We start from the raw sequence: 111,722 nt of genomic DNA, 5'->3' as shown, positions 1-111,722 counted from the left end.
TGGCGCCATGGCCACTCCCCGCGATCCCCGCGATCCCCGCGACCTCGTCAGCGTCCGCTACCTCGTCAGTTCGCTCAGGCTGCTCCTGAGCGGCTCGACGAGCTCGGGTGTCCACGCGACGTCGGCGGATCCCTCAGGATCGCCCGGACGCAGCCGGATCAACCTGCCGGTGCACCCATCCTGCTGGAGGACCCCTCCGGGAACCTGGTGGAGCTCATGCAGCCTCGCGCACCCTGAAAGCACCTGACATAACGTCGACGAGGGCTCCCCGAGCCCAGGTCACCTCGCGTTGCGGATCCGCTCCGCGAGCTCGGCGGGGTCGACGGTGTCGAGGTCGATCTCGAACAGGTCGCGGTTGCGGCGCAGGCGGTCGTCGTCCCAGTTCCACCAGTCGAAGCCGGTGATCACCTCGATCACCGGCTCCGGGTAGCGCCAGCGGATGAACCGCGCGGGCGCACCGGCCACGAACGCGTACGCAGGCACGTCGCGGGTCACGACACTGCCGGCGCCGATGATGGCGCCGTCGCCGACCTGCACACCCGGCAGGATGATCACCGAGTCGCCGATCCACACCGTGTTGCCGATGTTGACGGGCTCCCGCGGCCCGAGGATCGACTTGGCGCCGATCGTGCGGACCTGCAGGTCCTCCTCGATGTTGAGGTAGTTCATGAGGTGGTTGCCGCTGCGCACGATCAGGCGTCCACCGATCGCGCAGTAGCTGCCGATCGTGCACGGCTCCAGGTACGACGGCTCGCTCATCCGCGTGCCCCGGCCGATCACGACGCCGACGTCCACGTGCGACTTCCGGGCCGCGACGATGTCGTCGCGGTAGAACCGCACGCGGTGCTTGGCGTTGACGAGGCGCCGCTTGTTGACGTTGCGGACCGCACGCAGGAACTGGGCGGTGCTGCGCTTCCAGACCCAGCGTGGCTCGGGGGGAACGGTGGGCTCGATCAGGGGGGACGGGGGCGTCACGGGGCCAGAGGCTACCGGGATCCGCCGTCGGCGTCCGGAGGACCCGCGAGGTCAGCGTTCGCTGACCCGGCCGGCCTCGACGTGCAGCTCGCGGGTGGTCGCGACGGCCGCCAGCATCCGCCGGTCGTGCGTCACCAGGAGCAGCGTGCCGGGGTAGGAGGACAGCGCCTCCTCGAGCTGCTCGATCGCCGGGAGGTCGAGGTGGTTGGTGGGCTCGTCGAGGACGAGCAGGTTCACTCCCCTGGCCTGGAGCAGCGCCAGCGCGGCCCGGGTCCTCTCCCCCGGCGACAGCGTCGACGCCGGTCGTACGACGTGGTCGGTCTTGAGCCCGAACTTCGCCAGCAACGTGCGCACCGGCTCGGGCGCCCAGTCCGGCACCTGTGCCTGGAAGGCATCGACCAGCGGTACGTCGCCCTCGAACAGCCGTCGCGCCTGGTCGACCTCGCCCACGACGACGCCGGGCCCGAGGAAGGCCTCGCCGGAGGTCAGCGGCAGCCGGCCGAGCAGGGCGGCGAGCAGGCTCGACTTGCCGGCGCCGTTGGGACCGGTGATGGCGATCTTCTCGGCCCAACCGAGCTCGAGCGAGACCGGTCCGAACGTGAACGCCCCTCGCTGTACGACGGCCTCCCGGAGCGCCGCGGTGACCGCGCCCGAGCGCGGCGCGGCCGCGATCTCGAGCCGGAGCTCCCACTCCTTGCGCGGCTCTTCGACCTCCTCGAGCCGTTCGAGCGCCCGCTCGGACTGGCGCACCTTGGCGGCCTGCTTCTCACTCGACTCGGCACGGAACCGACGCACCGACTTGTCCGGTTCGTTGTTGATGTTGCGCCGCGCGTTGCGGACACCCTGGGCGGCCCAGGCGCGTTGCGTGGAGGCGCGTGCCTGGAGCTGCGCGACCGTGCCGGCGTACTCGTCGTAGGCCTCGCGAGCGTGGCGGCGGGCGATCTCCCGCTCCTGCAGCCACGACTCGTAGCCGCCGCCGTAGACGTTGATGGCGCGCTGGTGCAGGTCGAGCTCGACGATCCGGTTGACCGTGCGGGCGAGGAACTCGCGGTCGTGGCTGACGATCACGGCAGCGACGGACAGGTCCAGCACGAAGCGCTCGAGCCGGGCGAGGCCGTCGAGGTCGAGGTCGTTGGTCGGCTCGTCGAGCAGGAAGACGTCGTAGCGCGAGAGCAGCAGGCTGGCGAGCCCGGCACGAGCCGCCTGACCGCCGGACAGCGACGTCATCGGCTGCACGAGGTCGACGGCCAGCCCGACGTCGGCACAGACCGCCTCGGCCCGCTCGTCGAGGTCCGGCGCGCCGAGGGCGAGCCAGCGGTCCAGCGCCTCGGCGTACGCGTCGTCGGCGCCGGGCTCCTCCGCCTCGAGCTGCGCGGTGGCGTGGTCGAAGGCGGCCTGCGCCGCCGCCACGCCGGTACGACGGGCGAGGAACTCCCGCACCGTCTCCCCCACGCGCCGCTCGGTCTCCTGCGGCAGGTAGCCGATCGTCGCGGAGGCCGGGGCCAGCGTGACGCTGCCGTCCTCCGGGCTCAGCTCTCCTGCGAGCGTGCGCAGCAGGGTGGACTTGCCGGCCCCGTTGGGGCCGACGAGCCCGATCACGTCGCGGGGTGCGACGACGAGGTCGAGGCCGCTGAACAAGGCAGTGGCGCCGTGGCCGGCGGACAGCCCGTCCACCTTCAGGGTCGCACTCACCGCCGACGCCCAACGCGCTCCGGCCGGGTGAGGATCTCCGCCGCCTTCATCCCTCCATCGTCCCAGAGCCCGCGGCGCGTCCCCCGACCAGGAGGCGAAACGCTCAACGACCCAACGCGCGTTCCTGCGCGGGATCGGGTGCGACCGTGCCCAGGGCTACCTCTTCGGTCGACCGGCGGCGGACCTGGTGGCGTGAACCCTCAGAGTCCGTCGACCCGTGGACGCACCTTCTCGACGAGCTCGGCGGCCCAGGCCTCGGGGTCGTCCGACGCCGGCATGGCGGTGGCCAGCGTGACTCCCAACCGGGCGTACTCCTCCATCTCGCTCGCGAACCGGTCCGCCTCGCCGACCGGGTCACCGAACCAGAGGATCGTCTTGCGGATCGCGTCGTAGTCGCGGTCGAGATCGTCGCAGTGCCGCCGCAGCACCTCGAGCTTGCCCGCCACACCCGACACCCCCTCCCCCGTGAAGAGGTTGCACGCGTCGGCGTACCGGGCGACCATTCGCAGCGTCTTGCGCTCGCCCTGGCCACCGATCATCAGCGGCACCCGGCCCCGCACCGGCCGCGGCAGGCAGATCGTCTCGGCGAGCTGGTAGTGCGTGCCCTCGAACGGCCCGTCGTCGTCGCTCCACATCTGCTCGGAGATCCGGATCGTCTCCTCCAGCCGCTCGAAGCGCTCGGCCAGCGGTGGGAACGGTACGCCGAGGCCCGCATGCTCGCGGTCGTACCAGGCGGCGCCGATCCCCAGCCACGCCCGCCCGCGGGAGAGCACGTCGAGGGTGGAGACGATCTTCGCGAGGAGTCCGGGATGGCGGTAGGTCACCCCGGTCACGAGCAGCCCGAGGTCGACGTTCTCCGTGCGGCCGGCGAGGTAGCCGAGCGTCGTGTATCCCTCGAGCATCGGCTCGAAGGGACCGCCGAAGTCGACCATCTGGAAGTAGTGGTCCATCACGGTGACCAGGGAGATGCCTCCTTGGTCGGCGACCCGCACGGTCGCCTCGAGCCGATCGGCGAGCGTGGAGCGCCAGTCGGGGTGGGTGAAGGTCGCGTAGTGGATGCCGAGGTCCATGCCGCCAACCTATGCCGGTCCCGCACAGGGTGTCTGCGTACGATGCCGCCCATGCGCTCTCGCCTGCTCGCCGGGGTCCCGGCCCTGCTCCTGCTCGCCACCCTGTCCGCCTGCAGCGACGACGGTGACGAGAAGGCGACCGACACCTCGACCGACGCCAGCTCCGACAGCACGGGGACGCCCAGCGACCCCGCCACGACCGAGACCGCCGATGGCGGGGCGCCCGGTTCGGCGTCGTGCACCTACACCCCCGACGGCTCGGGCGGCGACGTCGAGCTGCCGCCGGCCACGGCGGCCTACAGCGGGAAGGTCGGCGCGAAGGTCACGACCTCGATCGGCACGCTGCAGTTCACCCTCGATGCCGACAACGCCCCCTGCACCGTCAACTCGTTCCTGTCCCTGGCCGGCCAGGGCTACTACGACGGCACGTCCTGCCACCGCCTGACCGTGGCAGACGGCTTCAAGGTGCTCCAGTGCGGCGACCCGACCGGCACCGGCGCGGGTGGCCCGGGCTACGCGTACGCCGACGAGCTCAGCGGCTCCGAGACCTACGGCTCGGGCACCCTTGCCATGGCCAACGCAGGTCCCGACACCAACGGCTCGCAGTTCTTCATCGTCTACGGCGACACCGGCCTGCCGCCGAGCTACACCGTCTTCGGCACGGTCGACAAGGCGGGCCTCAAGGCGATCGACGCGGCCGCGGCCGCTGGTGTGACGCCCGCCGGCGCCCAGGACGGCGCGCCCGTCACGCCGGTCAAGATCGAGTCCGTCAAAAAGGACTAGATGAGCAAGTCCAAGGGATCGTGCTCTGAGCGCCGCTCGGCGCCGCGTCGGCAAGGCGTCGGCGCGAAGGCATGCTGGGCGCACGTCGAGCGTCGGCAACGCAGCCGACGTGGATGCTGAGTGGTGCTCAGCGTGCGAGAGCTTGGACTTGCTCATCCAGCCGGCAGGTCGACCCCGGTCAGCTCGACCGAGCGCTCCCACAGTGCGCGGGCGAGCACCTCGTCGTCCGCCTTCGGCGACATCCGCGCGGGCGCCGGCCAGCCCCAGAGCTCGGTGCGCCCGTGCGGACCGATGTAGGTGCCGCCGTCGACGTCGGTCGTCGCGGCGTACACCGTGCAGAGGGCTCCGCGCCACGCCGGCATGCTGACCAGGCGCGAGCCGTGGTGGCCGATCCAGGTGACCACGGGGTGCCCGCTGCCGCTGGTGATGCCGGTCGCGGACGCGCCCGGGTGCGCCGCGACGGCTCGCAGCGGTGAGCCCGAGGCGCGGAGCCGGCGGTCCAGCTCCCGCATGAACAGCAGGTCGGCGAGCTTGGAGTCGCCGTACGCCTGGAAGGGGCGGTAGCCCCGCGTCCTCCAGCCGAGGTCGTCCAGGTCGATCGCGCCGGAGCGGTGCTCGCGCGAGCTGATCACCACCACCCGGTCCGTCAGCAGCGGCACCAGGCCCAGCGTCAGGGCGAAGTGCCCGAGGTAGTTGGTCGCGAAGTGCATCTCGACGCCCTCGGCCGACACGGCGTACGGGACGCCGAGGACACCGGCGTTGTTGATGAGCACGTCGACCGGACGCCCCTCGGCGGCGAGGCCGCTGACGAAGCGGCGCACCGATCCCAGGTCGCTGACGTCGAGCTGGCGGACGACGACCCGGCCCCTGTCGTGCCCCGGGACGGTGCGTGCCGCGGCCTCGGCCTTCTCGACGCTGCGGCAGGCCATCACGACCTCCGCGCCGCGGGAGCCGAGGATCCGGGCGGTCTCGAGGCCGAGCCCCCCGTTGGAGCCGGTGATGACGAATCGCCGCCCCTGCTGGGGAGGCACCTGGGTCCACGGACGCATGGACCGAAGGCTCCCATAGGCTGGCGCGATGAGCAGCGAGAACGTGGTCGTGAGCCTCACCCGCGCCGAGGCCGAGCACCGCGCGGCGGCGCTCACCGTGGCGTCGTACGACGTCGAGCTCGACCTCTCCGTGGCCGACGACGTGTTTGCGTCGCGCACCACGATCAGGTTCGCGAGCACGGCCGCGCACACCTTCGTGGAGGTGAAGCCGCGGGCGCTGCACCGCCTCACCCTCGACGGCGCCGACCTCTCCCCCGACCTGCTCGCGGGAGGCCGGGTGCCGCTCGACCTCTCCGCGGGCGATCACGAGCTCGTCGTCGAGGCGACGATGGGCTTCCGCAACGACGGCGAGGGCCTGCACCGCTCGGTGGACCCGGCCGACGGACGTGCCTACGTCTACGGCATGTCCTTCATGGACGCGGCCCCGTCGGTGTTCGCGTGCTTCGACCAGCCCGACCTCAAGGCCCCGTACACGATGCGGGTGACGGCGCCCGCCGAGTGGCTCGTGCGGGGCAACGCCCCGGCCCGCGAGGTCGGCTCCGAGGGCGCCGTACGACGCTGGGAGCTCGGCCCCACGCCACCTCTGGCGACCTACTTCGTCACCGTGGTCGCCGGTCCCTACCACCTGCTCGACGACGAGCACGACGGCATCGCGCTGGGCCTGAGCTCGCGGCAGAGCCTCGCCCGGACGCTGGACCGCGAGGCCGACGAGCTGTTCACCCTGACCCGGCAGTCCTTCGACGAGCTGCACCGGCTGTTCGGCGTGCGCTACCCGTTCGGCGACTACCACCAGGCGTTCGTGCCCGAGTTCAACGCCGGCGCGATGGAGAACCCGGGCTGCGTGACGATCCGCGACCCGCTGCTGTTCGAGAGCGCCAGCACCCGCGCCGACCGCAGCTTCCGCGCCGCGCTGGTCGCCCACGAGATGGCCCACCAGTGGTTCGGCAACATCGTCACGCCCAAGTGGTGGGACGACCTGTGGCTCAACGAGTCCTTCGCCGAGTACATGGGCTACCGCGTCATCGCCGACGCCACCCAGTACGACGACGCGTGGATCCACCAGTCCTACGCCCGCCGCGTCTGGGGCATCACCGCCGACTCGCGCCCGACGACGCACCCGGTCGCCGGCAACCCGGCCGAGGACGCGCTCTCGGCCCTGCAGAACTTCGACGGCATCTCCTACGCCCGTGGCTCCAACGTGCTGCGGCAGCTCGCCCACCGGCTGGGCGACGAGGCCTTCCTCGGTGGGGTGCGGGAGCACTTCGCACTGCACCGGTTCGGCAACGCGACCATGCACGACCTGTTCGCGAGCTGGGAACGAGCAGCAGGTGGCGCCGCCCTGAGCGGGTTCGTGCAGGACTGGTTGCTGACGCCGGGGCCGGACGTGCTGACGATCGACCGGGCGGCAGGCGTGGTGCGGCGGAGCTCGCCGGCGTCGTACCCGGCTGAGCGGACGCACCTGCTCGACGTCGCCGTCCACCGCGGCGGGGAGTGGGAGGCCGCACCGGCGCGACTCACCTCGGCGGAGACACCGCTCGAGGTCGGCGACTCCCCCGTCCTGCTGGACGCCACCGAGGCGACCTGGGCGGTGTGCCCGCCCGACGCCGTGACGATGGCCGCGCTGCCCGCGCTGCTGCCGGCGATGGCCGACCCGCAGCTGCGCGCGACGACGTGGAACAGCGTCCGGCTGGCGCTCTTCGACGGTGCCGTCACGCCTGCAGAGGTCGCCGACCTGCTCGTCGCGGCGCCGCCCGTGGAGGACACGTCCGACGGCGTCCGCGGCCTGCTCACGTGGACCTTCTCGAACGCGCTGATGGTCGCGCCCGAGGGCACGGCCGAGCGCTACCACGCGGCGGTGCGGGCGAGCCTCGACCGACTCGACGCCGGCTCCGAGCTGCAGCTGTCGGCGTTCCGCGCCGCACTGCTCTCGGCCGGGGACGTGGACCAGCTGGGGCGCTGGGCGGCGGGCGAGGACCTGCCGGACGGCATTGCGCCCGACACGGACCTGCGGTGGAAGGCCCTGCGCCGGCTCGCCGAGATCGGCGGCACCGACCGCGCGGCCCTGGACGCGTTGCTCGCCGCGGACCCGAGTGGCACGGCGACGGTCCACCACGCCCGCGCGGTCGCCTCGCTCCCCACCCCCGAGGCCAAGGCGTTCGCCTGGGCCCGGGCGACCGGCGAGGTGTCGGTCGCCAACTACGAGATCGAGGCGGCGGGCCTCGGCATGTGGCGCCCCGACCAGGTCGGGCTCACCCAGAGGTACGCCGACGACTACTTCGCGCACCTCGACGAGATCGTCGCCGCCCACCAGGGCTGGGTGCAGGGTGTCGTCGTCGCTGCGTTCTTCCCGATCACGCACCTCTCCCCCGCGACGGTGGAGGCCGCCCGGGCCGCCCTCGAGCGCGATCTCCCGGGCGCCGTACGCCGACGCCTGACCGACCACCTCGACGAACTGGAGCGCCGCCTCGCGGTGATCGTTGCTTGATCGCCGGGTGATCGCCGGGTGACCGGCGTGGCCCCGGGCATTGTGTCGGGCCCCGCTGTTTGACTGTCCCCATGGTCGTTCTGCTCGCTCTCCTCGTCGGTCTCCTGCTCGGTGCGGGGGTCGGCTGGCTGGTGCGCCAGGCCACCCTCGTCCCCGCCGAGCCGCCGGCCCCCGCCGAGGACCCGGCGCTGGTGGCCGCGCGCCACGAGCTCGCCCTGGCCGAGCTGCGTCAGCAGGAGGCGGCGGTCCGCTCGGCCATCGAGGCCGACCTCGCCGCCGCGCAGACCAGTGCCGACGAGCTCCGGCAGGCGCTGCAGGCCGCCCGCGAGCAGCACCAGGCGCTCGCCGAGCACCAGCGCCAGGCCCAGCGCGAGCGCGAGCAGGTCCAGCGCGAGCGGGAGAGCGCCGAGGCCGGCCAGACCCAGGTCCTCAAGACGCTGACCCCGGTGGTCGAGCACCTCCGCTCCATGCAGCGCAAGGTCGACGACCTCGAGAAGGCGCGCGTCCAGCAGCACACCGAGCTGGCCACCCAGATCAGGCACACCCAGCGCTCGGTCGAGGACTCCCGCAAGGCCGCCGACACCCTCGCCCAGGTCCTGAAGAACAACGCCGTCCGCGGCGCCTGGGGCGAGACCCAGCTGCGCACGCTGGTCGAGACCGCTGGCCTGCTCAACCGGGTCGACTTCGAGCTGCAGCACACGATGGACGCCGACTCGGGTGCCCGTCGCCCCGACATGGTGATCAACCTGCCGGGCGGCAAGCAGATGGCGATCGACGCCAAGGTGCCCTACAACGCGTTCATGGACGCCCACCGCGAGGGCATCGACCCCGAGGTGCGCCAGCGCCTGCTCGAGGACCACGCCCGCAAGGTGCGCGGCCACGTCGACGTCCTGGCCCGCAAGGGCTACTGGACCGGCCTGACCACGAGCCCGGAGTTCACGGTCGCCTTCATCCCCAACGAGCAGCTCCTCAACGCCGCCCTCGAGGTCGACCCGTCGCTGCAGGAGCACGCCTTCAAGCAGGGCGTCGTGCTGGCCACCCCGACCAACCTCTGGGGCCTGCTCAAGACGGTCGCCTTCACCTGGAAGCAGGAGGCCCTCACCGAGGACGCCCAGGCCCTCTTCGACCTCGGCCAGGTCCTCTACCGCCGCATCCTGAAGATGTCCGAGCACGTCGACAAGCTCGGCCGCTCCCTCCAGCGCAGCGTCAAGGACTACAACGCGTTCACCGGCTCGCTCGAGCGCTCCGTGCTCCCGGCTGCGCGCAAGCTCAACGCCGCCGATCCCCTCGCCTCGATCCCCGCACCCAAGGAGATCGAGGAGTCCCCCAAGGCCCTCACCAGCAGCGAGTTCGCCGCCATCGCCGACCTCGACCGCGACGAGCTCACCTTCGACTTCGACGTCACCGACGCCGACGTCGTCGACGACTCCCAGGCGGGATGAGCAAACCTTTACCATCCGGGGCGGGCGTCGCTCCGAAGCGTGTGTGACAGATCACTCTCGCTCCGGAGGTCACCATGCGCAACGTCTCGCCCAGCTCAGCCCTCGTCGTCGGATTCTCCGCCCTCGCCCTGACCGTGGGCGGTGCCACCTGGGCGACCGCCCAGCAGGGCAACCCCTCGGAGAACGGACGTCCGGGCCAGGAGCGCTGGCTGCTGGTCAACGCCAACGGTGAGATCGAGGCCCAGTCGGGCGGCTTCACCGTCGCCGCGGCCTATCCCACCCTGGCCAACACGTCGACGACCGGCGACAACTCGCTGCGCGCTGCAGGCAACGTCTACATCGACGCGGGCGAGAGCCTCGGTGACAACGGCATCGTCGCCACCATCGCGCTGCAGAACCAGCTCGACCAGAACGGCGACGCGATCACCAACGGCCGAGCCGCAGGTCCGGACGCGAACCCCGAGTTCTCCGGGGAGATCTCCGCCACCGTGTGCGGCCTGGCCGGGGTCGTGGCGTGTGCACCCGGCGGCACCAACAACGACCGTCACTTCGTGGTCAGCCCGCGCAACAGCGACGGCTCGGTGACCCAGGCGGGTGCACGCAAGCGGTTCTACATCGTCGTGACCAGCGACTGACCGCGGCGCCTGCCGTCAGGCACTGCCCTCGACGCCGACCCCGCCGGACAGGTCGACCGTCCGGCGGGAGTTGGCGAGGGAGGTGACGGTGGCGGTGCCGAAGGATCCGTCGCGGTCGAACACCTCAGCTGTTCCGACGGCGATCCCGGCCGACGCCAGGTGGTCCGTGGCCCGCAGCCCGATCGAGATCCCGGTGGCAGCCCGCGTCAGGGCGAGCGAGATGTCGGTGTTGATGTACTCCACCCCACCCGCTCCCCAGTTGGTCACCATGCTCGTCGCGTCCGCGATCGACGCGACGGCCTGGAAGGGTGTGCACGCCTCGCCGAGCACGATCGGTACGGCGATGTGCCACGTCGCGTGGCGTCCGCCGTTCTGGTGCTCGCCGAAGTTGTCCGACCACGGCGCATCGCTGGCGAAGATCGGGACGTGGTGCTCGACGTCGTCCGGCGCGATCTCCCGTGGCGGCGGCGTCGGCCGCGGCTCGGGCGAGGACCACACCGCGCCGGAGGCGTTCTCGGACGGCAGCAGGAAGGTCGCGCTCGCGCGCGCCATGACCTCACCCTCCTGCTCGACGACCGCGTCGACGAGGGTCAGTCGCGGGCCTTCCTTGACGATCGTCGCCCGGGCGCTGGTGGGGGCCATCCGTGCCGGACGGAACAGGTCGACGTGGTACCGCGCGGGCACCAGCTCGGTCCGCCCGGCATCCGCGACGACGGCCTCGAGGGCGCGGGCCAGCAGGCCGCTGACGGCGACACCGTGCATCTGGTCGGCGCGCCACAGGCTCTGTGCCAGGGGCTGGGGCTCGAACAGGTCCCCGTTGCGCCGGAACCAGCAAAACTGGAACGTGTTCTCGTTCATGCACCCATCATGCCGGATGCCCGCCGGGGATGCTCACCCCCGGGGCGTAGGGCGTGCGGGTGTAGACGAACGTGGCGCACTCGAGGCTCGCGACCTCCTGCGCCGGGCCGCGCCGGACGAGCAGTCGTTCGCCGCGGTGGTAGCCCTCCGTGCCGAGCCAGCCGTCGGGGCCGGCGACGAAGCGCTCGTGGAGCTCGGCGGTCCGCAGGTCGCGCGCGACCAGCTCGCCGTCGATCCACTCGAAGCCGAAGCCGGTGTTGCCCCAGAACCACAGCCCGAGCAGGGAGGCGACCTCGCCCGGCACCGGGGACGACGACGGCGTCCACCGCGAAGCGGCCGGCGCCGGCAGCAGTCCGGTCAGCGTCGCGGGCACCAGCTCGGGGCGCAGCCCCGTGGTGGCGTCGGCCAGCGCGACGACGGCGTCGCGGGTGGCACGGTCGACGAACAACGATGCCTGGAATCCGGGCATGGAGCCGGTGTGGCCGATCCAGGTGCGCTCGCCGACCTGCAGCCGGCGCAGCCCCAGCCCGTAGGCGTCGACGTCGTCGTCGGCAGGCGCCGCCATCTCGGCCAGCGTCTCCACCGCGAGCACGTCGGGATGCCCGGCGGCCAGGAAGTCGGCCCAGCGCAGCAGGTCCGCGACCGTGCTCCACAGCTGCCCGGCCGGCGCCATCGCTCCGGTGTCGGCGTGGGGCTCGGCCGTCAGCGTGTGCGCGAAGTGGTCGACGCTGCGGCCGGGGGCGTGGTCCCTCGGAGTCCGGTACGACGTGGCGCTCATGCCCAGCGGGCCGAGCAGCCGCTGCTGCACCACCTCCCACCAGCTCGCACCCCGGAGCCGGGCGACGACCTCGCCGAGGAGCGCGAAGCCGAGGTTGGAGTAGTGGTAGAGCTCCCCCGCCGAGGCCACCCGGCCGGAGCCGTCGTTCGCCGCCATCAGCGCGTCGAACGAGCCGCCCTCGACCCGCTCCCACCACGACCCGGCGGGCTCGCTCTGCAGGCCGCCGGTGTGCGACAGGAGCTGGCGCAGGGTGACCGGGGCGTAGCCGGTCTCCGGCACGAACCGGCCCACGGGATCGGTCAGGTCCAGCCGTCCCTCGTCGCGCAGCTGGAGAACGAGCACCGCGGTGAGGGTCTTGGTGATCGACCCGATCCGGTACGCCGAGCCCACGGACAGCTCGGGCGCGTCCGGCAGCACCGAGACGCACCCGGTCCAGGTGCACGCGCCGCCCAGGGCGACGCCCGCGACGACCGACGGCAGCCGGCCCGCGCCCTGGAGCGCGGCCAGCCGCTCGTCGTACGGGGTGGTCACTCGGCGTAGGCGTCCATCGGCGGGCACGCGCACACCAGGTTGCGGTCGCCGTAGGCCTGGTCGATGCGGGCGACCGGCGGCCAGTACTTGTCGACGGTGATGCCGGCCGGGAAGACCGCCACCTCGCGGGAGTACGCGCGGTCCCACTCGCCGACCAGGGCGCGGGCGGTGTGCGGCGCGTGGTGCAGGGGCGAGGCGTCGACGGCCCACTCCCCCGCCGCCACCTGGTCGATCTCGCCCTTGATCGCGATCATGGCGTCACAGAACCGGTCCAGCTCGGCGAGGTCCTCGGACTCGGTCGGCTCCACCATCAGCGTGCCGGCGACCGGGAACGACATCGTCGGCGCGTGGAAGCCGTAGTCGATGAGTCGCTTCGCGACGTCGTCGACCGAGACGCCCGTCTCCGCGGTGATGCCGCGCAGGTCGAGGATGCACTCGTGGGCGACCAGGCCGGACTCGCCGCGGTAGAGCACCGGGAAGTGCTCGCCGAGGCGGGCCGCGACGTAGTTGGCCGACAGCACCGCGACGGCGGTCGCGCGGGTCAGGCCCTGCGCACCCATCATCCGGATGTAGGCCCACGAGATCGGCAGGATCCCGGCCGAGCCGTACGGCGCCGCGCTGATCGCGCCCGTGCCCGCGCGCCGGTCGGCGTCGGGGTGCAGCGGGTGCGTCGGGAGGTACGGCGCCAGGTGCGCGCGCACCGCGACCGGACCCACGCCGGGACCGCCGCCGCCGTGGGGGATGCAGAAGGTCTTGTGGAGGTTGAGGTGCGAGACGTCGCCGCCGAACTTGCCGGGCTGGGCGTAGCCGAGCAGGGCGTTGAAGTTGGCGCCGTCGACGTAGACCTGGCCGCCGTGCTCGTGGACCAGGTCGCAGAGCTCGGTGATGGTCTCCTCGTAGACGCCGTGCGTCGACGGGTAGGTCACCATGATCGCGGCGAGGGTCTCGGAGTACTGCTCGCACTTCGCGCGCAGGTCGTCGAGGTCGACGGTGCCGTCGTCTCCTGCCTTCACCACGACGACCTTCATGCCGACCATGACCGCCGACGCCGGGTTGGTGCCGTGGGCCGACGACGGGATCAGGCAGACGTCGCGCTGGCCCTGCCCGTTGGCGCGGTGGTAGTTGCGGATCGCGAGCATGCCCGCGAACTCGCCCTGCGCACCGGCGTTCGGCTGGATGGAGACCCGGTCGTAGCCGGTGACCTCGGCGAGCCAGTCCTCGAGCTGCTCGATCATGACGCGGTAGCCGTCGGCATCCGCGGCGGGGACGAACGGGTGGAGGTTGGCGAAGCCGGCGAGCGAGATCGGCTCCATCTCGGTGGTCGCGTTGAGCTTCATCGTGCAGGAGCCGAGCGGGATCATGCCGCGGTCGAGCGCGTAGTCGCGGTTCGACAGCCGCGCCAGGTAGCGCAGCATCGAGGTCTCGTTGTGGTGGGTGTTGAACACCGGGTGGGTCAGGAACTCGGTGGTGCGCTCGAGGTCCTCGGGCAACCCGGCCTCTCCCTCGGCCGACACGGCGCTCACCCCGAAGGCGGCCAGCACGGCGACCAGCGTCGCCTCGCCGGCGGACTCGCCGAACGCGATGCCCACGGTGTCGGAATCGACGAGGCGCAGGTGGACGGACGCCTCCCGGGCCGCGGCGACGACGGCCTCGGCGCGGCCGGGCACCCGGACGTTCAGGGTGTCGAAGAAGCTCTCGTTGACGACCTCGATGCCGGCTGCGGCGAGGGAGGCCGCGGCGCGGCGGGCCAGCCCGTGGATGTCGCCGGCGATCTCCTTGAGGCCCTGCGGGCCGTGGTAGACGGCGTACATGCCGGCGGTCACGGCGAGCAGCACCTGGGCGGTGCAGATGTTGGACGTCGCCTTGTCGCGGCGGATGTGCTGCTCGCGGGTCTGCAGGGCGAGCCGGTAGGCCGGGCGGCCCTCGGCGTCGACCGAGACACCGACCAGGCGACCCGGCAGCTGCCGCTCGAGGCCCTCGCGGACGCTGATGAAGCCGGCGTGCGGACCGCCGTAGAACAGGGGGACGCCGAAGCGCTGCGCCGAGCCGACGACGACGTCGGCACCGAGCGTGCCGGGCGCCTCGAGCAGGGTGAGTGCGAGCAGGTCGGCGGCGACGACGGCCAGGCCGCCGCGCTCGTGGACGGCGTCGATGACGGGTTTGATGTCGGCGATCCGGCCGGAGGCGCCGGGGTACTGGATCAGGACGCCGGACACCTCACCCTCGGGCAGGCCGTCGGTCAGGTCGGCGACGAGGATCTCGACCCCGATGCCCTCGGCGCGGGTGCGGACGACGTCGATGGTCTGCGGGAGCGCATCGGCGTCGATGACGAACGGGCCGGAGGCCTTGCGGTTGGCGCGGAAGGCCAGCGCGACGGCCTCGGCCGCCGCCGTACCCTCGTCGAGGAGGGACGAGCCCGAGGTGGTCAGGCCCGTGAGGTCGGAGACCATCGTCTGGAAGTTGATGAGCGCCTCGAGGCGGCCCTGCGAGATCTCCGGCTGGTAGGGCGTGTAGGCGGTGTACCAGCTCGGGTCCTCGAGCACGTTGCGGCGGATGACCGCGGGCGTCACGGTCGCGTGGTAGCCCAGGCCGATCATCGGCTCGCCCGGCCCGTTCGCGCCGGCAAGGGCGCGCAGCTCTGCAGCGGCGGCCTCCTCGGAGACGGCGTCGGGCAGCGACAGCTCGTCGGCCGAGCGGATGGACTTCGGCACCGCGGCGTCCATCAGGGCGTCGATGGACGCGTAGCCGAGACGGTCGAGCATGGTCTCGACCTGGTCGTTGTCGGGACCGATGTGTCGGTTGACGAAGGGGGCGCTCATCAGCAGGCAGGCTTCCTCGGGGATCGAAAAGGATCGAGCCCTCCCCCTCTGTCGGCGCGTCACTGCGCCTCCAGAGTTGCCTGCTCCGCACGGTCCGGGCGCCTGAGAGGTTCCGGGGAGGAATTGCCCCTTCGGCGCAGGCCCACGTCAGCGACGCGTCCTGACTCTCCCGTGCGGGATGAACAGCGGGTACAGATTACAACGAAAGGCGCGCTCAGCCGGCGTTGCGGGCCGCACGGCGCGCAGCGAGCTCGTCGCCCGAGACGTCCTCGGCCTGCTCGGTCTCGCTGGCGCTCTCACTGGGCAGCTGCGCGAGCGTGCCCTCGATCTCACGCCACACGCCGCCGATGGCGATGCCGAACACGCCCTGACCGCCCTGGAGAAGGTCGATGACCTCGTCATTGCTGGTGCACTCGTAGACCGAGGCGCCGTCGCTCATCAGCGTGACCTGGGTCAGGTCGTCGGTGCCCCGCTCGCGCAGGTGGCTGACGGCGGTGCGGATGTTCTGCAGCGAGATGCCCGCGTCGAGAAGACGCTTGATGATCTTGAGGATCAGGATGTCGCGGAAGCTGTAGAGCCGCTGCGAGCCGGAGCCCTTGGCGCCGCGGACGCTCGGCTCGATCAGGCCGGTGCGAGCCCAGTAGTCGAGCTGGCGGTAGGTGATCCCCGCGGCGTTGCACGCGGTCGGACCGCGGTAGCCGAGGTCACTGGGAAGCGGGGACACGTCGTCGGTGAAGAGCAGACCCTGCTCCTCGGCGACAGCCGTTGCTGCGGCCGTGTCCTGACCGACCTTCTCGGGCTGCTGCTCGTTCACGGGTCCTCCGCAGGATTCAAGGGGCACTGCATTGCACTGCTGTCATTCACGACTTCATCAAGGTACGGCGCCGGTGTCGGGCCGGTCAAAGACGTCACCGGGCGTGTCGTCAAAAACCCTCAGGCTCAACTTGAGGCTGAGGGACTGTCCGTCACTGTCCGGACTCGAAGTCCTCCGGCGACACGTGGTCGAGGAACTCGCGGAAGGCCTCGACCTCGTCCTCCTCCTCGGCCGGCGCGGAGATGCCGGCCTCGGCCAGGACGTCGTCGGAGCAGTAGATCGTCGTACCGGTGCGCAGGGCGAGGGCGATCGAGTCGGACGGCCGCGCGCTCACCTCGACACCGGACGCCAGGACCAGCGTCGCGAAGAACACGCCGTCCTTGACGTCGGTGATCCGGACCTCCGACAGCTCGCTGCCGGTCGCGGCCAGGAGCTCCTTCATCAGGTCATGCGTCAGCGGCCGGGGTGGGACGACACCCTGTTGCGCGAACGCGATCGCCGTGGCCTCCACGGCGCCGATCCAGATCGGCACGTAGCGGTCCCCGGACGTCTCGCGCAGCAGCACGATGGGCTGGTTGGACGGCATCTCCACCCGGACTCCCAGGACATCCACCTCGCGCATGTCCTCAGCCTACTGCGCTGGCGGTCGCCCCCATCGGGGGTGGGCGGCGCGGTCGGCGAAGTTGTTGCGGTTTGGTCCCAAACCGCAACAATTCGGCCTCCGGATCTGCAGTTCCTGCCCAATGGAGGGGCCTCCCAACGCCAGCGGGCGCAGCGGGGTGTGGCCGCAGGATCGACGTCGAAACAGTTGCGGTTTGGTCCCAAACCGCAGAAAACAGGCCGCGGAACCTGCAGTTCCTGCCCAAACGCAGGGATCACGACCGCCCGGCGGTCAGATGCGCCGCAGACCCGCCTTGACCAGCGTCGCGTGCAGACGGACGGAGAGGGCGGCGATCTCGCTGACCTGCTCCTCGGCGCGTGCGGCCGCACCGGCGTCGCGGCCGCGGCGAGGGGTCACGACCTGCTGGATCAGCCCGACCTCGCGGTCGGCGGCGGCACGGAAGCCGCGGAGGTGGCGGGGCTCGATGCCGAAGTCGGCGAGCTCGCTCGCGGTCTGCGCGATCACCAGGGCGTCGGTGTCGTAGTGCCCGGTCGCCGACGGCGTGATGAGGGCGAACTCCTCGAGCTGGGCAAGCAGTGCCTCGTCGATCTCGGCCACCTTGATGAGCTCCTTGCGCGAGAGCCGCAGCTTGTCGGTACGGCGGAAGGACTCCGGTGCGGGCATGCCGTCGGAGCCGATGGCGACCTTGGGCACGGTCGGGACGACCGGCTCGGGTGCGGGCGGCTCGAGGCCGCGCTCCATCGCGTCGAGGTGCTCCCCGATCACCTTCAGCGGGAGGTAGTGGTCGCGCTGCATCCGCAGGATGTAGCGCAGCCGGCCGATGTCGGAGGTGGAGAACTTGCGGTAGCCCGCCGGCGTGCGCTCCGGCTTGATCAGGCCCTCGGACTCGAGGAAGCGGATCTTCGGGATGCTGATGTCCTCGAAGTCCGTGCGCAGCAGGTCGAGGACCTGACCGATGTTGAGCAGCGGCTCCCGCTCGCCGCGGGCGACGGCAGCGACCACGACGTCAGTGGCTCTCGTGACCCGCGAAGAAGACCAGGCGGTACTTGCCGACCTGGACCTCGTCGCTGTCCTTCAGGTGCGCCTTCTCGATGCGGTCGCGGTTGACGTAGGTGCCGTTGAGGCTCCCGGCGTCCTCGACGGTGAAGCTGTCGCCCGCGCGGCGGAAGACGGCGTGGCGGCGCGAGACCGTGACGTCGTCGAGGAAGATGCCGCTCTCGGGGTGGCGCCCCGCGGAGACCTCGTCGGCGTCGAGCAGGAACCTGCTCCCGGCGCCGGGACCCTTCTGCACGACGAGGAGCGCGTGGCCAACGGGCAGCGCGTCGACCGCAGCGGCGTCGACGGCGCTCAGCGCGCGGTCGGACGTCTCGGCCCGGTCGGTCGCACCGGCGCCGAACTGGATGGTCGCGGTCGCGTCGGTGGGTACGGCGGGCACGGTCTGCGTGGCGTCGGGCTCGACGAGCCGGGTGCCGCACTGCGAGCAGAAGCGGGCGTCGTCAGGGTTCTGCCGGCCACAGGCGGTGCAGAACGGCATCTGGAAACTCCTTGGGTCCGGGACGGCTGGTTACGAACGTACCGGATCAGGCGTCGAGCTGGGCCTCGTACGCGGCCGCGTCGAGAAGTCCGTCGACGTCGGCGGGGGTGGCGGGCACGACCTCGAAGAGCCATCCGGCGCCGTAGGGGTCGTTGTTGACCAGCTCGGGGGTGGCGTCGAGCGCTTCGTTGACGGCGACGATCTCGCCGGTGACCGGGGCGTAGACGTCGCTGACGGACTTGGTCGACTCGAGCTCACCGCACGCGTCGCCGGCCGTGACGGCAGCGCCCACCTCGGGCAGCGAGACGTAGACGATGTCGCCGAGGGCGTCCTGGGCGAAGTCCGTGATGCCGACGCGGACCGAGCCCGCGGCCTCGCCGGGCGAGCGCAGCCACTCGTGCTCGACGGTGTACTTGAGATCAGCCGGGTTCGTCATGGCGGCAAGGCTAGGGCATGGCCGCGACATCACGGTGGATGCCCCGACAGCTACTGGCCCTGATCGGGCAGGGCGTAACGCGTCTCGTCGCGATCGGTGACGGCCTCGATGTCGACGGCACGCAGCTGGCGCACGTCGACCTCTCCCCCGTCGTCCTCGATCTGCTTCTTGGGCCCGAGGGTGAAGGAGATCGCGCCGGCGAGGACGTCGGGCTCCCCGATGGCGTCGATGACGTACGGCGCCTCGACCCGCTCGCCGTCGATGAGGAAGCCGCCCTCGGTCTCCTCGATGGAGGTCTGGGCGACGACACGGACCGTGCCGTTGATCGCGATCGCCTCGGCGCCGACGGTGCGCAGGCTCTGGATCGTGTCGAGCATCGTCGACAGGCGGATCCGGCCCTCGTCCTCGGTGATGGTGATCCGCGCGCCCGGGCCGGTGACCGGCACCAGCCCGGCGAGGATCGTCAGGGTGTCGACCTCGGTCTCGGCCTGGTCGAGCGCGGTCTGCCGCTTGGTGGTGTCGTCGCGCAGGTCGGACGCGACGCCCTCGAGCCGGTCGATCTCGGCCTCGGTGCGCTGGCGGGTGCCCGACAGCGCGCTGAACAGGTCGATGAGCTCCTGCTCACGCAGGCCCGAGTAGGTGTCGTCGGTGCCGGCGACGCGGACCTGGGTGACGGCTGCGAAGCCGACCAGCGCCATCAGCAGACCCGCGACGACCTGCCGCCGCGACGGACGCAGCAGTGCTCGCTTGAGCCGGTCGGTCGGTGTCACCTGCGGGCCGGGCGCCGCCGCGGGTGCAGGCGGATCCGGCTCCGGCACCACGTCCGGGTCGGGCTCGGCGGGGTCAGGCATGGAACACGTGCCTCCGGATGGCTGCCACGTTGGTGAAGATCCGGATGCCGAGGACGACGACGACGCCGGTCGAGAGCTGCCCGCCGACGCCGAGGCGGTCGCCGAGGTAGACGATGCCGGCCGCGATCACAACGTTGCTGAGGAAGGAGACGACGAAGACCTTGTCGTCGAAGATCCCGTCGAGGTAGGCGCGCAGTGCGCCGAACACCGCGTCGAGGGCCGCCACGACCGCGATCGGGAGGTACTGCTCGAGGGAGAGGGGCACGTCGGGCTGGAACACCAGGCCCAGTCCGATGCCGACCAGTAGTCCGAGCACCGCGATCACGGGGCGCCACCTCCATCGACCTTGGGGTTGGGTTGGTAGGTCGCCGACCGCAGCACCCGCAGCGAGGCGGGCGCGGCCGGCAGCCGCAGGTCGTCCTCATTCTCCACGTCGTAGGAGAAGCCGAACGTGTTGACCCGCGAGATGAACTGCAGCCCGCTCTGCGTGTCGACGAACCGCGACGACAGCGCGCCCCGGTCACCGACCGCCAGGACCGTGTACGGCGGCGCGATCCCGATCAGGTTGACCTCGATCGCGTCGCCCGAGGTCCGGATGCCGCTCGCCGCCGTCAGGCGCTGGCCGTTGACGGCGATGGCCTCCGCGCCGGCCTCCCAGAGGCCGTTGGCCAGCAGGGCGATGTCGCTGTCGCGGACCTGGTGGTCCTCGTCGGCGTACTGCTCGTTGTCGAGGGTGACCCGGATGCCGTCGCCGCGGACCACCTCGAAGCCCGTCAGCGCGCCGAGGCTGGCGCGGCGGGCCTGCACGTCGCCGTACCGGGAGCCGAGGCTGCGCAGGCGGTCCTCGGCCGCCGTGTTGTCCTTGCGCAGCGCCGCGATCTGGTCCTGGAGGTCGGCGACCGCGCTGCGGCGGGCCTCGATGCGGCCGATCAGCGTGGCCCGGCTGGCGTCGTCGACGTCGGCGTTCGCATTGGTCTGCACCGCCGCGACCGTCACCAGCATCGCGAAGACGGCGACGACGCCCACCACGGCGACCCGCAGCCCGGCGCTCTCTCGCTCGTCCGGGCCGCGCCGTGAGGCGGCGGTCTGGTAGTCCCGGTCCAGCGCCTCCTGGGTGATCAGGGCGAGGAGCGGGGTGCGGGCGCGGTCGACGGGCTCGGTGGACATTGCCTACCGTCCGCCCGAGCGGTTGCGGGGCTCGGTCGTCGCGAGCAGCTTGCGGACCTGCCAGGCGTAGAGCACGCCGGCCCACCAGTAGAGCCCGATCCCCCAGCCGGCGAGCGACCAGCCGAAGACCTTGGCCAGCGTCGCGACGGTGCCGTCGCCGTCGCCGAGGAGGAGCAGCGGGAAGGCGTAGAGCAGGTTGAACGTGGCGGCCTTGCCGAGGAAGTGGACCGGCAGGGCGCTGTAGCCGCGGGTGCGCAGCAGCGGCACGAGGCCCCACAGCAGCAGGTCGCGCAGCGGCAGCGACAGCGCCACCCACCACGGGATGACGTCGCGCAGGGCCAGCCCGACCACGACGGCGAGGATGTAGAGCCGGTCGGCGACGGGGTCGAGCAGGCGGCCGAGCTCGGAGGTCTGGTCGAGCTTGCGGGCCAGCCAGCCGTCGAGGAAGTCGGTGACGCCGGAGACCATCAGCACGACGAGCGCCCAGACGTCGGCCTCGGGGCCGAGGACCAGCCAGAGGAACAGGGGTACGCCGAGCAGGCGCGAGGCGCTGATCGCGTTCGGAACGGTCAGCACCCGATCGGTCGAACGCCCGTTGCGCGTCACCGCCTCACCCACGGACGACACCCTATGACGTCGCCGTGTCATCGGAGTGCGCCGCGTCGCGGATCTCTCCGACGAGCTCCTCGATCACGTCCTCGAGGGCGGCGACCCCGAGCGTCGTGCCGTCCGCCGCGACCACCCTCGCCATGTGCGCGCCGCGGCGCTGGAGCACCTCGAGCGCGTCGTGGAGCAGGGTGTCGGAGCTGACCGTCGCGAAGGGCCGGATCCAGCGGTCGGCGACCGGGCGCTCGCGACGCTCCTCGTCGGGCTCCAGCACGTCCTTGATGTGGAGGTAGCCGACCAGCTCGCCCTCGGCGGTGACCGGGAAGCGGCTGAAGCCGGTCGCGGCACAGAGGGCCTCGACGTCGGCCCCGGTCGAACCGCGGACGACGGTCGACAGCGAGTCGGGGGTCATGGTCACCTCCGCGACCGTCTTCTCGGTGAACCCGAGCGCGCCGGAGAGGCGGTCGTACTCGTCCTCCGCGAGCAGGCCCTCGCCGTGCGACTCCTCGACCAGCGCCGCGACCTCCTCGCGGGTGTAGGTGCTGCCGAGCTCGTCCTTCGGCTCGATCCGCACCAGGCGCAGGATGGCGTTGGCGACCGCGTTGATCGAGACGATCAGTGGGCGCAGCACCAGCACGACGCCGTACATCGGAGGCCCGAGGAGCAGCGCGGCCCGGTCGGGGCCGGCGATGGCGATGTTCTTGGGCACCATCTCGCCGAGCACGACGTGGAGGAAGACCACGATCGTCATCGCGATCACGAAGGCGACCGGGTGCAACCACTCGTCGGGCACGTGCAGCTCGTGGAAGACCGGCTCGATCAGGTGCGCGAGCGCGGGCTCGCCGACGGCACCGAGGCCGAGCGAGCAGACCGTGATGCCGAGCTGGGCGCCCGCCATCATCTGCGAGACCTGCTCCATCGCGGTCAGCGTGATCTTCGCCATCCGCGACCCGGCCTGGGCGCGCGGCTCGATCTGGCTGCGGCGAGCGGAGATCAGCGCGAACTCGGCGCCGACGAAGAAGGCGTTGGCCGCGAGCAGCGCGACGGCGAGCAGGACGCCACCGAAGTCACCCATCGGTCGGGTCCTCCTCGTGCGGCACGTCCTCGACGCGCAGGGTCAGTCGGTCGATGCGCAGGCCGTCCATGTGGTCGACGGTCAGCACCGCCCGGCGGGGCGGCACGTCCTCGTCGTCCCCTACCACCGGCAGCGGTACGACGGCGTGGTCGCCCGTCGACGGGATCCGGCCCAGCACCTTGAGCACCAGTCCGGCCACCGTGTCGTAGTCCTCGTTCTCGGGCAGCTGGACGCCGGTGAGGTCCTCGACCTCGTCGGGACGGAGCAGTCCGGACAGCGACCAGGTGCCGTCGCGGCGCAGGCGCCCGCGGCTCCCCAGCCGGTCGTGCTCGTCGGCGATGTCGCCGACGATCTCCTCGATGACGTCCTCGAGGGTGACGATGCCCGCGTGGTCGCCGTACTCGTCGAGCACGATCGCCATCTGGAAGCCGTCGGCACGCAGCAGCGCGAGCAGCGGGTCGAGGCGCAGCGAGTCCGGCACCACGATCGGCTTGGCCATCAGGTGCTTGACCTTGGTGGTCGCCCGCTCGTGGAGCGGCAGCGCCACGGCGTTCTTGACGTGCACCGTGCCGACGACCGCGTCGGTGTCGTCGAGGACCGGGAAGCGGGAGTTGCCGGTCTCGCGCGCGAGGGCGATGACGGCGCTGGCGCGGTCGTTGATCTCGAGCGAGCGGGTCCGGACCCGTGGGGTCATGATCTCGCCGGCCGTGCGGGTGCCGAACTCCACCGAGCGCTCCATCAGCTCGGCAGTGTCGGCGTCGAGGGTTCCCTCGTCGGCGGAGCGCTGGATCAGCGAGGCCAGCTCGGTGACGCTGCGCGCCGAGCGCAGCTCCTCCTGCGGCTCGATGCCGAAGCGGCGCACGATCGCGTTGGCGCTGCCGTTGAGCACCTTGATCGGGCCGCGGGCCACCGCGGTGAACCCGCGCATCGGGCCCTGGGTCAGGCGTGCGGTGGCGTAGGGCAGCGAGATCGCGACGTTCTTCGGGACCAGCTCGCCGATCAGCATCGTCAAAAGCGTGCTCAGCACCAGGCCCGTCGTCACGGCGATCGGTCCGACGGCGCCCTCGGAGACGCCGGCGTCCTCGAGCGGCCCGCGGAGCAGCTCCGCGATCGCGGGCTCGGCCAGGAAGCCGATGGCCAGGTTGGTGATCGTGATGCCGACCTGCGCCCCTGACAGCTGCGTCGACAGCGCGCGGAGCGCCTTCTGCACGCCGATCGCGGTGGCGTCGCCGGCGGCGGCGTCGCGGTCGACCTGGTTGCGGTCGACGGTGACGAGCGCGAACTCGGCGGCGACGAAGAGCCCGCAGGCCAGGACGAGCAGGATGGCGAGCCCCAGCAAGAGCCAGGCGGTCATCGAGGTCCTTCGTGAGTGGAGCGGGGAGCCACCACCCTAGATGACGTGCTCAACCGTCGCCGCAGCGGCTGAGGGCAGGACGCCGGCCTGCGTCCGCACGTCCCCGGCCGCCGAGACCCAGCCCACCCCGGGCTCGAGCCGCCGGATGGTACGGGCGGGGACACCGCCCACGACCGCGTGGTCCTCGACGGTCCCGCGCACCACCGAGCCCGCTGCGACGACCACGTTCCGGCCGATCGTGGTGCCCGGCAGGATGATCGCGCCGTGCCCGATCCAGGAGCCGGAGCCGATCGACACCGGCTGGTGGGCACCGAACTGCAGGCCGACCGGCACGTCGGGGTCCTGGTAGCCGTGGCTCGCGTCGGAGACGAAGACGTCCTGGCCGAACCACACGTCGTCGCCGATCGTGATGGACTCGTGGGCGGTGATGCAGGCGCGCGAGCCGATGACGCAGCGGTCGCCGATCACCAGGCCGCGCTCGGGCAGCACCTCCTGGGTCGGGCCGTAGCCGACCGAGAGCGTCGAGTACTTCCCGATCAGGGTGTCGGTGCCGACGTGGATCGCCTCCGGGTTGACCACCGTGGCGACCGGGAACGCCAGGCAGCTGCCCCGCCCGAAGTCACCGAACCGATCACCGAGATCGGTCCCGGGCGCGACGTCGCCCACCCGCTCGACCCACTGCCAGGCGGCATGGACGGAACGGTTCAGCAGACGGCGGACGGCAGGCACCGGGCGAGGTTACCGAAACGCAACATCGGGCGGGGGTTCCCAGTTCGTTGGTGTGACACCGCGACCCGTAACATCCGGGAGTGCAGACGTCCCGTGAGCCCCAGGTGATCGCCTACTTCGCTGACGACCCCACGCGGGTCTACCAGCTGTTGCAGTGGCTCCCTGTGCTCGAGCGGCTCGACGCGTCGTACCCGGTCGGGATCCTGACCCGCGACGCCGGCACTCGCGACATCGTCTCCGAGCGGACCACGCTCCCCGTGCTCTTCGCGCCCGGTTTCAACGACCTCGCCGAGCTGTACGACGAGCTGGACGCCAAGGTCGTCCTCTACTGCAACAACTCGATGACCAACTTCAACTCGCTGCTCGACGGCCGGATGATGCACGTCCACATCAACCACGGCGAGAGCGACAAGCACTCGATGGTCAGCAACAACGCGAAGGCCTACGACCGGGTGTTCGTCGCCGGTGAGGCCGCCGTGCAGCGGCACCGGGCAGCGCTGATGGAGCTCGACGAGTGGCGCCTGGTCCGCATCGGCCGGCCGCAGCTCGACCTGCGGCCCGCTCCCCTGCTGCCGCCGACCGAGCGACGCACCGTGCTCTACGCGCCGACCTGGGAGGGCGACGCGGAGTACAACTGCTACACCTCGGTCGACGTCTTCGGCGCCGACATCGTGCGCGCCGTGCTGGCCCTGCCCGACGTGCGCCTGGTCTACAAGCCGCACCCGAAGGTCACCACGAGCCAGATCGCAGCCATCCGCGAGGGCCACCAGGCGATCCTCGACCTGATCGAGCGTGCCGCCGAGCAGGACCCGGCCGCCGGCCATGCCGCCGTGTGGCAGGGCGACATCCTCGCCGTCTTCCCCGGCTGCGACGCGATGATCACCGACGTCTCCTCGGTCGGCCTGGACTGGCTCTACCTGCAGACCGACAAGCCGATCCTGATGACCGACCGCCACGCCGACGCCGAGCGGCTGCGCCAGGAGGTCCCGGTCAGCCGCTGCGCCGACGTCGTCGACGCGGCCAACCTGGCCGGCCTCGGCGAGCTCGTCGCCGACCGGCTCGAGCACGACGAGCACCGCATCGCCCGGGCGGCGATGCGCCACCACTACTTCGACGACAACGGCGTCGGCGACAGCACGGTGCGCTTCGTGGAGGCCATCGGCGAGCTCGTGGAATTGCGGGACCGGCTGCAGGGCGCGAGCCCCGCAGCCGGCTTCGAGGAGTCGGCCTGACCGTCCGGTCAGGCGTCGGGTTCAGCCCGCCAGGGTGCTGACCGGGCTGGTCAGGCTGCCGCCGTACCCGTTGCTCGGCGGGAGGTAGGCGCGGAAGTAGGTCCGCTTGCTGTAGGCCGGCAGCCGCACCGACCACCGGCTGTCGCTGGTGGTCAGGATCGTCTTGTAGGTGCTCCAGGAGCAGGTGCTGCAGGCCGCCTTCTGGATGGTGATCGCCCGGCCGGCGTACGCCGGGGTGACCTTGCCGCCCAGCACGCGCGTGCTGGCGTTCCAGCTAGTGCCCAGGTTGCGACGCACGAGGACGGTCAGCACCGGTGAGACGGACGGCTTGGTGTAGGCGGTCCCCACGTAGTACATCCGGTAGGAAGCGCTCGCGGCCGGCACGAACTTCCAGACCGGCGTGCGGTTGGGGTCGGTGAGCGTCCGGGTGGAGAAGAGGGTCCACCCGCCCGAGCCGATCCGGCGCTGGAGCTTGACGTTGGCGCCGTAGCCGGGCGTCGAGCTGCCGCAGCAGGTGACCCAGCCCTTGAGGGTGACGTACTGGCCGTAGGTCCGCACGGTGGCGTCCTGCGTCAGGTGCGAGATGGTCGCGTCCGCCGCGGCGTGGGCCGGCGCGGCCGGACCGATGACGGCCAGCGAGCCGGCGAGGCAGGCGAGGAGCGTCAGGACGACGCGCGCGAGGTTCTTGTGCTGCATGAGGTGGTGCTCCCGGGATAGGTGGTGCGAGCGTGGCGCTCGAGGCCCTTTCCCCGGTACGGCGCCCACTAACCACCCGAGACGAAAAATGGATCGGCCGCCGGGTGGACCCGGCGGCCGATCGTCAGTCGTCTGCGTGGCTCAGGAGCGCCAGGTCGAGACGTAGTAGTTCGAGAAGCTCTTCACGTAGCCGTTGCTGGCCGCGATGACCGCACGGAAGTGCGTCTTCGTGCGGTAGACCGGCAGGCGCAGCGAGAAGTTGCTCGTCGAGTTGGTGCGGATCGTCTTGTAGGCGCCCCAGCGGCACGACGCGAGCCGCGGACGGGCGCAGGTCGACTTCTGGATCACGATGGCGCGACCGGCGTACTTCGGCGAGACCTTGCCGTAGAAGGTGCGGGTGCTCGAGCGGTAGTTGTCGTGCAGGTTGCGCGCGACGTTCACGCGGTAGCTGCCGCCGGTCGCGGCCCCGAAGCTGTTGGACGCGTCGGAGTAGCCGCTGTAGACGACGCGGTAGCTCGCCGAGTAGGTCGGCGCGAAGGTCCAGCTCGGGTGGAAGTTGGCCGCCAGGTCAGCGGTGTAGATCGTGCTCCAGGCGGTCTGGCCGACGATCTGGCGCTGGACCTGGACCGTCCCGCGGTTGGCGTCGTAGCCGGGCGCCTCGACGAGCCCCACGCCCGCCGTGAGGGTGACCTTGCCGTAGGACGCGCTGCCGTGCTGGACCAGCGTGGTGCTCCGCTGCAGGTACGGCTTGGTGGTGTAGGCCGCGGCGTGCGCTGCGGTCGTGGTGCCGGTGACGAGCGACAGCGTGCTCGCCACCAGGGCGACGGCCAGGATGATGGCCCGTCGGAAGGACTTCACGTGCATGTGGATGGTGCCCCCGGGATGATTTTGGTGAAGGTTCTGCGGCGGTTGCCGCAGACGGAGCGTAACCCTTTCCACAGTGGGTTCTCAGCGAAACCTGCAGTCCTGACGGGCCCTGTGTCGGGGCCTCCTGCAAGGCTGTTCCCATGGCCGACGACACTGCCTCCGTCTACGCCGCCGAGGACCTGCTCGCCGGCTGGCTCGACGAGGCGAGCCGCCATCCGGGACGGCCGTTGCGGATCACCGTCGGCGCTCAGGTGGTCGAGCACGAGCCCGAGACCGAGCCGCGGTTCAGCGACCCGGCGGGCGTCCAGGACTACGTCGACAAGGTCCTCTCCCACCTCGTCGCCACCGGCAGCCGGTACGACGACCGTGACGGCCTCGACCTGGCGGGCGTGCCGGTCGTGGTCCGCTCCCGGCGTGGTCCGCGGCAGGCCCACTACGAGCGGGGCGAGCTGCCGCTGCGCGGAGTCGTCGCGATCCCCCCGCGCGAGGTCGGCGGCGCGTGGTCGCTGCGGGCCGCGGTGGTGCTGCACGAGGTCGCCCACCACCTGGCGGGCGAGGACGGCCACGGCACCGGCTTCCGCACGACCTTCCTGCGGCTGCTCGAGGACATCGGGATGCCGGTGCTGGCCGAGCTGCTCCACACCGCCTACCGGATCTCCGGGCTCGACACCGGCATCGACGGCGAGGACCGCACCCTGCTGCGGATCGGGCGCCTGCTCCGTCAGGCCGAGCGCACGTCCAACACCGCCGAGCGCGACGCCTTCTTCGCCAAGGCGCAGACGCTGGCCACCCGCCACCAGATCGCGCTCGCCGTCGCCCGCGCCTCGGCCCGCAACGAGGAGCAGCGCCAGGACCCGGCGTGGGAGACGGTGCTGATCGGCGAGTCCGGCAAGCGCTCGCTGGCCCGCTACGTCCGGCTGGTGCTCGAGATCGCGCGGGCCAACGACGTCCGGGTGGCGATCTACACCAGCAACACCCGCGTCACCCTCTACGGCTTCCCGTCCGACATCGCGATCGTCAAGGCGCTCTACGCCTCCCTGGTGACGCAGATGGTCGCCGACGGCGACGCCCACCTGCGCTCCGGCGCTCACAAGGCCGACACCCGCCAGGTCTGGAACGCGCGCCGGCGCACGTGGGAGGAGCGGCCGGTGCACGGGTCGACGGCACGCGCGGCGTTCTACGAGGCGTGGGCCGACCACGTCGGCGAGCGGCTCACCCGCGCTCGTGAGGAGGCCCGGGCTGCAGCGATCGCGGCCGAGCCGGGCGTGCCCGACCGTCCGACCTCGACCGAGCTGGCGCTACGGGCCAAGGAGGTCGAGGTCGTCGACTACTTCCGGCACATGCAGCGCGAGCACGGCATCCGCGGCACGTGGAAGGGCGCGGCGGCTGCGGCGCACGCTGCGCCGGGCTCGCACGAGGCGGGTGTCCGTGCGGCCGCGCGGGCCCGGCTGGGCAGCGAGAAGGCGATCAGCCGGGGCTGACGAACGACAGGCGCCACGGCTGGGTACGGAAGACGAGGCGGCTCGTCGTGCCGTCGAGGTTGGCCTTGATGAAGCGGCCGCTGCCGAGCTTGGTCACGAAGGCGCGGACCTGCGGGTCCGCGCTGGAGCGCAGCGCCGGCGGGACCTCGAGCGTGCCGTTGAACATCCGCGGCTGGGTGTCGAGGCCGCGGGCACGGCGGAACTCGCGGATGTTGTCGACCGTGTGCAGGCGCAGGGTGAACGACTCCCCCGTGGTGAGCCGGACACGCACCGTCGAGGGCGTGCAGTAGGTGTTGAAGTCCGCGATGGTGACCGTGCCGCCGGGCACGGTGCCGACGTAGCGGCCGTCCTCGCCCCCGCCGAGGCCGGCCGCAGACGTGTCGCTGGCCGGGTTGTCGAGCACCCGTCCGACCAGCGCCCCACCGGTCGGCGTGAACGACCAGGCGCGAGCACGGATGTCCTTGTGCCAGTAGCCGACCTGTCCTGACCGGCGGCCCTCGACGCGCAGCTGGCGGTGGATCGCGCCCCGCCCGACCTTGTGGATCGAGATCCGGCTGGTGATGGTGCCGGGCACCTTCGGCTGCTCGATCCACGCCGGTGACGGCAGCTGGATGCGCGGCTTCGCGAGCCCGCGCTGGTCGGCGTAGGCGTAGTCGAAGAAGAGCGGGTCGGCGCCGGCGATGTCGAAGTCGTAGAGCCGGGTGAAGAGGTCGCCGTGCGGACCGACGACGAAGATCGTGGAACCGCTGGCCGACATGTTCACGGCCCGGAACCGGCCGCGGTGCGGGCCGCACATCTCGTAGCTCTCGTCCTTGGCCAGCCACGGGTCGAGGTAGGTCAGGCGCTGGCCGCCGTGGCTCAGCGTCCAGATGTGCGAGACCTTGCCGGCACCGACGGCGTGCGCGTTGCCGGCGTCGTCGGGCCAGGTCAGGTCCTCGACCTGCGAGACGACCGACCACGACCAGGTGCTGATCCCGGTCGGGAGCATGCGGCCGGGCCCGGTCCAGAACAGCGGTCCCCAGCGCAGCGACCAGTTGAACTGCTGCGGCGTCCTCAGCGCGCCGTCCATGCCGTAGACCCAGCGGTCGCTGTCGACGGCGATCAGCTCGTCGTCGTCGGCCGAGATGCCGACGAGCCGGCCGGCGAAGCAGGCGGAGGTGACCAGCGGAGCCCACGGCTCGCGGATGCCGGTGACCTCGGTGTTGGAGCGGTACCAGATGTTCCCGGCGGCCAGCACGAACTGGTAGCGCCGGTTGAAGGTCTGGGTGGTGCTGCGGAAGACCACCTGGTCCGGCAGCCCGGCCGGTGCGGCTGAGGGGTCGCCCGCGCGCAGCGGGTTGCCCTCGTCGACACCTTGGCGACCGGTCTCGTCGGCGCGCTCCGGCAGGCCGATGGTGCCGCCGATCAGCTCCGGGCAGCGCAGCATGTCGGTGCGGTCGACCAGCAGCGCCTGCAGGATCCCGGGCACCTGGGCCAGCAGGTCCTGCGGGTCGATGTCCATGTCGCCCTCGGCCCGTGCGGGGCCGGACAGCTGGGGAACCAGCAGGCATATCGCCAGGGTCAGGATCGCGGTCGTACGTCGCAGCATCGGGCCTCCTCGGTCCGACTCATTCAACGGCGCGTCGTCACCCCTCGGAGGTGGAGGTTCCCACAAGTTGGCCCCCAGCATTCTGGAGCGCCGCCCACAGCTCGGCCCGGCCCTGCGGCGTCCGCCAGTCGTCGCCGAGGAGGCGTCCCACCCGGGCGAGCCGGTTGCGCACCGTGTTGGCGTGCACGCCCAGGTCGCGGGCCACCGCGTCGACCTGGCCGTCGCGGGCGAGCCAGGCGCGCAGGGTCGGCTCGAGCTCGTGGCGCGGCTCGGTCGCCAGGGGTGCGAGCCAGCGGGCGTGCAGACGCGCGGCCAGGGCGGGGTCCTCGTGCAGGGGCACCAGCAGGCCGAGTCCTGCCAACGTCGCACTCCCCCGCTGGTCGAACTGGAGTGCGACCCGCGCGGCGCGGGTCGCCTCACGCAGCGCGCCTGGCAGGTCGTCGAGCAGCGCCGGTCCGCCCACGCCGGCGACGAGCTCGCCGGGGACGACGGGCGGGCGCGGCAGCAGCCCGCTCGTCGTACCCCAGACCGCTCCGTGGTTGGCCAGGCGGAGCGCCGGCGTCGCCTCCGGAAGCGGTACGACGGCCCACCAGCGCGCTGCCGGGTCGAGCCCGAGCCGGATCGCCGTGGCGCGGGCCGCGTCGACGTCGCCGGCCGCGAGCTCGGTGAGCAGCCGGTCGTGACGGACGTGCTCCTCGACGTCGTCGACGGCCGCGCCGAGCAGTCCCTCGGCGGCCCACACGGCCACCTGCTCGGCCCACACCCGGGCACGGCGGGAGGCGTCGAGCAACGCATCGGCGCCGGTCCCTGCCCGAGCGGCCCGGTCGAGCACGTCGTCCTCGACCTCGCGAGCGCCGAGCAGCACGGCGGTGACGAGGTCGCCGACCTCGATGCCCGCACCGGCTCCCTGGGCGCCGGTGCCGAGCGCCGCCAGCCGGTCCTCCTCGGTCGGCGCTCCGAACGGGTTGCCGTGGGCGGCCCGTTCCAGGATGCGTGTCATCCCGATCCACACCTCGCTCGAGGGGGTGGTCGCGTAGCTCGGGACGCCGGTCGTCACCGCGCGGCTGACCCGGCGCACGATCTCGTCCCGGTCCGCCCACATCGCGTCGAGGTAGGGACGCATCCGCTGCTCGATGGAGATACCCACAAGCCGCAGGCTCCCACAGTGTCCGGACCACCACCTCGGGAACGTCCGGACGGACCTAGGTTCGGACGTCGTGACGCCCCTGCTCAGTGTGCTCGCCCCGACCGAACCTGCCCGCGAGGCCCTGGCGATGCTGCGCGACCCGTCGAACCTGCACTGGTACGTCGTGACCTTCTTCGGCATCGTGATGTACGTCTACGCCGCCGAGGTCGAGCGTCGGCGCTACGACGTGGTCGCCGCGGGACTGGCCTTCTTCCTGATGGACGTCTTCAACGAGCTCGTGAACTCGGCCTGGTTCCATGCCAGCGACCGGGCTCCGCTGTGGATCGTCACGGGCGACACGGCGTACCTCGTGCTCATCGGCTGGTCGGTCGAGATCATCTTCCTGTTCCTGATCAGTGGCATCGAGTTCGTGAAGTTCCTGCCTGCGGACAGGGGGATGCGGATCCTCGGCGTGCCGAACCGTTGGGTGTTCATCACCTGGTGGTCGTGCGTGTGCGTGTTCGTGGAGGTGCTCCTGCACCGGGCCGGGATCTTCCACTGGTCGTGGTGGTACTGGGACGAGCCCTTCCTGCTGCCGGTCGTGGTGCTCGGCTACGGCACCTTCTTCTGGATCGCAGCGACGGTGTTCGACATGGACAGCCACCGGAAGCGGTTCGCCGTGGTCGGCGCGATGTTCGCCGTGGACGTCGTGCTCGCCGTCGGTCTGGGCTTCGCCGGCTGGCTCTGAGCCCGGCGGAAGCGAGGTGTCCGGTTCTCTGGACGCGCCGCACTTCGGGTCCGACGCTGATCCCATGTTCGACGTGTTCGACCCCGCGCTGGTCGCCGATCCGTACCCGGCGCTCGACCGGTTGCGGACCGCCGCGCCCGTGCACCGCGTCCCCGGGACCGACGTGCACCTGGTGTCCTCGTGGGCGCTGGTGCAGGAGGTGCTGGCCGCGCCCGAGACCTACTCCTCGCACCTGCGCTCGGTCCTGGTCCGCAGGCCGGACGGCACGGCGACGACGCTGCCGATGGACGGCGGCGGCTCGGTCGAGCAGGTGCTCGCGACGGCCGACGACCCGACGCACAAGCTGCACCGCTCGGCCGTGCTCGGCACGATCGGCCGCCGGATCCGGGCGCTCGAGTCGTCCGTGACCGGGCAGGTCGACCGGCTCTGGGACACCCATTTCTCGGGCGACAGCGCCGACTGGGCGGCCGACATGGCCGACCGGCTTCCGCTCGCGCTGGTCGCGGAGCTGATCGGGCTCGCGCCCGAGGACGTGCCGGACCTCTTGCGGTGGGCCTACGACAGCACCGAGATGCTCGGCGGCTGGGTCGACGAGCAGCGGCTCGAGACCACGATCAACGCCTCCTTCGCCCTCCACGACCACCTGGCGCGACGCTTCGACGCCGCGCTCGACCGGCCGGGTGACGACCTGATGGGCGAGCTGGTGCTGGCCTGCCAGCTCGACGAGCTCGAGGTCGGTACGGCGGTGCTGGTGCTGCTGCAGCTGATCGGTGCCGGCGGGGAGTCCACCGCGGGCCTGCTCGGCACGGCGGCGTACCGGTTGGCGACGGACGGGTGCCTGCAGAACCGGCTCCGCAACCAGCCGGACCTGATCGACCCGTTCCTCGACGAGTGCCTGCGCCTGGAGTCGCCCTTCCGCGGGCACTACCGCCACGTCACCGCTCCCACGCGCCTCGGCGACGTGGACCTGCCGGCCGGCAGCACCCTGCTCCTGCTGTGGGGCGCGGCCAACCGCGACCCGGCGCGCTTCGAGGAGCCGGACCTGCTCGACCTCGGCCGCACCGGCGTCCGGCAGCACCTCGCGTTCGGCCGCGGCATCCACTTCTGCGTGGGTTCGGCGCTCGCCCGGCTCGAGGCGACCGTCGCGATCCACGCGCTGCTGACCCGGACCTCGTCGTTCCGGCTCGACGGACCCGCGGACGAGGCGGCGGTGTGGGTGCCGAGCATCTTCGTGCGCCGGCACGCACACCTGCGTCTCGCGTTGAGCCCGGCGTAGGTGTACCTAGCGTGCGCGGCGGTTGGCGCGCCCGGTCGCCCGGGCGACCAGCTCGTCGCCGTGGGTCACCCGCACCACGAACAGGTCCTCCTTCGCCAGCCGCTCCGCGACCTCGGCGGTCGCGAGCAGGGCGTCCCCCGGACGGGCCGGGCGCACGTAGTCGATGTGCACGGCGCTGACCACGCCGGAGTGCTCGTCGTCGTTGGCGGCTGCCGCGAGGGCGATGCCGGCGAGGGAGAACAGGAAGGACCCGTGGGCGGTGCCGTGCGGGTTGAGGTGGTCGTCGGTGACCTGCACCTGCGCCTCGGCCCGGCCGCCGCCGTGCCCGGTGACGTCGATGCCGAGCAGGGCGGCGTAGGCGTCGGTGCGGGGAGCGCTCATCGGGGGCCGTCCACGAAGATGTCGTACTCCAGCTCGCCCGTCCCGCCGTACGACGACAGGTCGGTCACGCCCGCGTCACGGAGCACGTCCACGTCGAGCAGCGTCTGGCCGGTCAGCTCGCGGGAGGGGCGCACGAGCACCTCGATCGCGGCGTCCGCCACGATCTCCGGCGTGCGGGCCTTCGCCATCGCGTCGTCGCCGCCGAGCAGGTTCTGCACCGCGGCAGTGGCGATGAGGGTCTCGGGCCAGAGGCAGTTGGCGGCGACGCCGTCGTCGGCGTACTCCGCGGCCCAGCCCAGGGTCAGCAGGGACATGCCGTACTTCGCCAGCGTGTACGCCGGGTGCTTGCCCAGCCACTCGGGCGACAGGTTGAGCGGCGGGCTGAGCGAGAGGATGTGCGGGTTGGTGCCCTGGCGCAGGTGGGGCAGGCAGGCGCGGGTGAGCAGGTAGGTGCCGCGCAGCTGGATCTGGGTCATCAGGTCGAAGCGCTTGACCGGCAGCTCGGCCGTGCCGTCCAGCGCGATGGCCGAGGCGTTGTTGATGCAGATGTCGATGCCGCCGAAGCGGTCGACCGCGCGGGCCACGGCGTTCTCGACCGAGGCCTCGTCGCGGACGTCGCCTACGACGGCGAGCGCCTGTCCCCCGGCGGCCTCGATCTCGGCGGCGGCGGTGTGGACGGTGCCGGGCAGCCGGGGGTCCGGCAGGTCGGTCTTGGCGAGCAGCACGACGTTCGCGCCCTCGCGGGCGGCGGCCAGGCCGATCGCCAGGCCGATCCCGCGACTGCCGCCGGACATCATCAGGGTGCGTCCGGCGAGGCGTCCGCCGGTGGAGTTCTGCGTCATGACGAAACCGTTACACACGTCGAACAGTCGTGCCAAGAGTGTTAGACATAGGTCACAACACATTCTCGACAGGTGTCGGCACACCGTAAGGTGAGCCCCACCATGCCTCCCGCGACCACCGTCCTCAAGCCCGTCACGACGCGCTCCGCGCTGCTCACCTTGATGCTTGCCGCCGAGGAGTCGACGCTCGCCACCCGCGAGCTGGTCGCCGCGGCCGCGCTGGTCGGCTTCGCCGAGCCGACCGTCCGGGTCGCGCTCTCGCGGATGACGGCCGCCGGCGACGTGGTCCGCGACGACGAGGGCGGCTACGGGCTCTCCGAACGTCTCCTCGAGCGCCAGGGCCGCCAGGAGCGCGCGACCCACCCGCGACGGCGGGACTGGGACGGCACGTGGGAGCTGGTCGTCGTCACCACCGCCGGTCGTACGGCGGCCGACCGCGCCGAGCTGCGCGCCGAGCTCGCCGGGCTCCGGCTCGCCGAGCTCCGCGAAGGGGTGTGGACCCGGCCGGCGAACCTCGAGCTCGACTGGCCCGAGCGGGTCAGCGCCGTGTGCGAGCGGTTCACGGCCGCCCCCGTCGCCGATCCCGCCGAGCTCGCCGCGCGGCTGTGGGACCTCGACGCCTGGGCGAGGTCCGCCCGGCAGCTGCTGGACGCGACGACCACCGAGGACCCGGTGCTCCGCTTCACCGCCTGCGCCACCTCGGGGCGCCACCTGCTCACCGACCCGGTCCTCCCCGCCGAGCTGCTGCCCGACGGGTGGCCCGGCGAGCGGCTGCGCGCCGACCACGTGGCCTACAAGGCATGGATCAACGAGATGCGCCGCTCGCTCGCGGAGGCCGGCGCCCGGTAGCGTCCGTCGGGTGCTGACCGTCGTCGTCGCGTTCACCGCGAACCTGCTGATCGCGGTGGCCAAGAGCGTCGCGGCGGTCGTCACCGGCTCGGCGTCGATGATCGCCGAGGCGGCGCACTCCTGGGCCGACGCCGGCAACGAGGTGTTCCTGCTGATCGGCGAGCGCCGCGCTGCCCGGCCGCCGGACGCCACCCACACGCTGGGCTACGGCCGGGTCGGCTACATCTGGTCGATGTTCGCGGCCTTCGGCCTGTTCACCGTGGGCGCGGCCGTGTCGGTCTGGCACGGCGTGCAGTCGCTGGGCGCCGAGGAGGAGGCGCCGTCGTACACGTGGGCGTACGTCGTGCTCGCCCTGGCCTTCGTCCTCGAGGGCACCTCCTTCCTCCAGGCGCTGCGCGAGGCGCGCACTGCTGCGTCCCGGCGCCGGGTCTCGCCGCTGCGCTACCTCAAGGTCACCTCGAACCCGATGCTGCGCGCCGTCTTCGCCGAGGACCTCGCCGCACTGATCGGGCTGGCGGTCGCCTTCGTCGGCATCCTGCTGCACCAGCTGACGGGCGACCCGGTGTGGGACGCGATCGGCTCGATCGTCGTCGGCGTCCTGCTCGGCGTCGTCGCGCTCATCCTGATCCGGCGCAACATGGACTTCCTGACCGGCGAGACGGTCACGCCGCTGACGCGCGACGTCGCCCTGCGCGCACTGCTCGACCACCCGGAGATCGCGCGGATCAGCTACCTCTACATGGAGTGGGTCGGCGCCGACCGGATCTTCCTCGTCGCGGCGGTCGACCTCGTGGGTGACGCGCCGGAGTCCGACGTGGCCGAGCGACTGGGATCGATCGCCAACGCCCTGCACGACCGGCCGGAGATCGTCCGCGCGGTGCTCACGCTGACGCGGCCCGGCGACGCCACCGACCTGCAGCCCGGCGTACTGCCGGAGTGGTACCGCCCGGCTCCCTGATCCCGAGCAGGTTCAGGCTGCCCGGGCCGGCTCGCTGCGGAACCGGTTGGGGCGGCCCGCGATGCCGAGCCGGCGCCAGATCCGGCGCGAGACCGGGTTCATCAGGCCCAGCTCCTCGGCGAGCATCCGGACGTCGCCGAACATGTCACGCAGGAACTCCCGCGACTCGGGGCTCTCCCACCAGACCTCGCGGACCACCTCGGGCGGGATGCCCATGTCACGGACCGCCTTCTTGCCCGGGACCACGATCGCGTCGCACAGCACCCGCATCAGGACGGGCGTGAGCACGGAGGCGAAGGCCCGGTGGAAGCGGCCCAGGCGCGGGGCGCGGTGCTCGAGGTACTGGTGGGCGAAGCCGATGTGGCGCGCCTCCTCGGCGACGTGGATCTGGCTGATCCGCTCCAGGAGCGGGTGCATGTCCTCGCCGGAGCGGAGCATCACCTTCTGGACGTAGTCGATCGGCTCCTCGCCGCCGAGCACGCCGATGAAGAAGATGAAGGGCAGGTGCTTGGCTGCCAGGGGCAGGAACGGGCCGAGCGCACGGAACAGGGAGTGCGAGCCGGCGACGTCGAGAGCGGTCCGGTTCACGAACTCCTGGAACATCTGCGTGTGGTGGCACTCCTCGGTCGCCTCGTGCGTGGAGTAGCGGAACTCCGGACGGCCGTTGGGGAGGTCGAGGCAGTACATCATCAGGCCGGCGATGAGGACCTGCTCGAACTGCAGGCCGACCTTGACGACGTTGGTCTGGCGGTAGAAGCCGACCTCGATCTGGCGCTCGCGCGGCAGCGAGCGGTACCACTCGGTGCGTCCGAGCGCGTCGACCTTCGGCAGGATCCAGCGCGGATCCAGCGGATCGATCCGGTTCTCCGGCGCGTCCCAGGCGATATCGACGAAGGCGTCGAAGTGGTGGTCGACCGACGCCTCGGAGAGGGTGCGGAGCAGGTCCTGGTAGTCCTGCTGGCTGGTCCCGATGCTGCCCATGCCCGCCAAGTTAGTGCAAACGCCTGTTGCACACAATGGTTGTCTGCAACCGGCGGTAATAGACAAGTCGACCTCTCGTCGACCTGTCCGGAAACGACAGTGGCGAGGGTTCTCAGGCCGTAGCGTGAGCCCGGTGACCCTCGCTGACGCCCTGCCCTCCCCCGAACCCGCTCCCCGCCGCCCGCGCCGCCGCGCCGCCGCGACCGCCGGAGTGGTCGTCGTCGCCGCCGTGGTCGGTGGTGGCGCCTGGGCCTGGCAGGCGTGGAGCTCCCAGGGACCGCAGCCCGCCGAGGCGCTCCCCGCCAACACCCTCGCCTACCTCGCCGTCGACCTCGACCCGCCCGGCGGGCAGAAGGTCGCGGCCTACGACGCGCTCCGCTCGGTTCCCTCGCTCAAGAAGGAGCTCGGGCTCGGGTCCACCGACGACCTGCGCGAGTCGATCGTCGACGCCATCGACTCCGACGGCGGCTGCGACCTGTCGTGGAAGGACGTCAAGAGCTGGGCCGGCGACCGCGGCGCCGTGGCCGTCGTACCGCAGGACGGGCTGCAGGTCGTCGTCGTCCTCCAGGTCTCCGACGCCGACAAGGCGCGCTCCGGGCTCGGCAGGACCGCCGACGACTGCGGGGGCTTCGGCTTCACCGTCGGCGAGAAGTGGGCCGTGCTCGCCGAGGACGACCAGGTCGCGAAGCAGGTCGTCTCCGACACCAAGGGCGCCAACCTCGCCGAGGACGGCACCTTCCAGGAGCTGACCGGCGCGGCCGGCGACCCCGGGGTACTGACCATGTACGCCGCACCGGCGCTCGGCAAGGCGCTGCTGGACGACGAGGACGCCTCCGACGTGCTCGGCTTCTTCTCGTGGTCGCCCGTGACCTCGCTGGACCCGGTGGCCGGGCTGGTGTCGAGCGTGACCTTCCTGAGCGCGTTCGCCACCGACTTCGAGGGCGACGCCGACGGTGACTTCGACGAGGAATTCACGCCCGAGCAGCAGCGCGTGATGGACCTCATGGACGAGTACGAGGACCTCACGCCCACCCAGCAGAAGCAGCTGGACGCGGATATGGCGAAGGCGTTCCACTACGACGAGGTGGGTCCGGAAGGAGATGCCGAGCCCATCGACGAGGATCAGATCGACGACGAGCTCGAGGACCTCTTCCAGGTCCCCGAGAAGGTCCGCAAGCAGGTCGAGAACTTCTCCGGCCTCGGCGGCGTGGCCCGCTTCGACGACGGTGGCCTGGAGCTCGAGATCGTCGCCGATCCCTTCCTGACCGGCTACGAGTCGACGTACGACGCCACGGTCGCGCGCGACGCGGTCGCCGCCCTGCCCGCCGACACGGTGCTCGCGTTCGGCGCCGGCTTCAAGGACGGCTGGGCGAAGCCGATGGTGACCCGTGGCGGGTTCTTCACCTCGGGCTCCACCGACGCCGAGCTGGTCGACGGCTTCCGGGAGGCCACGGGCCTCTCCCCCGAGGACCTCGAGGCTCTCGGCGGCGACTCCGTCGCATTCGCGGCGAAGAAGGGATTCGCCAAGGCGCTCGAGGACGAGGACCTCGCGAAGGTCACGATCGCCGCGCGGGTCACCGGCGACCCGGCGAAGATCGAGGCCGCGCTGGCGAAGCTGGCCGCCCAGGACGACCTGGGTGTGGTGGCCAAGTCGGTGCGCACCGACGACGGAGTCGTGATCGGCCCCAACCCGTCGTACCTCGCGGAGCTGGTGGACCCCGACAGGACGCTCGGCGACCTCGAGCGCTTCCAGGACGCCACCGCCGACGCGGACGACGCCATGGTGATCACCTACGCCGACTTCGACGACAGCTGGCTGCCGATGGTCTCCGAGGGCGACCTGTCGCCGGAGGACGCCGCCGCGTTCGGCACAACGGGCATCTCGGTCACCGAGGACGGTGGGCGGCACCGGCTGGTGGCGCGCGTGACGCTCGACTGACGTCGCGCGGTCTCGGATCCCAGACGCCGGGCCGCTGGGCGGCCTTCACGTCCGCCCTCACATCCGGTGGACTGGACCGCGATGACCACCACGATCACCCGCGCCGCGGACCTGCCGCGCGTTCCCTGGCGCAACGGCCGGGGCCTGACCACCGAGCTCGCCCTCGGCGACCCACCCGACGACTTCGCGTGGCGGGTGAGCCTCGCCGAGGTCGGGCAGAGCGGGGACTTCTCACTGTTCCCGGGCATCGACCGGACGATCGTGCTGGTCGAGGGCGACGGCATGGTGCTGCACCTGCCCGACGGGCCGCAGCCGCTCGCGCGGGACGTGCCCTTCGCCTTCGACGGCGGGCTGCCGGTGACGTGCACCGTCGAGCGGCCGACCCGCGACCTCAACCTGATGACCCGACGCGGTACGACGACCGGCGACATCGAGGTGCGCCAGGTCGCCGGGCCCGTGGAGCTCGCGGCGGACGCCGCGGTGACGGTGATGGTCGTGCTCGACGGGGCGCTCGTCCTCGACGGGTCCGACCTCGGCACCGGTGACGTCGCGGTGCTGACCGGCGCCGGGACCGCGCGCCTCGACGGATCGGCCCGCGTCGCGCTGGTCCGGGTCGTTCAGGCCGGCTGAGCGACCTGCCGCGCCGCGAGGTGGATGCCCGCGATCATGCAGCGGACGGACCCGCCGGCGAGCTCGATCGTCGGCACGTCGATCGGCAGCAGGCGGGTGTGCGCGGAGAGCACCTGCAGCTGACCCGGCGTGAGGCTCGCGTGGGCGCGCGCCGACAGCACGAGGCACGGGCCGTCGGCGCCGGTCAGCTCGATCGTGTTGCCGGCGAACTCGTCGAGCTGGTCGCTGGTGAGCTCGACGACGGTGTGACCGGTCGTGGCGAGGCTGGTGGCGACGGCGTGCCGCTCCCCCGCGTCGGGGATCGAGTCGAGCGCGACCAGGGCGAGCCGCGGGCCGACCGCCATCATCACGTTGGTGTGGTAGATCGGGGCGCCCCGGCCGTCGACGGTCGAGAACACCACCGGCCGGTAGCCGAGGTCCTGGCAGACCATCGCGACGGCTCGGTCGTGGGACCGGAACGAGCGGGCGACGTAGGCCACCCGGTGGTCGTGGTCGAGGACCATCGACCCGGTGCCCTCGAGGTAGAGCGCGTCGTCCTCGAGCACGGAGTAGTCGTGCACGGCGGTGATCCGGAAGGTGCCACGGAGCGCATCGATGATGTCCCGGCGGCGCTCGGTGCGCCGGTTGGGCGAGTACATCGGGTACAGCGCGACCCGGCCGTCGGGGTGCGTCGTGAACCAGTTGTTGGGGAAGACGCTGTCGGGTCGACCGGCCTCCTCGTCCTCGAAGAGGTGCACCCGGATGCCGGCCTCCGTGAGGGTGGCGACCATCGCGGTCACCTCCCAGTAGGCGGCCTCGGCCAGCGCGGACGTCGGCACGACCGGCGTCCGCGGCTGGAAGAGGTTGTCGGCGATCGTCTCCGGGTTGGGGGCGAAGCGGTGCGGACGCACCATCACCACGTCGCGCGGCGCCTGCGCGCTGCCGATCGTGCTCATACGCCCACGACGGCAGCAGCGGTCGCGTACGCGAACAGGTCCTTCGGGTCGGCGGGCTCGGCGACGAGGTCGACGGTGGCGACGTCGGGGTCGGCGCGGACGGCGTCGTAGACGAAGCGCAGGGCACTGAAGTCCTCGACGGCGAAGCCGACGGAGTCGAAGAGCGTCACGTCGGCGGCGCTCTCCCGCCCGGTACGGCGGCCCTGGACGACCTCCCAGAGCTCGGTCACCGGGAAGTCCGGCGCCTGGCGCTGGATCTCGCCCTCGATGCGCGTCTGCGGCGTGTACTCGACGAACACGCGGGACGCGGCGACCGTGCGGGGGTCGAGCTCGGTCTTGCCGGGGCAGTCGCCGCCGATGCAGTTGAGGTGCATGCCCGGCTCCACGGCGTCGTGGGGCAGGACGATCGCGTTGGCCTTGTCGGCCGTGCAGGTGGTGACGATGTCGGCGCCCCGGCAGGCCTCGCGGGCGTCGGACGCGCGGTGGACGTCGAACCCGGCACGGACCGCATTGCGCTCCAGCTTGTCCATGGCAGCGGGGTCGGTGTCCCAGATCCGCAGGCTGTTGATGCCGAGGACCGCGCGGAACGCGAGGGCCTGGAACTCGGCCTGGGCACCGCAGCCGATCATCGCCATGCTCGTGGAGTCCGGGCGGGCGAGGTGGCGTGCGGCCATGGCCGAGGTGGCCGCCGTACGGAGGGCGGTGAGGATGGTCATCTCGGTGAGGAACAGCGGGTAGCCGTTGCCCACGTCGGCGAGCATGCCGAAGGCGGTGACCGTCTGGAAGCCACGCTCGGGGTTCTTGGGGTGGCCGTTGACGTACTTGAAGCCGTAGGTCACGCCGTCGCTGGTCGGCATCAGCTCGAGCACGCCCTCGGGCGAGTGGCTGGCCACGCGCGGGGTCTTGTCGAAGTCCTGCCAACGGGCGAAGTCGGCGTCGATGGCGGTGGTCAGGTCGCGGACGATGTTCTCGACCCCGCGGGCGGTGACCCAGCGGACCATGCCGGGCACGTCGAGGAAGGTGACGTTCATGCGCGCAGTTCCAGGGTGCAGCACTTCGCGCTCCCGCCGGCCTTGATCAGCTCGCTCATGTCGACGCCGATCGGCTGGTAGCCGCGCTCGCGCAGCACCTCCTGCAGGTGGGTGGCGCGGTCGGACATGACCACGTGGACGCCGTCGCTCATCGCGTTGAGGCCGAAGCCGCAGGCGTCCTCCTCGGTCGCGTGGATCGCCCCCGGGAAGAGCTGCTCGATGACCGCACGGCTGGCCTCCGAGAAGGCGCCCGGGTAGTAGGCGACGGTGCGCTCGTCGAGCACCATCAGCGCGGTGTCGAGGTGGTAGAAGCGGGGGTCCACGAGCTCGAGCGCGATGACGGGCACGCCGAAGAACTCGGCCATCTCGGCGTGGGCCTCGCGGGTGGTGCGGGTGCCGGCCGCGGCGAGCAGCACACCGCCGACGGTCAGCACGTCGCCCTCGCCCTCGTTGCGGACGCTGGCCGTGCGGACCTCGCGGTAGCCGGCGGCCTCGAACCAGGCGGCGTAGGCCGCGGTCTCGCCCTGCCGCTCGGCGTGCGTGAAGCGCGAGACCAGCACGCGACCATCGTGCACGACCCCGGCGTTGGCGGCGAACACCATGTCGGGCAGGCCCGGCACCGGCTCCGCGACACGGACGTCGTGGCCCAGGCGCAGGTACGTCGCCCGCAGCTCCTCCCACTGCGCCACGGCCCGCGCGACGTCGACCGGAACGGTCGTGTCCATCCACGGGTTGATGGCGTACTCCACGGCGAAGTGGGTCGGCGGGCACATCAGGATCTCGAGGTGCCGCGGGGGCGCAGCAGTCACAGCAGACGGCATGGGGGTCCTTTCGCAGGTGCCGACAACGCTAGAGTCGTCGTCTGACGCAAGCAATCGCCATGCGTTGCGCACCGGACCTTGGTCTGTTGCGTCGATCGTCACCTGACGCAAGAAACGGAAGCAGGCCGCCATGGATCCGCTCGACCGCCAGATCGTCGACGTCCTGCTCCGCGACGGGCGGGCCACCTTCCAGGAGATCGGCGACGCCGTCGGCCTCTCCGCACCGGCCGCCAAGCGGCGGGTCGACCGGATGCGCGAGCGGGGCGAGATCGCCGGTTTCACCGCGCTGATCGACCCGGCGGCACTGGGCTGGGACACCTCGGCGTACGTCGAGCTGTCCTACCAGGGCAATGTCTCCGCCGACCGGCTCAAGCGGGACCTCGAGGCCTTCCCCGAGGTGATCGGTGCCTGGACCATCACGGGAGACGCGGACGCGCTCGTGCACGTCGTGGCGGCCTCGATGGCCGACCTCGAACGGGTCATCGAGGGCATCCGCGCCGTCGACCAGGTCGACCGGTCGCGCACGGTGGTCGTGATGTCGCGGCTGTTCGAGCGGCCGCTCAACGGGTGATGAAGGCCCGCTCCAGAGCGGCGAAGGCGTGGCACAGTGCCGGGTCCACGGCCTGGGCACCCGACTCGACGTCGAACCACCGGTCCACGTGGGCCCAGTGGTGCGGGTGGACCATGTAGTCGACGACCAGGCCGTCGAGGTCGGCGTACTCCTGCTCCCAGACGAAGGTCCACGGCTCCCCCGCCGTGGCGTCCCAGTCGAGCGGGACCGCCCTGCTGAGCCGCCAGTTGCGGATCGCACCGATGTGCGCGGGCATGGCGAGGGTGTCGCGGGCGAAGGCCTCCGCGGCCGCCGCGTCGACACCGGGCAGGAGGCGGAAGAGCGCGGTGCGCTTCACTCCCCCGGCGAGGTCCGGCTCGCGGGCTCCGGCGCCGACCGTGTCCAGGCCGAGGGCGCTGCGCGACGCGCAGTGGCGCTCGAGCGCCGGGAGCAGGTCGTCGGTCCACAGCGTCGACTTGCGGGCCACCGCGGCCGTCGCGCGGTCGGGGTAGACCAGGTCCCAGGTCACGTGGCCGGCGCCGTAGGCGGGGACGAAGTTGGGGCTGGCGACCGACTGCTCGACCCCCGGCAGGTCGGCAGCCCTCGCGAGGTCGGCGAGGAGGGCGGCGACCTCGGGTTCCCCGGCACCCGGGGGGAGGTACAGCTGGGCGGTCTCCCGCCAGACGGCCGGCGTGGCGGCGTGCGCACCGAGGTCCTCCGGGCTCGGCGGCACCGTCTCCGGTGCCATGCCGTACGTGCGTTCGCGCGCGGTGACGATCGCGTCGACCGCGGCCCAGAACGCCCCGACGGCGGGGTCGTGGGACTGGGCGCGTGCGGTCCAGAAGGCGCCCACGTCGGCGAGCGTCCAGCGCACGTCGAGGGTGACCGGCTGGTCGGCCAGGGCGAGCGGCGGGGCGGCGACCTGCTCGGTGAGGACCAGGCCGCGGGCGGCCGCGCCGTCGGCGTACCCGGCGACGAGGGTGCGCAGCTCCGCGAGGCGGTCCGCGGCCACGACGTAGTGGTCGCGGACGGTGATCGAGGCGTTCACCTCAGAGCTCCGCGACCTTGAGGACGATCTTGCCGCGGGTGTGGCCGGTCTGGATCGCCTCGTGGGCGGTCGCCGCGTCCTGCAGGGCGAACTCCCGGATCTCCGGGAGCCGTACGTCGCCCGCGACCACCAGGTCCGCGATCGTCGCGAGCGCGGGCGCGCAGTCGACGTCGGTCATCATCGAGTAGACCCGCTCGACACCGCGGCCCGCCGCGGCGGCGACCTCGGCAGGGATGTCGCCGTCGTCGACCAGCGTCGGGATGCTCACGAGGGCACCGCCACTGCGGACCAGGTCGAGCCCGTGCGTCAGCGAGCTGGCGCCGGCGGTGTTCACGACCAGGTCCAGACCCTCGGGGGCCCACTCCTTGAGGGTGGCGGTGACGTCGTCGCCCAAGTAGTCGATGACGAGATCGGCTCCGAGCCCGGCGAGGTAGGCCACGTTGGCCGTGCTGCAGGTGGCGGCGACCTGCGCGCCCGCCGCCTTCGCGAACTGGACGGCGAAGCCGCCGAGCCCGCCCGAGCCACCGTGCACGAGGACCTGCTGGCCCGCCTGGACACCGCCGTTGTGCTGGAGTGCCTGCCACGCCGTGAGCGCGGCGACCGGCAGCGCCGCGGCCGACCTGAAGTCCATCGCGTCCGGGATCGGCGCGACGCGGTCGACGTTCGCGACGACGTGCTCCGCGTAGCTGCCCTGCGCGCCCTGGCCGTGGTTGGTGGGCGTGAAGACCCGGTCGCCGACGGCGAACCCGGTGACGCCCTCACCCAGCGCGTCGACCACGCCCGCTGCGTCGAAGCCCAGCACGTACGGGAAGACGTAGGGGCGGAAGGCGGCGAGCATGCCCTGCCGGTTCTTCCAGTCGGCGGGGTTCACGCCGGCGTACGCGACCCGGACGCGGACCTCCCCCGGCGCGGGCTCCGGCGTCGCGATCTCGCCGTACGTGAGGACCTCGGGCCCGCCTGTCTCGTTCATGATCACTGCGTGCATGGCGAGACTGTGGTCGCGGTCACACCCCGATCGGGTGTTGCTCTCGCTGAGCGGGACGAGGAGGTCCGGGCTCAGACGAGCGCATCGTCCACGGGCAGTCCGAACGCCAGCCGGCCGTACCCCGACAGGGCGCGGTCGATGTCGTTGGCGACGTGCACGGAGCCCGCGTGGGCGTCGCGCCAGGCCCGCTCGATCGGGTTCCCGCGGTGCAGCGAGTTGCCGCCGGCGGTCTTGAAGAGCAGGTCGACGGCGTGCAGGGCGCGCTCGGTGCCGAGCACCTGGTCGCGGCGGGTGCGGGCGCGCAGCTCGAGCGGGATCTCCTCCTGCGCGACGGCGTGCGCGACCAGCGCGTCGAGGTTCCGGTCCATCTGCAGGCAGGCGGCGTCGACCTCGGAGGCGGCACGGGCGATGGCCACCTGGGCGAACGGGTCGTCGGCGAAGCGTCCCCCGCTGGTGCTGCCGCGGACCCGCTCGCGCATGTGCAGCAGCCAGGACTCCAGGCAGCCCGTGACGGCCCCGAGGACGGGGGCGGTCACGGCCGTGGCGAAGACCGCCGCGAACGGGATCCGGTAGAGGGCACCGGTGTTCACGTCCTGGCCGGGGGCCAGCAGGGCGGACTGGGCGGCGTGCGGGAGCACGCGGTGGGCCGGGACGAAGGCGTCGGCGACGTGGACGTCGTTGCTGCCGGTGCCGCGCAGGCCGACCACGTCCCAGACGTCGTCGGTGCGGAAGTCGGCGCGGGGCACGAGCACGGTCACGTGCTGGGGCGTGCCGTCGTCACCGGGGAGCACCGCGCCGAGCAGTACCCACGAGGCGTGGTCCACGCCCGAGGAGAAGCTCCAGTGGCCGGTCAGCCGGTAGCCACCGGTCACGGCCTCGAGCCGGCCGACAGGGGCGTACGCCGAGCAGATGATCGTGTCCGGGTCGGGCCCGAACACGTCGTCCTGCGCCTGCTCGGGGAAGAGGGCGACGTGCCAGGGGTGGACCCCCAGCACCGAGGCGACCCATCCGGTCGAGCCGCAGGCCCCGGCGAGGGTGCGCACCACCTCGAAGAACGCGCGCGGGTGGGCCTCGGCCAGCTGGACCGGGTCGAGGACATCTTCTACCTGACCCTCGACCAGGCCTTCTGCTCGCGCGAGGACCTGCGGGCCACGGTCGCCCGTCGTCGTGCCGAGCGCGAGCGGCTGAAGGCGATCACCATGCCCGACATCGTCGTGGGCCACTGGGAGCCCGCGGCCGACGAGCAGGCGCTCGCGGTGGGCGGCTCGGTGTCCGGCCTGGGCGTCTACCCCGGGATCGTCGAGGGCCGGGTCAAGGTGCTCCGCGGTCCCGACGACGACATCGAGCCGGACGACGTTCTCGTCGCCTCGGTCACCGACGTCGGCCACACGGCGATGTTCGCCTACGCCGCCGCCGTCGTCACCGACATCGGTGGCGCGGCCTCGCACGCCGCCATCGTCGCGCGCGAGTTCTGCGTGCCCTGCGTGGTCGACACCAAGCACGCCACGAGCAGCTTCGTCGACGGCCAGCTGGTGCGCGTCGACGGTGCCGCCGGCACCATCACGCTGCTGGAGGACGCCCCGGTCGAGGCGGCCTCGCTCGCCTGAGCGGGGCCGGGTCGCTCAGCCGCCGATGGCCGACATCGGCCGGTCCGGCTGCAGGAAGGTCGGGTCGTCGATGCCGTGCCCGGCCGCCTTGCCGCGCATCGCGGTGAGCCAGCGCTCGGCGAGCTCGTCGTCGGACGCCCCGGCGCGCAGGGCGACCCGCAGGTCGGACTCCGTGCGCGCGAACAGGCAGTTGCGCACCTGGCCGTCGGCGGTGAGCCGCACCCGGTCGCAGTCGCCGCAGAACGGCCGCGTCACCGAGGCGATGACGCCCACGGTGGCGGGACCCCCGTCGACGGTGAACAGCTCGGCCGGCGCGCTGCCCCGCGGCTCGGAGGCCGGGGTGAGGGCGAACGCAGTGGACAGCGAGGCGAGGATCTCGTCGGCCGTCACCATCTCGTCGCGGCTCCAGCCGTGCTGGGCGTCGAGGGGCATCTGCTCGATGAAGCGCAGCTGGTAGCCGCGCTCGATGCACCAGGCCAGGAGCTCCGGGGCGTGGTCGTCGTTGACGCCGCGCAGCAGCACGGCGTTGACCTTCACCGGGCCCAGTCCCGCGGCCTCCGCGGCCGCCAGCCCCTCGACCACGTCGTCGAGCCGGTCGCGCCGGGTCACCTCGTGGAAGGTCTCGCGGCGCACCGTGTCGAGGCTGACGTTGACCCGGTTCAGTCCCGCCTCCGCCAGCGACGCGGCGGTCTTCGCCAGGCCGAGCGCGTTGGTCGTGATCGACATCTCCACGTCGGCGTCCAGATCACGGACCCGGCGCACGATGTCGACCAGTCCGCGGCGGACGAGCGGCTCGCCACCGGTGAAGCGGATCTCCTGCACGCCGAGCCGGCCGACGGCGACGCCGATCAGCCGGACCACCTCGTCGTCGGAGAGCTGCTGGTCGGTCGGCAGCCAGTCGAGGCCCTCGGCGGGCATGCAGTAGGTGCAGCGCAGGTTGCAGCGGTCGGTCAGCGAGACCCTGAGGTCGGTCGCGACGCGTCCGTACTGGTCCATGAGCGGCTGCATGGTCCAAGGATAGGCCGGTGGGTGGTTGGTCCGGGGCTGGTCCTACCGTTGTGGGGTGCGTTCCTGGCTGGCCTCGTGGCGATTCCTGCTGAGCCGCCGGTGGGTGCTCTTCTTCCTGGCGATCATCCTGGTCGGCTACGGCACCTGGTGGCTCGGTGAGTGGCAGTTCGGCCGGCTCCAGGATCGCAAGGAGCGCAACGCCTACGTCGCTGCCAACGAGTTGCGCGACCCGGTCCCGCTGACCGACGTCCTCGCCCCCGGCAAGGACGTCGCCGAGGCGGACGAGTGGAAGCTGGTCAGCGTCACCGGCACCTACGACGTCGAGGACACCGTCGTCGTCCGCTACCGCACCCGCAAGGGCATGCCCGGGGTCGAGGTCGTCGTCCCGCTCGTCACCTCCGACGGCACCGCCGCGATCGTCGACCGCGGCTGGTTCGCCACCGACGACCCCGAGATCGGTCCCGACGACCTCCCCGCTCCGCCGGCCGGCGAGGTGACCGTCACCGGCTGGGTGCGCGCCGACGGGACCGGCGGCAGCACGACGATCACCGGCCGCTCCACGCGCGCCATCAACAGCGGCAGGATCGGCGAGGCCATCGACAGGCCGGTCTTCACCGGCTTCGTCGCGCTGAAGGCCGAGGATCCCGCCGCCGAGACCGCGCTCGAGCCGGTCGAGCTGCCCGAGCTCGGCGAGGGGCCGCACTTCTTCTACGGGCTCCAGTGGTGGTTCTTCGGCGTGCTCGGCGTCGGCGGCTTCGGCTACCTCGCCTGGGACGAGCGCACCCACGGCCGCCGTACCGAACGCCGGCGACCGCGGAAGGGCGGGCCGTTCAGCCGTCAGAGCCCGCGCGACATCCCGCCGTCGACCGGCACCATCACGCCGGACAGGAAGGACGCGGCGGGCGACAGCACGAACGCCGCCACCTGACCGAACTCCTCCGGCCGGCCGTAGCGCCCCAACGGGATCTGGGCGGTCGCCGCCGCCTTCGACGCCGCGGCGTCGCCGGTCGACGCGTCGAGCTCCGCGACCCGCTCGGTGGCGATCCGGCCCGGGAGCAGGCCGTTGACGCGGATGCCCTCCGGACCGAGCTCGTCCGCCAGGGTCTTGGCCACCATCGCGAGGCCGGGACGCAGCCCGTTCGAGATCGCCAGGCCGGGGATCGGCTGGCGCACGCTGGTGGAGAGCACGAAGGCGATCGAGCCGCCGTCCGACAGCTCCGCTGCCACCGTGCGGGCCAACCGGACCGCGCCCAGGAACACCGAGTCGAAGGCCGCGAGCCACTGCTCGTCGGTCATCGCGCTGACCGTGCCGCCCGGCGGCCCGCCGACGCTGATCAGCACCCCGTCGAGCCGGCCCCACCTGTCCAACGCCTCCGCGACGAGCTCGCCGGGGGCCGATGCCGAGGCGTTGTCGGCGACCACGCCGACGGCGCAGCCCGCGCCGCCCACCGCCTCCAGCGACGCCACGGCGGCCTCCACCGACGCGGCCGTCCGGCCCGAGACGACGACGCGCGCGCCGTCGGCGACCAGCACCGTGGCCGTCGCGTGGCCCAGTCCGCGCGTCGCGCCGGTCAGCACGTAGACGTGGTCGCGTACTCCGAGGTCCATCAGGCCGTGTCTCCCCATCCCGGGTGGATGCCCGAGTCGTCCAGTGCGTGCAATGGCAAGGCGCCGGTGCGTGGGCAGACTGGGCGTCTTCCGAGCATAGGCAACGCTGCCATTGTGCGTGCTGGGCGGCTCGGGCGCCGGCAGGGGTGGGGAGACACGGCCTACGGGCTCTCCAGGGTCTCGAGCTCCTCCGCGATCCGGGAGACCGGTACGACGTCCGGGGCTCCCTTCCGCGCGGCGTCCGCCGTGTGGTCGTCGGGCTGGCGCTGGCTCTCGCGCTCGGCCTCCACCCGCTTCAGGTAGTGCTCCAGCTCGCGCTTGGTCTGGTCGACGTCCCACTGCAGGTAGCCGCGCACCAGCTCCGCCACGTGCGGCGCGGCCTGGACGCCCCGGTCGAAGGTCTCGAACGAGATCCGCATCCGGCGGGTCAGGATGTCGTCGAGGTGGCGGGCGCCCTCGTGCGTGACGGCGTACACCGCCTCGGCCTGGAGGTAGTCCTCCGCGCCCGGGAGCGGTTGCCCGAGGTCGGGCTCCGCGGCGATCAGCTGCAGCACCTCCAGCACCAGCGATCCGTAGCGCTCGAGGAGGTGCTCGACGCGGTTGATCGCCAAGCCGGACTGGGCCGCCAGCGTGCGCCGCTGGTTCCACAGCGCGTGGTAGCCGTCGGCCCCGACCAGCGGGATGTTCTCGGTGACGCAGTCGCCGACCTTGCGGCCGAGCACCGTCTCCAGGCCGTGCACCGCCTCGTCGACGGCGTCCGCCGCCATCACCCGGTAGGTCGTGTACTTGCCGCCGGCGACCACGACCAGCCCCGGCACGCTGTGCGCGACCGCGTGCTCGCGCGAGAGCTTGGACGTCGCCTCGGACTCACCGGCCAGCAGCGGGCGGAGACCGGCGAACACGCCCTCGACGTCGTCGCGCGTCAGCGGCACCTCGAGCACGCCGTTGACGTGCTCGAGCAGGTAGTCGATGTCGCTCGAGCTCGCCGCCGGGTGGTCCTTGGACAGCTCCCAGTCGGTGTCGGTCGTGCCGATGATCCAGTGCCTCTTCCACGGGATCACGAAGAGCACCGACTTCTCGGTGCGCAGGATCAGGCCGGTCTCGCCCCGGATCCGGTCCCGCGGTACGACGAGGTGGATGCCCTTGCTGGCGCGCACCTTGAACTGCCCGCGCTCGCGCGCCATCCCCTGGGTCTCGTCGGTCCAGACGCCGGTCGCGTTGATGACCTGCGAGGCCCGGACGTCGAAGCGCTGACCGGTCTCCAGGTCGATGACGCTCGCGCCGACGACCCGCTCACTCTCCTTGATCAGCCCCACGACGCGGGTGCGCGAGGCGACCGCGGCGCCGTAGGTCGCCGCCGTGCGGGCGAGGAACATCGTGTGCCGCGCGTCGTCGACCTGCGCGTCGTAGTAGCGGATCGCGCCGACCAGGGCGTCCTTGCGCAGCGACGGGAACGCCTTGCGGGCGCCGTGGCGGGTGAGGTGGCGGTGCAACGGCATGCCGTCGCCGTAACCGCTGGCCTTGGACATCGCGTCGTAGAGCGCGACCCCCGAGCCGGCGTACCAGCGCTCCCAGCCACGGCCGTTGAGCGGGTAGAGGAAGGGCACGGGGCGCACCAGGTGCGGCGCGAGCCGCTGCATCAGCAGGCCGCGCTCCTTCAGCGCCTCGGCGACCAGCCGGAAGTCCATCATCTCGAGGTAGCGCAGGCCGCCGTGGATCAGCTTCGAGCTGCGGCTCGACGTGCCGGAGGCGAAGTCGCGCGCCTCGACGAGGCCGACGTTCAGGCCACGGGTGGCGGCGTCGAGGGCCGCTCCCGCACCCACGACTCCCCCGCCGATCACGAGGACGTCGAGGTGCTGGCCGGCGAGCTTCTTGAGCGCGCCGGTGCGCGCCCGAGGTGAGAGCGGTGCGGGGTTCATCAGTCGACCTCCACCCAGTCGAGGGTCCGTTGGACTGCCTTCTTCCACTGCGCGTACCCCGCTGTACGCCGTTCGTCGTCCCACTGCGGCTCCCAGCGGGTGTCCTCCTGCCAGTTCTCGCGGAGCTCGTCCGTCGAGGACCAGTAGCCGACCGAGAGCCCGGCGGCGTACGCGGCGCCGAGGGCGGTGGTCTCGGGGACCACCGGCCGGCTCACCGGTACGCCGAGCACGTCGGCCTGGATCTGCATGCAGAGGCCGTTCATGGTCACGCCGCCGTCGACCTTGAGGACCTCCAGCTCGACGCCCGAGTCCGCGCACATCGCCTCGACGACGTCGCGGGACTGGTAGCAGATCGCCTCGAGCGTCGCGCGCGCCACGTGGGCGTTGGTGTTGAAGCGGGAGAGCCCGACGATCGCGCCGCGGGCGTCGGAGCGCCAGTAGGGCGCGAACAGGCCCGAGAACGCCGGGACGAAGTAGACCCCGCCGTTGTCGTCGACCTGGCGGGCGAGGGACTCCGACTCCTCCGCGCCGCTGATGATGCCGAGCTGGTCGCGCAGCCACTGGACCGCGGAGCCGGTGACGGCGATCGAACCCTCGAGCGCGTAGACACAGGGCTGGTCGCCGAGCTGGTACGCCGGCGTCGTCAGCAGCCCGGCCTTCGAGCGCACGATCTCGGTGCCGGTGTTCAGCAGCATGAAGTTGCCGGTGCCGTAGGTGTTCTTGGCCTCGCCCGGCGCGAAGCAGACCTGGCCGACCGTCGCCGCCTGCTGGTCGCCGAGGATGCCGGTGATCGGCACCTCGCCGCCGAACGGGCCGCTGCGCAGGGTCGTGCCGAAGGGCGTGGTGGCCGACGACTCCCGGATCTCCGGCAGCATGGCTCGCGGGATGCCGAAGAAGCCGAGCAGCTCGTCGTCCCACTGCAGGGTCTCGAGGTCCATCAGCATGGTGCGGCTCGCGTTGGTGACGTCGGTGACGTGCACGCCGCCGTCGGGACCGCCGGTGAGGTTCCACAGGACCCACGTGTCCGGCGTGCCGAACAGGGCCTCGCCCTTCTCCGCCGCCTCCCGCGCGCCGGGGACGTTGTCGAGGATCCACTGCAGCTTGCCGCCCGAGAAGTACGTCGCCGGCGGCAGCCCGGCGCGGTGGCGGATCACGTCGCCGCGCCCGTCGCGGTCCAGCGCGGCGGCGATCCCGTCGGTGCGGGTGTCCTGCCAGACGATCGCGTTGTGCAACGGCCGCCCGGTGCGGCGGTCCCACACGATGGTGGTCTCGCGCTGGTTGGTGATACCGATCGCGGCCAGGTCCGAGGCCTCGAGGCGGGCCTTGCCCAGCGCGGTCTTCACGACCGCGGACGTGCGCTCCCAGATCTCCACCGGGTTGTGCTCGACCCAGCCGGCCCGCGGCAGGACCTGCACGTGCTCCAGCTGGTGGCGGACGACCTCCCTGCCCTGGTGGTCGAACACCATGAACCGGGTGCTGGTCGTGCCCTGGTCGATGGCCCCCACGAACCGCGCCTGTGCCGCCATGGGGTGAAGCCTACGGAGTCTCGGGGGCTTCTCGGGGTCAATCCCGATGCGGGGCGTCGCCACCGGCTGGCAGGGTGGAGCCATGAGCGAAGCCCCCCTCGCCCCGCCCGCCGCCCGGATCGCCGCCCGCGCCGTCGACCTCCGCAAGACCTACGGGTCCGGCGACTCCGAGGTCCGCGCGCTCGACGGTGTCTCCGTCGACCTCGCCGCGGGCGAGTTCACCGCGATCATGGGTCCGTCGGGGTCGGGCAAGTCGACGCTGATGCACTGCCTCGCCGCGCTCGACACCCCTACCTCCGGCCAGGTCGTCGTCGGCGACACCGACCTGTCGCGGCTGCGCGACAAGGCGCTCACCGCGCTGCGCCGCGACCAGGTGGGCTTCGTCTTCCAGGCCTTCAACCTGATCCCGACCCTGTCCGCCCGCGAGAACATCCTGCTCCCGCTGAGCCTCGCCGGCCGCAGGCCCGACCAGGCATGGTTCGACACCGTGGTCGACACGGTCGGCCTGCGCGACCGGCTGGGGCACCGGCCGGCCGAGATGTCGGGCGGCCAGCAGCAGCGCGTCGCCTGCGCCCGGGCGCTGGTCAGCAAGCCCGGCATCGTCTTCGCCGACGAGCCGACCGGCAACCTCGACAGCACGTCGGGCGCGGAGGTGCTCTCCTTCCTGCGCCGCAGCGTCGACGAGTTCGGCCAGACGATCGTGATGGTGACGCACGACTCGGTCGCGGCGTCGTACTGCGACCGGGTGATCTTCCTGGCCGACGGCAGGCTGGTCGACGAGATCCGCAGGCCCGAGGGCGAGCAGGCGTCGCAGGTCGACCTGATCCTGCAGCGCATGGCTGCCATCGGCTCCGTCGACACGCAGGCCTGACCGATGCTGCGACTCACCCTGCGCAACCTCCTCGCGCGCAAGGTCCGGCTCGTCATGAGCGGCCTCGCGATCGTGATCGGCGTGGCCTTCCTGTCCGGCGTGATGGTCTTCTCGAACGGGCTGTCCGCGACCTTCGACGGGATCATCTACGGATCCACCCCCGACGGCGTGGTGCGCCCGGAGGCGACCGACGAGTTCAGCGACGGCACCGGCGGCCAGTCCGCGCAGGCGATGACCACGGAGACGGTCGACGCACTCGCGGCGCTGCCCGAGGTCGAGCGGGCCGACGGCGACATCAACGGCGTCGGCATGAGCCTGCTCGCCAAGGACGGCACCCTCGTCGGCGGCACCGGCGCCCCGACCCTCGCGTTCAACTACCACGACGGCCCGAACATGGCCGGCGACGACATCCTGCTGCTGCAGGACGGCGCCTGGCCGACCGGCACGGACCAGGTCGTCCTCGACGAGGCCGCCGCCGAGGCCGGCGACTACGAGATCGGCGACCAGGTCAAGCTGCTCGCGCCCTTCGGCGTCCTCGAGCGGAAGGCCACCCTGGTCGGCACCGCCGAGTTCAACGGCGGCGGTACGGCGGGCGCGACGCTGCTGATCTTCTCCACGAAGGGCGCCCAGGAGCTGTTCTTCCAGGGCAAGGACGTCTTCAACCGGATCAGCCTCACCGCCGCGCCCGGCGTCACCCAGCGCGAGCTCGCCGACGCCGCTGACAAGGTGCTGCCCACCGGCTTCGAGGCGGTCACCGGCGACAAGGTCGCCGAGGAGTCGCAGGACGCCGTCGGCAGCTTCCTCGACGTCATCAAGGTCTTCCTCACGGTGTTCGCGATCATCGCCGTCATCGTCGGCGGGTTCATCATCGTCAACACCTTCTCGATCCTGATCGCCCAGCGCACCCGCGAGCTGGCCCTGCTGCGCGCCCTCGGCGCCTCGCGCGGCCAGGTCACCCGCTCGGTCCTGGTCGAGGCGTTCGTCCTCTCGGTCATCTCCTCGACCCTCGCCATCGGCCTGGGCCTGCTGCTCGCCCGCGGGCTCGCGGCGATCTTCCGCACGATCGGCCTCGACATCTCCAGCGAGGCGCTCGACCTCACCAGCCGGGCCACGATCACGAGCTACGTCGTCGGCATCGGCGTCACGATGCTCGCGGCCTTCCTGCCGGCACGCCGTGCCGGCAAGGTCGCCCCGGTGGCGGCCATGCGGTCCGATGTCGCTCCCGAACGGGCGTCCCTGCGGCGTCGTACCGTGATCGGGGCGGTGGTCCTGGTGATCGGAGCCGGGTTCGCGGCCGCCGGCGTCGCCCGGTCCGACGCCCTCCTGGTCGGCATCGGCGCGGTGATCTGGATCCTCACCGTCGCCGCGATCAGCTCGGTCATCGGCAAGCCCGTGCTCGCGGTCTGCCGCAGCCTGTTCGCCGCCCTCTTCGGTACGACGGGCCGGCTCGCCGGCGAGAACGCACTGCGCGACCCGCGCCGCACCGGCGCCACCGCGTCGGCGCTGATGATCGGCCTCGCCCTGGTCTCCACGATCGGCGTCCTCGCCGCCTCGCTCAACAAGTCGATCGACGACGTGGTCGACGAGCAGTTCACCGCCGACCTGCTGGTCCAGAGCACGACCTTCCTGCCCTTCTCGACCGAGGTCGGCGACCGCGTCGAGAAGATCGACGGCGTCGGCACGATGAGCCGCCAGCAGCTCACCACCGCGCGCTACGACGGCAAGGGCGCCTACGTCACCGGGATCGACGAGCACTTCACGTCGATCTACCACCTGAAGGTCACCGACGGCACCGACGACGTCAGCGGCGCCCAGGCCTTCGTGAGCACCGGCTTCGCCGACAAGCACCACCTCGAGGTCGGCGACACCCTCGACCTGACCTTCCTCGGCAACCAGGAGCTGGCACCGAAGGTCGTCGGCATCGTCGACGACACCGAGGTCTCCTCCGAGATCACCCTGCCCCTCGACCAGCTCGCAAAGGCCGGCGTGCTCCGTCAGGACTCGACGATCAGCGTGCTGCTGGCCCCGGGGGCCGACAGCGACGTGGTCCGCGACGCGATCGACGAGGCCGCGGCCGACGTACCGATCATCGGGGTCTACGACAAGGCCGGCTTCGCCGACGTGATCCGCGAGCAGGTCAACCAGCTGCTGTACATGATCTACGGCCTGCTCGCCCTGGCCATCGTGATCGCCGTCATCGGCATCGTGAACACCCTCGGCCTCAGTGTCATCGAGCGCACCCGCGAGGTCGGCCTGCTCCGCGCCGTCGGCATGAGCCGCGCCAAGCTGCGCCGGATGATCATGCTCGAGTCCGTCACGATCGCCCTGCTCGGCGCGGTGCTCGGCATGGCGCTGGGCCTGGTGATCGGCGTCCTGCTGCAGAACGTGCTCTCCGACGAGCTCTCCAGCCTCGGGCTGCCCCTCGGGCAGCTGGTCGCCTTCCTCGTGATCGCGGTCGTGGTCGGCGTCCTGGCCGCGGTCGTCCCGGCGATCCGGGCATCGCGGCTCGACGTGCTCGACGCGATCGCGACGGAGTAGGTCAGGCCAGCGCGACCAGGTCGGCGTAGTCGGGGCTCCAGAGGTCCTCGACGCCGTCGGGCAGGATCAGCACCCGGTCCGGCTCGAGCGCGTGGACGGCGCCCTCGTCGTGGGTCACCAGCACGATCGCGCCCTCGTAGCGGCGGATCGCGTTGAGGACCTCCTCACGGGAGGCCGGGTCGAGGTTGTTGGTCGGCTCGTCGAGCAGCAGCACGTTGGCCGCGGAGACGACGAGGGACGCCAGCGCGAGACGGGTCTTCTCACCGCCCGACAGGACGCCGGCCGGCTTGTGCACGTCGTCGCCGGAGAAGAGGAACGACCCCAGCACCGAGCGCGCCTCGGTGTCGGTGAGCTGGGGCGCGGCCGACTGCATGTTGTCGAGCACCGTGCGGTGCACGTCGAGGGTCTCGTGCTCCTGCGCGTAGTACCCGACCTTGAGGCCGTGGCCCGCGACGACCTCGCCGGTGTCCGGCTTGTCGACGCCCGCGAGGATCCGCAGCATCGTGGTCTTGCCGGCGCCGTTGAGGCCGAGGATGACCACGCGGGAGCCCTTGTCGATCGCGAGGTCGACGGCCGTGAAGATCTCCAGGGCGCCGTACGACTTGGAGAGGTCGTGCGCCGACAGGGGCGTCTTGCCACAGGAGGCCGGCGTCGGGAACTTGATCGCCGCGACCTTGTCGGACTGGCGCTCGCCCTCGACCCCGTCGAGCAGCTTCTCGGCCCGCTTGAGCATCTGCTGCGCGGCGCTGGCCTTGGTGGCCTTGGCGCGCATCTTGTTGGCCTGGTCGGTGAGCGTCTTGGCCTTGTTCTGCGCGTTCATCATCTCGCGCTTGCGGCGGGCCTCGTCGGTCTCACGCTGGGTCAGGTAGTTCTTCCAGCCCATGTTGTAGACGTCGATGACGGCCCGGTTGGCGTCGAGGTGGTAGACCTTGTTGACGGTCTCCTCGAGCAGGTTGTTGTCGTGGGAGATCACGATGAAGCCGCCCTTGTAGGACTTCATCCAGTCGCGCAGCCACAGGATCGAGTCGGCGTCGAGGTGGTTGGTCGGCTCGTCGAGGATGAGCACCTCGGCGCTCGAGAACAGGATCCGGGCCAGCTCGACACGGCGGCGCTGGCCACCCGAGAGGGTGCCGAGCGGCTGCTCCATCAGGCGGTCCGGGATGCCGAGGCTCTGCGCGATCTGCAGCGCCTCGGTCTCGGCGGCGTAGCCACCGCCCGCGTCCAGCTCGTCCTGCGCCCGCTGGAACTTCCGGAACGCCTTGTCGCGCTCCTTCGGGTCCTCGGAGGCCATCGCCACCTCGGCGGCCCGCATCCGTCGTACGGCGTCGTCGAGGCCACGCGCGGACAGGATCCGGTCGCGGACGAGGATCTCGGGGTCGCCCACGCGCGGGTCCTGCGGCAGGTAGCCGAGCTCGCCGGCGTTGGTGACCGAGCCGCCGGCGGGCAGCACGTCACCGGCGAGCACCTTGGTGAGGGTGGTCTTGCCGGCGCCGTTGCGGCCGACGAGGCCGACCTTGTCGCCGGGGCCGACGCGGAAGCTGACGTTCTCCATGAGGAGACGCGCACCGACGCGAACCTCGAGCTGGTGCACTGTGATCATGACGGCCCGATTCTCCCACGGGCGCTTTCGCTCCCCCTAAACCGCGACGCGGTGTCATAGGCTGCCGCCGTGGTGCGATTCAATCCGAAGGCCCGCCTCGACCAGTCCCGCGTTCGCGACGTCGGCAGCGGCGGTGGTGGAGGCGGCGGCCTCGGCGGGGGCGGCGGCATGCGCCTCCCGATCCCGACCGGCAAGGGCGGCATCGGCACCCTCGTCGTGCTGGTGCTGCTCTACGTCGCCGCGAAGGCGCTCGGCATCGACGCCGGCCTGCCGGGTCTCGGCGGCGCGACGGCGTACTCCCCCGCGCGTCTCAGCGACGCCCAGCAGGGCTCCGACCGCTACGCCGACTGCAAGACCGGCGAGGACGCCAACAACAACGCCGACTGCGCCCGGGTCGCGGTCGAGAACTCGCTGACGGACTACTGGGACTCCGAGCTGGGCGGCAAGTTCCACCCGGAGGAGGCCGTGATCACGTTCACCGGCTCGGTCGACACCGGTTGCGGCGCGGCCGGCAGCGACGTCGGCCCGTTCTACTGCCCCACCGACGAGACCATCTACCTCGACACGACCTTCTTCGACGACGTCTACGAGGACCAGCTCGGCGGCCAGGACGCGCCCTTCGTCGAGGCCTACGTGCTCGCGCATGAGTACGGCCACCACATCTCCAACCTGCTCGGCTTCATGACCGAGGCCAGCCGCCGCGGCCAGAGCGGACCGCAGAGCGGCAGCGTCCGCCTCGAGCTGCAGGCCGACTGCTACGCCGGCCTCTGGGCCAACCACGCCACGTCGACCGAGGACGAGTCCGGCCAGAAGCTGCTGCTGGACCTGAACCAGCAGGACATCGACGAGGCCCTCGACGCCGCGAAGACGGTCGGCGACGACTACATCCAGAAGCGCTCCGGTGGCCGGGTCAACCAGGAGGCGTGGACCCACGGCTCCTCCGAGCAGCGCCAGAAGTGGTTCATGGTCGGCTACGAGCAGGGCAGCCTCGACGCCTGCGACACCTTCGCCGTCGACCGGGTCTGACCCTCACAGCTCGAGCAGGGCCTCCATGTGCCCGAAGGTCCGCTGCAGCGCCCGCAGGTGCGGCGCCACGGCGGGGTGGCGGTACTTCGCCACCAGGGCCCCCTCACCGGTCGCCACCCGGGCCAGCGCCCACTCGGCGCGGCTCAGCGCGGTGTAGACCGCCACCACCTGGGCGCCGAGGACGACCGCGTCGCGGTCGGCGACGCCGGCGGGCAGGCCGAGCAGGTAGGCGTCGAGCAGCGGCTCGAACTCCTCGCGCGTGGAGAGGGAGAGGTAGCCGAGGTCGCCGCCGACCGGACCGTGCCCGAGGGTTCCCCAGTCGATCGCGAGCGCCTCGTCACCGTCCCGGCCGGGCACGTTGAGCGCGGTGGGGTCGCCGTGCTGCGGGACCTGCGGCAGGCCGTCGAGCAGCCCGAGCATCACCTCGCGGCGCGTCCACAGGTGCTCCGCGACGTCCGCGACCGTCGTCCGCGCGAGCGTGGGCCAGCCGCCGCGCCGGGCGACCCGGCCGAGCCGGTCCCGCATCAGGTCGGTCGCCAGGAACGTCGGGTGGCCGATCCCGGCGCCGGCGAAGCGGCCGACCGACAGGGCCAGGAAGAGCCCGCTCGACGCCGCGTCCTCCACCCAGTCCCGGGTGATCGTGATGCCGTCGTCGTCCTCCTCGACCGAGGCGCCCGCGGCGCGCAGGCCGGGGGTGCCCGCCGTGAGGCCGGTCTCGAGGACGTCGGCCTCGCGGCGCCAGTACGCGACATGGCTGCNCGGGGTCCCCCGGCTCGGGCGCGCCGAGCCGCTTGACGACGACAGGACGCCCGCCGAGGGCGGTGCGCCACACGCCGACCGTGGACGTCCCCGTTCCTCCCGGGAGCGCCACCCAGTCCGGCTCGGGCTGCCACATGCGCCTGAAACTAGTGGATGCGAGGCGTCAACTAGTGGATGTCACGCTCGCGGAAGCGCCACCACGCCACCAGGAGCAGCGCCACCGCGAGCGCGGTGAGGGTGCCGCTGCTCCCCCAGCTCCACTGCTCGGAGGGCAGCGACGGCACGTGGGCGTACGGCGACAGGCCGCTCACCCACGCCGGGAGCTCCAGCAGGTCGCCCAGCATCCCGAGCACGAGGAAGGCCGCCGGCCACACCCAGGCGAGCACCGACCAGCGGGTGCCCCAGGCGAGCGAGAGCACCGCGAGGGCGCCCACCACCCACGCTGCCGGGACCCAGGCGAGGGCCGCGACCAGCAGGTTGCCGATCCCGGGGCCGTCGGCGGCGACGTACCCGATCCAGAGGCCGATGCCGGTCACCACCAGCAGCAGGGCGGTGCCGACGAGCGCGACGACGAGCGTGGCGCCGAACCACGCACCACGACTGGTGCCGGTCGCCAGGACCAGCTCGGCCCGGCCGTCGGTCTCGTCCCGCGCAGTGTGCGCGACCACGGTCGCGGCGAAGTAGGTGAGCACCACTGCCACCACCGACAAGATCGCGGCGACGAGCTCGCCGCCCAGCTCGTCGATGAGCGACTGCGCGGTCTCGGAGTCGAGCAGGTCGCCGATGCCGGGCGCGATCATCCCGAAGACGACGCCGAGCACACCCGCCGCGAGCGTCCACAGCAGCAGCGTCGTGCCGGTCGTCCGGAGTGCGAGGGTGAGCGCGTCGGTCAGGCGTGGCGATCCCTCGGCCGGCCCGGGACGGGCCGCGAGCAGCCCCGAGCCGAGGTCGCGTCGCCCTCGCAGCGCGACGGCGACGGCCGCGAGGGCCACCGTGAGCACCGGGTACGCCGCCAGCAGCCACCACCGTGTGTCGCCGTACGCCGCCACCCGGGTGTTCCAGCCCAGCGGCGACAGCCAGCCGAGCCACTCCGGACCGGTGTCGCCGGCGGCGCGCAGCACGAACAGGACCCCGATCGTGGCGGCCGCGAAGCCTGCGCACGTCCGCGCACTGGCCGAGACCTGCGCGGTGACGGCGCCGATGCCCGCAGCGACCAGGCCCGTGCCGGCCCAGAGCGCGCCGAACGCGATCGAGCCGCTGGGAGCGAGACCGCTGACTGCGTTGCCGACCGCGGTGAGGACGCCGAGCGCCGCCGCGAGCAGCAGCGTCTCCACGGCGACCGCCAGCAAGGGGGCGTTGCGGCCGACGGAGGTGCCGCCGACCAGCTCGGTCCGGCCGGTCTCCTCCTCGACGCGGGTGTGCCGGCGGACCACCACGACGAAGAGGACGGCGACGAACACGGCGTAGAGCACCGTCATCTTGGTCATCGCCAGCTCGCCCTCGCTGGTGACGTCGAGGACGGGTCCGTACAGCGCGACGATCGCGGGGCTCGCGTTGAGGGCCTCGGCGGCATGCACGCGGTCCGCCTGGTCGGCGTACAGGCTCGGGGTCGCGGCCGCCGAGGCGACACTCATCAGCACCAGGACCGCGATCCACACGGCCGCGAGCACGCGATCGCGGCGGAGCGCGAGGCCGAGCAGCAGCCGCCAGCCGGTCGTGGTGCTCATCGGCCGGCGCCCGCCCGGTCGCGGTAGGCGTCGAGGAAGAGCTCCTCGAGGCTGGGTGGGCTGCTGGTCAGACTGGTCACGCCGGCGGCGGTCAGCGCGGCGAGCACGCCCGGGAGCGCGTCGGCGTCGACCGTGCACGTCACCTTCGCGCCCTCGACCGCGACGTCGTGGACGCCGTCGAGCCCGCCCAGGTCGGGCACCTCCCCGCTGAGACCCGCGACGAGGCGGGTCCGCTGCAGGTGCCGCAAGGAGTCCAGGGTGCCGGTCTCCACGACGCGGCCCTCGCGGATGAGCGTCACCCGGTCGGCGAGACGCTCGACCTCGCTGAGGATGTGGCTGGAGAGCAGCACGGTCGCGCCGCGCGCGGTGTGCTCGGCGACGCAGTCGTTGAAGACCTGCTCCATCAACGGGTCGAGGCCGGACGTCGGCTCGTCGAGGATCAGCAGCTCCGGGTCGGTCGCGAAGGCCGCCACCAGCGCGACCTTCTGCCGGTTGCCCTTGGAGTAGGCCCGCCCGCGCTTGGTGGGGTCCAGCGCGAAGCGCTCGACCATCTCGTCTCGTCGCGACTGCCGCGGATCGGCGCCGCGCATCCGGATCAGCAGGTCGAGCGTCTCGCCGCCGCTGAGGTTGGGCCACAGGCTGACGTCGCCGGGCACGTACGCCAGCCGGCGGTGCAGGTCGGCCGCGTCGCGCCACGGGTCGCCGCCGAGGAGCCGGACCGTCCCCGCGTCCGACCGGAGCAGCCCGAGCAGCACCCGGATCGTCGTGGACTTCCCCGCGCCGTTGGGCCCGAGGAACCCGTGCACCTCCCCCGGTACGACGGACAGGTCCAGCCCGTCGAGGGCCCGGAACGAGCCGAACGCCTTGACCAGGTCGTGGATCTCGATGACGGGCTCATGGCTGTCGTGCACGTCTCGAGGCTAGACCTCGTGAGTCGACGGACGGCGCCCGAGCACAGGGTCGGTGACCAAGGACCCGGCGCACAGGGGTCCGCGGTCCCCCGGCACCATGGCCCGGTGGAGATCCAGCCCGACGACCCCCGCCGCCCCGACGTGCTCGCCCTGCTCGAGGAGCACCTCGCCGACATGTACGCCACCTCGCCGGCGGAGAGCGTGCACGCCCTCGACCCCGATGCGCTCGCCGCCCCCGGCATCTCGTTCTGGACCGCCCGTGACGGCGACCTGCTGCTCGGCTGCGCCGCCCTCAAGCAGCTCTCGGGCACCCACGCCGAGCTCAAGTCGATGCGCACCGCCACCGCCGCCCGCCGTCGCGGCGTGGCCGGCCGGCTGCTCGACCACGTCCTCGCCGCATCCCGGGAACGCGGTCACACGCGGGTCAGCCTGGAGACCGGCACCGAGGACTACTTCGCGGCCGCCCGGGCGCTCTACCTGACGCGTGGCTTCACCGAGTGCCCGCCGTTCGAGGGCTACACGCTCGACCCGAACAGCACCTTCCTCACCCTGGAGCTGTAGCGGCGTTCTCGACGTCGACCACCAGGGCCTGGGCGTCGCGCACGACCTGGTCGAGCACCGCCCGCCGTGGATCCGGTACGGCGAACCACGGGCCCACCACGTCGATCCCGCCCAGCCGCCGGTCGGCCAACACCTCGGCCACGGCGGTCCGGTCGCCGCCCGCGACGGCGACGCCCACGTCGCCGAGCACCCGGGCCGCGTGGTCGGCCGCCGCCTCGTAGGCGTCCCGCGCCTGGTTCGCCCGCCGCCGCGCGAACCGCTGCTGCGACTGGCCACCGGCCTTGGTCCGGCCCTGGACGTGACGCTGGCCGGTCTTCGACGCCACGACGACGCCCTGCTCGACCCGCGCGACCGCGAAGCCGCCCTTGCGGACCAGCAGCACACCCCAGGCCGGGGGTGCGACCGCGGCGGCGGCGAGCTCGTCGGCGGTCGCGGCGCCGTCGTACCCGAGGGAGAAGGGGAGCCGCGCCGCGAAGCGCGACCCGTCGCCGGCCGTCCCGAGCAAGGCGCCGTCCGCGACCTCCAGGGAGAACTCGCCGTGGGAGGCCGAGAAGTTGGCAAGCCAGCGTGCCCAGCGGGCGGTGGGGACGAGGACCTCGGGCACGGACCCGACCCTACTGACGAGAACGTGTTCTAGTCTGCTGCCCATGGCCACGATGCACCCGTGCGAGCATGTCGGGATCGACTTCGTCGACCGCGCGCCGTACCGCTACTCCAACTCCGTCGACCTCGCGATCACGCCCGGGGAGCTGTTCGAGGTGCTGGGCGACGCTGCCGCGTGGCCGCGCTGGGCGAAGGTGATCACCGACGTGGAGTGGACCACGCCCGAGCCGCGCGGCGTCGGCACCCGGCGCATGGTCACGATGCGGGGAGGTCTCGTCGGCGACGAGGAGTTCCTGGCCTGGGAGCCGCCGACGATGATGTCCTTCCGCTTCAACGAGTCGTCCACGAGGACCGTGAAGGCCTTCGCCGAGCGGCACGACGTCGTGCCCACCCCGGAGGGGTGCCGGCTGACCTGGACCCTGTCGCTCGACGTCCGCGGTCCGTCCCGGCTCGGGATGCCGCTCGGCAGGCCGGTCATGAACGCGGTCTTCCGGCGCTTGCTGCGGAACCTGCGGACCTACACGGACCAGCGGTTCCGCTGAATCGCCCTGCCGTCCCCGCGGCCGGTCCTACCATCGGGACATGGTCTCCCGCCGCGCCGTCCTGCCTGCCCTGGTCCTGCCCCTGCTGGCGTTCCCGGCGGTCCACGGCCCTGCCACCGCGACCGGTGCACCGGCGTCGCGGACCGACGTGCCGTCGTACACGTGGAACGCGGAGCCCTCGCCCGTGACCCTGCTGCTCCCCCGGCGCCAGGTCACGCTGCGACCCACCACCTACTGCTGGACGGCGCCCTCCGAGACGACCGACGACGGTGGCGAGATCGGCTCCGCCGTCTGCTCCGACGGGCTGGAGCCGACACGGGCGCAGCTGGCCAAGGTGGACCGCACGGCGAACCTCCGGTTCTGGTTCGGCCGACCCGGCTGGCGCTGGTCCGCCCAGGTGCGCAGCTTCGCCCACCCCCGGCGCGCCGGGTGCACCGTGGGCCGTACGCCGACCGCCGTCTCGCCGCGCCTCTTCGAGCTCGCCGCGCCGCGCTACCGCGGCACCTACCGGGTGCGCCTGTTCGGACGCGGTCCCGAGGGCGACGTGCTCGTCAGCTTCTCGTGGCGCTACGGCCACCGCGCGGGCCGCTGCACCTAGGAGCAGGCTCAGACGTTGAAGCCGAGCGCCCGCAGCTGCTCGCGGCCGTCCGGGGTGATCTTGTCGGGGCCCCACGGCGGCATCCAGACCCAGTTGATCGCGACGTCGTTGACCAGGCCCTCGAGGGCACTGTTGGTCTGGTCGGTGATCACGTCGGTCAGCGGGCAGGCCGCGGAGGTCAACGTCATGTCGAGGACGAGGTTCGTGCTCTCGTCGACGTGCATGCCGTAGACGAGGCCGAGGTCGACCACGTTGATGCCGAGCTCGGGGTCGACGACGTCCTTCATCGCCTCCTCGATGTCCGCGAGGGCGACGTTCGACGACGCGTTCGTGCTCGCCTCCGCGAGGCCGGCGGCCTCGGGCACGTGGGGCAGGTCGCCGTGGTCGTGGTGACCGTGGCCGTGGCCGCTGTGGTCGTGCCCGTCGTGACTGTGGTCGTGGGTGTGCTCGCTCATGCCTTGTCTCCGTCTCCGGCGACGACCTGCGCCGTCGCGTCCTTCCACGCCATCCACGAGAGCAGCGCGCACTTCACGCGTGCCGGGAACTTCGCCACGCCGGCGAAGGCGATGCCGTCCTCGAGGACGTCCTCGTCGGGCTCCACCGTGCCCTTGCCCTGCATGAGGGTCAGGAACTCCTGGTGGATCGCCATCGCCTCGTCGACGCTCTTGCCGACCACGAGGTCGTGCAGCACCGACGCGGACGCCTGCGAGATCGAGCAGCCCACGGAGTCGTAGGACACGTCCTCGACGACGCCGTCGGCGAGGTGGACGCGCAGCGTCACCTCGTCGCCACAGGTGGGGTTGACGTGGTGCACCTCGGCACTGTGGTCGGGGTCCGCTTCGCGCAGACCCTTGCCGTGCGGGTGCTTGTAGTGGTCGAGGATGATCTCCTGGTAGAGGGCATCCAGATCCTGTGCGGTCATCTCGTCAGTCCAACTTGAAGTACGAGCGGGTGTATTCCAGCGCCTCGACGAGCGCGTCGATCTCCCGCGGCTCGGTGTAGAGGTACGACGACATGCGTGTCGAGCTCTGCACGCCGAATCGCGCGTGGGCCGGCTTCGCGCAGTGGTGGCCGGCGCGCACGGCGACGCCACGGCTGTCGAGCACCTGGGCGATGTCGTGCGGGTGCACGCCGTCGAGCTCGAACGAGATCGCACCGCCCCGCGAGGCGGCGTCCAGCGGACCGAGGACCGTGAGGCCCTTGACCGACTGCAGGCCCTCGAGCGCGTAGGCCGTAATGGCCTGCTCGTGGCGGTGGATGGCGTCCATGCCGACATGGCCGAGGTAGTCGACCGCGGCGCCGAGGCCGATGGCCTCGACGATCGGCGGGGTGCCGGCCTCGAACTTGTGCGGGATGCCGGCGTACGTCGACCCCTCCATCCGCACGGTCTCGATCATCTCGCCGCCACCCAGGAAGGGCGGCAGCTCGTCGAGCACCGCACGCGAGCCCCAGAGGACGCCGATGCCGGTCGGGCCGACGACCTTGTGCCCGGTGAACGCGACCAGGTCGGGGCGCTCGTCGGCCGGCATCGCGGCGAGGTCGATCGGCAGCTGCGGCGCGGCCTGCGACGCGTCGACGACGACGATGGCGCCGACGGCGTGGGCCTTGCGGGTGATCTCGGCGATCGGGTTGATCGTGCCGAGCATGTTGGACACCCACGTCAGCGAGACGACCTTGGTGCGCTCGTTGATCAGCTGGTCGATGTTCGAGAGGTCGAGGCGGCCCTCGTCGGTCAGGCCGAACCACCGCAGCGTCGCGCCGGTGCGCTGCGTGAGCAGCTGCCACGGCACGATGTTGGAGTGGTGCTCCATCTCGGTGATGACCACCTCGTCGCCCTCACCGACCCGGCGCGGTCCGGCCCAGGCCAGGGTGTTGGCCACCAGGTTGAGCGCCTCGGAGGCGTTCTTGGTGAAGATCACCTCGTCGCGCTCGGGCGCGCCGATGAACGCGGCGACCTTGTCGCGCGCGGCCTCGAAGGCCTCCGTGGACTCGGCGCCGAGCTGGTGCATCGCCCGCGCGATGTTCGCGTTGTGCCGCTCGAGGTGGTCGACCATCGTGTCGATCACCACCTGCGGCTTCTGCGAGGTGTTCGCGCTGTCGAGGTAGACCAGGGGCATCCCGCCCGCGAGCGTGCGCTCGAGGATCGGGAAGTCCTTGCGGATGACCGCCAGCTCGGGGAGCAGGCCTTCGAGGGACATGCTCAGACCGCCGCCTCGAGGAAGCGCTCGTAGCCGTTGGCCTCCAGCTCGTCGGCGAGCTCGGGGCCGCCGGACTCGGCGATCCGGCCGTCGACGAACACGTGGACGACGTCGGGCTTCACGTAGCGCAGGATCCGCGTGTAGTGCGTGATCAGCAGCAGGCCCTTGCCGTCGCGCGCGGCGTAGTCGTTGATACCGTCGGAGACGACCTTGAGCGCGTCGATGTCGAGACCGGAGTCGATCTCGTCGAGGATCGCGAACTTCGGGTCGAGCAGGTCGAGCTGGGCGATCTCGGCGCGCTTCTTCTCGCCGCCGGAGAAGCCCTCGTTGACCGAGCGGCTGGAGAACGCGGGGTCGAGCTTCATCCGGTCGAGGGCGCCGTTGACGTCCTTGACCCAGGTGCGCAGCTTGGGCGACTCACCGTCGATGGCGGTCTTGGCGGTGCGCAGGAAGTTCGCCATCGAGACGCCGGGCACCTCGACGGGGTACTGCATCGCCAGGAACAGGCCGGCGCGGGCCCGCTCGTCGGGGCTCATCTCGAGCAGGTTCTCGCCGTCGAGGAGCACCTCGCCGCCGGTGATCGTGTACTTGGGGTGGCCCGCGATGGAGTACGCCGTGGTCGACTTGCCCGAGCCGTTGGGGCCCATGATCGCGTGGGTCTCGCCGTCCTTGATGGTCAGCGTGACGCCCTTGAGGATCTCCTTGGCGCCATCCTCGGTGTCGACCGACACCTGCAGGTTCTTGATCTCGAGGGTGCTCATGCGGGGGTGACTCCATTCAGGGTCGTGGTCACGTCGACGTAGATGTCGCCGTCACGCACTTCGACGGGGAAGGTGGCGACGGGCTCGGTCGCCGGGAAGGTGGTGGGCTTGCCGGTGCGCAGGTCGAAGGTCGACCCGTGGAGCCAGCACTCGATCGTGCAATCGGCGACCTCGCCCTCGCTCAGCGAGACCGAGGCGTGCGAGCAGAGGTCCTGCAGGGCGAAGACCTCGTCGCCGTCACGCGCGATCGCGACGTCGTAGCGATCGACGGTGACCGCCAGTGCCTCATAGGTGGGAACGTCGCTCAGCGAGGCGACCCGCTCGAAGCTCACAGCACACCTGCGTGGACGTTCTTGGCGAGCTCCGCCTCCACGGTCGCGGCCAGGCTCTCCTCGAGCTCGGGGACGCCGATCTGGCGGATGAGGTCGTTGAAGAAGCCGTGCACCACCAGGCGCTGCGCCTCCTTCTCGGAGATGCCGCGCGAGCGGAGGTAGAACAGCTGCTCGTCGTCGAACCGGGCGGTCGCGGACGCGTGGCCCGCGCCCTCGATCTCGCCGGTCTCGATCTCCAGGTTGGGGACCGAGTCGGCCTGGCAGCCGTCGGTGAGCACGAGGTTGCGGTTCTCCTCGTAGGTCTCGATGCCCTCGGCGACCTTGCGGATCAGCACGTTGCCGATCCACACGGTGTGCGCCTTCTCGCCCTGCAGCGCTCCCTTGTAGACCACGTGGGACTTGGTCTTCGGGGCGGTGTGGTCGACGAAGAGCCGGTGCTCGATGTGCTGGCCGGCGTCGGCGAAGTAGAGGCCGAGCATCTCGACCGAGCCCCCCGGGCCGGCGTAGTCGGCGGTCGTGTCGTGGCGGACCACGTCACCGCCGAAGGTGATGTCGACGTGCTTGAAGTGCGCGTCGCGACCCACCCGGACGTGCCGGTGTCCGACGTGGACGGCGTCGTCGGCCCAGTCGTCGATCGACACGACGGCCAGCTGGGCGCCGTCCTCGACCACGATCTCGACGTTGTCGGCGAGGGTCATCGAGCCCTCGAAGCGCAGCACGACCGTCGCCTTGCTGAACTTCTCGGCGCGGATCACCAGGTGCGCCGCGGTCGCCTCGTCGGTGCCGGTGCCCTTGATGGTCACGAAGACCGGGCGCTCCAGCACCGCCTCGGCGGGGATCGTCACCGCGAGGCTGGTCCTGGACTCCGCCAGCGCGCGGGCGGAGATGCGGTCCCACGGCACGAGGCCCGACACGCCCTTGAGCGAGTCGTCCGCGAGCCGGTCGGCCCGCACGTTGCCCGGGGCGTCGAAGGACGCCTCGAACGACGTGCCGGCGAGCGGCGCGTCGGCGTGGATGCCCCGCAACCGCTTGAGCGGCGTGAAGCGCCAGATCTCCTCGCGACCGGTCGGCACCTCGTGGGCGTCGACGTCGAAGGATCCTTCGGGGTGGAGGTGGCTCTCGATCTTCTCGAGGGCACCTTCCAGAACTTCGGCGGTCATCAGCCGACGGCACCTTCCATCTGCAGCTCGATCAGTCGGTTCAGCTCGAGGGCGTACTCCATCGGGAGCTCCTTGGCGATCGGCTCCACGAAGCCGCGCACGATCATCGCCATCGCCTCGTCCTGCTCCATGCCACGCGACATGAGGTAGAACAGCTGGTCGTCGGAGACCTTCGAGACCGACGCCTCGTGGCCCATCGACACGTCGTCCTCGCGGATGTCGACGTAGGGGTAGGTGTCGGAGCGGCTGATCTGGTCGACCAGCAGCGCGTCGCAGAGCACGTTCGACTTGGAGCCGTGGGCGCCCTCGTTGACCTGGATCAGGCCGCGGTACGACGTACGACCGCCGCCGCGCGCCACCGACTTGCTCAGGATGCTGGACGAGGTGTTCGGCGCGGCGTGCACCATCTTGGCACCGGCGTCCTGGTGCTGGCCCTCGCCCGCGAACGCGATCGACAGCGTCTCACCCTTGGCGTGCTCGCCCATGAGGTAGACGGCGGGGTACTTCATCGTGACCTTGGAGCCGATGTTGCCGTCGACCCACTCCATCGTCGCGCCGGCCTCGCAGACCGCGCGCTTGGTGACGAGGTTGTAGACGTTGTTCGACCAGTTCTGGATGGTCGTGTAGCGGCAGCGACCACCCTTCTTGACGATGATCTCGACGACCGCGGAGTGCAGCGAGTCGGAGGAGTAGATCGGCGCGGTGCAGCCCTCGACGTAGTGCACGTAGGCGCCCTCGTCGACGATGATCAGCGTCCGCTCGAACTGGCCCATGTTCTCGGTGTTGATCCGGAAGTAGGCCTGGAGCGGGATGTCGACGTGGACACCCTTCGGGACGTAGATGAACGAGCCGCCCGACCACACCGCGGTGTTCAGCGCGGCGAACTTGTTGTCGCCGACCGGGATGACCGTGCCGAAGTACTCCTTGAAGAGCTCCGGCTGCTCACGCAGCGCGGTGTCGGTGTCCAGGAAGAGGACGCCCTGCGCCTCGAGGTCCTCGCGGATCGAGTGGTAGACGACCTCGGACTCGTACTGCGCGGCGACACCGGAGACCAGGCGCTGCTTCTCCGCCTCGGGGATGCCGAGCTTGTCGTAGGTGTTCTTGATGTCCTCGGGGAGGTCGTCCCACGTGGCCGCCTGCTTCTCGCTGGAGCGCACGAAGTACTTGATGTTGTCGAAGTCGATCGCGCTGAGGTCGGAGCCCCAGGTCGGCATCGGCTTGCGGTCGAACAGCTTGAGGCCCTTGAGGCGCAGGTCCAGCATCCAGCCCGGCTCGCTCTTCTTCGAGGAGATGTCGCGCACGACGTCCTCGTTGAGGCCGCGCTTGGCGTTGGCGCCGACGTCGTTCTTGTCGGACCAGCCGAACTCGTAGCGACCGATCCCCTTCAGCTCCGGGTTGAGCTCTTCGATCGAGGTCATGACGTGACCTGCTCCTTCTTCTCGGTGGTCGAGCCTGTCGAGACCGGGATGCACGTGGTGCAGACCCCGTCACCGTGGGCGATGGTGGCCAGGCGCTGGACGTGGGTGCCGAGGACCCGGCTGATCGCCTCGGTCTCGGCCTCGCACAGCTGCGGGAACTCGTGGGCGACGTGCGACACGGGGCAGTGCTGCTGGCACAGCTGCTCCCCCACGACCGGCAGCTCGCGGACGGCGGCGGCATAGCCCTCGTCGGAGAAGACCATCGCCAGCACCTCGGCCGGCGAGGCCTCCGGGTGCGCGTCGCGCACCTCGGGGAAGCGGCGCTCGATGAAGGAGGCGCGTCGCTCCGCGAACGCCTTGACCGCCTCCGTGCCGCCGGTCTCGGCGAGGAAGCGCATCGCCTCGGTCGCGAGGTCGTCGTACTGCTGGTCGAAGGAGTCGCGACCACGCTCGGTCAGCGCGAACACCTTCGCCGGGCGACCACGCCCGCGCGAGCCCACCGGACGGGGGTCACGGGCATCGACGGCCCCCTCGGCCAGCAGCTGGTCGAGGTGACGTCGTACGGCGGCCGGGGTCAGTTCGAGACGTTCGGCGAGCGCCGCGGCGGTGGACGGTCCGTTGACCAGGATCGACCGCGCGACGCGCTGGCGCGTCGACTGGTCGGACCCGGTCATGATTTCCACAACACAAGTGTGCCTATATTGCTGCGGCCGCTTCAAGCAAGGCGAGCCTAAGTGGCTACGGCGACGTGGCGCGGGTCACACGGCGCCGCTGGGGGGGCGGGTGTGGCGCAGCCACGCCAGGCCCGCGAACGGCAGCACCAGCGGCAGGAAGCCGTAGCCCTGGCCGAAGTGCGACCAGACCGTCTTGTCGTGGAAGAGCCCGGTGTCGAGGTAGCTCCAGACGCCCACCCCGAGCACGCCCACCAGCTCGATCGAGACAGCCGCGCGCGCGACGGTCCAGCCGACCCGGCCGCCGACGAGCAGGCAGGTGGTGGCCAGCAGGTAGAGCACCGCCGCCACGAGCGAGAGCCAGTACGGCAGCTTGCCGGCGTCCTCGCCGAGCTGCACGGTGGAGCGCCCGGTCGCGGCGACGGCGAACACGCCGTAGACGAAGACCAGCGCGCGGCCCCAGCCGGTCGAGAGCTCCTCAGCCACGGGTGCCTCCCCAGATGTCCCACAGGCGCAGCTCGAGGCCGGCGACCGTCGCGACGGCGAGGAGCAGGATCGTCGTACCGACCCGGGAGCGCTCGGCGAGCGAGAAGAACGCGCCGACAACGGGCAGCAGCGCGACCGTGACCAGGTAGCTCACGAAGACCGCGCCCTCGACGTCGCGGTCGGTGCGTGCCAGCGCGACCGATCCCCCGACGAGCTGGGCGAGCACGCCGACCTGCAGGACGGCGAGGCCGATGTAGTGCGAGTCCTGGGCCGATCGGTCGCGGACCAGGTCCACGACCAGGAGGACGGCGACCACGCCTGCCATGGCGAGGATCACGCCGTAGGACCAACCAGTCACGGCCGCCAGCGTAGAGCGCCGGGCCGGGTCCTACACTCGCCGGGTGCCCGATGGTCCTGCTGTGCTCGTCGACGGCCTGGTGATGCGGTACGACGAACGGACCGCGGTCGACGGCCTCTCCTTCGAGGTCGAGTCGCACACCATCACGGCGGTGCTGGGTCCCAACGGCGCCGGCAAGACCACCACGCTCGAGACCTGCGAGGGCTACCGCCGTGCGCAGGCCGGCACGGTCCGGGTGCTCGGGCTCGACCCGGTCCGCGAGCGCTCCGCGCTGCTGCCGCGCATCGGCGTCATGCTGCAGTCCGGCGGTGCGTGGAGCGGTGCGCGCGCCGACGAGATGCTGCGCCACTTCGCCCGTCTCCACGCCCACCCGCTGCCGGTCGACCTGCTGATGGAGCGCCTCGCGCTGCACGAGTGCGGCCGGACGCCGTACCGGCGCCTGTCGGGGGGCCAGCAGCAGCGCCTCGGACTCGCGCTCGCCCTCGTCGGGCGCCCGGAGCTCGTCTTCGTCGACGAGCCGACCGCCGGTCTCGACCCGCAGATCCGCCGCGGCGTCTGGGAGCTGCTGGAGGAGCTGCGCGCCGACGGCGTGACCGTCGTGCTGACCACGCACTACCTGGAGGAGGCCGAGCGCCTCGCCGACAAGGTGCACATCATGGACAAGGGCCGGCTGGTGGCCAGCGGCACGCCGCTCGAGCTCACCCGCGGCGGCACGGTCGCCACGATCCGGCTCGTCGTCACCCAGCCGTTCCCGCCCGGCTCCCCGGAGGCGCTGGCGGCAGCGCTCGGCGAGAACACCGAGCTGACCGTCCTGGACCCGCTGAGCCTGCAGGTCTCCGGCCCGGCCGACGGGTCCACGCTCGCCAAGGTGGCCGCCTGGTGCGCCGACCACGACGTGCTGCCCGAGTCGCTCTCCCTGGGCCAGCGCAACCTCGAGGACGTCTTCCTCGAGCTCACCGGCCGGGAGGACTTCTCGTGAGCGGCACCTTCGCCCCCGCCCCGGGCGGCGCGCCCGTCCTGCGCCAGCTGGTCACCCAGGCCGGCATGGAGGCCCGGCTGCTGCTCCGCAACGGCGAGCAGCTCCTCATCGCCGTCGTGATCCCGGTGATCGTGCTCATCGGCGCCGTGCGCGGCGCGGACCGGGTCGGCCTCGACCTCGACGGCCGGCCGATCGACGTCCTGACGCCCGGCGTACTGGCCCTCGCCGTCATGTCGACGGCCTTCACCTCCCTGGCGATCGCCACCGGCTTCGAGCGCCGGTACGGCGTCCTCAAGCGTCTCGGGACCGCTCCCCTGTCCCGCACCACGCTGCTCGGCGGCAAGGTCGCCGCGCTGCTGCTGGTCGAGGTCATCCAGTTCGCCGTGATCGGCGGCGTCGGCCTCGCGCTCGGCTGGGACGGCCCCTCGGGCGTCGCCGGCGTGCTGTGCGCCGTCGTGGCAGCACTCCTCGGCACCGCGGCCTTCGCCGCGCTCGGCATGCTGCTGGCCGGCACGCTCCGCGCCGAGGCGACCCTCGCCGCAGCGAACCTCGTCTACCTGCTCCTCCTCGCCGGCGGCGCCGTGATCCTGCCCGCCAGCGCCTACGGCGGCCTCGGCGACGTCGTGCGCTGGCTGCCCTCCGGCGCACTCGGCGAGGCGATGCGGGCCGCCTGCGACGGTGCCATCGCGGGCCGCGACCTCGTCGTCCTGCTCGCCTGGGCCGCTCTCGGCTCCGTCCTGACCGCCCGGACCTTCAAGTGGGAGTGACCCCGTGACCACCTCGACCCCCACGCGCCTCGAGAGCCTCCAGCACGCGCTCGGTGCCCGCCTCGTCCCGCTCGCCTGGGCGAACCTCGTGGCGAACATCCTGATCGTCGTCACCGGCGGCGCCGTACGGCTCACCGGCTCCGGCCTGGGCTGCCCGACCTGGCCCAAGTGCACCGACGCGAAGTGGACCTACCACTCCGAGCTCGGCCTGCACGGGGTCATCGAGTTCGGCAACCGCCTGCTGACCTACGTCCTGGTGGCGATCGCCATCGCCTGCTGGGTCGCGGCCCGCGACCGCGCGGCGCAGCACCCGCTCGCCGTACGCCTCTCGACGATCATCGCCCTGGGCATCCCCGCCCAGGCCGTGATCGGCGGCGTCACCGTGCTCACCGACCTCAACCCGTGGATCGTCGCCCTCCACCTGCTCGTCTCGATGGCGATCGTCGGCGTCTGCGTCGGCCTGGTCGACCACCTCAACGGCCCGACCCGCGCCTCCGCACCGCTGGGCGTCCGGCGCCTCGTCGCTGTCCTCTTCGCAGCCGGCTGGGTCGTCCTCTACCTCGGCACCGTGGTCACCGGCTCCGGCCCCCATGCCGGTGACGACGAGGCGCCCCGCAACGACCTCGACCCGCAGGTCATGTCGCACGTGCACGCGGCGTCGGTCTACCTGCTCGTCGCCCTCACCCTGCTGGTCGTCTGGCGCGCCCGCCGGCTGGGCCTGCTGGCCCTCCACCGCGCCGCCTGCCTGCTCCTGGTCGTCGAGCTGGCCCAGGGCACGATCGGCTTCTGGCAGTACCTGACGGACCTGCCCGAGATCCTGGTCGGCATCCACATGCTCGGCGCCGGCCTGACCGCCGCCGGCATGACGCGGGTCCTGCTCACCACGCGCGCGCGTCGCTGACTCCCGCTGACCCACCGGTCAGCGTCCGATCAGTGCAGCAGCGGGTCGATCGCGACGGCGACGAACAGCAGCGACAGGTACAGGTTCGACGAGTGGAACAGCCGCATCGGCTGGAGCACGCTCAGCTCGTCGGACGTCTTCGCCCGGCGGTGCAGGCCGTGCGCCTGCACCAGGAACACCGCACCGAGCACGACAGCCACGATGGGGTAGACGAGGCCCGTGTCCGCCACCGGCCACAGCACCAGCGAGGTCGCGACCATCACCCAGCTGTAGACGACGATCTGGAACGCGACCTGGCGCGCGGACCTCACGACCGGCAGCATCGGGACGTCGACCTGCGCGTAGTCCTCGCGGTAACGCAGCGCCAGCGCCCAGGTGTGCGGGGGCGTCCAGAAGAAGACCACCATGAACAGCACGATCGGCACCCAGGACAGCTCGCCGGTCACGGCGGTCCAGCCGATCAGGGCCGGGAAGCAGCCGGCAATGCCGCCCCAGACGATGTTCTGGGTCGTCCGGCGCTTGAGCAGCATCGTGTAGACGAACACGTAGAAGGCGTTGGCGCTGACCGAGAGCACCGCCGAGAGCGGGTTGACCCACACGGCGAGGACCACCGTCGACAGCACGCCCAGGACGGTGCCGAACACGAGGGCCGCGGCCGGGGTCACGATGTGGCGCGGCAGCGCCCGGCGCCGGGTACGACGCATCTGCTCGTCGATGTCGCGGTCGTAGACGCAGTTGAAGACCGAAGCGGACCCGGCCGAGAACGTGCCGCCGATGACGGTGGCGACGACCAGGCCGAGCGCGGGGACGCCCCGGGCGGCGAAGAACATGACCGGCACCGTCGTCAGCAGCAGGAGCTCGATCACCCGGGGCTTGGTCAGCCCGACGTACGCCATGACGACGTCCCGGAAGGTCTTCGGGGTCCCGGCGTCCTCGGCCATCAGCTCGGGGCTGGTGGGGTCGACGTAGGTCACGGAAGTCCTCATGGGCAGGGTTCGAGAGCGGTCCGAGTGTAGCCCGACCCACCCGTGTCCGCCGCACCCAGCCGGTGTCGGCTGCGCCACCGCGCTCGGTAGGCTCGGAGCATGATCCCGGAGCTGGACTGGACCGACCTCGACCGCAAGGCCGTCGACACCGCACGGGTGCTGGCCATGGATGCCGTGCAGAAGGTCGGGAACGGCCACCCCGGCACGGCGATGAGCCTCGCACCCGCCGCGTACCTGCTGTTCCAGAAGGTGATGCGCCACGACCCCGCCGACCCGGCGTGGACCGCCCGCGACCGCTTCGTGCTGAGCTGCGGCCACAGCTCGATCACGCTCTACACGCAGCTCTACCTGGGCGGTTTCGGCCTCGAGCTCAGCGACCTCGAGAGCCTGCGCACCTGGGACTCCAAGACCCCCGGCCACCCGGAGTACGGCCACACCGCCGGCGTCGAGGTCACCACCGGCCCGCTCGGCCAGGGCGTCGCCAACGCGGTCGGCATGGCGATGGCCGCCCGCCGCGAGCGCGGCCTGATCGACCCGGCTGCCGACGGCGGCCCGTCGATCTTCGACCACCACGTCTACGTCATCGCCTCCGACGGCGACCTCGAGGAGGGCGTGAGCGGCGAGGCGTCCTCCATCGCCGGCACGCAGGAGCTCGGCAACCTCACGGTGATCTACGACGCCAACCGCATCTCGATCGAGGGCGACACCCACATCGCGTTCAACGAGGACGTCGCGAAGCGCTACGAGGCCTACGGCTGGCACGTCCAGACCGTCGACTGGACCGGCAACGACCACTCCGACCTCGCGAACTACGAGGAGGACGTCCCGGCCCTCCACGCGGCGATCAAGGCCGCCGACGAGATCGCCGACAAGCCGTCGCTGATCGTCCTGAAGACCGTCATCGCCTGGCCCGCCCCGAGCGCGCAGAACACCGAGGCCGCCCACGGCTCCGCCCTGGGTGCCGACGAGGTGGCCGCGACCAAGCGCGTGCTCGGGTTCGACCCGGACAAGTCCTTCGAGGTCCCCGAGGACGTCATCGCGCACACCCGCGGTCTCGTCGAGCGTGGCAAGGCCTGGGCCGCCGAGTGGAACGAGCAGTTCCAGGCCTGGTCCGCCGCCCACCCCGAGGGCGCCGCGATCCTGCACCGGCTCAAGGACCGTCGCCTGCCCGACGGCGTCGAGGCCGCGCTGCCGGTCTTCGAGGCCGACGCCAAGGGCGTCGCGACCCGCGCCGCGTCCGGCAAGGTCATCAACGCCCTCGCCCCGGTCATGCCGGAGCTGTGGGGCGGCTCGGCCGACCTCGCGGGCTCCAACAACACGACCATCAAGGACGCCAAGTCCTTCCTGCCGTTCGACCGCTCCGTCGAGGAGTGGCAGGGCGACCCCTACCAGGGCCGCGTCCTCCACTTCGGCATCCGCGAGCACGGCATGGGCGCGATCATGAACGGCATCGCCGTCCACGGCGGCACCCGCGTCTTCGGCGGCACCTTCCTCACCTTCTCCGACTACATGCGCGGCGCGGTCCGCGTCGCGGCCCTGATGAAGGTTCCGGTCACCTACGTCTGGACCCACGACTCGGTCGGCCTCGGCGAGGACGGCCCGACCCACCAGCCGATCGAGCACCTCTGGGCGCTGCGCGGCATCCCGGGCCTCGACATCATCCGGCCCGCCGACGCCAACGAGACGGCGGCCGCGTGGCTGCAGGTGCTGCGTAACAACGACCGTCCCGCCGGCCTGATCCTCAGCCGCCAGAACGTCCCGACGTTCCCCCGCGGCACGGAGGGCTTCGCCACGACCGACGACGTGGCCAAGGGCGGCTACGTCCTCATCGACGCCGAGGGCGGCGAGCCCGACGTCGTGCTGATGGGCACCGGCTCCGAGGTGCAGCTGGCCGTCGCCGCCCGCGAGCAGCTCGCGACCGAGGGCATCCGGGCGCGCGTCGTGTCCCTGCCCTGCCTCGAGTGGTTCGAGGCCCAGACCCAGGCCTACCGCGACTCGGTGATCCCGCCGATCGTCAAGGCCCGCGTCTCGGTCGAGGCCGGGACGAAGACCGGCTGGCGCGAGTACGTCGGAGACGCCGGCCGGATCGTCAGCATCGACCACTACGGAGCGAGCGCCGACGCCGGCACCCTGTTCCGCGAGTTCGGATTCACCCCGGAGGCCGTGGCGGCGGCCGCCAAGGACAGCATCGCCGCTGCGGGCGCCTGACCGGCTCCCCCGCGGCACCACGCATCTCTCACAAGGAGGACTCATGACCGACCGACTCAAGGCCCTGGCTGACGCAGGGGTCTCCATCTGGCTCGACGACCTGTCCCGCGAGCGCATCGAGACCGGCAACCTCGCCGAGCTCGTGACGAGCTCGTCCGTCGTCGGCGTGACGACCAACCCGACGATCTTCGCCGGCGCCATCTCCAACGGCGAGCGCTACGACGAGCAGGTCCGCGCCCTCGTGGCCGACGGGGCCGACGCCGACGGCGTCATCTTCGCGCTCACGACCGAGGACGTGCGCAACGCCTGCGACATCCTCGCGCCGGTCGCCGCGTCGACCAAGGACGACGGCCGGGTCTCGATCGAGGTCGAGCCCACCCTCGCCAACGACACGGCCGCGACGGTCGCCTCGGCCAAGGCGCTCTGGGCCGCGGTCGACCGCCCCAACGCGCTGATCAAGATCCCCGCGACCCTCGAGGGCCTCCCGGCCATCACCGAGGTCATCGCCGCCGGCATCAGCGTCAACGTCACGCTGATCTTCTCCGTCGAGCGCTACCGCGCGGTGATGGACGCCTACCTCACCGGCCTCGAGCAGGCACGGGCCGCCGGCATCGACCTGTCGACGATCCGCTCGGTGGCCTCGTTCTTCGTGTCCCGCGTGGACAGCGAGATCGACGCGCGCCTGGACAAGATCGGAACCGACGAGGCGCTCGCGCTGCGCGGCAAGGCCGCCGTGGCCAACGCCCGCCTCGCCTACGCCGCCTTCGAGGAGGTCGTCGCCTCCGACCGCTGGCAGGCCCTCGCCGCCGCCGGCGCGAACGCGCAGCGCGCGCTGTGGGCGTCGACGGGCGTCAAGAACCCGGCGTACCCCGACACGCTCTACGTCTCCGACCTGGTCGTCGCCGACACCGTCAACACGATGCCCGAGAAGACGATGCAGGCGTTCGCCGACCACGGCGAGGTCACCGGTGACCAGGTCACCGGCAAGGCCGCCGAGGCGCAGGCCGTCTTCGACCAGCTCGCCGCGGCCGGCATCGACCTCGACGACGTGTTCGTCGTCCTCGAGACCGAGGGCGTCGACAAGTTCAAGGTCTCGTGGACTGAGCTCATCGAGACCGTCCAGACGCAGATGGCCAAGGCCAAGGGCTGACGACCAGTGGGCGCGGCTCCTGTCGATCCCCGCTCCACGGCTGCCTGGTCCACGCTGGCCAAGCTGTCCGACGGCTTCGCCCCCGACCTGCGGCGCTGGTTCGCCGACGACCCCACCCGGGTCGAGCGGTTCAGCCACACCGCCGGTGACCTCCACGTCGACCTGTCGAAGAACCTGCTCGACGACGACATCCTGGGGGCGCTCCTCGAGCTGGCCCGCGAGGTCGGGCTCGAGGACCGACGCGACGCCATGTTCCGGGGCGACCACATCAACGTCACCGAGGACCGCGCCGTGCTGCACACCGCGCTGCGCCGGCCCGCCGGTGTCGACATCGAGGTCGACGGCCACGACGTCGTCGACGACGTGCGCGACGTGCTCCGCCGGGTCTACGCCTTCGCCGACGACGTCCGCTCGGGCGCCTGGACCGGCGTCACCGGCGAACGGATCCGCACGGTCGTCAACATCGGCATCGGGGGCTCCGACCTCGGGCCGGTGATGGCCTACGAGGCCCTGGCGCCGTACGTCCAGGACGGCCTGTCGTGCCGGTTCATCAGCAACATCGACCCGACCGACGCGGCGCGCACCCTGGCCGACCTCGACCCGGCGTCGACGCTGTTCGTCGTCTCGAGCAAGACCTTCGGCACCCTCGAGACGCTGACCAACGCCCGACTGTGCCGGAGCTGGCTGCTGGACGCACTGCGCGCGAGCGGTGCCGTCGGCGCGTCCGACGAGGCCGGGGCGGAGGCCGTGGCCCAGCACTTCGTCGCCGTCTCCACCGCGCTCGACAAGGTCGCGGCCTTCGGCATCGACCCGGCCAACGCCTTCGGCTTCTGGGACTGGGTCGGCGGGCGCTACTCCATCGACTCCGCGATCGGCACCTCGCTGGTCGTGGCGATCGGCCCGGAGCGCTTCGAGGAGTTCCTCGGCGGCTTCCACGCCATCGACGAGCACTTCCAGCACACGCCGCTGGCGAGCAACGTGCCGGCGCTGATGGGCCTGCTGAACGTCTGGTACGTCAACTTCCTCGACGCCCGGACCCACGCGGTGCTCCCCTACGCCCAGCTGCTGCACCGGTTCCCGGCGTACCTCCAGCAGCTCACGATGGAGTCCAACGGCAAGAGCGTGCGTTGGGACGGCACACCGGTCACCACCGACACCGGCGAGGTGTTCTGGGGCGAGCCCGGCACCAACGGCCAGCACGCGTTCTACCAGCTCATCCACCAGGGAACGCAGCTCATCCCCGCGGACTTCCTGGCGTTCGCGACGCCGGCGTACCCGCTCGAGGACGGCACCACCGACGTCCACGAGCTGCTGCTCGCGAACTTCTTCGCCCAGACCAAGGCGCTCGCGTTCGGCAAGACCGCCGACGAGGTCCGCGCCGAGGGCACGGCGGAGTCGATCGTCCCCGCGCGGGTGTTCGCCGGCAACCGGCCGACCACCTCGATCATGGCGCCGGCGCTCACGCCGGCGGTCCTGGGCCAGCTGATCGCGCTCTACGAGCACATCACCTTCACCCAGGGCGTCGTGTGGGGCATCGACAGCTTCGACCAGTGGGGCGTCGAGCTCGGCAAGCAGCTCGCCCTGCAGATCGCACCCGCGATCGACGGTGACGAGGAGGTCCTGGCCGGCCAGGACGCCTCCACCCGTTCCCTGATCGGCTACTACCGGGAGCACCGCGCACGATGACCTCCGACCGCCCTGCTCCCCTCGTCGAGGTCCACGCCGACGCCGCCACCCTCGCCACGGCCGTCGCCGGCGAGCTGCTCAACCGGATCGCGGACGCGCAGGCCGCCGGACTGGTCCCCGACGTGGGGCTGACCGGAGGCTCGATCGCGGAGGCGATCCACCGCGAGATCGCCCGGCTCGCCGACGCGTCCGGCGTCGACTGGGGGGCGGTGCGGTTCTACTTCGGCGACGAGCGCTTCGTGCCGGCGTCCTCCCCGGACCGCAACGTCGGCCAGGCGCGGGCGGCCTTCCTCGACGAGGTCGGCGCGCACCGCGTGCACGCCGTCCCCGCCTCCGACGAGGTGGCGAGCGCCGAGGATGCGGCCGAGGCGTACGCCGCGACGATCCGCGCGACCGGCACGGGCGACTTCGACGTGCTGATGCTCGGGGTGGGCCCCGACGGGCACATCGCCTCGCTGTTCCCCGGCCATGCAGGCCTGGACGCGGTCGACGCGATCGCGGTCGCCGTCCACGACTCCCCCAAGCCGCCGCCGGACCGGGTCAGCCTGACCTTCGAGGCCCTGAACCGGGCGCAGTCGGTGTGGTTCCTGGTGAGCGGGGCCGCCAAGGCCGACGCCGTTCGACGCGGGCTCGCCGAGCTCGCCGACGACGCCGAGGCAGCAGCTCTCCGGGAGACGCCGGCGCGAGGTGTCCGCGGCACCACCGAGACCATCTGGTTCCTCGACAGCGAGGCGGCCTCCGCGCTCTGACGCGTCCCGGCAGCCCCGCTGGCTGCCGGTGCGTCCCGTTGTCCTCCACAGGCAGGGCAGCAACGGGGTGCCGTCCACAACCGGTGGGCTGACGCCTGCCCTGGTGTCGGGCGGATCCGGAGGATCAGGCGGCATGAGATCCCTCGTCCGCGTCCTGTCCTGTGGCCTCCTGGCCGCGCTGCTCCTGACCACGCTCGTCCTGCCCGCTCGTGCGGAGCGCCTCGGGCCCGGCCACCCGTCGCCACCCGGGTTCTCCGGCTACACCACCCGTTCAGGCCACGAGCTCGGCGTCGCCCGCGTGCCCGACGGCCCGTTCGGCATCTGCCTCGACACCGGCACCCGTCGGTGGCCGCGCCGTGCCGGCACGCCCACCACGGTGCGTCACCCGGTGGTCGGCTACCTGCTCTCCGTCCACCTCGACGCCGCCCGACGTGACGGCGTCCTCGCGACCGCGCTGTGGTGGGTCGTCGGGCGCCTCGAGCGGCTGAACGCCGAGCCCGACCGGATGACCGCGAGGATGGCGGAGCTGCGTCGCGAGTCGCCCCGGCTCTTCACCGCCGTCGTCCGGCGCGCGACCCGGCTGGTCGACGAAGCCGCCCGTTACGCCCCGCCCACGACGGGCTACCGCGCCGCGCCACCGGTCCTCACGACCGACGGCCTGACGGGCACCCTCGCCGCTCTCGGGATCCGGTCCGCCGCGGGTCGTTGGGTGCCCGGCATCAGGGTGCGGGTCACCCTCACCGGGGCCACCTTCGACGGTGGCCGCAGCACCCTCACCCTGCGCACCGGCACCGATCCGCTGTTCCTCGGCTGGCAGCGCACCGGCGCCAGCGCCGTGGCCGTGCGCGTCCGCTACAGCGGGATCCCCGAGCACCGCTTCCGGCGCTACCGCTCCGGCGCGCGCTTCCAGCGGGTGGCTGCCTCGGCAGGGACACGGAGCCTCGTCACGGCGCTCACCACGCCGGAGCTCAGCACGCCCCGCATCAGCACCCGGGTCAACCGGCAGCGCGCCACCGTCGGTGCCCTCCTCGTCGACCGTGTCCGTGTCACGGGCAGCCGCGGCGTCGCGCACGAGGGCGAGTGGGAGCTGCTGGGCCCGGTCCGCCCCGACGCCGACCTTCGGTGCCGCGCCGCACGCTGGGCTGGTGCGCCGCTCGCCGGACGCGGCACCTTCCGGACCCGGGGCGACGCCACGGTCGAGGTCGGTCGCACGCGCCTCCGGTCCGGCGGCTGCTACACCTACCGCGAGCGCCTCCTCCCGTCGTCGGTCAGTCTCGGCGCGCCGTGGACGCGCGCGGGGCTGGTCGAGGAGACCAGCCTGGTCACGCCCCGGCAGCCGCACGTGCCGCGACACCCTCAGGTCGACACCGGCGGCAAGCGCCGTGCCGGTCGAGCGCCGGACGCGGGTGACGCCGGGGCGGGCCGCGTCGTCGTGCCAGGGGCGGTGCGGGCCCGCCTGGTCGGCACGTCCTTCCACGGGCGGACCCTGGGTGCGCCCCGGCCACGCGGCAGTGCCGGCGTATGGCGGGGCAGCGTGCCGCTGGCCTCGCTGGTGGGCACCACCCTGCTGGCCGGCCACGTCGCGGACGACCGCGGCAGGCCGGGTGCCTTCCACGGCCTGCGGCGCGCGCGCCCCGGGGACCGGGTGACCACGCGCGACGGCTCAGGAACCGTCCGGCACTGGCAGGTGCGGACCGTGCGTACCTTCGACCGGCGCCGGCTACCGCGCAGCCTGTTCCAGCAGGGAGTCGATCGCCGGCTGCTGCTGATCACCTGCGTCGGGCGGGTGACCCTGCCCGGCGGCGGCTTCCACTACCGGCGCAACCTCGTGGTGGAGGCGGTGCCGATCAGCTGAGCTCGATCAGAAGATGATCTCGCCGGACTTGCGGCGCGAGCGGAGCAGCTGGATGGCCTCGTCGAGGATGACCTCGGCCTCCTTGTCGGAGCGACGCTCCTTCACGTAGGCCAGGTGCGTCTTGTACGGCTCGATCTTCGGCGCGGGCGGGGCGTTCTCCGAGTCGAGGCCGGCGGGAAGGCCGCACTTGGGGCAGTCCCAGGAGTCGGGCGCGGTGGCCTCGATCGAGAACGTGATCACCGAGCGGTGGCTGTTCGCGCAGAAGTAGGTCACCGCCTGACGGGGCGCAGCCTCGCCACGCTCGGCCTCGCCCATCGGGCCTGCACCGACGCGACTACCGCGGATCGCGTTCCCACCACCAGCCAACGAATCTCTCCTAGCTCATCGATCGGCCCGGTGTCTCACGGGCCGGTGTTGCAGTCGGTCAGTTCTGGTAGGCGAGCAGCAGGCCGAGCGCGATGACGCACGCGAACCAGATGACGCCGATGCCGACCGTGAACCGGTCGAGGTTGCGTTCGGCGACCGACGAGCCACCGAGGGAGCTCGAGACGCCGCCACCGAACATGTCGGAGAGACCGCCGCCGCGGCCCTTGTGCAGCAGCACGAGGAGGATCAGCAGCAGGCTCGCGATCACGAGCACGACAGTGAGGAGGGTCGACAACACGCGGGAATCCTACGTCAGGGCCGGCGCTACCCCAGCACCGGCATGTCGTAGAACCGGCAGATGCCGCCGAACTCGTCGGCCTCGAGGCTCGCGCCGCCCACCAGGGCGCCGTCGACGTCGGCCTTCGTCATGATGCCGGCGACGTTCGCAGCCTTCACCGAGCCGCCGTAGAGGATCCGGACGGAGTCGGCCGCCTCGTCGCCGTAGGACTCACGGACCTGGCCCCGGATGGCCGCGCAGACCTCCTGCGCGTCGTCCGGGGTGGCGACCTCGCCCGTGCCGATGGCCCAGACGGGCTCGTAGGCGATGACGAGGCCGGCGACCTGCTTCTTGCTCAGGCCGGCGAGGGAGCCCTCGACCTGCGCCATCGTGTAGGGCACGTGCTCGCCGGCCTGCCGGACATCGAGGCCCTCGCCGACGCACACGATGGGGGTGATCTTCTCCCCCAGTGCCGCCTTCGCCTTGGCGTTGACGACCGCGTCGGTCTCGCCGTGGTACTGGCGGCGCTCCGAGTGGCCGACCACGACGTACGAGCAGCCGAGCTTGGCCAGCATGGCCGCGGAGATCTCGCCCGTGTAGGCGCCACCGGCGTGCTGGGAGACGTCCTGCGCGCCGTACCGGATCGAGAGGCGGTCACCGTCGACCAGCGTCTGCACCGAGCGGATGTCGGTGAACGGCGGGACCACGACGACCTCGACCTTGCCGTAGTCGTGGCGCTTGTCCGAGAGCGTCCACGCGAGCTTCTGGACCAGCACCACCGCCTCGGCGTGGTTGAGGTTCATCTTCCAGTTCCCCGCCATGAGCGGGGTGCGGGTCGAAACCATCAGTCCTCCAGAACCGTGATGCCGGGGAGCTCCTTGCCCTCGAGGTACTCGAGGCTGGCACCCCCACCGGTCGAGATGTGGCCGAACGCGGCCTCGTCGAACCCGAGGGTACGCACAGCGGCGGCCGAGTCGCCGCCACCGACGACCGACAGGCCGTCGACCTCCGTGAGCGCGGCGGCCACGGCACGGGTGCCCTCGGCGAACGCAGCCTGCTCGAACACGCCCATCGGCCCGTTCCAGAAGACGGTGCGCGCGTCGGCGAGAGCGGCGGCGAAGGCCTTGCCGGACTCCGGGCCGATGTCCAGGCCGAGGGTGTCGGCCGGGATCTCGGTGGCCGCCACGACGCGGGCGGAGGCCTCGTCACCGAAGCTGTCGGCCACGACGATGTCGGTCGGCAGCACGATCTCGACGCCGAGCTCCCTGGCGCGGGCCTGGTAGGACCGCACCGTGTCGAGCTGGTCCTCCTCGAGCAGGCTCTTGCCGACCTCGAGGCCGTCGGCCTTGAGGAAGGTGAACACCATGCCGCCGCCGATGAGCAGCTTGTCGGCCTTGTCGAGCAGGTTGTCGATCACGCCGAGCTTGTCGGAGACCTTCGAGCCGCCCAGCACGACGACGTAGGGCCGCTCGGGCTCGACGGTGAGGCGACGGAGCACGTCGATCTCGGTGGCGACCAGCCCACCCATGGCGTGCGGGAGGCGCTGGGCGACGTCGTAGACGCTGGCCTGCTTGCGGTGGACCACACCGAAGCCGTCGGAGACGAACGCGTCGGCGAGGGCCGCGAGCTCGTCGGCGAAGGCCCCCCGCTCGGCGTCGTCCTTGCTGGTCTCGCCTGCGTTGAAGCGGACGTTCTCGAGCAGGGCGACCTGTCCGTCCTGCAGCGCCGCCACCGTCTCCTGCGCCGAGGCCCCGACGGTGTCGGTCGCGAAGGCGACCGGCGCGCCGAGGAGCTCGGCCAGACGGGCGGCGACCGGCGCCAGCGAGTACGCCGGGTCCGGCGCCCCCTTCGGGCGACCGAGGTGGGCCGTCACGACCACCCGCGCACCGGCCTCGGCCAGCGCCTTGATCGTCGGGACGCTCGCACGGATGCGTCCGTCGTCGGTGATCGTCGTTCCGTCGAGCGGGACGTTGAGGTCCGAGCGGACGAGGACGCGCTTGCCGCTGACGCTGTCCAGGAAATCTCGGCCAAGCCCGTTGTAGTCGGTCACAAGCGTCAGAGCGTAGCGGTTCAGAGAGTCGCGCCGACGTGGGTGATCAGGTCGGCGAGACGGTTGGAGTAGCCCCATTCGTTGTCGTACCAGCCGGCGACCTTGACCTGGTTGCCGATGACCTTGGTCAGCGGCGCGTCGAAGATGCACGACGCCGGGTTGGTCACGATGTCGGAGGAGACGATCGGGTCGGTCGAGTAGACGAGGTAGCGGCCGTCGGCGGCCGCCCGCACGATCTCGTTGACCTCCTCGACCGAGGTCTCCCGGCCGGCCTCGAAGGACAGGTCGGTGAGCGAGCCGGTCGGGGTGGGCACGCGCAGGGCGTAGCCGTCGAGCTTGCCCTTCAGCTCCGGTAGCACCAGGCCGATCGCCTTGGCGGCGCCGGTCGAGGTCGGCACGATGTTGATCGCGGCAGCGCGGGCACGGCGCAGGTCCTTGTGGATGTTGTCCTGCAGGTTCTGGTCGGCGGTGTAGGCGTGCACCGTCGTCATCAGGCCCTTGACGATGCCGAGACCGTCGTTGAGCGCCTTCGCCATGGGAGCCAGGCAGTTGGTGGTGCACGAGGCGTTCGAGATCACGGTGTGCGTGTCGGGCGAGTAGAGCTCGTGGTTGACGCCCATCACGATCGTGATGTCCTCGTTGGAGGCGGGCGCGGAGATGATGACCTTCTTGGCGCCACCGCCGTCGACGTGGGCACGGGCCTTGGTGGCGTCGGTGAAGAAGCCGGTCGACTCGACGACGACGTCGACACCCAGGTCGCCCCAGCCCAGGGCGGCGGGGTCGCGCTCGGCGAATGCCTTGATCTCGGTGCCGCCGACGATGATCGAGTCGTCGGTGGAGGTGACCTCGGTGCCCAGCGGGCCGAGGATGGAGTCGTACTTCAGCAGGTGAGCGAGCGTCGCGTTGTCGGTCAGGTCGTTGACCCCGACGATCTCGATGTCCGCCCCGCTGGCCTGCACTGCGCGGAAGAAGTTGCGGCCGATCCGACCGAATCCGTTGATGCCTACGCGGACAGTCACCGTGGTTGCTCCTCTGTTGTCAGCTGTGGGTGCGTCTGATGTGACGCAGATCATGCGTCAGTGACGACCCTAGCCGTGGTACCCCGACGGGCGCCGCCCGCCGTCCGCCATACGGGCAGGTAACAACACAAAGCCACACGAACCAACATTTCGGACATGCCTGTCCGGGCGGACCGGGACCGGCCCCGCTCGTGACGCTCAGGCGTCGCCGGCGAGCATCTCCGGCGTCAGCGAGGCCTCGGTGTCCGGGATGCCGAGCTCCTCGGCTCGCTTGTCCGCCATGGCCAGGAGCCGGCGGATCCGGCCCGCGATCGCGTCCTTGGTGAGCACCGGGTCGTGCAGCTGGCCCAGCTCCTCGAGCGAGGCCTGCTTGTGCTGCAGACGGAGCTCGCCGGCCATCCGGAGGTGGTCGGGAACCTCCTCGCCGAGGATCTCCATCGCGCGGTCGACGCGGGCACCCGCCGTCACGGCGGCGCGGGCGGACCGGCGCAGGTTGGCGTCGTCGAAGTTCGCGAGCCGGTTGGCGGTGGCGCGGACCTCACGGCGCATCCGCCGCTCCTCCCAGGCCATCAGGGTCTCGTGGGCACCGAGCCGGGTCAGCAGCTGGCCGATGGCGTCGCCGTCGCGGATCACGACCCGGTCGACGCCGCGGACCTCACGGGCCTTCGCCTGGATGCCGAGCCGGCGGGCGACACCGACGAGGGCGAGGGCGGCCTCCGAACCGGGACAGGTGACCTCGAGGGACGACGAGCGGCCCGGCTCGGTCAGCGAACCGTGCGCGAGGAAGGCACCGCGCCAGGCGGCGACCGCGTCGCACGCGCCTCCGGACACGACGGCCGGCGGCAGCCCCCGCACGGGGCGCCCGCGCTGGTCGAGCAACCCGGTCTGGCGGGCCAGCGCCTCGCCGTCCTTGGCGACCCGCACGATGTAGCGGCTGCCCTTGCGCAGCCCGTTGCCCTGGACCATCACGACATCGGAGGACTGGCCGTAGATCTCGGAGATGTCCTTGCGCAGCCGGCGCGCGGCGGCGCCGGTGTCGAGCTCGGCCTCGACGACGATCCGGCCGGCAACGATGTGCAGGCCGCCCGCGAAACGCAGCGTGGAGGCGACCTCGGCCTTGCGACAACACGCCTTGGTGACCGGGGTACTGGCCAGTTCCGCCTTCACCTGTGCCGTCATCGCCATGCGCACGATCCTGCCACGTGGGTCAACAACCCTCGGAGACGGCGAGGACGTGATCCACGAGACGCTCGCCGTCGTGGGCAGGGTCCTCAGCGGGTGCTGAAGATCCGCGCGTACGCCGCCGCGAGCTTGACGGGGTCGTGGTGCGGCTCGCCGTCGTCGGCGGCCACGTCGTCGACGACCAGGCGCGCCCCCAGGGCGTGGACCATCTCCTCGAGCTCGGCCAGCCCTCCCCCGACGGAACCGCGGTCGGCGAGCACTGTGTGGATGTGCAGGTCGGGCGCGTGCTCGGCGAGGACGGCGAGGTGGTCGGCCGGGCCGAAACCCGGGGTCTCGCCCTCCTGCTCCTCGAGGTTCAGCACGACGACGAGCCGGGCGTCGGTGCGGACCAGCGCCTCGCGCAGCGCCGGCACCAGCAGGTGCGGCAGCACGGACGTGAACCACGAGCCCGGCCCGAGGACGGCCCAGTCGGCGTCCGCGATCGCGTCCAGGACCGCGGGACTGACCTCGGGCGACTCCGGCTGGAGCGCGATCGACGCGATCACGCCGTCGGTGGTGGCGACCTCGACCTGGCCGCGCACGCAGGTCAGCGCGTCGGGGTCGTCCGGCACCAGCCCCCGCACCTCGGCGGTGATGTCCATCGGCACCTGCGCCATCGGCAGGACCCGTCCGCGTGCGCCGAGCAGCCGGCCGACCCAGTCGAGGGCGTCGACGTGGTCGCCGAGCAGCTCCCACAGCCCGACGATCAGCAGGTTGCCGACGACGTGGCCGCGCATCTCGCCGTCACCCTCGAAGCGGTGCTGGAGGACGCGCGTCCAGGTGTCGCCCCACTCGTCGTCGCCGCACAGCGCGGCGAGCGCCATCCGGAGGTCGCCGGGCGGCAGCACACCGAACTCGCCACGCAGGCGTCCGGACGAGCCGCCGTTGTCGGCCACCGTGACGACCGCGGTGAGCTCGTCGAGCGTCAGGTCGTCGAGGAGGTGGCGCAGGGCGCTGAGCGAGGCGTGCAGGCCGTGGCCGCCACCGAGCGCCACCACCGCCTGGGCGCGCTGGTCACTCACGGCCGAGGTCGCGGTGGATCGCGCGGGCGAGGTAGCCCCGGTCGACGAGGCGGCGGGTGATCTCCTCGCTCATCGCCACGCTGCGGTGCTTGCCGCCGGTGCAGCCGATGGCGACGCGCATGAAACGCTTGCCCTCGCGCAGGTAGCCCTCGGCGACGCCGGTCAGCAGAGGCACGTAGGCGTCGAGGAACTCCTCCGCGCCGGGCCTCGCCAGGACGTACGACGACACCTCGGCGTCCTGCCCGGTGCGCGGGCGGAGCTCGGGGACCCAGTGCGGGTTCGGCAGGAAGCGCATGTCGGCGACGTAGTCGGCGTCGACGGGGATGCCGTACTTGAACCCGAAGCTGATCACCGACACCCGCAGCCGGGTGGTCTCCGCGTTGCCGAAGGCCTCCGCGACCCGGTCGGTGAGCTGGTGGACGTTGAGGTTGCTGGTGTCGATGACCAGGTCGGCCTCGGAGCGCAGGTCGGCGAGGGCGACGCGCTCGCGCTGCAGGCCGTCGAGCAGGCGTCCGCCCTGCTGGAGCGGGTGCGGGCGCCGGGCGGCCTCCTGCCGGCGGACCAGCACCTCGTCGGTCGCGTCCAGGAACACCAGCGTCGTGTCGCGGCCGGTGACCCCGAGCGCGAGCGCGCTCTGCAGGCCCTGGAAGAAGGAGCCGGACCGCACGTCGACCACGACGGCCACCGGCTGCGCGGGGCCGTGACTCTCGTCGACGAGGCGGACCACGTCGGCGAGCAGGTTCGGCGGCAGGTTGTCGACGACGAAGAAGCCGAGGTCCTCCAGCTCCTTGGCGGCGGTGCTGCGGCCGGCGCCGGTCATCCCGGTGACCACGACGAGCTGCCCGGGGGTGCTCTCACTCATGGACGTCATTGTGGTGCAGCCTTCTTCCTCGCCGCCGTACCGGTGTCCTCCCGGTCCAGCGCCTCCTTGATCGCGGCCGCGGTCCGCGGCCCGACGCCGGGGACGGCGGCGATCTCCTCGACGGTGGCGGCGCGCAGCTTGCGGAGCGAGCCGAAGTGGCGCAGCAGGGTCTTGCGGCGTACCTCCCCGAGGCCGGGGACACCGTCGAGCACGCTCTCCACCATCGACTTCGAGCGCCGGTTGCGGTGGTGGGTGATCGCGAAGCGGTGCGCCTCGTCGCGCACCCGCTGGAGCAGGTAGAGGCCCTCGGAGGTGCGCGGCAGGATCACCGGGTCCTCCTCCCCCGGCAGCCAGACCTCCTCGAGCCGCTTCGCGAGTCCGCACACGGGGATGTCGTCGATGCCGAGCTCGTCGAGCGCCCGCTTGGCGGCGGCGACCTGCGGGGCACCGCCGTCGACGACGACCAGTCCCGGGGCGTAGGCGAACTTCCGCGGCCGTCCGGTGTCGGGATCGACCAGCATCGGGCCGGTGCCGGCGGCGGGATCTCCCGGTCGCAGCTCCGAGCGCGCCTGCTCGTCGAGGAGCCGCTTGAACCGCCGGGTGATCACCTCGTGCATGGCCGCGACGTCGTCGGAGCCCTCCTGGTCGCGGATCACGAAGCGGCGGTACTCCCCCTTGCGGGCCAGGCCGTCCTCGAACACCACCATCGACGCCACGATCTCGGTGCCCTGGATGTGGGAGACGTCGTAGCACTCGATGCGCAGCGGCGCCTCGTCCAGCTCGAGCGCCTCCGCGATCTCACCGAGGGCGATGTTGCGGGTCGTCAGGTCGCTGGCCCGCTTGGTCTTGTGGAGCGCCAGCGACTCGGTGGCGTTGCGCGCCACGGTCTCCTGCAGGGTGCGCTTGTCGCCGCGCTGCGGCACCCGGATCTCCACCTTCGACCCGCGTACGTCGGACAGCAGGTGCTCCCACGTCGCGACCTCGGGCGGCAACTGGGGCACCAGGATCTCCCGCGGGATGGCGTCGCGGGCGTCCTCGGCCGCCACGCCGGCGTACAGCTGGAGGAGGAAGTGCTCGACCAGCGACGCGGTGTCGCCGTCGTCGGTGCGGTCGGCGACCCAGCCCCGCTGGCCGCGGATCCGGCCACCGCGCACGTAGAACACCTGCACCGCGACCTCGAGGGGGTCCTCCGCCACGGCGATCACGTCGGCGTCGGAGCCGTCGCCGAACACGACCGCCTGCTTCTCCAGCGCCTTCTCCATGGCGCCGAGGTCGTCGCGCAGGCGCGCCGCCTTCTCGAAGTCGAGGGCGTCGGAGGCGGCGTACATCTCCTGCTCGATCCGCTTCATGAACGGTCGCGTGCGCCCGGCCATGAACTCGCAGAAGTCGTCGACGATCGCGCGGTGGTCCTCCGGCGAGACATTGCCGACGCACGGCGCCGAGCACTTGTCGATGTAGCCCAGCAGGCACGGCCGGCCGATCTGGCCCGAGCGCTTGAAGACGCCGTTGCTGCACGAGCGCATCGGGAAGACCCGCAGCAGGATGTCGACGGTCTCGCGGATCGCCCACGCGTGGCTGTAGGGCCCGAAGTAGCGGGTGCCGCGCCGCTTGGCGCCGCGCCCGACCATCACCCGCGGGAACTCGTCGGACACGGTGACCGCCAGCCACGGGTACGACTTGTCGTCGCGGTACTTCACGTTGAAGCGCGGGTCGAACTCCTTGATCCAGGAGTACTCCAGCTGGAGCGCCTCGACCTCGGTCTTCACGACGGTCCACTCGACCGACGTCGCGGTGGTCACCATCGTGGCGGTGCGCGGGTGCAGGTTGGTGATGTCCTGGAAGTACGACGAGAGCCGGGCCCGCAGGCTCTTCGCCTTGCCGACGTAGATTACGCGGCCCTTGGCGTCGCGGAACCGGTAGACGCCCGGCTGGGTGGGGATCGACCCCGGTGCGGGTCGGTAGTTCACTGCGGGCGCCACGGCACCAACCCTACGGATCGGCTCCGACAGTCCTTTAATCTGCAATGTCACGTGCTTTACTGCACTTATGGGTTGTTGTCGTGACTCCTACGGTTACCCGCTCACCACCAGCCGGCCCGCCGCCGAGGCGTACGTCGACGGCGTCCGCGACCTGCTGTGCCTACGGACCGGCGCGGCACACCGGATCGCGACGGCGATCACGCTCGACCCGACCTTCGCCCTCGGTCATGCGACCCTCGCCCTCCTCGGTCACGAGATGTGCGTCCAGGTCGACGTGCGCGCCCGCCTGGCCGATGCCCGGCTGCACGCCCGGCGGGCCACCGGCCGCGAGCGCAGCCACGTCCACGCGGTGGAGCGGCACCTGGCGGGCGACTCCGCACCGTTGGTGGCCCACGTGGCGGCGTACCCGCGGGACGCCGTGCTGCTGTCGGTGGCGATGCCCACCATCGCCTTCGCGGGCGTGACCGACGTACCGGAGCAGGCATGGCGGATCGTCGAGGACGCCGCACCGGCGTACGGCGACGACCCGTGGATCAACGGGCTGCTGGCGTTCGTGCGCCAGGAGCAGCGCCGGTTCGACGAGGCCATGGACCTGTCCTGCCGCTCGCTCGCTGCCGAGCCGGGAGGCGGGCACGCGGCGCACGCGCGGGCACACGCCCACTACGAGACCGGCGACCACGCCGCCGGCCTGCGCTGGATGGATGCCTGGGTCCTCGGCGACGGCGCGGCCACCGACAGCCTCACCCACTTCTCCTGGCACGCGGCGCTGCACGAGCTCTCGCTCGGCGACGTGGCCGCGGTCCGGAGGAGGTACGACGAACAGCTCCAGCCCCGGCACGCCGTCGGGTGCCGGGCGCTGGTCGACACGGGATCGCTGCTGTTCCGGTGGGCACTCACGCCGGGCGGCGCGGACGTGCCGACGCTCGACGAGGTGGTCCGGCTGACCGGGCCCGAGACGCTCGAGCGGCCGGCCACCGCGTTCCTCGGCATGCACGCGGCGGTCGCGCTCCTCGCGGTCGACGACAGCTCGGGGCTCGACCGGCTGGCCCGGTGGTGCGAGACCCGTGCCGGCGCGACCCATCGCGAGGTGGTCGCTCCCCTCGCGCGCGCCTTCGCGCTCCTCGCCGCCGGGCGCTGGAACGAGGGAGCCGACCACCTCGGCCGGCTCGGGCCGCAGGTGTGGCGGGTCGGCGGGTCGGACGCCCAGCGCGAGATCGTCGAGGAGGCGCGGATCGCGGCCCTGCTCCGCGCCCAGAGGTACGACGAGGCGCGGCTGCTGCTCGACGTACGCCTCGACCGCCGGCCCGCGGCGCGCGACGAGAGGTGGCGGGCCGAGGCGGTCGCAGCGGCCGATCAGGCAGCGAGGATCTTGTCGTCCTGAACGTCGATCTCGACGCGAGCCAGTCCTGACGGGGCGGGTCCGCCCTCGACGTCCCCGCTCTCGGCGGAGTACGACGACCCGTGGTTGGCGCAGAGGATCCTGCCGTCCTCGACCGACGTCACGAGCAGCATCTGGTGGGTGCACACAGCGGTGAAGGCGTGGAACGTGCCCGCGACCGGCTGGGTGATCACGATCTTCTCGTCGGTGAGCACGATGCCGCCACCGACGGGCACGTCACCGGTGGCGGCCAGCTCGGCGCCCGGCTCGACCTTCGCGTCCGAACCGCCGTCGCTGTCGCCGCTGCCGGCACATCCGGCGAGCGCGGCCGCGACGCCGAGCGCGCCCAGACCGGAGAAGACGATGCGGCGGCTGACGACGGGTGCGCTCACGCCTTGACCACCGCGTCGCCGCTGAGCTTCACGGCGGTCTCGGCGAGCGGCGACGGCGCGGGTCCGCCCGTCACGGAGCCGTCCTCGGCCGAGAAGCTGCTGCCGTGGCACGGGCAGTGGATCGTGTTGTCGGTCACCGAGGTGACGATGCAGCTCTGGTGGGTGCAGATCGCGCTGAAGGCCTTGTACTCCCCCGCCGTCGGCTGGGTGACGACGAGCTCCTCGTCGGTGAGGATCACGCCGCCGCCCACCGGTACGTCGGCCGCGGCCACGAGCCCGCCGGTCGCCGGGGCACTGCTGCCGCCCGCCGTCGTCTCGGTCGTCGCCGCGGAGGTCGGCACGCTGGTCGTGGGGGCGCTGCTCGTCACCGGGTCGTCGGCGGTCGTGCTGCCGCCGTCACCGCACGCGGCGAGGAGGGGGACGCCGACGCCGAGGGTCGCTGCTCCGGTCAGTGCACGTCGCCTGGTCAAGGGGGCCGTCATGGCGGTCAGGCTACGGGCGCCACCTGAGCGGAACCTATGACTTCCGCGCCGTGGTCGCCTTCTTGGCCGGGGCCTTCCTCGTGGTGGCCTTCTTGGCCGGAGCCTTCCTGGCCACGGCCTTCTTCGCGGGCACCGCTTCCTTCGGCGCCCGCTTCGGCGCTCCCGGCTGCTTCACGGACCGGCCCTCGAGCAGCGGCTTGAGGAACTGGCCGGTGTAGCTCTCGGACACGGCGACGACGTCCTCGGGCGTGCCCTCGGCGACGACCGTGCCGCCGCGGGAGCCACCCTCGGGCCCCATGTCGATCAGCCAGTCGGCGGTCTTGATGACGTCGAGGTTGTGCTCGATGACCAGCACCGTGTTGCCCTTGTCGACCAGGCTGGACAGCACCCCGAGGAGCTTGCGGATGTCCTCGAAGTGCAGGCCGGTGGTCGGCTCGTCGAGGACGTAGACCGTGCGGCCCGTCGAGCGCTTCTGCAGCTCGGCCGCCAGCTTGACGCGCTGCGCCTCACCGCCCGACAGCGTGGTCGCGGGCTGCCCGAGCCGGACGTAGCCCAGGCCGACCTCGACGAGGGTCTTCATGTGCCGGGCGATGGCCGGCACGGCGGCGAAGAACTCCAGCGCCTCCTCGATCGGCATGTCGAGGATCTCGGCGATCGTCTTGCCCTTGTAGTGGACCTCGAGCGTCTCGCGGTTGTAGCGGGCGCCGTGGCACACCTCGCACGGGACGTAGACGTCGGGCAGGAAGTTCATCTCGATCTTGATCGTGCCGTCGCCGGCGCACGCCTCGCAGCGACCGCCCTTGACGTTGAACGAGAACCGTCCCTGCTGGTAGCCACGCATCTTCGCCTCGGGCGTCTGCGCGAACAGCTTGCGGACGTGGTCGAACACGCCGGTGTAGGTCGCCGGGTTGGACCGCGGCGTGCGGCCGATCGGCGACTGGTCGACGTGGATCACCTTGTCGACGTGCTCGAGGCCGGTGATCTTCTGGTGGCGCCCGGGGATGGTCCGCGCGTTGTAGATCTGCTTGGCCAGCGACGTGTAGAGGATGTCGTTGACCAGCGTCGACTTGCCGGACCCGGAGACGCCGGTGACCGCGCAGAAGACGCCCAGCGGGAAGCTGACGTCGACGTTGCGGAGGTTGTGTTCCTTGGCGCCGATCACCTTCAGCTCGCGCCCGACGGTGCGCGGGCGTCGTACGGCGGGGACGGGGATCTCGCGGCGCTGCGAGAGGTACTGGCCGGTCATCGAGTCCCGGTGGGTGAGCAGGTCTTCGACCGTGCCGGAGTGGACGACCTGGCCACCGTGCTCGCCGGCGCCCGGACCGATGTCGACGACCCAGTCGGCGACGCGGATCGTGTCCTCGTCGTGCTCGACGACGATCAGCGTGTTGCCGAGGTCCTTGAGCCGGACCAGGGTCTCGATGAGCTTCTGGTTGTCGCGCTGGTGGAGGCCGATCGAGGGCTCGTCGAGGACGTAGAGGACGCCGACCAGGCCGGCGCCGATCTGGGTCGCGAGCCGGATCCGCTGGGCCTCACCACCGGACAGCGATCCGGACGGCCGGTCGAGCGAGAGGTAGTCGAGGCCGACGTCGAGCAGGAAGTTGAGGCGCTCCTGGATCTCCTTGAGCACCCGCTCGCCGATCTGCCGCTCGCGGGCGGACAGGTCGAGGTCGGCGAGGTAGGCGGCCGCCTCGTTGATCGGCAGGGCACAGACCTCGGCGATGTTCTTGCCGCCGTGCTCCCGGGCGCCGAGCGTGACCGACATCGAGACCGGCTTGAGCCGGCTGCCGGCGCACACCGGACAGGGCACCTCGCGCATGAAGCCCTCGAAGCGCTCGCGGCTGGTGTCGCTCTCGGCCTCGCGGTGACGACGCTCGACGTACTTGCGCACGCCCTCGAAGTCGGCGTAGTAGGAGCGCTCACGGCCGTAGCGGTTGCGGGTGACGACGTGGACCTTCGTCGAGTGGCCCTCGAGAATCGACTTCTGGGCGCGGGCCGGCAGCTGCTCCCACGGGGTGTCGACATCGAAGCCGAGCTCCTCGCCGAGCGCGATCAGCAGCCGGCCGAAGTAGTCCGCGACGTGCGCGTGGCTCCACGGCTGCAGCGCACCCTCGGCGAGGGTCGCCGTCGGGTCGGGCACGACCAGCTCGGGGTCGACCTCCATGCGCGTGCCGAGGCCGGTGCACGACGGGCAGGCACCGAAGGGGGAGTTGAACGAGAACGAGCGCGGCTCGAGGTCGTCGGTCTCGATGGCGTGCTCGTTGGGGCAGGCCATCTTCTCGGAGAACTTGAGCTCCTCCCCGGTGGCGACCATGTCGAACACGACCAGGCCGCCGGCGAGGCCGAGTGCCGTCTCGACCGAGTCGGTCAGCCGGCGCTTGGCCGTCTCCTTGACCGCGAGCCGGTCGACGACGACGTCGATGGAGTGCTTGTACTTCTTGTCGAGCGTCGGCGGGCTGTCGAGGTTGTGCGTCTCGCCGTCGACCCGCGCGCGGGAGAAGCCCTGCGACTGGAGCTGGCGGAAGAGCTCGACGAACTCGCCCTTGCGTCCCCGCACGACCGGGGCGAGCACCTGGAAGCGGGTGCCCTCCTCGAGGGCCATCATCCGGTCGACGATCTGCTGCGGGGTCTGCCGCTCGATCGGCGCACCGCAGGTCGGGCAGTGCGGGCGGCCCGCGCGGGCGTAGAGCAGGCGGAGGTAGTCGTAGACCTCGGTGATCGTGCCGACCGTGGAGCGCGGGTTCTTGCTGGTCGACTTCTGGTCGATGCTGACCGCGGGCGAGAGGCCCTCGATGAAGTCGACATCGGGCTTGTCCATCTGGCCCAGGAACTGGCGCGCGTAGGCGGACAGCGACTCGACGTAGCGGCGCTGGCCCTCGGCGAAGATCGTGTCGAACGCGAGGCTCGACTTGCCGGAGCCGGACAGGCCCGTGAAGACGATCAGGGAGTCGCGGGGAAGGTCGATCGACACGTCCTTGAGGTTGTGCTCGCGCGCCCCACGGATGATCAGCTGATCCTGCACTACCGGTCCCTTGCTGTGCTCTCGAAAGTTCGAACAGGTGTTCGCCATGGTACGGCGCGCAGGCAAGCCGCGCGCCGGGTTCCACCCTCTCACCCGGCGCCGACAGTCGTGTTGCGCGGGCATGATGGGCACGTGACCCTCCCCCTCCACGCCGCGACGGAGCGGCTGCTCAGCACGGTCGACCACCTCCCCGACAGCGCGTGGTCGGGACCCAGCCACTGCACGGGCTGGACGCGCAGCCACGTGATCGCCCACCTCGCCCTGAACGCGGAGGCGCTCGCGGGCGTGCTCCGCGGCTTCCGTGACGGCGCCCCGGTGACGATGTACGTCGCCGACGACGCGCGGGACCGCGACATCGACGTGCTCGCCGCAGCGGCGCCGGCGGAGGTCCGCGCCCGGCTCCAGGCGGCGTGCGCCTCCTTCGCCGAGGTGGCTGCCGTCGCCGACGACCTGGCCCCGGGCACCACGTTCGAGCGGACGCCGGGCGGGCGCGTGATGCCGGCCGGCGCCGTACCGTTCCTCCGGCTGCGGGAGGTCGAGATCCACCACGCCGACCTCGACGCCGGCTACATAGTGAGCGACTGGCCGTCGGAGACGGCGCAGTCCTTCCTCCGCAACGACGCCAAGCAGTACCGCGGCCCCGGCTTCCACGCGGTGGCGAGCGACGGGTCGGGGAGCTGGGACTTCGGTGAGGTCGACGCCTCCTCCCCCACCGTGAGCGGCCCACTCGGCGCGCTCGCGTGGTGGGCGACGGGTCGCGACGCCGGGCCAGTACTGTCCAGCACGAACGCGACGCTGCCGACGATGGAGGGACGATGACGTACACCGGAGAGGTCACGGCGGGCGGTGCGCCCGACGTGCGCGAGCTCGCGGAGCTCACGATCACCAAGCTCGCCGTCGACGAGAAGATGTCGAACAACTGCTACCTGCTGACCTGCCGGTCGACCGGGGAGAACCTCCTCGTCGACGCGGCCGACCAGCCGGAGAGCCTGTTCCAGCTCGCCGACGGCTCACTGGCCACGATCGTCACCACCCACCAGCACTGGGACCACCACCGCGGGTTGGCCTCGCTGGTCTCGCTCACCGGAGCCACCACGGTCGCGGGTGGGCCCGACGCGGACGCCATCACCGAGCAGACCGGGGTGGAGGTCACGCGGCGCGTCTCGGACGGCGACACCGTCACGGTCGGGTCGTGCTCGCTCGAGGTCATCCGGATCACCGGCCACACCCCCGGCTCGATCTGCCTGCTCTACCGCGACCCCGCCGGCCACGGCCACCTGTTCACCGGGGACTCGCTGTTCCCGGGCGGCGTGGGCAACACGTTCGGGGATTCGGCCGCGTTCGCGACGCTGATCGACGACGTGGAGACGAAGATCTTCGGCGCGCTCCCGGACGACACCTGGTTCTACCCGGGGCACGGGAACGACTCGACCCTCGGAGCCGAGCGGCCGCACGTGGCGGAGTGGCGCGAGCGGGGCTGGTGAGCTCTCCCGGCGACGAGCTCGTCCCCCTGTACGACGCCGCCGGCCAGCCCTCCGGCGAGGTCGTCACACGTCGCGAGATGCGCGAGCGCAATCTCCGCCACGCGGCCACGGCCGTGATCGTGCGCAACAGCGCGGGCCAGGTCTACGTGCACCGTCGTACCGACACCAAGGACGTGTTCCCCGGCCGCTACGACTTCGCCGCGGGCGGGGTGCTGCAGGTCGGCGAGGAGCCGCACGACGCCGCGGTCCGGGAGGCTGCGGAAGAGCTCGGCGTGAAAGGAGTCGAGCTGACGAGCCTCGGCGAGGGCGACTACGCCGACGACCACACGGACTACCACGCGTTCTGCTTCACCTGCGTGTACGACGGCCCGATCACGTGGCAGCCGGAAGAGGTCGCCTGGGGTGCGTGGGTGACGGTCGAGGAGCTGCGGGCGATGGTGCGGACGGAGTCGTTCGTGCCGGACTCGATCGCGCTGCTGGGCGAACACCTCCTGGGCGGGACCGGCTGACCGTCACGCCGGCGGCGTGAACGCCGCCCGCGCCGCCGCGACCTCCGCGCGTGTCACGCACCCAACGACGTGGTCGTTGACCAGCCCCATCGCCTGCATGAACGCGAAGGCGGTGGTCGGGCCGACGAACTTCCAGCCCCGCTTCTTCAGGTCCTTCGACATCGCGATCGCGGCCGGCGAGGTCGTCAGCGTCTGCGGCTCCCCCAGCTCGGCCAGCGGGGGCTCGAACGACCAGAAGTAGGCGGCGAGCGAGCCCTTCTCCTCAACGAGGTCGAGGGCGCGGCCGGCGTTGTTGATGACGGCCTCGATCTTGCCGCGGTGGCGGACGATGCCGGCGTCGGCGAGGAGGCGGGCGACGTCGGTGTCGTCGTAGCCGGCGACCACCGCGGGGTCGAAGGCGGCGAAGGCGGCGCGGAAGTCGGGGCGCTTGACCAGGATCGTGCGCCAGCTCAGGCCCGACTGGAAGCCTTCGAGGCTGACCTTCTCGAACAGCCGCTGGTCGTCGACGACGGGGAAGCCCCACTCGGCGTCGTGGTAGGCGGGGAACTCGGGGGCCGACACGGCCCAGGGACAGCGGAAAAGGCCGTCGGGGCCGGGCAGCACGTTCGTCACGAGACGAACTGTGCCACCCGGCCCCGACAAGACCGAGCTGATCCGGGAAGGATCAGATCGCGCGGACGTTCTCCGCCTGCAGGCCCTTCTGGCCCTGCGTGACGTCGAACTCCACACGCTGCTCCTCGGCAAGCGACTTGAAGCCGTTGCCGGCGATGCCGGTGTGGTGGACGAACACGTCAGCGCCGCCGCCGTCCTGCGCGATGAAGCCGAAGCCCTTGGTGTCGTTGAACCACTTCACGGTGCCCTGAGCCATTTTGTACTCCTTGTGTGTCATCCCGGAAGCCGCGCGAACCGGATTGGACGCGCGGGCTGAAGCCAACTGAACGCGCCTCGTGGAATGACCAGGTGGAGCTACAACAGTGAACCAGCCGCCGGCAGGATGGCCCGGCGCCTGGACAGGGCCGACGAATCGGTCCCCTTCAACACGACAAGGCTACCAGCGATGTCCTCGCCTCGCGCCATTGCGACACCCTAATGTCGGTCCATGGTGTTCACCCCGCGACAGGTACGGGCCATGGGCCTCATCGCCGACACGTTCGCGACCGGCGGCGACGGCGTGCCGTCACCGACCCAGGTCGGCTCGCACGAGCTCGCCCTGCGCATCGCCGAGGCCAACCCACGGGCGGGCGAGCTGCGCCAGCTCAAGGCCCTCCTCGACCTCTGGGACACCCGCGCCCTCGGCCTCGCGCTGACAGGGCGGCCGCGGCGGTTCTCGCAGCTGGACCAGGCCGGGCGCGAGCAGGTGCTGCTGTCGCTGTCGGACGCCAAGGTGGGTGCCAAGCGCGCGCTTTTCCAGGGCCTCAAGACCGCCTCGCTGTTCCCGTACTACATGACGGGCGGCGACGCGCTGTGGGACGGCATCGGCTACCCGGGCCCGCTCGGCACCGCCGACACGCCGCCGCCCGCCGTCCTCACCCCCGAGCAGGTCACCCGCGACAGCGACCTGTCCTGCGACGTGGTGGTCGTGGGCTCCGGGGCCGGCGGCGGTACGGCGGCGGGTGTGCTCGCCGCGTCCGGGCTCGACGTCGTCGTCCTCGAGGCCGGCGGCTTCCACGACGAGCGCGACTTCGACGGCGGCGAGGAGACCGGCTTCCTCCAGCTCTACGCGCTCGCTCCGCAGTCGACGGCCGAGGGCCAGGTGCAGCTCGTCGCCGGTCGCGGCCTTGGCGGCGGCACGGTCGTCAACTACACGACGTCCTTCCGCACCCCCGACCACGTGCGCGAGGAGTGGGCATCGCACGGCGCCACGCAGTTCTCCGGTGAGGAGTACGCCGCCTCGATGGACGCCGTGTGCGCCCGGCTCGGCGTGAACACCGACCACGACAAGGCCGCGCCACGCGATGCGATCCTCGAGCGCGGTGCCCGGGCGCTCGGCTGGGACGTGGACGCCATGCCGCGCAACGTGCAGGGCTGCGACCAGGACGTGGAGTGCGGGCGCTGCGGCATGGGCTGCCGGATCGGGGCCAAGCAGTCGACCGCCAAGACCTGGCTGGCCGATGCCGCGGCTGCAGGAGCCCGCATCCTGACCGGCGTCGACGTCCGGACCGTGAGCACCAGCTTCGGCCGCGCGACCGGCGTGGTCGCCACGACGGCCGAGGGGCACCGGGTCCGCGTGCGGGCCCGGGCCGTGGTCGTGGCCGCGGGCGCCGTACAGACGCCGGCGCTGCTGCAGCGCAGCGGCCTGAGCAACCCCAACATCGGCCGCTACCTCCGCCTCCACCCCGCGACCGCGGTCTGGGGCCGGATGGACGAGCCGGTCGACGGCTGGGTCGGGTCGATGCAGAGCCGGTACGTCGACGCGCACACCGACCTCGACGGCACCGGCTACGGCGTGCTCTACGAGACCGCTCCCCTGACGCCCGGCTTCGGCACCGGCTTCGTCAACTGGCGCGGGTCCGACGACTTCCGCCGCCGCATGGTCGAGCTCAAGCACACCCTCGGCGTCGCCGTCATCGTGCGCGACCGTGACCCGGGCGGAACGGTACGCATCGGCCGCGACGGCGAGCCCGTCGTCCGCTACCAGCTCTCCCCGCGCGACACCGACCACCTGGTCCAGGGTCTCGTGGGCGGCGCCCGGATCGCCGAGGCCGCCGGTGCGAACTGGATCGCGACCACGCACCACCGGACGGTCAGCTACGAGCCGGGACGCCGGGGGTCGATCGACACCTTCGAGTCCGACATCCGTACGGCGGGCGCCGCGCCCGCCACGATGGCCCTCGCCGCGCTCCACATCATGGGCACCGCCCGGATGGGCGGCTCCGCGCTGAGCTCCGCGGTCGACCCCGACGGGCAGACCTGGGACGTGCCGGGCCTGTACGTCGCCGACGCGTCGTGCTTCCCGACCGCCTCGGGCGTGAACCCGATGATCTCGATCGAGTCGATCGCGCACATGACCGCGACCCGCCTGGCAGCACGCCTGGCCTGAACGCGGCCCGCTAGAGCGCGAGCAGGTGCTTCTCGAGGCTGTGGGCGACCTTGCTGCCGAGCACCTCGATCCCGCCGGCGATCACCGGCGTGGCCAACTTCGTGACTCCGTGCGGCGAGAATTCCGACCGGTAGGTGACCGTGGTCGTGTCCTGTCCCGACTGGAAGGTGATCGTGTCGCGCAGGCTCATGCCGTTGGCGGCGCCCGTCAGCTCGAAGACCTCGTAGGGCTCGAAGCGGACGACCTCGTAGTCGACCTCGACCTCACGCCCCAGCATCCTGCTCACGTTGTGGTAGGTCGTCCCGACGCCGCCGTCCCCCGAGGTGCGCTCGGTGGAGACGGTGGGCGGGTCCCACTGCTCGGTGGTGGTGAAGTCGGTCAGGTAGGTCCAGACCGCTTCCACGGGCTTCTCGACGGTGATGGTTCGTTCGACGCTCGGCATCCCGCGGAGGTACCCCGGACGGCTCGGCGCAGCCGTCAGCTGTAGGTGACCTTGACGTGGTCGGTCAGCGGCACCGACTGGCAACCGAGCCGGATCCCGTCGGCGAGGTCGTCCTTGTCGAGGACGTCGTTGTGGACCATCCGCACGTCGCCCTCGAGCAGCCGGATCGCGCAGGCCGAGCACTCGCCCTCGCGGCAGGAGTAGGGCGCCTTGACGCCCTTGCCCTCGAGGAAGTCGAGCATCTTCGTGCGCGGGTCCCAGTCGTCGAAGGTGAACTCCTCGCCGTCGAGCTCGACCTCGAGCTTGACCGGTCCGGCAGGGGCGTCGGAGAAGGCGGCGTCGGCGCCGCCCTCGTCGTCGGCGGAGCTGATCTCGGCCTGCGCCTGCTGGACCTCGGCGATGTCGCCGAACGGGTTGCCGCCGAGGGAGACGAACTTCTCCTGGTGGCGCAGGCTGCGCGGGACCTCGAGCTCCTTGAGCACGGTGGTGACCATCTTCATGAACGGCGCGGGGCCGCAGACGAAGGAGTCGAAGCCGGCGTACTGCGCACAGAAGGCCTTCATCTGGGCCTCGGTCGGCAGGCCCTGCACCGACTCCAGCCAGTGGATGACCTGGAGGCGGTCGGGGTTCTCCGCCGCGAGCCGGGCGAACTCCGAGGCGAAGATGACCGACTTCTCGTCGCGGTTGGCGTAGAAGACGACGATCCTGCCGCTGCCGTGGGCCAGCGCGGTGCGGGTGATCGACATGATCGGCGTGACGCCGGAGCCGCCGCCGAAGAGCAGCAGGTCGGCCTCGAGGGACGCCGGGGTGAAGATCCCGGACGGCGGCAGCACGCGCAGCGTGTCACCGACCGCGAGGTTGTCGCAGATCCAGTTCGAGGCGTAGCCCTCGGCGGTGCGCTTGACCGTCACGGTGAGCGGGCCGCCGTCGTGCGGGCTGCTCGAGAGCGAGTAGCAACGCGCGGCGATCCCCGTCTGCGTGCTCGGCACGGCGACGGTGAGGAACTGGCCCGGCTTGTAGTCGAACTTCTCCTCCGCCCCAGCGGGTACGGCGAAGCTGATCGACTTGGCGTCGGCGGTCTCCTCGACCACGTCGACGACATCCAGGACGAAGGACTCGATGTCCACGAAACTCCCTACGGAACGGTGAAATGCATGGCGGGTGCGAGCGGGGCTCAGTACCCGTCGTACGCACCGATCGGGACATCTCCGGCCCGAACGGCGTCATCGATGCTAGCCATCAAGCGGGGGCACGGCTTGTGCACGTCCCGCCTTGCGGGAGAATCTCCTCGTCGCTGGAACTCTTGACAATCTGCCTGCGACTGTCCAGTCCACTGGACCGAGGTCTGGTGCTCGCTGTTCTTCTTGACCCGCACCCGGGCCAGGCAGTCCAGGCAGGCGACCTCGACCAGCCGCTCCTCCGTGTAGTGGCGGAAGTCGGCGAGGGTCTCCTCGCTGGTCGGGACGAAGGAGGCCATCTCAGGCGTCCGCGGGCGCGGAGGCCTCTTCCGCCGCGCGCTTGGCGAGGTTCTCGGCCACCTCGGCGTGCCAGTACTCGTTGGCCTTCGTCGTGTCGACCTCGAACTCGAAGCGGTCGACCATCTCGGGCTTGATGTCGGCGACGTCGACGTAGAACTGCTCGTACCAGCGGCGCAACTGGTAGACCGGGCCGTCCTCCTCGCACAGCAGCGGGTTCTGGACGGCGACCTTGTTCTCCCAGATCGCGACGTCCTGGAGGAAGCCGTCGCCGAAGGACTCGGTGTAGCGCTCCGCGATGTAGGCGCAGGTCTTCTCGTCGAGCCCCTCGGGCTTGCGCACGCTGATGCCGTACTGGAGCGTGAACGAGTCCGGCCCCGTCGGGATGTGGCAGTTGATCAGGATGACCTCGGTGACGAAGCCCTTGTAGTCGACCTCGAGCCAGTTGATCATGTACGACGGCCCGTAGTAGGTCGCCTCCGACTTGAGCGTGGAGTTCTCGTCGCCGTAGCCGCCGCCCATCGTGTCGGGGCGGCCCTTCGACTCCATGAACTGCGTCGCGGTGTGGCCGTCGAAGATATTGCGGAAGCTCGTCGGGAATGCGAAGTGCACGTAGTAGAAGTGCGCCATGTCCGCGACGTTGTCGATCAGCTCGCGGCAGTGCGAGCCGTTGATCTCGCGGGTGTGCCACGACCACGGCGTGTACTTGTCGGTCATCACGTCCGGCAGCTCCGGCGGCAGGATGGCGTGGTCGGCCGCCGAGCCCTCCGGGTCGTTCCAGATCAGCAGCTGGCCGTTGCGCACGGCGGTCTCGTAGCGCTGGGTCCGCGCCCGCAGCGGCACGCGCCGCGCGTACGGGATCTCCTTGCACTTGCCGTCGCCGCCCCAGCGCCAGTCGTGGAAGGGGCACGCGACGTTGTCGCCCTTGACCTCGCCCTGGGTGAGGTCGCCGCCCATGTGGCGGCAGTAGCCGTCCAGGACGTTGAGCTTGCCCTTCGAGTCCTGCCACACGACCAGCTTCGTGCCGAAGCCGTGGACGGCGTGCGGCTTGCCGTCGGCGAAGTCGGACGCCAGGCCCAGGCAGTGCCAACCGCGGGCGAAGCGGATCGGCTCGGTGCCCTGGTCCACGCGGCGCACATTTTGGGCGAGGGTGTCACTCATGTAGAACACGTTACAGTTTTGCCGTTAGGCTGACAACAACCCAGCCCTTCGAGGAGACCCGATGCACATCGACCTGGAGCCGCAGCAGGTGGCTCTCCGCGACGAGCTCCGCGCGTACTTCGCCGAGCTCGTCACCCCCGAGATCCGCGCCGGACTCGCGTCCGCGACCGGCGAGTTCGGGGAGGCCGGCGTCTACAAGGACGTCATCCGCCAGATCGGCCGGGACGGCTGGCTCGGGATCGGCTGGCCCAAGGAGTACGGCGGCCAGGCCCGCTCGATGGTGGAGCAGCTGATCTTCACCGACGTGGCGGCCATCGCCGGCGTACCGATCCCCTACCTGACGCTCAACACGGTCGGCCCGACGATCATGCGCTACGGCAGCGAGGAGCAGAAGGAGTTCTTCCTCCCCAAGATCCTCGCCGGTGAGCTGCACTTCTCGATCGGCTACTCCGAGCCCGGCTCGGGCACCGACCTCGCCTCGCTCCAGACCAGGGCGACGCTCGAGGGCGACGAGTGGGTCATCAACGGCCAGAAGATGTGGACCTCGCTCATCCAGTACGCCGACTGGCTCTGGATGGCCTGCCGCACCGAGCCGGACGCGCCCCGCCACAAGGGCCTGTCGATGATCCTCGTCCCGGCCGACGCGCCGGGCGTCTCCTACACCCCGGTCCACACCGTCGCCGGGGTCGGCACCTCGGCGACGTACTACTCCGACGTCCGCGTCCCCGCCTCGAACCTGATCAGCGAGCGCGGCGGCGGTTGGGCCCTGATGACCAACCAGCTCAACCACGAGCGGGTCGCCCTGACGTCCGCCGCTCCCCTGGTCCACTCGCTGCAGCTGGTCAAGGACTGGGCCGCCGAGACCCGCAACCCCGACGGCAGCCGCGTCATCGACACCGAGTGGGTGCAGATCGCGCTCGGCCGGGCGCACGCCCGCGTCGAGGCCCTCTCGCTGATCAACTGGAAGCTGGCCGCGGACGCCGACCACGGCGTGGCCCTCTCGCCGGCCGAGGCGTCGGCCACCAAGATCTACGGCTCCGAGCTCGCCACCGAGGTCTACCGCGCGCTGATGGAGATCGTCGGCCCGCACGCGGGCGTCACCGGCGACTCCCCCGGCGCAGTGCTCGCCGGGCGCCTGGAGCGCTTCCACCGGTCGTCACTGGTGATGACCTTCGGCGGCGGCACGAACGAGATCCAGCGCGACATCATCGGGTACGTCGGCCTCGGCCTGCCCGCCGCCAAGCGAGCCTGAGGAGCTGACATGGACTTTCTCTTCACCCCCGAGCAGGACGAGGCCGCCGAGCTGGCCGCGCAGATCCTCGCCGACAAGACCACGAACGCGCGTCTCAAGCAGGTCGAGGCTGGTGGCGACCGCTTCGACCGCGAGCTGTGGGCGACCCTGGGCGACGCCTTCGACTGGACCGAGCTCGACCTGATCATGGTCGCCCGGGTGCTGGTCGAGTGCGGCAAGCGCGTCGCGCCGGTCCCGCTGGCCACCCACGCCGCCTGCCTCACCCTGCTCGGTGACGCGGCCGACACGACGAAGCTCCACGCCGCCGCGGTCGCCGAGGAGCGGGCGCACCTGCCGGCCGCGCCGACCGTCACGGCCACCGCCGACGGTGCGCTCACCGGCACCAAGACCCTGGTTCGGGCCGGCATGGCCGCCGACGCGCTGCTGGTCACCGCGACCGGACCCGACGGTGTCGGCGTCTACCTCGTCGACGCGACGGCCGACGGCGTCGAGCGGGTCGCCCAGAGGACCAGCGACGGCGACGTCACCGCGCTGGTGACCCTCACCGGCGCCGCCGCGACCCGGGTCGGTGACGCGTCCGCGCCCGCTCGCCTCGGCAACCTGCTGATCGCCCTCGCGGCGGCGGAGCAGCTCGGCGTGACCGAGGGTGCGCTGCGCCTGACGGCGGAGTACGCCAAGACCCGCGAGCAGTTCGGCCGCCCGATCGGCACCTTCCAGGCGGTGTCGCAGCGCCTGGCCGACGGCTTCATCGACGTCCTCGGCCAGCGACTGACCCTGTGGCAGGCCATCTGGCGCCTGCAGGAGGGCCTGGCCGCCGACACCGAGGTCGCCACCGCCAAGCTGTGGGCCGCCGACGCCGGGCACCGGATCGCGCACACGACGGTCCACGTCCACGGCGGCGTCGGCATCGACCTCGACGGCGAGGCGCACCGCTACTTCACCAGCGGCAAGCGCTTCGAGTTCCTCTTCGGGGGCGCGACCGAGCAGGCGCTGGCGATCGGCCGCTCCTTCGCATGACCGTCCGGGACCTGCTTCTCGCCCGCGCCGAGGACGACCGTCCGGCGCTGCGCTGGCGGGAAGCAGGTTCTGTCACCTCCCTCTCCTGGCGGGAGTACGTCGCCGCGGCCGCCCGGCTCGCGGGGGAGCTCGAGGCACGCCTCGACCCCGCCCAGCCTCCCCACGTCGGCGTGCTCCTGCCCAACGGCCCAGCCTTCGCGCTGCACCTGGCCGCTGCCGGCCTGGGTGGGCACGTGGTCGTCGGACTCAACTCCACCCGCCGCGGCGACGCGCTCGACGCGGACGCGGCGAAGGCGGACTGCCAGCTCGTCGTGGACTCCCCCGACCTGGCACTGTCCACCCTGTCCGGCACGGACGTCCCTGACCTGCCGGCGACCGACCCCACGCCGGACAGCCTCTTCATGCTGATCTTCACCTCCGGGACGAGCGGGTCCCCTAAGGCCGTCCGCGTCACCCACGAGAAGATCACCGGCCCCGGCACCCACCTCGTCGGCCGGCTCGGCCTCACGCCGGACGACGTGCACTACCTGTCGATGCCGCTCTTCCACTCCAACGCGGTGATGGCGGGCTGGGCGCCGGCTCTCACGACCGGCGCCGCCTTCGCGGTGGCGCCCTTCTCTGCCAGCGGCTTCCTGCGCGACGTCCGTGACTTCGGGGCGACGTACGCCAACTACGTCGGCAAGCCGCTCACCTACGTCCTGGCGACGCCCGAGCGGGCCGACGACGCCGACAACCCGCTGCGCCTGGTCTTCGGCAACGAGGCCAACGAGGGCGACATCGCCGCCTTCGCGACGCGCTTCGGGTGCGAGGTCGTCGACTCGTACTCCTCCACCGAGAACGCGGTGATCGTGCAGCGCCGCCCCGGCATGCCCGCCGGCAGCCTCGGGATGCCGCTCGACGGGATCCGGGTGCTGCACGACTCCGGCGAGGAGACCGCCGACGCGGTCTTCGACGGCTCCGGCCGACTGCTGAACCCCGGCGAGGCCATCGGCCAGCTGGTCAACACCACGGGCCGCGGGGCCTTCGCCGGCTACTACAACGACGACGAGGCCGAGGCGGACCGGATGCGCGGCGGGATGTACTGGTCTGGCGACCTCGCCTACCGCGACGAGGACGGCTGGGTGTACTTCGCCGGCCGCACGGGTGACTGGCTCCGCGTCGACGGCGAGAACCTCGCCGCGGCCCCCATCGAACGGATCCTGCTGCGCCACCCGTCGATCGGCGAGGCCGCGGTGTACGCCGTGCCCGACGAGAAGGTCGGCGACCAGGTCGCCTGCGCGCTGATCCTGCGCGGTCCGCTGACCCCCGACGCGCTCGAGGCCTTCCTGACCGAGCAGGCGGACCTCTCCCCCAAGGCCTGGCCGCGCTACGTCAGCGTCGTGACCGAGCTGCCGCGGACGGCCACGAACAAGGTCCTCAAGCGGACGCTGTCGTCGGCCGGCGTACCGGCGCCGGGGTCGGCGTGGGTACGCGCGGCACGCGGCACGTCGTACTCCTGATCAGGGGATCAGCGCTGCCGCCGGCCCGCGGAGACCGACGACGAAGAGGCCCTCGTCGGTGTCGGTGTACCAGACCTGCTTGCGCTTGAGGTCCCACGCCGGCTGCGACATCGCCGAGGCGCCGTCGGGGCCCGGCACGTTGAAGTAGCCGACCTCACGGGGCCGGGCGACGTCGGAGATGTCGAACAGCCGCAGGCCCGAGCCGATCATCGAGCAGGCCGCGATCCTCGGGTTGGTGCGGGTCGGCAGCGAGCAGTAGTGGCCGGTGTAGCTGCGGACGATCGTCGTCGCGCCCGGGTCGCCCTTGAGGCTGGCGCGGATCGCCGGGTCGTGCACCTCGAGGCGCACGTTGGAGACGACCTTCGGCGCACGGGGGTTGGTGACGTCGATGATCCGCGCGGCGCCGACCGGGCTGTTCGGGCTGTTGAACTTGGTGATGTCGCCGAACAGGTCGCTGAACTCGTCGACCTCGAAGACGTACTTCCGCGACCCACGGGTGAACGGCTCGGCCACCTGCGGGATGGACGACTCCTGCCAGGTCAGCCGCGACAGGGTGCGGATCTGCGGGCTCGGCCGGCGGTCCTGCACGTCGGACACGTCGAGGACGTCGAGGCCGGCGCCGTCGATCAGCGCGGCGTCCTTGCCGCTGGGGCTGCCGATGTTGGCGACGTACATGGTGCGCCCGTCGTCCGAGAGCCGCAGGCCGTGGTAGACGACGCCCACCTTGGTCTTGAGGATCCGCGGGCGGCGCGGCTCGGTCAGGTCGACCGCGGTGAGCGTGAACCCGGCCGCGCCCGCGGTCCAGAAGGTCCGGCCGTCGGGCGCGAAGCCGCTCTCGTGGCCCATCACGCCGGACAGCGTCGTGGACATCAGTCTCGGGTGGCGGCAGTCCTTGCTGACGTCGTAGACGTCGAGGATGCCGGGGGCGGTGGCCAGGGTGCCCATCACCGCCGCGAGCAGGCCTCGCTTCTGGTTGACCAGCAACGACTCGTGCGGCTGAAGCATCGCCGGCGTGATCAGGTTGGCCGTCCTCACCGGCTTCGCAGGGTCGGTCATGTCGAGCACGACCACCCCGAGACCGGCGCCCCCGGTGAGCACGCCGGGGACGTTGAGGCCGACCATCAGGGCGGAGTCGTAGTAGGCACAGGTACGACCGGTGACGTCGGTGTAGCGCTGCACCTTGAAGCCACCCGAGCCGAGCGCCGAACGCTTGCCGTGGTGGCCCACCTGCACCGTGTTGCAGCGGTAGCCCTTGAGTGCGCGCCCCGACTCGTAGTCGGCCTTCGGCACCCGCCCCTGGATCGAGGTCTCCTTCAGGTCACCCGTCGCGCACGTCGCCCGCGGCACGCCGCCCAGGTCGAGCTCGGCCTGCGACGAGCCCGCCGTCAGCACCGCTCCGGTCACCACCACCGCCGCGGCGACGCCCGCCACCAGCAGCCTGCGGACGGCGTGCTGCGCACGTCCACCCCGCGCCTGGTCCTGCACCATGTCGACCCCCATGTCGGCACTGGTGTGGCGACCGCCACACACGACGGCCACCCTCGCACGAGTCGGGCCGCAGGTCGAGGAGGCCTTGCCGGATCAGGTCAACCGACGTACGCGATCTCGGTCTGCCAGCTCGCCTCGTCCTGGTCGACCGCGGCGCGCAGGGCCTTGGCCACGTTGTCGGGCGCGAACGGGCCCTCCTTCGCCAGCATCCCGCGGACCGTCACGGACGCCGCACGGATGCCGTCGCCCTTGACGGTGGCGTCGATGCTGCGGACCAGGTTCTGCAGGCCGGCCTTCTGGACACCGAGCGACGCGGCGCCGAACCACGGGCTGTCGGCTGCCATGCTACCGGTCGCGCTCACCCGGCCGCCGGGGCCCATGAAGGGGCGCGCGGCCTGGAGCAGGGGCAGCAGCCCGCCGACGCCGAGGCGCACGTCGGCGAGCAGCTCGTCGACCGAGAGCGACAGCGGGTCCTTCTCCCGGTACGCCGACGGGTTGAAGTGCAGGACGTCGACGTGGCCGAGCTTCTCGGCGAGCCGGGTCACCACGGAACGGGTCGCGGCCTCGTCGGTCAGGTCGACGACGGCGGTCTCGGCAACGCCCCCGGCGACCGCCACCTCGGCGGCGAGGGTGGCGAGGACCTCCTCGTCAGCACCGAGGAGGGCGAGCGTGGCGCCCTCTGCGGCGTACAGGCGGGCGAGCGATCCGCTCACCCCGGGTCCGGCTCCGGCGATCAGCACGTTGCGGGTCATGGCGCCAGCCTAGGACCCGCTCAGGCGGCGAGGGCGAGGTCCACGTGGAGCCAGCGCGCGAACGAGTACTCGGCAGGCGTGAGCGTCGTCGTGCCGGTGCTGGTGACGAGGCGGTGCAGTCCGTGGGGTGTGCGCCAGATCCAGCGGTCGGGTCCGAGTTGGTGGACCTCGTAGCCCGCATGGGTTTTCGCTCGG

The 111,722-nt window shown here is 71.7% G+C and carries 109 protein-coding genes and 1 riboswitch; of the genes, 37 read left to right on the top strand and 72 right to left on the bottom strand.

All coding sequences use genetic code 11. The features are described 5' to 3' along the window. Window positions 1–279 precede the first annotated feature (279 nt). The 3 genes from ASE20_RS06215 to ASE20_RS06205 all read right to left on the bottom strand — a co-directional run bounded on the left by ASE20_RS06215 (window position 280) and on the right by ASE20_RS06205 (window position 3,737). A complete protein-coding gene (locus ASE20_RS06215; protein WP_056893631.1) occupies window positions 280–975 on the bottom strand; it encodes a CatB-related O-acetyltransferase in 696 nt (231 codons plus the stop codon). A gap of 51 nt (window positions 976–1,026) precedes the next feature. Further along, a complete protein-coding gene (locus ASE20_RS06210; protein WP_056893630.1) occupies window positions 1,027–2,667 on the bottom strand; it encodes an ABC-F family ATP-binding cassette domain-containing protein in 1,641 nt (546 codons plus the stop codon). A 200-nt stretch (window positions 2,668–2,867) separates the two neighbouring features. Further along, on the bottom strand, window positions 2,868–3,737 hold the full coding sequence (locus ASE20_RS06205) for an LLM class F420-dependent oxidoreductase (RefSeq protein WP_056893629.1): 870 nt from the start codon (window positions 3,735–3,737) through the stop codon (window positions 2,868–2,870). A gap of 51 nt (window positions 3,738–3,788) precedes the next feature. Here ASE20_RS06205 and ASE20_RS06200 point away from each other — a divergent pair, with 51 nt between their 5' ends. Next, complete coding sequence (locus ASE20_RS06200; RefSeq protein ID WP_056893628.1) at window positions 3,789–4,520, top strand: peptidylprolyl isomerase; 732 nt, start codon at window positions 3,789–3,791, stop codon at window positions 4,518–4,520. A 152-nt stretch (window positions 4,521–4,672) separates the two neighbouring features. On the opposite strand, the gene ASE20_RS06195 is transcribed toward ASE20_RS06200, so the two are convergent. Next, a complete protein-coding gene (locus ASE20_RS06195) occupies window positions 4,673–5,569 on the bottom strand; it encodes an oxidoreductase (RefSeq protein WP_056893884.1) in 897 nt (298 codons plus the stop codon). Between the two features lie 28 nt (window positions 5,570–5,597). Between ASE20_RS06195 and pepN the strand changes: the two genes are divergently transcribed. The 3 genes from pepN to ASE20_RS06180 all read left to right on the top strand — a co-directional run bounded on the left by pepN (window position 5,598) and on the right by ASE20_RS06180 (window position 10,131). Further along, window positions 5,598–8,054 (top strand): aminopeptidase N, encoded by a 2,457-nt coding sequence (gene pepN, locus ASE20_RS06190; RefSeq protein WP_056893627.1) that lies wholly within the window; start codon window positions 5,598–5,600, stop codon window positions 8,052–8,054. A 71-nt stretch (window positions 8,055–8,125) separates the two neighbouring features. After that, entirely contained in the window at window positions 8,126–9,496 is a 1,371-nt protein-coding gene (gene rmuC / locus ASE20_RS06185) for a DNA recombination protein RmuC (RefSeq protein ID WP_157538613.1), read from the top strand. 74 nt (window positions 9,497–9,570) lie between these two features. Continuing rightward, complete coding sequence (locus tag ASE20_RS06180) at window positions 9,571–10,131, top strand: hypothetical protein (protein ID WP_056893626.1); 561 nt, start codon at window positions 9,571–9,573, stop codon at window positions 10,129–10,131. Window positions 10,132–10,146: 15 nt separating this feature from the next. Here the strand turns inward: ASE20_RS06180 and ASE20_RS06175 are convergent, their stop codons facing one another. From ASE20_RS06175 to ASE20_RS25920, 15 genes are all read right to left on the bottom strand, one after another. Then, on the bottom strand, window positions 10,147–10,989 hold the full coding sequence (locus ASE20_RS06175; protein WP_056893625.1) for an acyl-CoA thioesterase domain-containing protein: 843 nt from the start codon (window positions 10,987–10,989) through the stop codon (window positions 10,147–10,149). Window positions 10,990–10,996: 7 nt separating this feature from the next. Continuing rightward, window positions 10,997–12,298, bottom strand: a complete 1,302-nt coding sequence (locus ASE20_RS06170; protein ID WP_056893624.1) for a serine hydrolase domain-containing protein — start codon at window positions 12,296–12,298, stop codon at window positions 10,997–10,999. Continuing rightward, window positions 12,295–15,117, bottom strand: a complete 2,823-nt coding sequence (gene gcvP / locus ASE20_RS06165) for an aminomethyl-transferring glycine dehydrogenase (protein ID WP_056893623.1) — start codon at window positions 15,115–15,117, stop codon at window positions 12,295–12,297. Before gcvP ends, ASE20_RS06170 begins: the two co-directional genes overlap by 4 nt. Before the next feature lie 80 nt (window positions 15,118–15,197). Continuing rightward, window positions 15,198–15,299, bottom strand: a riboswitch (glycine riboswitch). Between the two features lie 32 nt (window positions 15,300–15,331). Continuing rightward, the gene (locus ASE20_RS06160; RefSeq protein WP_056893622.1) at window positions 15,332–15,931 is read right to left on the bottom strand and encodes a MerR family transcriptional regulator; all 600 of its coding nucleotides are present in this window, start codon (window positions 15,929–15,931) and stop codon (window positions 15,332–15,334) included. Between the two features lie 151 nt (window positions 15,932–16,082). Next, window positions 16,083–16,553, bottom strand: a complete 471-nt coding sequence (locus ASE20_RS06155; RefSeq protein ID WP_056893621.1) for a bifunctional nuclease family protein — start codon at window positions 16,551–16,553, stop codon at window positions 16,083–16,085. Between the two features lie 270 nt (window positions 16,554–16,823). Beyond that, complete coding sequence (locus ASE20_RS06150) at window positions 16,824–17,555, bottom strand: MerR family transcriptional regulator (protein WP_056893620.1); 732 nt, start codon at window positions 17,553–17,555, stop codon at window positions 16,824–16,826. A gap of 4 nt (window positions 17,556–17,559) precedes the next feature. Further along, window positions 17,560–18,087 carry an FHA domain-containing protein gene (locus ASE20_RS06145; protein WP_056893619.1) on the bottom strand — a complete coding sequence of 176 codons (528 nt, stop codon included), beginning with the start codon at window positions 18,085–18,087 and terminating at the stop codon, window positions 17,560–17,562. Between the two features lie 46 nt (window positions 18,088–18,133). After that, window positions 18,134–18,523: a glycine cleavage system protein GcvH gene (gene gcvH / locus ASE20_RS06140; protein WP_056893618.1), complete on the bottom strand. Its 390-nt coding sequence runs from the start codon at window positions 18,521–18,523 to the stop codon at window positions 18,134–18,136. Window positions 18,524–18,573: 50 nt separating this feature from the next. After that, window positions 18,574–19,374: a DUF881 domain-containing protein gene (locus ASE20_RS06135; RefSeq protein WP_082612186.1), complete on the bottom strand. Its 801-nt coding sequence runs from the start codon at window positions 19,372–19,374 to the stop codon at window positions 18,574–18,576. Continuing rightward, entirely contained in the window at window positions 19,367–19,699 is a 333-nt protein-coding gene (locus tag ASE20_RS06130) for a small basic family protein (RefSeq protein ID WP_056893617.1), read from the bottom strand. The genes ASE20_RS06135 and ASE20_RS06130 overlap by 8 nt, the downstream gene beginning before the upstream one ends. Next, entirely contained in the window at window positions 19,696–20,541 is an 846-nt protein-coding gene (locus ASE20_RS06125) for a DUF881 domain-containing protein (RefSeq protein WP_056893616.1), read from the bottom strand. Before ASE20_RS06125 ends, ASE20_RS06130 begins: the two co-directional genes overlap by 4 nt. A 3-nt stretch (window positions 20,542–20,544) precedes the next feature. Next, window positions 20,545–21,189, bottom strand: a complete 645-nt coding sequence (locus tag ASE20_RS06120) for a CDP-alcohol phosphatidyltransferase family protein (RefSeq protein ID WP_082612185.1) — start codon at window positions 21,187–21,189, stop codon at window positions 20,545–20,547. Continuing rightward, window positions 21,170–22,222 carry a hemolysin family protein gene (locus tag ASE20_RS06115; RefSeq protein WP_056893615.1) on the bottom strand — a complete coding sequence of 351 codons (1,053 nt, stop codon included), beginning with the start codon at window positions 22,220–22,222 and terminating at the stop codon, window positions 21,170–21,172. The genes ASE20_RS06120 and ASE20_RS06115 overlap by 20 nt, the downstream gene beginning before the upstream one ends. Next, window positions 22,215–23,576, bottom strand: a complete 1,362-nt coding sequence (locus tag ASE20_RS06110; RefSeq protein ID WP_056893614.1) for a hemolysin family protein — start codon at window positions 23,574–23,576, stop codon at window positions 22,215–22,217. Before ASE20_RS06110 ends, ASE20_RS06115 begins: the two co-directional genes overlap by 8 nt. 36 nt (window positions 23,577–23,612) lie before the next feature. Beyond that, window positions 23,613–24,305, bottom strand: a complete 693-nt coding sequence (locus ASE20_RS25920; RefSeq protein ID WP_318655579.1) for an acyltransferase — start codon at window positions 24,303–24,305, stop codon at window positions 23,613–23,615. An 80-nt stretch (window positions 24,306–24,385) separates the two neighbouring features. Here ASE20_RS25920 and ASE20_RS06100 point away from each other — a divergent pair, with 80 nt between their 5' ends. Continuing rightward, window positions 24,386–25,537, top strand: coding sequence for a CDP-glycerol glycerophosphotransferase family protein (locus ASE20_RS06100; protein WP_056893613.1), 1,152 nt, complete (start codon window positions 24,386–24,388; stop codon window positions 25,535–25,537). A gap of 21 nt (window positions 25,538–25,558) precedes the next feature. On the opposite strand, the gene ASE20_RS06095 is transcribed toward ASE20_RS06100, so the two are convergent. Next, complete coding sequence (locus ASE20_RS06095) at window positions 25,559–26,233, bottom strand: hypothetical protein (protein ID WP_056893612.1); 675 nt, start codon at window positions 26,231–26,233, stop codon at window positions 25,559–25,561. Window positions 26,234–26,374: 141 nt separating this feature from the next. Next, window positions 26,375–27,091, bottom strand: a complete 717-nt coding sequence (locus ASE20_RS06090; protein ID WP_157538612.1) for a hypothetical protein — start codon at window positions 27,089–27,091, stop codon at window positions 26,375–26,377. Window positions 27,092–27,240: 149 nt separating this feature from the next. On the opposite strand from ASE20_RS06090, the gene ASE20_RS24215 reads away from it, so the two are divergent. Beyond that, the gene (locus tag ASE20_RS24215) at window positions 27,241–28,581 is read left to right on the top strand and encodes a TIGR04338 family metallohydrolase (RefSeq protein WP_082612184.1); all 1,341 of its coding nucleotides are present in this window, start codon (window positions 27,241–27,243) and stop codon (window positions 28,579–28,581) included. Here the strand turns inward: ASE20_RS24215 and ASE20_RS06080 are convergent. Further along, a complete protein-coding gene (locus ASE20_RS06080; RefSeq protein WP_056893610.1) occupies window positions 28,568–30,169 on the bottom strand; it encodes a hypothetical protein in 1,602 nt (533 codons plus the stop codon). The two genes, ASE20_RS24215 and ASE20_RS06080, sit on opposite strands and share 14 nt — an antisense overlap. A gap of 37 nt (window positions 30,170–30,206) precedes the next feature. After that, window positions 30,207–31,316, bottom strand: coding sequence for a PucR family transcriptional regulator (locus ASE20_RS06075; protein WP_056893609.1), 1,110 nt, complete (start codon window positions 31,314–31,316; stop codon window positions 30,207–30,209). A gap of 70 nt (window positions 31,317–31,386) precedes the next feature. Here ASE20_RS06075 and ASE20_RS06070 point away from each other — a divergent pair, with 70 nt between their 5' ends. Both ASE20_RS06070 and ASE20_RS06065 read left to right on the top strand, forming a co-directional pair. Further along, window positions 31,387–32,043 carry a hypothetical protein gene (locus ASE20_RS06070; RefSeq protein ID WP_056893608.1) on the top strand — a complete coding sequence of 219 codons (657 nt, stop codon included), beginning with the start codon at window positions 31,387–31,389 and terminating at the stop codon, window positions 32,041–32,043. Between the two features lie 64 nt (window positions 32,044–32,107). After that, the gene (locus ASE20_RS06065; protein WP_056893607.1) at window positions 32,108–33,319 is read left to right on the top strand and encodes a cytochrome P450; all 1,212 of its coding nucleotides are present in this window, start codon (window positions 32,108–32,110) and stop codon (window positions 33,317–33,319) included. A 6-nt stretch (window positions 33,320–33,325) separates the two neighbouring features. Here ASE20_RS06065 and ASE20_RS06060 read toward each other — a convergent pair whose 3' ends face one another. After that, entirely contained in the window at window positions 33,326–33,700 is a 375-nt protein-coding gene (locus ASE20_RS06060; RefSeq protein ID WP_056893606.1) for a hotdog fold thioesterase, read from the bottom strand. Continuing rightward, window positions 33,697–34,542 carry an SDR family oxidoreductase gene (locus ASE20_RS06055; RefSeq protein ID WP_056893605.1) on the bottom strand — a complete coding sequence of 282 codons (846 nt, stop codon included), beginning with the start codon at window positions 34,540–34,542 and terminating at the stop codon, window positions 33,697–33,699. Before ASE20_RS06055 ends, ASE20_RS06060 begins: the two co-directional genes overlap by 4 nt. A 102-nt stretch (window positions 34,543–34,644) precedes the next feature. Between ASE20_RS06055 and ASE20_RS06050 the strand changes: the two genes are divergently transcribed. Both ASE20_RS06050 and ASE20_RS06045 read left to right on the top strand, forming a co-directional pair. Then, window positions 34,645–35,391, top strand: coding sequence for a PaaX family transcriptional regulator C-terminal domain-containing protein (locus tag ASE20_RS06050; protein ID WP_056893604.1), 747 nt, complete (start codon window positions 34,645–34,647; stop codon window positions 35,389–35,391). 10 nt (window positions 35,392–35,401) lie between these two features. Further along, a complete protein-coding gene (locus ASE20_RS06045) occupies window positions 35,402–36,349 on the top strand; it encodes a cation diffusion facilitator family transporter (RefSeq protein ID WP_056893603.1) in 948 nt (315 codons plus the stop codon). 12 nt (window positions 36,350–36,361) lie between these two features. On the opposite strand, the gene ASE20_RS06040 is transcribed toward ASE20_RS06045, so the two are convergent. Further along, window positions 36,362–37,330 carry an AurF N-oxygenase family protein gene (locus tag ASE20_RS06040; protein ID WP_056893602.1) on the bottom strand — a complete coding sequence of 323 codons (969 nt, stop codon included), beginning with the start codon at window positions 37,328–37,330 and terminating at the stop codon, window positions 36,362–36,364. A gap of 133 nt (window positions 37,331–37,463) precedes the next feature. On the opposite strand from ASE20_RS06040, the gene ASE20_RS06035 reads away from it, so the two are divergent. Further along, window positions 37,464–39,269: a hypothetical protein gene (locus tag ASE20_RS06035; protein ID WP_157538611.1), complete on the top strand. Its 1,806-nt coding sequence runs from the start codon at window positions 37,464–37,466 to the stop codon at window positions 39,267–39,269. Window positions 39,270–39,350: 81 nt separating this feature from the next. Beyond that, window positions 39,351–39,899 (top strand): HutD family protein, encoded by a 549-nt coding sequence (locus tag ASE20_RS06030; RefSeq protein WP_157538610.1) that lies wholly within the window; start codon window positions 39,351–39,353, stop codon window positions 39,897–39,899. Here ASE20_RS06030 and ctlX read toward each other — a convergent pair. Genes ctlX through ddaH form a run of 3 tightly spaced genes read right to left on the bottom strand, consistent with a single transcriptional unit; the run spans window position 39,887 to window position 42,686 of the window. Beyond that, window positions 39,887–40,834 (bottom strand): citrulline utilization hydrolase CtlX, encoded by a 948-nt coding sequence (gene ctlX / locus ASE20_RS06025; RefSeq protein WP_056893599.1) that lies wholly within the window; start codon window positions 40,832–40,834, stop codon window positions 39,887–39,889. The genes ASE20_RS06030 and ctlX overlap by 13 nt on opposite strands. Next, window positions 40,831–41,865, bottom strand: a complete 1,035-nt coding sequence (locus ASE20_RS06020; protein ID WP_056893598.1) for an ornithine cyclodeaminase — start codon at window positions 41,863–41,865, stop codon at window positions 40,831–40,833. The genes ctlX and ASE20_RS06020 overlap by 4 nt, the downstream gene beginning before the upstream one ends. Further along, entirely contained in the window at window positions 41,862–42,686 is an 825-nt protein-coding gene (gene ddaH / locus ASE20_RS06015; RefSeq protein ID WP_056893597.1) for a dimethylargininase, read from the bottom strand. Before ddaH ends, ASE20_RS06020 begins: the two co-directional genes overlap by 4 nt. A 130-nt stretch (window positions 42,687–42,816) precedes the next feature. Between ddaH and ASE20_RS06010 the strand changes: the two genes are divergently transcribed. Next, complete coding sequence (locus tag ASE20_RS06010; protein ID WP_056893596.1) at window positions 42,817–43,257, top strand: Lrp/AsnC family transcriptional regulator; 441 nt, start codon at window positions 42,817–42,819, stop codon at window positions 43,255–43,257. On the opposite strand, the gene ASE20_RS06005 is transcribed toward ASE20_RS06010, so the two are convergent. The 3 genes from ASE20_RS06005 to hsaA all read right to left on the bottom strand — a co-directional run bounded on the left by ASE20_RS06005 (window position 43,247) and on the right by hsaA (window position 46,312). Next, window positions 43,247–44,284, bottom strand: coding sequence for a Dabb family protein (locus ASE20_RS06005; RefSeq protein ID WP_056893595.1), 1,038 nt, complete (start codon window positions 44,282–44,284; stop codon window positions 43,247–43,249). The genes ASE20_RS06010 and ASE20_RS06005 overlap by 11 nt on opposite strands. A gap of 1 nt (window position 44,285) precedes the next feature. Then, a complete protein-coding gene (locus tag ASE20_RS06000) occupies window positions 44,286–45,269 on the bottom strand; it encodes an NADP-dependent oxidoreductase (protein ID WP_056893594.1) in 984 nt (327 codons plus the stop codon). A gap of 71 nt (window positions 45,270–45,340) precedes the next feature. Continuing rightward, window positions 45,341–46,312: a 3-hydroxy-9,10-secoandrosta-1,3,5(10)-triene-9,17-dione monooxygenase oxygenase subunit gene (hsaA, locus tag ASE20_RS05995; RefSeq protein WP_056893593.1), complete on the bottom strand. Its 972-nt coding sequence runs from the start codon at window positions 46,310–46,312 to the stop codon at window positions 45,341–45,343. A 21-nt stretch (window positions 46,313–46,333) separates the two neighbouring features. Here hsaA and ASE20_RS05990 point away from each other — a divergent pair, with 21 nt between their 5' ends. Beyond that, window positions 46,334–46,876: a PEP-utilizing enzyme gene (locus ASE20_RS05990; RefSeq protein WP_056893592.1), complete on the top strand. Its 543-nt coding sequence runs from the start codon at window positions 46,334–46,336 to the stop codon at window positions 46,874–46,876. A gap of 15 nt (window positions 46,877–46,891) precedes the next feature. On the opposite strand, the gene moaA is transcribed toward ASE20_RS05990, so the two are convergent. Beyond that, a complete protein-coding gene (moaA, locus tag ASE20_RS05985; RefSeq protein WP_056893591.1) occupies window positions 46,892–47,884 on the bottom strand; it encodes a GTP 3',8-cyclase MoaA in 993 nt (330 codons plus the stop codon). A gap of 55 nt (window positions 47,885–47,939) precedes the next feature. Between moaA and ASE20_RS05980 the strand changes: the two genes are divergently transcribed. Further along, a complete protein-coding gene (locus ASE20_RS05980) occupies window positions 47,940–48,812 on the top strand; it encodes an SURF1 family protein (RefSeq protein WP_056893590.1) in 873 nt (290 codons plus the stop codon). Here the strand turns inward: ASE20_RS05980 and ASE20_RS05975 are convergent. The 3 genes from ASE20_RS05975 to glpK form a co-directional block, all read right to left on the bottom strand. Continuing rightward, the gene (locus ASE20_RS05975) at window positions 48,722–49,492 is read right to left on the bottom strand and encodes an SDR family oxidoreductase (RefSeq protein ID WP_056893589.1); all 771 of its coding nucleotides are present in this window, start codon (window positions 49,490–49,492) and stop codon (window positions 48,722–48,724) included. The genes ASE20_RS05980 and ASE20_RS05975 overlap by 91 nt on opposite strands. 161 nt (window positions 49,493–49,653) lie before the next feature. Continuing rightward, window positions 49,654–51,411: a glycerol-3-phosphate dehydrogenase/oxidase gene (locus tag ASE20_RS05970; RefSeq protein WP_056893588.1), complete on the bottom strand. Its 1,758-nt coding sequence runs from the start codon at window positions 51,409–51,411 to the stop codon at window positions 49,654–49,656. Next, window positions 51,411–52,937 carry a glycerol kinase GlpK gene (gene glpK / locus ASE20_RS05965; protein ID WP_056893587.1) on the bottom strand — a complete coding sequence of 509 codons (1,527 nt, stop codon included), beginning with the start codon at window positions 52,935–52,937 and terminating at the stop codon, window positions 51,411–51,413. The genes ASE20_RS05970 and glpK overlap by 1 nt, the downstream gene beginning before the upstream one ends. An 82-nt stretch (window positions 52,938–53,019) precedes the next feature. Between glpK and ASE20_RS05960 the strand changes: the two genes are divergently transcribed. Together ASE20_RS05960 and ASE20_RS05955 are read left to right on the top strand one after the other, a co-directional pair. Then, window positions 53,020–53,808 (top strand): ABC transporter ATP-binding protein, encoded by a 789-nt coding sequence (locus ASE20_RS05960; protein ID WP_056893586.1) that lies wholly within the window; start codon window positions 53,020–53,022, stop codon window positions 53,806–53,808. Between the two features lie 3 nt (window positions 53,809–53,811). Further along, window positions 53,812–56,346 (top strand): ABC transporter permease, encoded by a 2,535-nt coding sequence (locus tag ASE20_RS05955; protein ID WP_056893585.1) that lies wholly within the window; start codon window positions 53,812–53,814, stop codon window positions 56,344–56,346. A gap of 1 nt (window position 56,347) precedes the next feature. Here the strand turns inward: ASE20_RS05955 and ASE20_RS05950 are convergent, their stop codons facing one another. Next, window positions 56,348–57,946: an ABC-F family ATP-binding cassette domain-containing protein gene (locus tag ASE20_RS05950; RefSeq protein WP_056893584.1), complete on the bottom strand. Its 1,599-nt coding sequence runs from the start codon at window positions 57,944–57,946 to the stop codon at window positions 56,348–56,350. A gap of 69 nt (window positions 57,947–58,015) precedes the next feature. On the opposite strand from ASE20_RS05950, the gene ASE20_RS05945 reads away from it, so the two are divergent. Then, window positions 58,016–58,972 carry a neutral zinc metallopeptidase gene (locus ASE20_RS05945; RefSeq protein ID WP_225869179.1) on the top strand — a complete coding sequence of 319 codons (957 nt, stop codon included), beginning with the start codon at window positions 58,016–58,018 and terminating at the stop codon, window positions 58,970–58,972. Window positions 58,973–58,975: 3 nt separating this feature from the next. Here ASE20_RS05945 and ASE20_RS26000 read toward each other — a convergent pair whose 3' ends face one another. The 3 genes from ASE20_RS26000 to ASE20_RS05930 form a co-directional block, all read right to left on the bottom strand. Further along, the gene (locus ASE20_RS26000) at window positions 58,976–59,392 is read right to left on the bottom strand and encodes a hypothetical protein (protein ID WP_414858372.1); all 417 of its coding nucleotides are present in this window, start codon (window positions 59,390–59,392) and stop codon (window positions 58,976–58,978) included. A 506-nt stretch (window positions 59,393–59,898) separates the two neighbouring features. Next, window positions 59,899–61,458 (bottom strand): ABC transporter permease, encoded by a 1,560-nt coding sequence (locus tag ASE20_RS05935; RefSeq protein WP_056893583.1) that lies wholly within the window; start codon window positions 61,456–61,458, stop codon window positions 59,899–59,901. Continuing rightward, window positions 61,455–62,369 (bottom strand): ABC transporter ATP-binding protein, encoded by a 915-nt coding sequence (locus tag ASE20_RS05930; RefSeq protein ID WP_082612181.1) that lies wholly within the window; start codon window positions 62,367–62,369, stop codon window positions 61,455–61,457. Before ASE20_RS05930 ends, ASE20_RS05935 begins: the two co-directional genes overlap by 4 nt. A gap of 105 nt (window positions 62,370–62,474) precedes the next feature. Between ASE20_RS05930 and ASE20_RS05925 the strand changes: the two genes are divergently transcribed. Further along, window positions 62,475–62,930: a GNAT family N-acetyltransferase gene (locus tag ASE20_RS05925; protein ID WP_056893582.1), complete on the top strand. Its 456-nt coding sequence runs from the start codon at window positions 62,475–62,477 to the stop codon at window positions 62,928–62,930. Here ASE20_RS05925 and ASE20_RS05920 read toward each other — a convergent pair. Continuing rightward, entirely contained in the window at window positions 62,914–63,534 is a 621-nt protein-coding gene (locus ASE20_RS05920) for an acVLRF1 family peptidyl-tRNA hydrolase (RefSeq protein WP_056893581.1), read from the bottom strand. The genes ASE20_RS05925 and ASE20_RS05920 overlap by 17 nt on opposite strands. A gap of 43 nt (window positions 63,535–63,577) precedes the next feature. Between ASE20_RS05920 and ASE20_RS05915 the strand changes: the two genes are divergently transcribed. Together ASE20_RS05915 and ASE20_RS05910 are read left to right on the top strand one after the other, a co-directional pair. Next, window positions 63,578–64,075: an SRPBCC family protein gene (locus tag ASE20_RS05915; RefSeq protein ID WP_200952720.1), complete on the top strand. Its 498-nt coding sequence runs from the start codon at window positions 63,578–63,580 to the stop codon at window positions 64,073–64,075. A gap of 40 nt (window positions 64,076–64,115) precedes the next feature. Continuing rightward, window positions 64,116–64,673: a hypothetical protein gene (locus ASE20_RS05910; protein ID WP_056893580.1), complete on the top strand. Its 558-nt coding sequence runs from the start codon at window positions 64,116–64,118 to the stop codon at window positions 64,671–64,673. Between the two features lie 8 nt (window positions 64,674–64,681). Here the strand turns inward: ASE20_RS05910 and ASE20_RS25465 are convergent, their stop codons facing one another. From ASE20_RS25465 to ASE20_RS05860, 10 genes are all read right to left on the bottom strand, one after another. Beyond that, window positions 64,682–65,038 carry a metal-sulfur cluster assembly factor gene (locus ASE20_RS25465; RefSeq protein WP_056893876.1) on the bottom strand — a complete coding sequence of 119 codons (357 nt, stop codon included), beginning with the start codon at window positions 65,036–65,038 and terminating at the stop codon, window positions 64,682–64,684. 86 nt (window positions 65,039–65,124) lie between these two features. Next, on the bottom strand, window positions 65,125–65,595 hold the full coding sequence (gene sufU, locus ASE20_RS05900; RefSeq protein WP_056893579.1) for a Fe-S cluster assembly sulfur transfer protein SufU: 471 nt from the start codon (window positions 65,593–65,595) through the stop codon (window positions 65,125–65,127). Window positions 65,596–65,599: 4 nt separating this feature from the next. Then, complete coding sequence (locus ASE20_RS05895) at window positions 65,600–66,871, bottom strand: cysteine desulfurase (protein WP_056893578.1); 1,272 nt, start codon at window positions 66,869–66,871, stop codon at window positions 65,600–65,602. Between the two features lie 2 nt (window positions 66,872–66,873). Further along, window positions 66,874–67,632 carry a Fe-S cluster assembly ATPase SufC gene (sufC, locus tag ASE20_RS05890; RefSeq protein WP_056893577.1) on the bottom strand — a complete coding sequence of 253 codons (759 nt, stop codon included), beginning with the start codon at window positions 67,630–67,632 and terminating at the stop codon, window positions 66,874–66,876. Then, a complete protein-coding gene (locus ASE20_RS05885) occupies window positions 67,629–67,964 on the bottom strand; it encodes a non-heme iron oxygenase ferredoxin subunit (protein WP_056893576.1) in 336 nt (111 codons plus the stop codon). The genes sufC and ASE20_RS05885 overlap by 4 nt, the downstream gene beginning before the upstream one ends. Then, window positions 67,961–69,124 carry a Fe-S cluster assembly protein SufD gene (gene sufD / locus ASE20_RS05880; protein WP_056893575.1) on the bottom strand — a complete coding sequence of 388 codons (1,164 nt, stop codon included), beginning with the start codon at window positions 69,122–69,124 and terminating at the stop codon, window positions 67,961–67,963. Before sufD ends, ASE20_RS05885 begins: the two co-directional genes overlap by 4 nt. Then, window positions 69,124–70,542 (bottom strand): Fe-S cluster assembly protein SufB, encoded by a 1,419-nt coding sequence (gene sufB, locus ASE20_RS05875; RefSeq protein WP_056893574.1) that lies wholly within the window; start codon window positions 70,540–70,542, stop codon window positions 69,124–69,126. Before sufB ends, sufD begins: the two co-directional genes overlap by 1 nt. Beyond that, a complete protein-coding gene (locus tag ASE20_RS05870; RefSeq protein WP_056893573.1) occupies window positions 70,539–71,216 on the bottom strand; it encodes a helix-turn-helix transcriptional regulator in 678 nt (225 codons plus the stop codon). The genes sufB and ASE20_RS05870 overlap by 4 nt, the downstream gene beginning before the upstream one ends. An 84-nt stretch (window positions 71,217–71,300) precedes the next feature. Further along, a complete protein-coding gene (locus ASE20_RS05865; protein WP_056893572.1) occupies window positions 71,301–71,699 on the bottom strand; it encodes a hypothetical protein in 399 nt (132 codons plus the stop codon). Beyond that, entirely contained in the window at window positions 71,692–72,057 is a 366-nt protein-coding gene (locus ASE20_RS05860) for a hypothetical protein (protein ID WP_056893571.1), read from the bottom strand. The genes ASE20_RS05865 and ASE20_RS05860 overlap by 8 nt, the downstream gene beginning before the upstream one ends. A 43-nt stretch (window positions 72,058–72,100) precedes the next feature. Here ASE20_RS05860 and ASE20_RS05855 point away from each other — a divergent pair, with 43 nt between their 5' ends. Genes ASE20_RS05855 through ASE20_RS05845 form a run of 3 tightly spaced genes read left to right on the top strand, consistent with a single transcriptional unit; the run spans window position 72,101 to window position 74,704 of the window. Continuing rightward, window positions 72,101–73,036, top strand: coding sequence for an ABC transporter ATP-binding protein (locus tag ASE20_RS05855; protein ID WP_056893570.1), 936 nt, complete (start codon window positions 72,101–72,103; stop codon window positions 73,034–73,036). Beyond that, window positions 73,033–73,803: an ABC transporter permease gene (locus ASE20_RS05850; RefSeq protein ID WP_056893569.1), complete on the top strand. Its 771-nt coding sequence runs from the start codon at window positions 73,033–73,035 to the stop codon at window positions 73,801–73,803. The genes ASE20_RS05855 and ASE20_RS05850 overlap by 4 nt, the downstream gene beginning before the upstream one ends. A gap of 4 nt (window positions 73,804–73,807) precedes the next feature. Then, window positions 73,808–74,704: a COX15/CtaA family protein gene (locus ASE20_RS05845; RefSeq protein WP_056893568.1), complete on the top strand. Its 897-nt coding sequence runs from the start codon at window positions 73,808–73,810 to the stop codon at window positions 74,702–74,704. A 29-nt stretch (window positions 74,705–74,733) separates the two neighbouring features. Here ASE20_RS05845 and ASE20_RS05840 read toward each other — a convergent pair whose 3' ends face one another. After that, window positions 74,734–75,645 (bottom strand): heme o synthase, encoded by a 912-nt coding sequence (locus tag ASE20_RS05840; protein WP_225869192.1) that lies wholly within the window; start codon window positions 75,643–75,645, stop codon window positions 74,734–74,736. Between the two features lie 144 nt (window positions 75,646–75,789). On the opposite strand from ASE20_RS05840, the gene tkt reads away from it, so the two are divergent. From tkt to ASE20_RS24640, 5 genes are all read left to right on the top strand, one after another. Further along, on the top strand, window positions 75,790–77,898 hold the full coding sequence (gene tkt, locus ASE20_RS05835) for a transketolase (protein WP_056893566.1): 2,109 nt from the start codon (window positions 75,790–75,792) through the stop codon (window positions 77,896–77,898). Window positions 77,899–77,941: 43 nt separating this feature from the next. After that, on the top strand, window positions 77,942–79,048 hold the full coding sequence (gene tal / locus ASE20_RS05830) for a transaldolase (protein WP_056893565.1): 1,107 nt from the start codon (window positions 77,942–77,944) through the stop codon (window positions 79,046–79,048). A 6-nt stretch (window positions 79,049–79,054) separates the two neighbouring features. Then, window positions 79,055–80,734, top strand: coding sequence for a glucose-6-phosphate isomerase (pgi, locus tag ASE20_RS05825; protein WP_056893564.1), 1,680 nt, complete (start codon window positions 79,055–79,057; stop codon window positions 80,732–80,734). Then, on the top strand, window positions 80,731–81,483 hold the full coding sequence (gene pgl, locus ASE20_RS05820) for a 6-phosphogluconolactonase (RefSeq protein WP_056893563.1): 753 nt from the start codon (window positions 80,731–80,733) through the stop codon (window positions 81,481–81,483). Before pgi ends, pgl begins: the two co-directional genes overlap by 4 nt. 133 nt (window positions 81,484–81,616) lie before the next feature. Further along, window positions 81,617–83,338, top strand: coding sequence for a class F sortase (locus ASE20_RS24640; protein WP_056893562.1), 1,722 nt, complete (start codon window positions 81,617–81,619; stop codon window positions 83,336–83,338). Between the two features lie 6 nt (window positions 83,339–83,344). On the opposite strand, the gene ASE20_RS05810 is transcribed toward ASE20_RS24640, so the two are convergent. From ASE20_RS05810 to uvrC, 9 genes are all read right to left on the bottom strand, one after another. Continuing rightward, window positions 83,345–83,704, bottom strand: a complete 360-nt coding sequence (locus ASE20_RS05810; RefSeq protein ID WP_082612178.1) for an RNA polymerase-binding protein RbpA — start codon at window positions 83,702–83,704, stop codon at window positions 83,345–83,347. Window positions 83,705–83,762: 58 nt separating this feature from the next. After that, window positions 83,763–84,002: a preprotein translocase subunit SecG gene (gene secG / locus ASE20_RS05805; protein ID WP_412778601.1), complete on the bottom strand. Its 240-nt coding sequence runs from the start codon at window positions 84,000–84,002 to the stop codon at window positions 83,763–83,765. 26 nt (window positions 84,003–84,028) lie between these two features. Then, window positions 84,029–84,826 carry a triose-phosphate isomerase gene (gene tpiA, locus ASE20_RS05800; RefSeq protein WP_056893560.1) on the bottom strand — a complete coding sequence of 266 codons (798 nt, stop codon included), beginning with the start codon at window positions 84,824–84,826 and terminating at the stop codon, window positions 84,029–84,031. Next, window positions 84,826–86,031 (bottom strand): phosphoglycerate kinase, encoded by a 1,206-nt coding sequence (locus ASE20_RS05795; protein WP_225869178.1) that lies wholly within the window; start codon window positions 86,029–86,031, stop codon window positions 84,826–84,828. The genes tpiA and ASE20_RS05795 overlap by 1 nt, the downstream gene beginning before the upstream one ends. Window positions 86,032–86,051: 20 nt before the next feature. Next, window positions 86,052–87,050, bottom strand: coding sequence for a type I glyceraldehyde-3-phosphate dehydrogenase (gene gap, locus ASE20_RS05790; RefSeq protein WP_056893559.1), 999 nt, complete (start codon window positions 87,048–87,050; stop codon window positions 86,052–86,054). Between the two features lie 198 nt (window positions 87,051–87,248). Next, window positions 87,249–88,235, bottom strand: a complete 987-nt coding sequence (gene whiA / locus ASE20_RS05785) for a DNA-binding protein WhiA (protein WP_056893558.1) — start codon at window positions 88,233–88,235, stop codon at window positions 87,249–87,251. An 86-nt stretch (window positions 88,236–88,321) separates the two neighbouring features. Then, window positions 88,322–89,293, bottom strand: a complete 972-nt coding sequence (locus ASE20_RS05780) for a gluconeogenesis factor YvcK family protein (protein ID WP_056893557.1) — start codon at window positions 89,291–89,293, stop codon at window positions 88,322–88,324. Further along, a complete protein-coding gene (gene rapZ / locus ASE20_RS05775; protein ID WP_412778600.1) occupies window positions 89,286–90,164 on the bottom strand; it encodes an RNase adapter RapZ in 879 nt (292 codons plus the stop codon). Before rapZ ends, ASE20_RS05780 begins: the two co-directional genes overlap by 8 nt. After that, a complete protein-coding gene (gene uvrC, locus ASE20_RS05770; protein ID WP_056893556.1) occupies window positions 90,161–92,134 on the bottom strand; it encodes an excinuclease ABC subunit UvrC in 1,974 nt (657 codons plus the stop codon). Before uvrC ends, rapZ begins: the two co-directional genes overlap by 4 nt. Window positions 92,135–92,201: 67 nt before the next feature. Here uvrC and ASE20_RS05765 point away from each other — a divergent pair, with 67 nt between their 5' ends. Beyond that, window positions 92,202–93,515: a hypothetical protein gene (locus ASE20_RS05765; RefSeq protein ID WP_056893555.1), complete on the top strand. Its 1,314-nt coding sequence runs from the start codon at window positions 92,202–92,204 to the stop codon at window positions 93,513–93,515. On the opposite strand, the gene ASE20_RS05760 is transcribed toward ASE20_RS05765, so the two are convergent. Genes ASE20_RS05760 through uvrA form a run of 3 tightly spaced genes read right to left on the bottom strand, consistent with a single transcriptional unit; the run spans window position 93,488 to window position 97,408 of the window. Continuing rightward, window positions 93,488–93,904, bottom strand: coding sequence for a Rieske (2Fe-2S) protein (locus tag ASE20_RS05760; protein ID WP_056893554.1), 417 nt, complete (start codon window positions 93,902–93,904; stop codon window positions 93,488–93,490). The two genes, ASE20_RS05765 and ASE20_RS05760, sit on opposite strands and share 28 nt — an antisense overlap. Continuing rightward, window positions 93,901–94,386, bottom strand: a complete 486-nt coding sequence (locus tag ASE20_RS05755; RefSeq protein ID WP_056893553.1) for a Rieske (2Fe-2S) protein — start codon at window positions 94,384–94,386, stop codon at window positions 93,901–93,903. Before ASE20_RS05755 ends, ASE20_RS05760 begins: the two co-directional genes overlap by 4 nt. A 34-nt stretch (window positions 94,387–94,420) precedes the next feature. Then, window positions 94,421–97,408, bottom strand: a complete 2,988-nt coding sequence (gene uvrA / locus ASE20_RS05750; protein ID WP_056893552.1) for an excinuclease ABC subunit UvrA — start codon at window positions 97,406–97,408, stop codon at window positions 94,421–94,423. A gap of 132 nt (window positions 97,409–97,540) precedes the next feature. Between uvrA and ASE20_RS05745 the strand changes: the two genes are divergently transcribed. From ASE20_RS05745 to ASE20_RS05735, 3 genes are read left to right on the top strand one after another with little or no spacing between them, the layout of a single operon-like run. Continuing rightward, window positions 97,541–98,227: a maleylpyruvate isomerase family mycothiol-dependent enzyme gene (locus ASE20_RS05745; RefSeq protein ID WP_056893551.1), complete on the top strand. Its 687-nt coding sequence runs from the start codon at window positions 97,541–97,543 to the stop codon at window positions 98,225–98,227. Next, window positions 98,224–98,892, top strand: a complete 669-nt coding sequence (locus ASE20_RS05740) for an MBL fold metallo-hydrolase (RefSeq protein WP_056893550.1) — start codon at window positions 98,224–98,226, stop codon at window positions 98,890–98,892. Before ASE20_RS05745 ends, ASE20_RS05740 begins: the two co-directional genes overlap by 4 nt. Beyond that, a complete protein-coding gene (locus tag ASE20_RS05735) occupies window positions 98,889–99,401 on the top strand; it encodes an NUDIX hydrolase (RefSeq protein WP_056893872.1) in 513 nt (170 codons plus the stop codon). Before ASE20_RS05740 ends, ASE20_RS05735 begins: the two co-directional genes overlap by 4 nt. Window positions 99,402–99,404: 3 nt before the next feature. Here the strand turns inward: ASE20_RS05735 and ASE20_RS05730 are convergent, their stop codons facing one another. Next, window positions 99,405–100,013: a DNA-3-methyladenine glycosylase I gene (locus ASE20_RS05730; RefSeq protein WP_056893549.1), complete on the bottom strand. Its 609-nt coding sequence runs from the start codon at window positions 100,011–100,013 to the stop codon at window positions 99,405–99,407. A gap of 52 nt (window positions 100,014–100,065) precedes the next feature. Next, window positions 100,066–100,269, bottom strand: a complete 204-nt coding sequence (locus ASE20_RS05725) for a cold-shock protein (RefSeq protein ID WP_056893548.1) — start codon at window positions 100,267–100,269, stop codon at window positions 100,066–100,068. A 231-nt stretch (window positions 100,270–100,500) separates the two neighbouring features. On the opposite strand from ASE20_RS05725, the gene ASE20_RS05720 reads away from it, so the two are divergent. After that, complete coding sequence (locus ASE20_RS05720) at window positions 100,501–102,441, top strand: GMC family oxidoreductase N-terminal domain-containing protein (protein ID WP_056893547.1); 1,941 nt, start codon at window positions 100,501–100,503, stop codon at window positions 102,439–102,441. A 10-nt stretch (window positions 102,442–102,451) separates the two neighbouring features. On the opposite strand, the gene ASE20_RS05715 is transcribed toward ASE20_RS05720, so the two are convergent. Genes ASE20_RS05715 through ASE20_RS05700 form a run of 4 tightly spaced genes read right to left on the bottom strand, consistent with a single transcriptional unit; the run spans window position 102,452 to window position 105,519 of the window. After that, entirely contained in the window at window positions 102,452–102,883 is a 432-nt protein-coding gene (locus ASE20_RS05715) for an SRPBCC family protein (protein ID WP_056893546.1), read from the bottom strand. A 35-nt stretch (window positions 102,884–102,918) separates the two neighbouring features. After that, window positions 102,919–104,010 carry a ferredoxin--NADP reductase gene (locus tag ASE20_RS05710; RefSeq protein ID WP_157538609.1) on the bottom strand — a complete coding sequence of 364 codons (1,092 nt, stop codon included), beginning with the start codon at window positions 104,008–104,010 and terminating at the stop codon, window positions 102,919–102,921. A 47-nt stretch (window positions 104,011–104,057) separates the two neighbouring features. Beyond that, on the bottom strand, window positions 104,058–104,360 hold the full coding sequence (locus ASE20_RS05705; protein ID WP_056893545.1) for a hypothetical protein: 303 nt from the start codon (window positions 104,358–104,360) through the stop codon (window positions 104,058–104,060). 1 nt (window position 104,361) lies between these two features. Next, on the bottom strand, window positions 104,362–105,519 hold the full coding sequence (locus ASE20_RS05700; protein ID WP_056893870.1) for a Rieske 2Fe-2S domain-containing protein: 1,158 nt from the start codon (window positions 105,517–105,519) through the stop codon (window positions 104,362–104,364). Window positions 105,520–105,580: 61 nt separating this feature from the next. Here ASE20_RS05700 and ASE20_RS05695 point away from each other — a divergent pair, with 61 nt between their 5' ends. From ASE20_RS05695 to ASE20_RS05685, 3 genes are read left to right on the top strand one after another with little or no spacing between them, the layout of a single operon-like run. Continuing rightward, complete coding sequence (locus tag ASE20_RS05695; RefSeq protein ID WP_056893544.1) at window positions 105,581–106,771, top strand: acyl-CoA dehydrogenase family protein; 1,191 nt, start codon at window positions 105,581–105,583, stop codon at window positions 106,769–106,771. A 9-nt stretch (window positions 106,772–106,780) separates the two neighbouring features. Next, a complete protein-coding gene (locus ASE20_RS05690; RefSeq protein WP_056893543.1) occupies window positions 106,781–107,788 on the top strand; it encodes an acyl-CoA dehydrogenase family protein in 1,008 nt (335 codons plus the stop codon). After that, on the top strand, window positions 107,785–109,287 hold the full coding sequence (locus ASE20_RS05685) for an AMP-binding protein (RefSeq protein WP_056893542.1): 1,503 nt from the start codon (window positions 107,785–107,787) through the stop codon (window positions 109,285–109,287). Before ASE20_RS05690 ends, ASE20_RS05685 begins: the two co-directional genes overlap by 4 nt. Here ASE20_RS05685 and ASE20_RS05680 read toward each other — a convergent pair whose 3' ends face one another. Together ASE20_RS05680 and ASE20_RS05675 are read right to left on the bottom strand one after the other, a co-directional pair. Further along, window positions 109,288–110,775, bottom strand: coding sequence for an LVIVD repeat-containing protein (locus tag ASE20_RS05680; protein WP_157538608.1), 1,488 nt, complete (start codon window positions 110,773–110,775; stop codon window positions 109,288–109,290). It lies immediately after the preceding gene. Window positions 110,776–110,873: 98 nt separating this feature from the next. After that, window positions 110,874–111,527, bottom strand: a complete 654-nt coding sequence (locus tag ASE20_RS05675; RefSeq protein WP_056893540.1) for an SDR family oxidoreductase — start codon at window positions 111,525–111,527, stop codon at window positions 110,874–110,876. Window positions 111,528–111,722 lie beyond the last annotated feature (195 nt).

The sequence above is a fragment of the Nocardioides sp. Root240 genome (assembly GCF_001428825.1).
Taxonomy (GTDB): domain Bacteria; phylum Actinomycetota; class Actinomycetes; order Propionibacteriales; family Nocardioidaceae; genus Nocardioides.
The sequence above is the reverse complement of the archived record's forward strand: the minus strand, read 5'-3'. Positions and strand labels throughout refer to the sequence as shown.

Coding starts and splice junctions, on each gene's coding strand:
- ASE20_RS06205 (WP_056893629.1), bottom strand. CDS start 3,737: ATGGACCTCGGCATCCACTACGCGACCTTCACCCACCCCGACTGGCGC.
- ASE20_RS06200 (WP_056893628.1), top strand. CDS start 3,789: ATGCGCTCTCGCCTGCTCGCCGGGGTCCCGGCCCTGCTCCTGCTCGCC.
- ASE20_RS06195 (WP_056893884.1), bottom strand. CDS start 5,569: ATGCGTCCGTGGACCCAGGTGCCTCCCCAGCAGGGGCGGCGATTCGTC.
- pepN (WP_056893627.1), top strand. CDS start 5,598: ATGAGCAGCGAGAACGTGGTCGTGAGCCTCACCCGCGCCGAGGCCGAG.
- rmuC (WP_157538613.1), top strand. CDS start 8,126: ATGGTCGTTCTGCTCGCTCTCCTCGTCGGTCTCCTGCTCGGTGCGGGG.
- ASE20_RS06180 (WP_056893626.1), top strand. CDS start 9,571: ATGCGCAACGTCTCGCCCAGCTCAGCCCTCGTCGTCGGATTCTCCGCC.
- ASE20_RS06175 (WP_056893625.1), bottom strand. CDS start 10,989: ATGAACGAGAACACGTTCCAGTTTTGCTGGTTCCGGCGCAACGGGGAC.
- gcvP (WP_056893623.1), bottom strand. CDS start 15,117: ATGAGCGCCCCCTTCGTCAACCGACACATCGGTCCCGACAACGACCAG.
- ASE20_RS06155 (WP_056893621.1), bottom strand. CDS start 16,553: ATGCGCGAGGTGGATGTCCTGGGAGTCCGGGTGGAGATGCCGTCCAAC.
- ASE20_RS06145 (WP_056893619.1), bottom strand. CDS start 18,087: ATGCCGTTCTGCACCGCCTGTGGCCGGCAGAACCCTGACGACGCCCGC.
- gcvH (WP_056893618.1), bottom strand. CDS start 18,523: ATGACGAACCCGGCTGATCTCAAGTACACCGTCGAGCACGAGTGGCTG.
- ASE20_RS06135 (WP_082612186.1), bottom strand. CDS start 19,374: ATGCCTGACCCCGCCGAGCCCGACCCGGACGTGGTGCCGGAGCCGGAT.
- ASE20_RS06125 (WP_056893616.1), bottom strand. CDS start 20,541: ATGTCCACCGAGCCCGTCGACCGCGCCCGCACCCCGCTCCTCGCCCTG.
- ASE20_RS06120 (WP_082612185.1), bottom strand. CDS start 21,189: ATGACACGGCGACGTCATAGGGTGTCGTCCGTGGGTGAGGCGGTGACG.
- ASE20_RS06115 (WP_056893615.1), bottom strand. CDS start 22,222: ATGGGTGACTTCGGTGGCGTCCTGCTCGCCGTCGCGCTGCTCGCGGCC.
- ASE20_RS06110 (WP_056893614.1), bottom strand. CDS start 23,576: ATGACCGCCTGGCTCTTGCTGGGGCTCGCCATCCTGCTCGTCCTGGCC.
- ASE20_RS06095 (WP_056893612.1), bottom strand. CDS start 26,233: ATGCAGCACAAGAACCTCGCGCGCGTCGTCCTGACGCTCCTCGCCTGC.
- ASE20_RS24215 (WP_082612184.1), top strand. CDS start 27,241: ATGGCCGACGACACTGCCTCCGTCTACGCCGCCGAGGACCTGCTCGCC.
- ASE20_RS06080 (WP_056893610.1), bottom strand. CDS start 30,169: ATGCTGCGACGTACGACCGCGATCCTGACCCTGGCGATATGCCTGCTG.
- ASE20_RS06065 (WP_056893607.1), top strand. CDS start 32,108: ATGTTCGACGTGTTCGACCCCGCGCTGGTCGCCGATCCGTACCCGGCG.
- ASE20_RS06060 (WP_056893606.1), bottom strand. CDS start 33,700: ATGAGCGCTCCCCGCACCGACGCCTACGCCGCCCTGCTCGGCATCGAC.
- ASE20_RS06055 (WP_056893605.1), bottom strand. CDS start 34,542: ATGACGCAGAACTCCACCGGCGGACGCCTCGCCGGACGCACCCTGATG.
- ASE20_RS06050 (WP_056893604.1), top strand. CDS start 34,645: ATGCCTCCCGCGACCACCGTCCTCAAGCCCGTCACGACGCGCTCCGCG.
- ASE20_RS06040 (WP_056893602.1), bottom strand. CDS start 37,330: ATGGGCAGCATCGGGACCAGCCAGCAGGACTACCAGGACCTGCTCCGC.
- ASE20_RS06030 (WP_157538610.1), top strand. CDS start 39,351: ATGACCACCACGATCACCCGCGCCGCGGACCTGCCGCGCGTTCCCTGG.
- ctlX (WP_056893599.1), bottom strand. CDS start 40,834: ATGAGCACGATCGGCAGCGCGCAGGCGCCGCGCGACGTGGTGATGGTG.
- ASE20_RS06020 (WP_056893598.1), bottom strand. CDS start 41,865: ATGAACGTCACCTTCCTCGACGTGCCCGGCATGGTCCGCTGGGTCACC.
- ddaH (WP_056893597.1), bottom strand. CDS start 42,686: ATGCCGTCTGCTGTGACTGCTGCGCCCCCGCGGCACCTCGAGATCCTG.
- ASE20_RS06010 (WP_056893596.1), top strand. CDS start 42,817: ATGGATCCGCTCGACCGCCAGATCGTCGACGTCCTGCTCCGCGACGGG.
- ASE20_RS06000 (WP_056893594.1), bottom strand. CDS start 45,269: ATGCACGCAGTGATCATGAACGAGACAGGCGGGCCCGAGGTCCTCACG.
- moaA (WP_056893591.1), bottom strand. CDS start 47,884: ATGCAGCCGCTCATGGACCAGTACGGACGCGTCGCGACCGACCTCAGG.
- ASE20_RS05975 (WP_056893589.1), bottom strand. CDS start 49,492: ATGGACCTCGGAGTACGCGACCACGTCTACGTGCTGACCGGCGCGACG.
- ASE20_RS05970 (WP_056893588.1), bottom strand. CDS start 51,411: ATGAACCCCGCACCGCTCTCACCTCGGGCGCGCACCGGCGCGCTCAAG.
- glpK (WP_056893587.1), bottom strand. CDS start 52,937: ATGGCGGCACAGGCGCGGTTCGTGGGGGCCATCGACCAGGGCACGACC.
- ASE20_RS05960 (WP_056893586.1), top strand. CDS start 53,020: ATGAGCGAAGCCCCCCTCGCCCCGCCCGCCGCCCGGATCGCCGCCCGC.
- ASE20_RS05955 (WP_056893585.1), top strand. CDS start 53,812: ATGCTGCGACTCACCCTGCGCAACCTCCTCGCGCGCAAGGTCCGGCTC.
- ASE20_RS05950 (WP_056893584.1), bottom strand. CDS start 57,946: ATGATCACAGTGCACCAGCTCGAGGTTCGCGTCGGTGCGCGTCTCCTC.
- ASE20_RS26000 (WP_414858372.1), bottom strand. CDS start 59,392: ATGCTCGGGCTGCTCGACGGCCTGCCGCAGGTCCCGCAGCACGGCGAC.
- ASE20_RS05935 (WP_056893583.1), bottom strand. CDS start 61,458: ATGAGCACCACGACCGGCTGGCGGCTGCTGCTCGGCCTCGCGCTCCGC.
- ASE20_RS05915 (WP_200952720.1), top strand. CDS start 63,578: ATGGCCACGATGCACCCGTGCGAGCATGTCGGGATCGACTTCGTCGAC.
- ASE20_RS05910 (WP_056893580.1), top strand. CDS start 64,116: ATGGTCTCCCGCCGCGCCGTCCTGCCTGCCCTGGTCCTGCCCCTGCTG.
- sufU (WP_056893579.1), bottom strand. CDS start 65,595: ATGACCGCACAGGATCTGGATGCCCTCTACCAGGAGATCATCCTCGAC.
- ASE20_RS05895 (WP_056893578.1), bottom strand. CDS start 66,871: ATGTCCCTCGAAGGCCTGCTCCCCGAGCTGGCGGTCATCCGCAAGGAC.
- sufC (WP_056893577.1), bottom strand. CDS start 67,632: ATGAGCACCCTCGAGATCAAGAACCTGCAGGTGTCGGTCGACACCGAG.
- sufD (WP_056893575.1), bottom strand. CDS start 69,124: ATGACCGCCGAAGTTCTGGAAGGTGCCCTCGAGAAGATCGAGAGCCAC.
- sufB (WP_056893574.1), bottom strand. CDS start 70,542: ATGACCTCGATCGAAGAGCTCAACCCGGAGCTGAAGGGGATCGGTCGC.
- ASE20_RS05870 (WP_056893573.1), bottom strand. CDS start 71,216: ATGACCGGGTCCGACCAGTCGACGCGCCAGCGCGTCGCGCGGTCGATC.
- ASE20_RS05840 (WP_225869192.1), bottom strand. CDS start 75,645: ATGGCCGAGGACGCCGGGACCCCGAAGACCTTCCGGGACGTCGTCATG.
- tkt (WP_056893566.1), top strand. CDS start 75,790: ATGATCCCGGAGCTGGACTGGACCGACCTCGACCGCAAGGCCGTCGAC.
- tal (WP_056893565.1), top strand. CDS start 77,942: ATGACCGACCGACTCAAGGCCCTGGCTGACGCAGGGGTCTCCATCTGG.
- pgl (WP_056893563.1), top strand. CDS start 80,731: ATGACCTCCGACCGCCCTGCTCCCCTCGTCGAGGTCCACGCCGACGCC.
- ASE20_RS24640 (WP_056893562.1), top strand. CDS start 81,617: ATGAGATCCCTCGTCCGCGTCCTGTCCTGTGGCCTCCTGGCCGCGCTG.
- tpiA (WP_056893560.1), bottom strand. CDS start 84,826: ATGGTTTCGACCCGCACCCCGCTCATGGCGGGGAACTGGAAGATGAAC.
- whiA (WP_056893558.1), bottom strand. CDS start 88,235: ATGGCGATGACGGCACAGGTGAAGGCGGAACTGGCCAGTACCCCGGTC.
- rapZ (WP_412778600.1), bottom strand. CDS start 90,164: ATGACGTCCATGAGTGAGAGCACCCCCGGGCAGCTCGTCGTGGTCACC.
- ASE20_RS05765 (WP_056893555.1), top strand. CDS start 92,202: ATGGGTTGTTGTCGTGACTCCTACGGTTACCCGCTCACCACCAGCCGG.
- ASE20_RS05755 (WP_056893553.1), bottom strand. CDS start 94,386: ATGACGGCCCCCTTGACCAGGCGACGTGCACTGACCGGAGCAGCGACC.
- ASE20_RS05740 (WP_056893550.1), top strand. CDS start 98,224: ATGACGTACACCGGAGAGGTCACGGCGGGCGGTGCGCCCGACGTGCGC.
- ASE20_RS05725 (WP_056893548.1), bottom strand. CDS start 100,269: ATGGCTCAGGGCACCGTGAAGTGGTTCAACGACACCAAGGGCTTCGGC.
- ASE20_RS05720 (WP_056893547.1), top strand. CDS start 100,501: ATGGTGTTCACCCCGCGACAGGTACGGGCCATGGGCCTCATCGCCGAC.
- ASE20_RS05715 (WP_056893546.1), bottom strand. CDS start 102,883: ATGCCGAGCGTCGAACGAACCATCACCGTCGAGAAGCCCGTGGAAGCG.
- ASE20_RS05705 (WP_056893545.1), bottom strand. CDS start 104,360: ATGGCCTCCTTCGTCCCGACCAGCGAGGAGACCCTCGCCGACTTCCGC.
- ASE20_RS05700 (WP_056893870.1), bottom strand. CDS start 105,519: ATGAGTGACACCCTCGCCCAAAATGTGCGCCGCGTGGACCAGGGCACC.
- ASE20_RS05695 (WP_056893544.1), top strand. CDS start 105,581: ATGCACATCGACCTGGAGCCGCAGCAGGTGGCTCTCCGCGACGAGCTC.
- ASE20_RS05690 (WP_056893543.1), top strand. CDS start 106,781: ATGGACTTTCTCTTCACCCCCGAGCAGGACGAGGCCGCCGAGCTGGCC.
- ASE20_RS05685 (WP_056893542.1), top strand. CDS start 107,785: ATGACCGTCCGGGACCTGCTTCTCGCCCGCGCCGAGGACGACCGTCCG.
- ASE20_RS05680 (WP_157538608.1), bottom strand. CDS start 110,775: ATGGTGCAGGACCAGGCGCGGGGTGGACGTGCGCAGCACGCCGTCCGC.
- ASE20_RS05675 (WP_056893540.1), bottom strand. CDS start 111,527: ATGACCCGCAACGTGCTGATCGCCGGAGCCGGACCCGGGGTGAGCGGA.